Raw genomic sequence first — 90,104 nt, 5'->3', positions numbered from 1 at the left:
GGGGCTAGGGGTGGGGTCTTATGACACAAACGAGAATTTACCGACTTCTGTGTACCGTAGCCCCAAAGGGAGAGGCTAAAGCCAATGCGGCAAGCCCTTCGGTCTATGTTCCTCTTACATAACAGACACTTGCACCAGCATCAAACCTTCTTAATTACGAATTACGAATTACAAATTACGAATTATAAACATGAACACAGCAATCGTAACTTCCCATCGCCTTTGGGCATATCTACAATTAATGCGCCCAGCAAACATTGTCACAGCCTGGGCAGATATCCTAGCTGGCTTCGCAGCTTCCCAGTATATGATCATCACCAATCAAGGGATAGGATGGGAGATTAATCTGATCCCCCTAGCATGGTTACTACTCGCCACCACCGGCTTATATGGCGGAGGCATCGTATTTAATGATGTATTTGATACCGAACTAGACACTCAAGAACGACCAGAACGGCCTATACCTAGTGGTAAAGCATCTCTGAGGAAAGCAACCTTACTAGGAAGTTGGCTTTTAAGTATAGGTGTAGTAGCAGCATCTCAAGTCTCTTGGTTGAGCGCCATTCTAGCTTTTAGCATCGCCATAGCCGCCTTATTTTATAATGCTTTCGGGAAACATCATCCTATTTTCGGCCCGATCAATATGGGGATTTGTCGTGGAGGAAACTTATTGTTGGGCGTGAGTGTCATACCTGCAATGGTAGGAGAATATTGGTTTTTAGCCTTGATTCCCATCATTTACATTGCTGCTATCACCCTCCTGAGTCGAGGCGAAGTACATGGAGCCAATATCAGTAACGGCATAGTAGCGCTAATATTGATAGTAATAGTCATCTTAGGACTTTTAGGGCTGGGACTGTTAACCAACTATCAAATATTTACAGCATTACCATTTCTGATCTTCTTCACAATTCAGGTGTTATTACCTTTCATCAAAGCTGTACGCGAACCTACCCCAGAACAGATCCGCTTCGCAGTTAAAGCTGGCATACTATCACTAATTATTTTAGATACTAGTATTGTTGCAGGTTTTGCAGGTTGGATATCCGGGCTACTAGCTTTAAGCCTACTGCCGATTTCCATGAAACTGGCACAAATTTTTGCAGTAACTTAAAATATAAAACTGAAAATTTTGATTTCTATATATTAGACCTCTGGCATCAGCATCTATATCAGTGGTTAATCATTCATCTCTTGGATTTTTGCCAGAAGTTTATGAGTTATTTCAACAAAGCCAAAGTTATTAGAGTGCCTCCAAGACATTAACATCTCATGCATATTTTGATTTATTCTTACAACTATTATCCAGAGCCAATTGGAATTGCGCCTTTAATGACTGAACTAGCAGAAGGACTAGTAGAGCAAGGTCATGAAGTCCGGGTAATCACAGGAATGCCCAATTATCCTCAGCGCCAAATTTACGATGGATATCAAGGTAAATGGTACTTAACCGAACAAAAAAATGGTGTCACCATTCAGCGTAGTTATCTAAGAATTAAGTCCAAACCTAACCTTCTTGATCGGTTACTCTTAGAGTTAAGCTTTGTGTTCACAAGTTTGCCACAAGCCCTCAAAGGACAGCGACCAGATGTGATTCTTCTAACAGTTCCACCGCTACTGGTTTCTTTACCTGCTAGTTTGCTTGGTTGGTTATACAATTGCCCAGTAGTGCTAAATGTCCAAGATATTCTTCCAGAAGCTGCCATCCGCATCGGGCTGATTAAAAACAAGTGGATGATTCGAGCGCTCACAATCCTCGAAAAATTTGCCTATCGGAATGCACACACTATTAGTGTGATTAGTGAAGCGTTTCGAGAGAATTTAGTCAACAAGGGAGTGCCGACTAAAAAAATCGTTTGCATTCCCAATTGGGTAAACGTCAACTTCATCCGCCCGTTAGCCAATAAAAATAGCCCCTGGAGAGTAGAACATCAATTAAATGGTAAATTTGTCGTACTTTATTCAGGCAACATTGCGCTGACACAAGGACTAGAAACAGTAGTAGAAACAGCAATTCGCTTGCGTCAAATTCCAGAAATTGTCTTTGTAATCGTGGGAGAATCAAAAGCATTACAAAGCTTGCAGCAATATTGTCTAAGTTGTGGCGCGGATAACGTATTGTTACTACCCTTGCAGCCACGAGAACAACTACCGCAAATGTTAGCAGCAGCTAATGTAGGGTTAATTGTGCAGAAGCGCAATGTAATTTCATTTAATATGCCTTCAAAAATACCATTGCTTTTAGCCAGTGGTAGCCCAATAGTAGGTTCAGTCCCAAAAAATGGCACTGCGGCTCAAGCAATTCAACTCAGTGGCGGTGGCATAGTTGTACATCCAGAATCACCTGATGCTTTAGCAGATGCAGTCCAGAAATTATATAAAAATCCGACTTTAGCAGCGCATCTAGGTGAAAAAGGCAGAAAATTTGCCGTAGAAAACTATTCCTTTGACCAAGCACTGCATCGCTATGAGGAGTTATTTTATGATGTAACTCCAGAGCGAGAATTAACTTTGGATATCCTACCTAAATTGAATTCTAAAAAATCAATTCTGGAAAATTGAAATATGATCCCAGATCAGATCAAACAAAGCCATCAAAAACTAAAGCCTGAGTCTGCATCCATAAATCATGCCAGAACCCGAAACATTACCATTATCGGTGGACTTGGCAGGATGGGAAAATTATTTAGAGAGCAACTTTCGGCTGTAGGTCACAGCGTTAGTATTCTCGAACAAGAGGATTGGATGTATGCAGATCAACTATTAAGTCAGTCCGAATTAGTCTTAGTTAGTGTTCCTATTGCACGAACTGTTGAGGTTATTAAGCGTGCAGTTCAATACCTATCTCCTAATACAGCATTGTGCGATATTACGAGTATCAAAACTCAATCTACTCAAGCAATGCTGGAACACCATTCAGGCCCCGTAATGGGACTACATCCCATGTTTGGGCCAAATATCAAGTCCTTCTTAGGACAAAAAGTAGTGGTATGTCCAGGTAGGAACGATGATTCATTTCAATGGTTATTAAACTTAATTAAAAATCAGGGTGGAGAACTGATCACCTGCACTCCTGAAGAACATGACCAAATGATGGTAATTGTTCAAGCAACGCAGCACTTTTCTAGATTTAGTCTTGGTGTTTTCTTGACACAAGCTGAAATCGATATAGAACGTAGTTTATCTATGTCAACACCTAGCTATCGTCAAGAAATTGAAATTCTTCAGCGTTTGTTTGCCCAAAATTCTAACTTATGCGTTGATATCATCCTCGCCACAGAAGAGCGATGTCAGGCAATTAACTCTTTAGCTAATACCTATAGCCGCTTGGCAATGCTGGTGGCAAAAAAAGACCGAACTGCATTAATTAAAGAATTTGAAAATGCTCAAGAATTTATGGGAGCAAAAGATAACTATTTAGTACAGTCTTTACATGGTTTTTCCTCAAAGGAGAATCAAAGAGATTTTCAACCACAGATAAACACAGATGCACACAGATAATTTATTGATACTGTAAACATTTTGGCATTGCTGAATTGGTGTATGAAATTCAAAGCTCAATATTCTCAACTCTTCCTCTCTGCGCCTCTGCGCCTCTGCGTGCCAAAACTCATATTTTCAATTAGCAACACCTAATTCTAATTAACAAAAATTATGCTGATTGACATCTTTCACGATACTGTTTGTCCCTGGTGCAGAATAGGAAAAAAGCACCTTTTTGATGCACTGGCACAATGGGAAGGAGAAGTAGTAAATATTCGCTGGCATCCTTTTTTACTCGATAATACTGTTCCTCCAGAGGGATATGAATTTCGTAGTTTTATGCAAGAGAGAAAAGGCATTAGTTCCGCAGAACTTCAGCAGATGTTTGATTATGCGCGACAGGCAGGTGAGATAGCTGGAGTTAAGTTCAATTTTGACAAAATTGCTTTGGCTGTTAATACTCAGCTTTCTCACAAATTGATTGCGCTCGCACCAGTAAAAATCAGAAATGATCTTGTAGAAGCAATTTATCAAGCTTACTTTGAAAACGGTTTGAATATCGGTGATATTGAAGTCCTTGTGACCATCGGGACAAATCACCAAATGGATGAAAACCACTTACGACAGCAATTGATTGATTATCATGCTGTTGACGCAGTTATGGCTGAATCCACATTTGCTCGGTTAAATGGCATTAATAGCGTGCCGTTTTTCATCTTCAATAACAAAGTCAAAGTAGACGGTTCTCAGTCGGCAAATGTATTACTGCGGGCTTTAAATCGGGCTGCATTTATAGAAATCTTAACAAAACAATGGTAATAAATTTTAACCAAAAAACTGTATCTTCTCAGCTATCAATCAATCAACGTGTTGCGGTTAGCTTCAACTATGAGGTTTACTTCACTAAGAATCTATTTGATTTAAGAAATCCCACCTTAGCCCAAGTGATTACAGCCGATGGAGAAACAAAACCGAAGAAAGTAGTCACAGTTGTGGATGCAGGATTATTACAATTTCAACCTGCATTACTTCAGCAATTAGAAGCGTACACCAAGTTTTATGCAGAAACATTAAATCTCGCAGTGGAACCGATGATAGTTCCCGGTGGAGAAGCTGCCAAAAACGATCGCGGTTTGGTAGAGCAAATTCATCAGACGGTTGATGTAGCAGGTTTATGTCGCCACTCCTACTTGTTGGCTATTGGGGGTGGTGCTGTGTTGGATTTAGTCGGATATGCAGCCGCAACTGCTCATCGGGGAATTCGCTTAATTCGGATTCCGACGACAGTATTAGCACAAAATGATTCAGGTGTGGGGGTAAAAAACGGCATTAATGCCTTTGGGAAAAAGAACTTTCTCGGCACATTCGCCCCACCTTATGCAGTGATTAATGACTCGGCTTTTTTAACAACTTTGGATGAGCGTGACTGGCGTTCTGGAATTGCCGAAGCGCTGAAGGTAGCACTAATTAAAGATGCGGATTTCTTTGATTTTATTCACACCCAAAGCGCCGCACTTGTCCATCGAGAAATGGAGAGTATACAACAGCTGATCTATCGTTGCGCTCAATTACATCTAGAACATATTGTTCACAGTGGTGATGCTTTTGAAATAGGTTCATCCCGTCCCCTCGATTTTGGACATTGGGCGGCTCATAAACTAGAGCATTTAACCAACTATAGTTTACGTCATGGGGAAGCTGTCGCAATTGGTATTGCTTTGGATAGCACTTATTCCTATCTTCTGGGAATGCTGTGTTTTTCAGAGTGGCAAAAAATCCTCAATACAATTTCGGGACTGGGTTTCACTTTGTATGTGCCAGAACTAGCTGAACAATTATCATATCCAGAACATCCCCGTTGTTTATTCCGTGGTTTGACTGAGTTCCGGGAACACTTGGGTGGAGAGTTGACGTTGACACTGCTGCAAGGTATTGGCAAGGGTATTGAGGTTCACGAGGTGGATTTATCTTTATACAGAGAAGCAATTTTGCGGTTACAGGTGTTTTTTAAAAGTCAATAATCAAACGCCGATGAACGCTGATAAACGCTGATGAAGATTAGATGTGTGTTATATTTTTTTGTTCTAATTGTTACTCATTTTTCTGGATAAGTAAATGAAGTTAGGTAGTAATAATAATTTTGATTTGACCTATTGTACTAATATTCATTCTGGGGAAGAGTGGGATAAGGTTTTTGCTAATTTAAAGCAGTATATCCCTCCTCTGAAAGCCAAAGTAGCTCCAGGGAAATCCTTTGGTATTGGGTTACGTTTAGCAGCAGTAGCAGCTAGGGAATTGCTGGAAGGAAAAGCTTTAACTCAGTTTCAGTCTTGGTTAACTGAAGAAGGTCTATATGTGTTTACTTTGAATGGTTTTCCTTATGGCAAATTCCATCGGGAAGTAGTGAAAGACCAAGTTTATGCACCGAATTGGACTCAGCCGGAACGCTTGGAATATACGTTGCAACTTACAGAGATTTTGGCAGCATTATTACCCACTGATACAGAAGGGAGTATTTCCACTCTGCCGTTATCTTACAAGCCTTGGTATGAGGGAAATCAACTTGTCCAAGCATCAGTGATGGATAGTGCTAGTCTCCAGATAGCACAAGTAGTCGCTCAAATGGTAGATATCCGTAATCAGCAACGGAAACTGCTGCATCTAGATTTGGAACCAGAACCGGATGGATTAATTGAAAATGCAGATGAAGTTGTGAATTATTTTCAGAAGCATTTACTACCTGTTGGTGGCGCTTATTTGGTCAAGCATCTGGGAATTTCACCAATACTTGCCGAGAAATATTTACTAGATCATGTGCGTATTTGTTACGATACCTGCCATTTTGCAGTTGAGTATGAAAATCCCATTTCAGTTTTTCAGCAATTTCAAGCTGCGGGGATTCAAATTGGCAAAATTCAGATTAGTGCTGCCTTACAAGTAAATTTGTCAGAGGATACCGCACAACGTCGCTTAGTAGGAGAAAGATTACGTCCTTTTGCTGAATCTACATATTTACATCAAGTAATTGCCCGCGAACAAAATAACAGACTAATTCATTATCCCGACTTAGAAAACGCCTTACCACACCTAGAAAATACCAATGATTGTGAGTGGCGGATTCATTTCCACGTACCCATTTTCATCCATGATTATCATCTTTTGCAGTCCACTCAAGACGATATTTCTACCGTACTAAATTTACTGCGGGATAACAACACTTGCGCCCATTTAGAAATTGAAACCTACACCTGGGAAGTACTTCCCGAAGCAATGAAACTAGACTTACTCGCATCAATTCAGCGCGAGTACGAATGGGTACAAACAAAATTCTTAACCAAACAATTAGTAAGCTAATCGGCATTTAACTTGCATAAAATGGGAGGGCATTTTTGCCCTCTCCCACAATAGTTTAATGTAATTTAAATATGCAAATTAAATGTTTTTTAGCTTACCTAAATAACTCGTGAAATTATATCTTTCTTCTCTTGGCGTTTTTGGCGACTTGGCGGTTCGTAAAATCTTATGAAAAAAACTGTAATTCTGAACATAGTAGGATTAACACCCAACCTAATAGGTGAGCATACCCCCTTCCTTTCCCATTGGACAAAACAAGGACAAATAGTACCCATCGCCCCCGTATTACCTGCCGTCACCTGTACAGCACAAGCAACCTATCTCACAGGGAAATCACTTAGCGAGCATGGAATAGTCGGTAATGGTTGGTACTTCCGAGATGAGTGTGAAATCAAATTTTGGAGACAATCCAACAAACTCATACAAGCGCCCAAAATTTGGGAAATGGCCAAAGCTGTAGATCCCAACTTTACCTGCGCCAACTTGTTTTGGTGGTATAATATGTACTCTTCAGTGGATTATGCCATCACTCCCCGACCGATGTATCCCGCCGATGGGAGAAAAATCCCCGATATTTATACGCAACCGGGAGAATTGCGATCGCCACTGCAAAAAGACTTAGGTCAGTTTCCTCTATTCAACTTCTGGGGGCCTAACACATCAATTCGCGCTACCCAATGGATTGCAGAATCAGCAAAGTGGATGGAAAAAGACTGTAACCCAACGCTGACACTGGTCTATTTACCACATCTGGATTACTGCTTACAAAAATATGGTGCTGATACCAACAAAGTTTCACAGGATCTACAAGAAATTGATGCAGTTTGTGGTGATTTGATTCAATACTACGAAAATCGTGGCGCTCAAGTTATTGTTTTGTCGGAATATGGAATTACATCAGTCACAAAACCCATCCATTTAAATCGGATGCTGCGGGAAAAAGGTTTGCTGAGTGTGCGCGAAGAACTGGGACGAGAAATTTTAGATGCTGGTGCGAGTAAAGCCTTTGCAGTGGCTGACCATCAGATTGCTCATGTTTATGTTAATGATCCATTTTATCTTCCCAAAGTGCGATCGCTTCTCGAAGAAACTGAGGGAGTTGCCTATGTTTTAGATGATACCAACAAGGCAGATGCTCATCTCAATCATTCTAGATCGGGAGAGTTGATAGCAGTAGCTCAACCAGATGCTTGGTTTACTTATTATTACTGGCTAGATGATAGCCGCGCCCCCGATTTTGCCAGAACTGTCGATATCCACCGCAAACCCGGTTATGACCCTGTAGAACTTTTCCTAGACCCGCAAATTAAACTTCCCAAGTTAAAAATTGCACTGAAACTGTTAAAAAAACAACTTGGTTTTCGCTACTTGATGGATGTTATTCCCTTAGATGCTGACTTAGTACGTGGATCTCACGGTTGTGTTCCGCCTTCCCCTAATGAAGGCCCATTATTAATTACTCAACAAACTGACTTGCTTGATTCTGCATCAATTAAAGCCACCGATGTTTGCCAATTAATCCTCAAACATCTCATGGAAAATAGCCAGAATTAATTGAATAACCCCACCCCTAACCTCTCCCCGCCAGCCGGCATACACACAAGTGATCGAATCGCCCCCTAACCCCCAATTATGGGGGAACAAGAATTTTCAAAGTCCCCCAAACTTGGGGGATTTAGGGGGCAAAACAGGCTCAAACGCATACAGAAAGGACTTGTGTGTACACGATAGGCCAGCGAGGAGGGGAATTTGATGATCATGATATCCCTGAAAAAATATAACAACCAATAAATTGATATTCCTATCTAAAAAATCTTCATGCAACAAATGTTTAATATTCATTAACCTTAATTAGGAAGTAGCAAAGCCTTAATTAAAAACAGACAAAGTTACGCTTTACTTTGTCGTCAGGAAGGTATACAGACCATAAAAAATTGTCCAAATTTGTCCGTATTTCCAATTTACTTATTATCATGAATGAATGGCTTTTGATTAATAACCATTCCAGAGAAAATATCCATGAATTTTGATTTCCATTCCTACACGACTCTTGGTGGTGTGCTTGTTTCTCGCTCCGTCACAGAAGTGAAAATGGACACTGCCCTCGAAGAGGTTCTGTTCCACCTAAATTCTCAGCGTGGAGGCTTGCTGGCTAGCAGCTATGAATATCCAGGAAGATACAAAAGATGGGCAATTGGATTTGTTAATCCACCACTAGAATTGACAACACGAGAGAATTCTTTTACCTTAACAGCTTTGAATGAGCGCGGCCAAATACTTTTACCATTACTTTTAGAGCGCCTTTGCCAATCACAAGAACTTCAAGACATCAAACAAACAAACAACAATATCTGCGGCTTTATTCAACCCGGAAACCAATTTTTTCTGGAAGAAGAGCGGAGTAAGCAACCTTCAGCATTTACAGTTGTTCGCGAAATTCTACATACTTTCTCTAGTCAAGAAGATGAGCATTTAGGATTGTATGGCGCATTTGGTTATGACTTAGTTTTCCAATTTGAGCCAATTCTCCACAGCCTAGAACGTCCCACAGACCAGCGAGATTTAGTACTTTATCTACCTGATGAACTGATAGTTGTTGATTATTATCTCCAACAGGCATTTCGGCTGCAATATGAATTTGAAACAGCCAATGGGATCACCAATAATCTTCCTCGCACGGGTGAATCTATTGATTATCGAGGTCAGCGCCTAACCCCAAATCAAACTTGTGATCATCAACAGGGCGAGTATGCCAAGCAAGTTGAGCTAGCGCTCGATTACTTCCGCCGAGGCGACTTGTTTGAAGTGGTTCCCGGTCAAAACTTTTTTGAACCCTGTGAAGCGCTTCCTAGCAAACTTTTTGCCACCTTAAAGCAAATCAATCCCAGCCCTTATGGATTCATTTTTAATCTCGGTGGAGAATACATAATTGGCGCATCTCCAGAGATGTTTGTTCGGGTTGAAGGTAGACGCATAGAAACCTGTCCCATTAGTGGTACGATTACCCGTGGACAAGATGCCCTTGATGATGCTGATCAAATTCGTCAGTTACTCAACTCACACAAAGATGAAGCTGAGTTGACAATGTGTACAGACGTAGATCGCAATGATAAATCTCGGATTTGCGAACCTGGATCAGTCCAAGTCATTGGCCGTCGTCAAATTGAATTATATAGCCATCTGATTCATACAGTGGATCATGTGGAAGGCATACTCAGACCAGAATTTGATGCTTTAGATGCCTTTTTAACTCACACCTGGGCAGTTACAGTCACAGGCGCACCCAAAAGAGCCGCAATTCAGTTTATTGAACAGCATGAACGTAGCGCTCGACGTTGGTATGGTGGAGCCGTGGGTTACTTAAATTTCAATGGGAATTTAAATACTGGATTAATTCTGCGAACAATTCGGTTACAAGATTCCATTGCAGAAGTGCGCGTTGGTGCGACTGTCCTTTATGATTCAGTTCCCCAAGCAGAAGAACAAGAAACAATCACCAAGGCTGCGGCTTTATTTGAAACGATTCGACGTGCTAGGGCTACTGACGAAAAAGCCGAGGAGTGCAATTACATAAATTTGAGCAAATGCATTCCTGATGTGGAATCTGGTAAACGCATCTTATTAATTGACCATGAAGATTCGTTTGTTCACACATTAGCCAATTACATTCGCCAAACTGGTGCTAGTGTTACCACAATACGTCATGGCTTTGCCGAATCGCGATTTGATACAGAACGCCCTGATTTAGTTGTCTTGTCTCCTGGCCCTGGTAGACCAAATGATTTTCGAGTTTCAGAGACTGTCGCCGCCTGTGTCAGTCGCCAAATCCCGATTTTCGGAGTTTGTCTAGGATTACAAGGTATTGTCGAAGCTTTTGGCGGCACACTCGGAGTTCTCAACTATCCCCAACATGGTAAATCTTCGCGGATTTTCGTTACAGATCCAGATTCTGTGACATTTAAAGATTTGCCAAAATCCTTTGCAGTCGGTAGATATCATTCTTTGTTTGCTTTACAAGAACATTTGCCGGCAGAACTGAAAGTAACGGCGATTTCTGATGACAACGTAATTATGGGGATTGAACATCGAACGCTTCCCATTGCTGCGGTTCAGTTTCATCCAGAATCAATCATGACTTTATCAGGAGAAGTCGGTTTGGCAATTATTAAAAACGTCATGCTTGCATTCACGCAGAAGACCATTGTTATTAGTCATTAGTCATTGGTCATTGGTCATTAGTCATCTCCGATTTAGCAATTTATGAATATTCCAGTTGCTATCCATCGTCACATTCTTGAAGAAATTGTGTTGCATAAAAGGGAAGAAGTTGCACAAATGCAGCAAAAATTACCTTTAACTGCTTTGCAACAACAGTTAAATACTGCTCCGAATCTGCGAAATTTCCTGAGTGCTTTACAAGAAAATCCCTGTCAACCGTGTTTAATCGCTGAGGTTAAAAAAGCTTCACCTAGTCGGGGGATCATCCGGGCGGATTTTGATCCGGTAGCGATCGCACAAGCATACCAACGAGGTGGTGCAGCCTGTCTATCCATCCTCACTGATCAAAAGTTCTTTCAAGGTAGTTTTGATAATCTCCGCGCTGTGCGGGCTGCTGTAGCTTTACCCTTACTGTGCAAGGAGTTCATCATTGACCCCTATCAAATTTATTTGGCACGGACAGCAGGTGCAGATGCGGTGTTATTAATTGCCGCCATCCTCTCAGATACAGAACTCCAGCACTTTTTGTCAGTGATTCACGATTTGGGGATGAATGCACTTGTGGAAGTTCATACCTTGACGGAATTGGATCGGGTGCTAAAGCTGGACAACCTGCGTTTAGTAGGAATTAATAATCGTAATTTGGAGGATTTTACTGTCGATTTACAAACAACTCAGCAACTTTTAACACAACGTCAGCCACAATTACAAAGCTTGAGTATTACAGTCGTCAGTGAATCGGGACTATATACACCTGCTGATTTATCTTTTGTGGCTGAGGCTGGGGCGCGTGCAGTTTTAGTGGGTGAATCTTTAGTGAAACAAAGCCAGATAAAACCAGCTGTGCGTAGTCTTTTGAATATTTAGTAATTGCATCAGGCCGGATTCAGGTGGCGAAGATGTGCGCGGCGCAATTGTTGTGGAACAGGACTTACGCAAAATTATGAAAGAACGTAGACGCGGCTGGCCGCAACCGCATAAAGCCTTCTGTTTGAGAGGCTTGTCTGCAACACTCTTCGCCAACGCTTAAGGCGCTAGTACAAGTCGGCGTAAATAAACAGACCATTCAAAATCCATGAAAAGCCCATTTTATAAGCTTTTTGACTTTTGATTTTTGACTTTTGACTTCCGCCTTGCGGTACTAGCCTCTCCCAAAGAGAGAAGAAATAAGAGGTTTAGAGAGTTCTTGCGTAAGTCCTATAAAAATTCAATGACTCAAACACAATAACCAATTACCCATTTTGAGGTGAATGATCAGGATGGCTACTATTTCTCATTGTTTTCAATATTTACGCGATCGCCAACAATGTGCTTTGATTCCCTTTATCACAGCTGGCGACCCTGATTTAACAACCACGGCTGAAGCTTTACGTATTTTAGATCGCAATGGGGCTGATTTCATTGAATTGGGCGTTCCCTATTCTGATCCCCTTGCAGATGGCCCTGTGATTCAAGCAGCTGCAACTCGTGCTTTGCAAACAGGAATTAAATTAGAACAAGTCCTAGAAATGTTGCGCGATATCAGTCCTCAACTGAAAGCACCGTTAATTTTATTTACTTACTACAATCCGATTCTGCACCGGGGTATTCAGGCATTTTTAGCCGAAATTGTGGCGGCTGGGGTGCGAGGGTTGGTAGTACCAGATTTACCTTTGGAAGAGGCGGCGAAATTAATCCAAGCTGCTACTGCCTTTGGGATTGAGGTAATTCTGCTTGTAGCCCCTACTAGTTCTCAGGATAGGATAACTGCGATCGCGCGTCAATCTCAAGGTTTTATCTATCTTGTCAGTGTAACTGGAGTCACTGGAATGCGATCGCAAATGCAAAGCCGCGTACAGCATTTACTCACAGAGATGCGAAGCATCACCGATAAACCCATTGGCGTTGGCTTTGGCATTTCCACACCAGAACAAGCACAACAGGTCAGAGAATGGGGTGCAGATGCCGTAATTGTCGGTAGTGCCTTTGTCAAACGGTTAGCTGAAGGTAGCCCCACCCAAGGACTACAAGCCGTAGAAAAACTTTGTCGTGAACTCAAAGCCGCAATTACCTCCATATCTCTGCAAAAAGTTGGTTCTGCTTAAAAATTATGGCGTTGCTGATTGAGAATATGAATTTGTTTCACGCATTGGCGCTAGCCTCTCCCTTTGGGAGAAGGGCGCAAAGGCGCAAAGGTAGAAAGAAAAAGAAAGGTAATTTTGGCATTTCATACTCTGATTTTATTTTTTCTTCTCTCTGCGCCCTCTGCGCCTCTGCGGTTCAATAATAAATTAAAGGATTTTAACCAGTGGTAAGCATACAAGACATCAATACTGCAACTGTACGACCTGACGCTTTAGGCAGATTTGGCAAATTTGGCGGTAAATACGTCCCCGAAACCCTCATGCCGGCATTAAGTGAATTAGAAACAGCATTTCACCAATATCGCAATGATATAGGCTTCCAAGCAGAACTGCAAAACTTACTCCGGGATTATGTCGGACGACCCAGCCCCTTATATTTTGCCGAACGCCTGACCACACACTACGCTCGACCTGATGGAACAGGGGTGCAAATTTACTTAAAGCGAGAAGATTTAAATCATACAGGCGCACACAAAATTAATAACGCTTTGGCTCAGGGTTTGCTAGCTAAACGCATGGGTAAACAGCGGATTATTGCCGAAACTGGCGCAGGTCAGCATGGAGTAGCCACTGCTACCGTGTGTGCGCGATTTGGTTTAGAGTGTGTGATTTACATGGGCATCCACGACATGGAACGCCAAGCCCTGAATGTGTTTCGGATGAAGCTAATGGGGGCAGAAGTGCGTCCTGTAGAAGCAGGAACCGGAACCCTCAAGGATGCAACTTCTGAGGCGATTCGGGATTGGGTGACAAATGTAGAAACCACCCATTACATTCTCGGTTCTGTGGCTGGACCTCATCCTTACCCCATGATCGTGCGTGATTTCCACGCTGTCATCGGTAAAGAAACGCGCGTTCAGTGTCAGGAAAAGTGGGGAGGATTACCAGATATTCTCCTGGCTTGTGTCGGTGGCGGTTCTAATGCAATGGGATTATTCCATGAATTTGTGGATGAACCGACCGTGCGCCTAGTGGGAGTAGAAGCAGCAGGTGAGGGTGTAGATACAGATAAGCACGCAGCAACTTTAACACAGGGAAAAGTGGGAGTTCTGCACGGGGCGATGAGTTATTTACTTCAAGATGATGATGGTCAAGTAGTGGAAGCACATTCCATTAGTGCTGGACTAGATTATCCCGGTGTGGGGCCAGAACATAGTTATTTAAAGGATCTGGGTCGGGCTGAATATTACAGCGTCACAGACCAACAAGCTTTGGATGCTTTTCAAAGACTTTCCCAACTAGAAGGGATTATTCCAGCTTTAGAAACATCTCATGCGATCGCTTATTTAGAAACCCTCTGTCCTCAACTCAATGGTAGTCCCCGCCTGGTAATTAATTGCTCTGGCAGAGGCGACAAAGATGTGCAAACCGTAGCCAAATTCCTGAGTTAAGGGACTGACCGAAGAAGCAGGGGGGCAGGGGGCAGGCTTGCCCTGAGCGCAGTCGAAGGGGTGCAGGGGAGAAGAGGAAATAAGGAAGTTTAAAGTAATTTCTAACTCCCCTTTGCTCCGGTACTCCCCGCTCCCCTGCGTCCGGCAATGACAAATCAAAAAATCTCACAAATGTTCTGGTGGGATGGGTGTCCCCACCCGTCCCCTAACGCTGATTCATCGCGTTTTTACCCATTCGCTGACATTTCCTCAAATCGAAATGACAACCATAACTCAAACTCCACCTGGGCAAAACATTCCCACTCCTGACTCCTACAATTGGCCTGCTTTATTGCAGCAGTTACTTGATCGGCAATCCTTAACAGTTACCCAAGCAGCTTATCTGATGCAAGGCTGGCTGATTGATGCCATTCCCCCCGTACTATCGGGAGCGATTTTAACTGCCATTCAAGCCAAAGGCATCACCGCCGCAGAATTGGTGGGTATGGCTAGCGTCTTACAATCCCAATCTTCTTCCCCATTCGACTACGCTCAAGGCAAGCCCACTCCCCCGGTTACTGAGCGCAGTCGAAGTAACTCCCTACTCACCACTCCCCTGATTGACACCTGCGGAACTGGTGGAGATGGGGCTTCAACCTTTAATATCTCCACTGCTGTGGCTTTTGTGGCCGCAGCCGCAGGGGTAAAAGTTGCCAAGCATGGTAATCGTTCCGCATCTAGTAAAACTGGTTCTGCCGATGTCTTGGAAGCTTTGGGGATAAATCTCAACGCTAGTCAGGAGAAAGTACAAGCGGCTGTGGGTGAAGTTGGCATCACCTTTTTGTTTGCCCCTGGTTGGCATCCAGCACTCAAGGCGGTGGCGGCTTTACGCAAAACTTTGAAAGTACGGACTATTTTTAACCTGCTGGGGCCTTTAGTCAATCCTATGCGACCCACGGGGCAAATTATTGGTGTTAACGACCCCCATTTATTAGAAGCGATCGCTCAAGCATTATCACAATTAGGATGTCAGCAAGCGATCGCACTCCACGGGCGAGAAAGGTTAGATGAAGCCGGCTTGGCAGACTCAACAGACTTGGCTGTACTCCAAGACAAAAAAGTCCGTCGTTTAGTACTCAATCCTCAAGAACTTGGTTTGAGTTCTGCACCCACTGCGGCCTTACGAGGTGGAGATGTTCAAGAAAATGCCGAGATTTTGCAAGCAGTTCTCCAAGGTAAAGGCACTCAAGCGCAGCAAGATGTAGTCGCTTTAAATACAGCCCTAGCACTCCAAGTTGCAGCAACAATTGATGGAGCAACGGATGTTTTAGAAGGTTGTGTCAAAAATCTTGTACTGGCTCAAGACGTTCTGCAAAGCGGCGCAGCTTGGACAAAGTTAGAACAACTGGCCGAATTTTTGCACTCATAACTTTAAGTTTAAGGAAAAGAAAATGATTGTAGTCCTAAAAACTGGTACACCTGAGAGCGAAATCACTCAGATATGTCAAGATTTGACCGAGCTTTGGGGAGTCACAGTTGAAAAAAGCATCGGCCAGCAGAAAGCTATTCTGGGAATCATTGGTGATACATCTGTCATCGATACATTGCAAGTCCAGGAGTTAAACCCTTGGATTCAACAAGTATTACGAGTGCAGCGACCTTTCAAGCGAGTTAGCCGGGAATTTCGACATGGAGAAGCCAGCGAGGTGATTGTATCCACACCTAACGGTCTTGTCCCTTTCGGAGAGCATCATCCCATTGTGGTGGTAGCGGGGCCATGTTCCGTTGAGAATGAAGCCATGATTGTGGAAACGGCAAAGCGTGTGAAGACAGCCGGAGCAAAATTCTTGCGTGGAGGAGCCTACAAACCCCGGACTTCACCCTATGCCTTTCAGGGGTATGGTGAAAGTGCATTAGGTTTGTTAGCCGCAGCCCGTGAAGCTACTGGTTTGGGCATCATCACAGAGTTAATGGATGCAGCCGATTTACCCGCCGTGTCGAAAGTCGCTGACATAATTCAGATCGGAGCGCGGAATATGCACAACTTCTCGCTGCTGAAAAAAGTCGGCGCTCAAGATAAACCAGTGCTACTCAAGCGAGGGATGTCTGCCACAATTGACGAGTGGTTGATGGCAGCAGAATACATTATGGCATCAGGAAATTCCAACGTGATTCTTTGTGAGCGAGGGATTAGAACCTTTGATGCTAAATATGCCCGTAATACTTTAGATTTATCAGTAATTCCAGTATTGCGATCGCTCACCCATCTCCCAATTATGATCGACCCCAGTCATGGTACTGGTAATTCCGAGTATGTACCAGCGATGGCTTTAGCTGCGATCGCAGCTGGTACAGATGCCTTAATGATTGAAGTTCATCCCAATCCAGCTAGAGCTTTATCTGACGGACCTCAGTCCCTCACCCCAGAGAAATTTGATCGCTTAGTACAGGAAATGTCTGTTCTCGGCAAAGTCGTTAATCGCTGGTCTATACCTGCATTAGTAACTTCCGTTTAATTAGCATAAAACTAACCGTGCGAAGAGAAAGTTGAGTGTTAACACTGGACTTTCTCTTTTTTCATTTCCAACCTCCAAAAGATATAGCAACCGCCAAGGAGGTTAAGACATAAACGGATAAGTAGGTCGGCGTAAATAAAGTTAACTGGCTAGAGTCGTCCTTTGTCATTGGTCATTAGTCACATTGGGAAGTCACAATTTTCCCCCCTGCCCCCTGCTTCTTCCCCCACTCCCTATTCTCCAGCTAACGAATAACCCCAACTTCAGCTAGTAAGTTGGGGTAGTTCACAAAAATTTCCAGAATAATCACTACTACTAAATAAACGGTTTCTCGACGTGATCAGCAAACGGGTTACCGCTATCAGTTGAAAAATTACGGTTAACCGAAACCGCCGCCACCCATGCCACCCATGCCGCCGCCACCGAAGCTAGGCATACCGCCACCGGAGGAGTCGCCCCCACCCATGCCAACGCCACCAGAGCTAGGCATACCACCACTTAAGGAGTCACCGCCATTTAAATCTTCGGTATCAATAACAGCCCAGGGGTTGACACCACCAGTCAAGGGGCTAGCTACAGCCGTCGGGTCGCCAAAGCCAACAAAGGGATCACTACCTGGGACGCTACCTTCACCAAACACACTAGGATCAATACTAGAGTCGGAGTCGCCAAAAGCGCTGGCAAAAGAACTGATTAAGCTTTCTGGGGTTACACCGTCAATTTCTAGCAAGGGTGCAAAGGGTGATTGCCGAAGCAAATCAATCATTTCATCATTGTCAGTAGCAGTGTTTTCGCCCTCATCATTAATCGAATCTTCCATCAAAACAATTGAATCTTCCATCAGACCAAAGTCTCCTATTTATTGGATAAAATTTTCATTAAAGCTGGAACATTAATTAGACAAATTAACCCAGCATCATGAATCTATTTTTTTGTCCTATTGCTAAAGCTATTTCTTAGCTATTAGCCTATTGAGATTAATGGGCTTGACCATTAAGTAATTAATGCAATCTCTGGCAATCCAGAAAAGGTTTAATTACTCCTAATCTCACAATATAGATTAGTTATTTTTTAGATTAAGCACAATGAATAATATTTTGATTAGCTTGTAATAGTTTAGATAGTTTTTATTATTTTCAATCTGACCATTCTAGAAAATAAACTAAAAAACCCTTTCAATCTAGTAATCTATATCTTTTATTTCTTGCTAAACATACATTAAATCGTCTTGTATAGCCATCCTATTTGATTTATGAATTTATCGAACCACCAAGTCGCCAAGGTCGCCAAGAGAAGAAGTAAAGTGGTTCACAACTGATTTAGGACTGCTATATAACTTGTTTATTAAATGCTGATTAATATTTAATTTTACTTTTTATTAATAAGGAATTGACCATTGAGTATCAATAATTATTAGTAATAATTGCACTTTTGTCAGACAAATTTAAATTATCAAAAAACTCATCTAAAGATTTCTGGATAGCTTGACAGCATAACTCAGTAGCATCTTATTGTTGCCGTACTTCTTCCTTGATTTGCAAATGCAATTTTCCCGCAAATAGTAGTTCTGATATATCTGTGGTAAATGGTTGGGATTTTCCATTACTGGGGATTTTAGTTAATTATATATAAATGTAAAAATAGCTTTTTTCTAAATGCCTCCCAGGAAAAAACTATTTCATCTGTGGGTGTTTACGGCTGAAAAACTTGTTAGCCACTGATATTACCTGTAAAAAGAGTAACATTCCTCCTTTGATGATGGCTGTATTTCTTTCTCTGTTGATCTTTTGTAGTTATTAAACTATGACTTGAGAGAACAAAGAGACATAGAGAGATTAACCCTGAGTGCTAGGTACACAATCAACTAAAAATATGATTCACTTGTCATAATGAACAATGAACATTAGTTAAGTATGACCAATATGTATAAACCTATGCTAAAAATAGAGCCTCAAACACAGAAAATAGTCTTTTTGAACATTGTTTGAGCATTTGTGCAAGTAAAATGGCTGGAAGCGTTGGAAATGTGGGAACTGTTCAATTACTATGGTCTATGGTTGGCTTACTCCTGACAATGGGCGGGACTTTCCTAGAAGCCTATGGTATCGCCTGGCCTTGGAGTTGGAGTAAGCACGGAATTCAGACTTTTTCTCTGGGTGTCACTTGTCAAGTTGGTGCAGTGTTGTTAGTAGGTTGTTTAGGAGGGAAAAATGCTGGTGCGCTATCGCAAATCGCCTATTTAGTTATGGGTTTAACCTTGTTACCTGTATTTGCTGATGGTGGCGGTATTGGTTATGTCAAGCTATCTCAGTTTGGCTATCTGCTAGGCTTTATTCCTGGAGCGTGGATTTGTGGGTCTTTGGCTTTTAAAGCTAGACCTAGATTGGAAACCCTAGCTTTTAGTTGTATAAGTGGCTTGTTAACTGTCCACCTCTGCGGTGTGACTTATTTGATCATCAGTTATCTTTTTCAGTGGAAAGGTACGGAGAATCTGGCTCTAATGCAAGCAATTCTCAGATACTCTTGGTTTGCGCTACCCGGTCAACTAGCTGTAGTGTGCGCTGTTAGCGTCATAGCATATATATTACGTCACTTAATGTTTTATTAGTTATTATGCACTAATTTAGGCTTGCCGTAGGGTGGGTTAGGACGATAATCCGTAACCCACCATAAACTTCAGGATAATTGTGGGTTAGCGCAGCGTAACCCACCCTACAATTTTTGGGTAATTAATTGTTGGGTGTTCCCCAAATCAAAGGTAACAAGGCTTTTATTCTGTGCTGCTGCTAATCTTTTAAATGCTATTTCTATTTACACAGTGCTGTACTAGCTTTCTCTCGCCACTTTCTACTCCCTACTCCCTAGTTCCATGCGTTTAAAAAATCATCTGTTTTGGATTGCTGCCTTCATCGCTTTTTTCTTAGATCAATTGACAAAATACTGGGTAGTGCAAACCTTTAGCTTAGGACAGACACTACCACTTATACCCGATGTATTTCATTTTACATATGTGACTAATACTGGTGCGGCTTTTAGTCTATTCCGAGGCAAAGTAGAGTGGTTACGCTGGCTATCATTGGGTGTGAGTTTGGTATTGATAGCATTGGCATGGTTTGGAGAGGAGTTAAATCATTGGGATCAGTTAGGCTATGGTTTAATTTTAGGTGGAGCCTTGGGTAATGGTATTGATCGGTTCGCTTTAGGCTATGTCGTTGATTTTCTGGATTTTCGCTTGATTAATTTTGCTGTATTTAATTTGGCAGATTCATTTATTAGTATTGGTATTGTTTGTCTGTTAATTGCTTCTTTCCAAAAAACACCAAGTTCTAGTGATCGCTCAAGCTAACCTTAAGGCTTAATAATCCCACGACTTTTTCTGAGAATGAGCAGAGCAAAACTTTCACAGTCGTGGGATTATCAAATTGAGAATTATACCCTAGCGTCTAATCACTCGTAGTGAGAGTTTTTCAGACCCTGTATTTTGCTAATTTATTGGGGGTTAGGTTCGAGCTTAAACTCAAACTCATTCTGTGTCGGAGTTTCTGGTGCTGGAGTTGGGCTACTATTGGGGTCAGATCCTGACGGCATCAAAGTTTCTGGCGTAGTTGTGTTCTCAATTGTGGTGTTACCATCCATAAGTGGTACAGGAACAGCACCAGAGGGAGCAGGTACGAGTGCTGTACCTCCAGGACAACGGGAATTAAGAGGCGATCGCTCACACAGAATTTTCATCCCTTCTGGTGAAAGCTTGATTTCCGTTGGTGCATTCATGGATAAACTATCGGATTCGACGATCGAGGATTTACTTGATTCGGCCACAGCAACATTGGTCGTCAGAGCCAAGGTCAAAGCTGTACCAATCAGGGTCAGATATTTTCCCAACATTTGTGAAATTTTCCTCAACGGAGACTGAACACTCCGCCAATTAAATCAAACAACTGATTTGAGAAAATCTGTCTAAATGAAGATGTATAAATCAGGGAAATAGTATAGGAGATTTTTTTGATGTAAACTTTAAATTGACTGTAAATTAATAGATGGTTTTTAGAAGCACTAAAGTAAAAGTATTAACCCTTATTGTTTGATCAAAAATATTAGCTAAAATCAGGATAACAGACTATGGAACCAAACTTTTGTATGCGTCAAAAAATAACAAACCCAATCGGGTAGGTTTTCTGAGTGCATATTGTCTTAGTGTAAGATTGAATCGGTAAGAATTCCGTAGAGCCAATTTCTGCTTGGGCTTATGAGTAAAATGGTGGAATATCTGTATCCAGATTGCCATTGCCTGATTCTTTGCCAACATTGTGATGTAAATAGCCGATGAGTTCCCCCCAACCTCCTCACAAGCCACAAACTTTACTTGGTCAACTGACTCAAGCAGTACAGACAATTCAAGCGAGAGTTGACTTTTCCAAATTGGCGCTCAAGCCTAATGCCAAAGTACCAGAGATATGGGTGCAGGATGCGGGGGCGGATAAGGCGGAGGTCTATCCGTTGTTAGGCGATCGCTACATCCTCGGTCGTAGTTCTAAATCCTGTGATATAGTCATTCGCAACCCAGTTGTCAGCCAAATTCACCTATCACTTTCGCGAGATTCGGCTCAACGCACCCCTGTCTTTGTGATCAAAGATGAAAACTCCACTAACGGTATTTATCGTGGGAAACGCCGGGTTAATACCTTAGAACTGCGTCACGGTGATATTTTTACTTTAGGTCCACCAGAACTCGCAGCTTCAGTGCGCCTGCAATATGTCGATCCACCGCCCCTGTATATTAAAGCAGCAACTTGGACTGCTTACGGTATTGGTGGTGTGAGCGCCTTAGTGGGGTTAATCATCGGTGTAGAATGGCTCAAATTTTCAGTCAGACCTCTACCCACTGCTACTCGCGCGCCCATCGTGATTTATGCCCGTGATGGCTCCACCCCCCTGCGTGAGCCTCGGAGTACCTCCCACGTCGATATGCAGCGCCTGGATGATTTTGGCCCTTATTTGGCCGCAGCCGTAGTTTCCTCAGAAGACAGTCGTTACAATTGGCACTTTGGCGTTGATCCGTTGGGGATTTTGCGAGCCGTGCTGGTCAATACTCGTAGTGGAGATGTGCAGCAAGGAGCCAGCACCGTTACCCAGCAAGTAGCCCGGAGCTTGTTCCGGGACTATGTTGGCGCTCAGGACTCCTTGGGACGCAAACTGCGGGAGGTTGTTGTTTCCTTGAAGCTAGAAACTTTTTACAGTAAAGATCAAATCTTGCTGACTTACTTAAATCGAGTATTTTTGGGCGTGGATACATCTGGCTTTGAGGATGCGGCTCGTTATTACTTTGAGAAGCCAGCCAAAGAATTAACTCTCTCAGAAGCTGCAACATTAGTGGGAATTTTACCTGCTCCCAACGCTTTCAATTTTTGTGGCGATAGCCCGAATCGGCTACAAGCGGTGGAATACCGTAATCGTGTGATTAGGCGAATGTTGGACAGAGGCAAAATCTCAGAAGCGGACGCTAATCGAGCCAGACGCTCCCCAGTCCAAATTAGCCCCAAAGTTTGCGAACAGCAAGCCAGTACCATTGCTCCTTACTTTTACAGTTATGTCTTCCAGGAACTCGAATCAATTTTGGGAGTAGGAGCTGCCAGGGAAGGTAACTATATAATCGAAACCCAGATTGATCCAAGAATCCAAGCCCAAGCAGAAACAGCGTTACGTAATTCAGTCAACAACGCTGGCTCAACCTTTCGTTTTTCTCAAGGAGCGATCGTTACCCTGGACACCACCACTGGGAGTATTTTGTCTATGGTAGGCGGGACTGATTTTAGACAAAGCCAGTTTAACCGTGCTGTCCAAGCCCAAAGACAACCAGGTTCCACCTTCAAAGTTTTTGCTTACGCTGCGGCTCTTGAGAGGGGGATACCAGCTTCCAAATCTTATTCCTGCGCTGCTTTACCTTGGCAAGGTTTTACCTACAGACCCTGTAGAAGTGGTGCGGGGAATTTCTTAAGTATGACCACTGGGTTTGCCCAGTCGGAAAATCCCATTGCTTTGCGAATTGCTAGAGAAGTAGGGCTAGATAGAGTCGTATCCACTGCCAAGCGTTTAGGAGTCAAGTCATCGCTGGAAGCAGTTCCCGGCTTAGTCCTGGGTCAAAGTGTCGTCAATGTTTTAGAAATGACCGGCGCTTTTGGCGCTATTGCTAATCGTGGTGTATGGAATCCACCCCATGCAATTAGTCGGATTCTAGACAGTAGTGATTGTGCAGATCGTGATGACTTAACAACCTGCCGTGTTGTTTATTCCTTTGACCAAAGTCGAGATGCCAACCAGCGAGTCTTACCCACAGGCGTAGCCGACGAAATGACCCGGATGATGCGCCAGGTAGTCACTAGCGGGACTGGTCGGGCAGCCGCTATTGGACTAGGGGAAGGTGGTAAAACCGGCACAACTGATAAAAACGTTGACCTATGGTTCATTGGCTCTATCCCCAATCGGCGGCTGGTAACTGGCATTTGGTTGGGTAATGACAATAATTCGCCTACATCCGGCAGCAGTGGACAAGCAGCTCAACTTTGGGGCAGTTATATGAGGCAAATTGTCAAATAGAGGGAGTAGGGAGTAGGCTTGCCGTGAGCGTAGCCGAATGGGAGTAGGGGGAAGAAACTTCTCAATTCCATTTCCTAGTCCCGGTGTCTCCAACACCCAATTACCTATATCCCCACCAAGGGCTAACTTGTAAGACACCTGTGCTGGTAAAAACTACTCTAAATTGGGCTATGGGTTCATTGGCTATGGGAGAACTATTTGCAGGATTGTAAAGCAGTTTAGGCAGAGGAGTTAATTCTATTTCTTCATTTGCTCCTTCATTCACTGCTTTGTAACCGACGATCGCAGCATCAGCAGTTACACCCACACGATAGACTAAATCTTGTGTTAATGCTGAACGATCACTCCAAACTGGATTAATTTTTTCATAAACTTGGCTATTCAGAACACGTAGTTGCTCCCGATCTGTAATTTCTGTAACTGTATTTAAAAGTGCTTCTAAATCTGTAATTTGAGGTGCTGTCTCGGCTGTGGGAGTCGCCACATCTATGGGAGTTCGTGCGGGAGTCGCTACATTTGGGAGTGTTGTCTTCTCTGCTGCCGCAGGATTGGTGCTAGGTACTGTAGAGCTAGTCTCTTCCTGTACCTTTGGCTCTGGTGGTCGGATCTCTGGGGCTGGAATTAAGCTAAATGCGATCGCGGCAACAGCTACACTGGAAACTCCTATCCCTGCCGGTACTGCCTGCTTGAGTAGGGCTTGACTAGTACCGCCGTAACGTCTAGCAACTGGCTGTAATTCTAGTGACAATTCTGGTAAGGTTTGGGAGTCCGCAAAAAACTGATCCACAGCTTCTACTAAATCAAATAACTGCACCGTGTTCAAATCCATTTGAATCGGCGGTTTATTATAGTTAGGGTTAGACTCAAAACCTTCTGAAGTTATTTCAGAATGCACAATTAACCTGTGTCGGTTTGTGCCAATTTTTTGTAACTCCACTAATTCTGAGTTTTGATTGTGCGCTTGCGGGTTGGACACATTACTCAAAAATTCTTGAGCATAGCCACTCACGGCCCTAACTAAACTTTCAAAAAATTCCCGCCCTCCAATTAGAGGCTGATTATAGCCATTTATATAGCATTCTGCATTGACCAATATTGATAGTTCTGGACGCATTTCTTGGTATTGTGCAGCTTTGGCAGCATCACTTAAACCTTCTAACAGCAGCGTACAATTCGGTAGACTGTACTTTCGTTGGATATTCATAAAAGTTCACAGATTTTGGGAAACTCAGTAGCTTGAGCTAAGAGAGGAAAAACGATCAGCGCGACTAAAGTCGCTGTGGTAAAATTCAACTACGGTGAAATGTCTCAACGCAGGGGGTTGACTCGCTCCCAAGGAATCGATGGCAGTAACCGAGTGGCATGGCGAGTATCCACGAAAATTGAGTCTTGAGAGTGCGGGGGTGAGTACATCCTCTAGTCAACCGTAACCGAGCCTGAAATTCCACTGCCGCATAAGTAAAAAGCACCTATTTGCTAGTAGTGTTGGCAGGGAGATAAAGCCCCGACCTCAAAGACCGCGAATAGTTACTCTACTTCGCCGTCAAAAAGACTAATCCAAAAGCGCTGCATTCCAGCTGTGCCAGTACAAAATAGTAATTGTCCCAACAAATTCATTGCTAGCTCATCTAATTTTTCATCAGAACTTAAGGCCAGTACACTAGAACGTCGGGAATTCATCCGACTTTTGAAATGTACTCGAAATCGTTCTAGATAATTAGATAGCCGCAAATTTTGTGCCAAGGGTATTTGCTTTTCACTCATTTGCTGATATGTCAACAACATCTGGCGAATGACAACGGTTAAACGCCGGGCTATATAGCTAGCAATTACTACTAAAGCTTTTGCCTCCATGATAGTTAAGGGACGGCGGATATGCGCTCTTCGCATGGGGTTAGAGCTACGCATCCGCCATAAATTTACCCGGTTTTTAATAATTCCTTTCAATTCCAACTCGTCCGCAAAAGCCAGAATAGCTTCAGAACCACCAAGTTCTAAAGCTTCAATCGCCAGTAAAATTAGATCAACTTGCAGCCTGGTTCTAGCGGGACAAACCTGTGCGGCGATCGCAGGGTCTGGTAAAGTATCCAGAATCATCGGCAATGATGGGGGGGTTGGACTATTCAATGGCGTTAAGCTGGCTGAGACATTCATTCTATAAAATACCTTGTGCGGTTCTAAACAGACTAAATAAAACTAGTACAACTAATTTAAGATAAGTACCTAAACAAGCAAATAACACTGGTGGCAGTAGCAATACTACCTGATATATACATTAATTACTTGTTCTACTCAAATAGTTAAGTATACTGAAATTTAAGTTTTCACAGCATCTGTTTACCTCCCTGGGTTGTAAATACCAGCTTATCTTTAGATTGGTGTAGATTCTAGGTATCGTCAATGGATTGTTAAATTAGAGCCGAAATTCCCAGCGTATGACATTATAGTGTAGGATTTTTCAGTTACTCAGGACTGAAAATTTCGTAGTTTCTTCCCTCTACTCCCATTCGGCTAGGCTCACGGCAAGCCTACTCCCTACTCCCTACTCCCTCATATTTATGGATTTAAAGTCTCTAATTCGCGACATCCCAAATTTTCCCAAACCCGGAATTTTGTTTCGAGATATAACTACTTTACTGCGCGATCCAGAGGGATTACGCTACACTATTGACTTTTTTAGCAAAAAATGTATTCAAGCTGGATTCCAGGTGGATTATGTTCTGGGGATGGAGTCCCGTGGGTTTATTTTTGGCCCTCCTTTAGCTTACAAATTAGGAGCGGGTTTTATTCCCGTTCGTAAACAGGGAAAGTTACCAGCAGCAGTTCATTCAATTGAATATGAATTAGAGTATGGTACAGACTGTCTGGAAATGCATCAAGACGCGTTAAATCCAGATAGCCGTGTTTTAATTGTGGATGATTTGATTGCTACAGGTGGTACAGCCAATGCAACGGCCAAGTTGGTGCAGAAGTTTGGCTGCGAACTGGTCGGATTTGGGTTTATTATCGAGCTACGGGATTTACAAGGACGGAAACATTTACCAGATGTGCCGATTATTTCTCTAATTGAATACTAATTATGGATGCTTTCTCCTATATCCTTGAGCAAATTACCAATGACCAATGACTAAACTGTTATGACTTCTACCAAAATTTCCTTGGAGACAGGTCGGGATTGGCTCATCGGGCTAGTCACGAACGAAACATTTTTTTATGTGGTAAAACGGATATTCCAAGCACTGTTTACCTTATTATTGGCAACGGCGCTGTCGTTTTTTATCATGAAACTATCTCCAGGGGATTATGTAGATACCCTGCGGCAAAATCCGACAATTTCCCCAGAAAGAATTGAGGAATTAAGGGAACAGTTTGGTTTGAATAAATCTTGGCCAGAACAGTTTGGGCTATGGTTATGGCGAATTGTGAGATACGGAGATTTCGGCACGAGTTTTGTTTATCAACGTTCAGTTGCTTCTTTGTTGTGGGAACGGATACCAGCAACTTTACTTTTAGCGATCGCATCTTTATTCTGTACCTGGGCGATCGCCATTCCTTTTGGAATTCTCGCTGCTGTTAAACAAAATCAAGCCACCGACCGCATTTTACAAGTGATTAGCTACACCGGACAAGGATTTCCCAGTTTCATCACTGCCTTGTTTCTGCTCATATTTGCTCAAATCACCTCACCTTTATTCCCAGTAGGTGGAATGACAAGCATCAATCATGCTGATTTCTCTTGGTTTGGTAAAATCATTGATATCGGCTGGCACATGATTTTACCAACAATTGCTTTAAGTATCACTAGCTTTGCTGGTTTGCAAAGAATCACTCGCGGTGAATTGCTGGATGTTCTGCGTCAAGATTATATCCAAACGGCTCGTGCTAAGGGACTACCGGAGAATCGGGTGATTTACGTTCACGCCCTCCGCAATGCCATAAATCCCTTAATTACGATATTAGGCTTTGAATTGGCTGGTTTATTAGGTGGTGCATTCATTGCTGAACAATTCTTTAACTGGCCTGGTTTAGGGAGATTGACTTTGCAGGCGGTAATGGCAAAAGACCAGTATTTAGTGATGTCTAGCTTAGTAATGAGTGCTGTATTGTTGAATATAGGCAATTTAATGGCAGATTTGCTTTTAAAAGTAGCCGATCCCCGGATTCGTTTGGATTCTTAATTGAGTATGTTTTCTGAAATTTATCACCCACGTAGGTGAACTAGCTAACCGCTTCGCTGTAGAATTTATTCCGGGTACTATGTTTTCTGAAATTTATTATATAGTGCGATCGCAAGCAGACGGTCGTTATCTCCTAGCTCATCCCGATGCAGAAACTTCAGGTTATCTATTGCTGTTTCGCGAAAACTTTGATGCTTTAAGCTATCTCAACACCCATGCAGGTGAATTAGCCAACCGCTTCGCTGTAGAATCTATTCCGGGTACACAATTGGGAAACTTGCTCAAGCGTTGGGGTTTTAGCGGCGTAGGAGTTGTTACAGATCCTTTATTGCCCAAAGTTGAATTTATGCAGCATAGTTGAAAGCCACGAAATCAAGGCATCCTCAAAATGCTATAATAACTGGTTATCGACTATTGATGAACAACGTCGTCAACTGTTATTCATCTTTGATGATAGCCCTAGTTTAGAAAAAATTTATTTGGCTACAGTATTTAATAAATGTTATCAAATGGCTAGAAAATTAGCCAGTAAAGAAACTCAATTATCTGTGAGTAAGTTTCCTGAAAGTTGCCCTTTTTCCCCAAGTAAAATTTTCGATATTGATTTTTATCCGTAATTTTGATCAATTAGGGAGAAACAACTTTCTTGCTCCCTCTCCTTAGTAACTACCGTGTACACACAAGTGATCGAATCGCCCCCTAACCCCCAATTCTGGGGGAACAAGAATTTTCAAAGTCCCCCAAACTTGGGGGATTTAGGGGGCTAAACAGGCTCAAACGCAGACAGGCAGGACTTGTGTGTACACCGTAGCTCCTTAGTAAGGAGAGGGTTGGAGTGAGGTTTTCTCTAAACCACAACTTTTTCCAAAATCAGCTTAGAACGCTTGACTTGCTCAGGAATAGTCACAGGATAATTCCCAGTAAAACAAGCCGAACAGAAAGTATTCGTATCTTCCTGCGTTTCTTGTAGCATACCCTCCCAACTGAGATAAGCAAGGCTATCTACTCCCAACTGCTCGGCAATTTCTGCCACGGACTTGGTAGCAGCAATCAGCTGATCCTGACTATCAGTATCGATCCCGTAAAAACAGGGATGTGTAACGGGTGGAGAAGAAATTCGCATATGTACTTCTGTTGCACCTGCTTCACGCAAGGCTTTAACCAGTTTCCGGCTGGTTGTACCCCGGACAATGGAATCATCCACAATAATCACGCGTTTACCCAGCAGCACATCTTTGAGGGGGTTGAGTTTCATCCGAATCCCGGTTTCGCGCATCGATTGTGTAGGCTGAATAAAGGTTCGCCCCACATAGCGGTTTTTAATCAATCCTTCCATGTAAGGTACACCAGAGGCTTGGGAAAATCCAATGGCCGCAGGGATTCCCGAATCAGGAACACCAAAGACAATATCAGCATCTACAGCCGATTCTGCGGCTATGCGTCGCCCTAACCTCATGCGATAGGTGTACAAACTTTCGTTGTGCATGATGCTATCAGGACGAGCAAAGTAAATCATCTCAAAGATACACAACTTGCGCTCAGGTTTTTGACTCCAATGGTAGGAAGCCAAACCGGCTTCAGTGATCCAAACTAACTCGCCTGGTTCCACATCTCGTAAGTATTCGGCTCCAATGATATCTAAACCACAAGTTTCCGAAGCCAAGACGTAACGAACTGGATTACCGGGTAAAGTCCCAATTACTAAGGGGCGGATACCATTGGGATCGCGAACACCCATCACGCCAACGGGAGTCCCAATCACTAAACTAAAAGCGCCTTCGCAACGATGAAACGCTTGAATTGATCCTTCTAGCCAATCTGCACCAGAGTTCACAGCTTCGGCGATCGCAAAAGCAATCATTTCTGAGTCTGTGGTGGTCACTAAACTAACTTTAGTCTCGACTAACTCTTCGCGTAATTTTACAGTATTGACTAAATTACCATTATGTGCTAAAGCTAATGAACCTAATCGAGTTTCAACCACAGCAGGCTGGGCATTATCTTTGCGACTCGAACCAGTGGTGGAATAACGAGTGTGACCCACAGCGATATTTCCGGGCAAATGCTCCAAAATCGATTCATTAAAGACTTGAGACACTAAGCCCATGTCTTTGTGCAGGTGTACTTTAGCATCCTCAAACGTGGCAATCCCAGCTGATTCTTGACCCCGATGTTGGAGGGCATACAATCCAAAGTAGGTCATTTTGGCAACATCTGCTTCTGGTGCGTAAATGCCAAAAACACCACAAGCTTCTTCTGGCTTGTCTGGTCGATGTTCATGACTATTAATTTGGTCTGTCTCCTGATTCGGGTATTCATCCGATAGCTTGCGTGGCGAAGCCATAGTCACGGAATGGATGGGAATCATGCTAGCTTTGCTCCTGGTTTGGGTGTCAAGTCAGAATAATCCGTAATTGATAATTCGTAATTCGTAATTACTACCCCATCCATAAATTGAGTCAGTTGTGCTGTATTCTGATCTGGAATTTATTACGAATGACAAACTACGAATTAGTAATTATTTGGTCACTGGGATTATGTCGCTGGATAGTTGCCAAATTCTTAACGAATCGTTAACCATCTATTAAAACATTAGCGTAATTATGCTCACAGACGTTAATTATCCCGGTATAGGGGATAGAAAAAATTAATTGGGAGTATTGGTTGGGTTAGCAAGACGGTTGGCGAACTGCTTGCAGCAGCGCTTCGCTATCGCGTGGAAATAGCGATCGCTCATTTGTTCCATACTAACTTTGATTAAGGTTTGGTTATCAGAATTTAAAATTAACAAACCTGCTTCAGAATTGCCTGAATTACCCACTGTACCCAGCTTTTGCCAACTTTGTCCCAGATGTGACTGTAAGTAAGATTCCCAATTTTTCTGTTCTGCCGATGTTACCGAAACTAAAATTCTCGCCCCACCTTCACCAAACAGCACTTCATCCAGACGATTTAACTGGTTTTCAGGGATTTCTATGTTAATTTCCGCACCTAATTTCCCAGAAAGGCAAGATTCAGCCAAAGCAACAGCCACTCCGCCCTCAGCAGAATCATGGGCTGAACGTATCCAACCCGCACGAATACCGTCACGGCAAACTTGCTGTACACGACGTTCTAAATCAAAATCTACCCGTGGCGGCTTTCCAGCCACAGTCTTGTGGATAGTCGCTAAATACTCAGATGCACCCAAACTAATGGGGGATGTCAGAGGTAAACCCAAAAGATAAATTAGATCACCTGCTGCTTGCCAACCTTGACCACAAATTTTGCTTAAATCGGGAATCAATCCCACCATCCCCACCACCGGAGTGGGATAAATGGGTTGGGGATTACCTTCAGCATCAAAAGTTTCATTGTACAGAGAGACATTCCCCCCTGTAACTGGTGTTGCTAATTCCAGACAACCTTCAGACAAACCCCGACAAGCTTCAGCCAATTGCCAGTAACCAATAGGTTTTTCTGGACTGCCAAAATTGAGATTATCCGTCACCGCCAGAGGTTCAGCACCCACACAGCTAAGATTTCGAGCCGCTTCTGCCACCACTGCCTTAGCTCCCTCGTAAGGGTCAAGATAAACATAACGAGGATTACAGTCTACAGTCGCCGCCACCCCTGTTGTAAAACTTTCAGGCTCTGACGTTTCATTTTGATTTTTTTCCAGGGGACGTAAGCGCACCACAGCCGCATCAGCACCACCTGGTAAAATCACCGTATTATTCTGCACCTGATGGTCATACTGACGATAGACCCAACTTTTAGAAGCGATCGTTGGCGTATCGAGCAAAGTTAACAGAATATCATCCCAAGATTGCAATTTTTCTTGAATTTCAATCCCAGTTGTTGTGCAACTCGGTAAAGAATCAGGCGACCATTTCCAAGCTTCACGGGCATATTCTGGTGGTTCCGCCAACAATTCCCGTTCATAAAGTGGGGTATTTTCCGCCAACGCCTCAGCCGGAATTTCTGCGGCTACTTTACCCCGGAATAAAATCCGCACAATGGGTTCAGCAATCACCGTACCGGCAACCACAGCGTGAAGTCCCCAACGTTCAAAAATATCAATTAGCTCTTGTTCCCGCCCCTTGTGGGCAACAAATAGCATTCTTTCTTGAGATTCCGAAAGCAGGTATTCATAGGGAACCATTCCTGTTTCTCGCACAGGAATCTTATCTAAATCAAATTCAATCCCTACACCACCTTTAGCCGCCATTTCTGATGTGGAACAGGTGATCCCAGCAGCACCCATATCTTGGGCGGCGACAACTGCACCAGTTTTAAACGCTTCCAAACAAGCTTCAATTAAAGACTTTTCGATAAAGGGGTCGCCTACTTGCACGGCGGGACGGTTATCTAGTGATTTATCGCTTAATTCTGTACTAGCAAAACTTGCCCCACCCATACCATCGCGTCCGGTGGTAGAACCAACATACAGTACCGGATTACCGAAACCAGAAGCCCCCGATTTGACAATTTCCGGCGTTTCCATCAATCCCAGCGCCATCACGTTGACTAAAGGATTTCCGGAGTAAGCTTTGTCAAAGTAAACTTCACCTCCGACAGTGGGAACCCCAACACAATTACCATAATGGGAGATTCCCGCGACCACACCTGTAAACAATCTTTGGGTTTTGGGGTCGTCTAAATCACCGAAACGTAAAGAATTTAATAAAGCAATGGGACGCGCCCCCATTGTAAAAATATCTCGGAGAATTCCGCCTACACCAGTAGCTGCGCCTTGGAAAGGTTCAACAGCTGAGGGGTGGTTATGAGATTCAATTTTAAATGCTAATTGTCTGCCGTCGCCTATGTCTACAACCCCAGCATTTTCACCAGGGCCAACTAGGATGCGGGGGCCTGTGGTGGGAAACTGTTTGAGTAATGGCCGGGAATTTTTGTAACAGCAATGTTCAGACCACATCACCCCAAACATTCCCAGTTCAGCTTTGTTGGGATGTCGCCCTAAGCGTTTGACAATTTCTGCATATTCTTCTGGTTTTAAACCTTCGGCGGCGATTTCTTGCGGGGAAAAGGGAGTAGAGGAGGTGGCGGTCATGGAAATAATGCACCAAGAGTACAGAGAACTATTGTATCGATTTAGTTACACTATATGTGCAGTTCTCGCCATGCAATTGATACTTTTTTGGATATTTTTTGAAGAGGAACGAACCGCAAAGGACACAAAGTACACAAAGATAGAGAGAGAAAGAAGGAAATGGTATGAGACTTAAAGCCCTGCGGGGCTTTAGCCTGTATACACCCTATTGAATTAGGATTTTCAGCAATTAACACTGTCTTAATCCCAGTTCTTTCTTTCTTTGTGTCCTTTGCGTACTTTGCGGTTCGTTACTCCAATTAACTACTCTATGATTCACGACGATCAGTTAAAATTTCCCCACATCTAGTTAATAACCTGACAGATATTTTGCCAAAGCTATTACCAAATGTGGGGAGGTTATGATCAAATGATGAATCTTATGGATCTAATTAACTTGAGTAGATTGGAATTACAATCCAAAAACCAACACCAGTTTGATTAGGACATCGCTTGAATGATGTAATCAAAGTAGGGTGCTGCTTGGGCTGCGTCTTCCGCACTGAGTAAGTCAATAGAGGCTGTTTTCAAGGCATTGATAGCTTCTACCATGCCGGGGACTGGAACACCTAAAGAATTGTACATTTCTCGCACACCAATTAAACCAATTTTTTCGATTGGTTCTTTGTCGCCAGCAAGTACGCCATAGGTAATTAGGCGCAAGTACCAGCCAAAGTCACGGATACACAGAGAACGCTGACGTTCGCCGTAAGCATTACCGCCGGGGGCGATAAAGTCTGGTCGCTTTTGCCAAAGCTTTTTGGTGGCTTCTTGAACAATCTTTTTTTCGTTCTCAGCTAAGGTCGCAGCAATGCGCGTCCGTTGGACACCGGTTTGCAAATAATCTTTGATGTTTTTGAGTTCGCCACTGCTGGGATAACGCAGTTGGTCGTCGGCTTGGAGAATAACTTGGCTAATGACAGTCATAACTATACGCAATCACGCGAAATATTATCTGCTAGTTTACCGAGTCTGAGGTACACAAAGAAAGGAAAATTGGGAAGATGAGGAAGAAGAGGCAGGGGAGCAGGGTGCAGGGTGCAGGGGGGAGAAGACGGTAAGTTCCCAATGACCAATGACCAATGACCAATGACTAATAACCAATAACTAATAACTAATGACTAAACAACAGGGTGAGTTAATTGAAATTACGATCGCTGACCTGAGTAATACAGGTGAAGGTGTGGGACGCTTTGAGGAACAGGTGGTTTTTGTTCCTGATACTGTTCCAGGCGATCGCGCTATAGTTCGCTTAGTATACGTTAAACCTACTTACGCTCACGGCAAACTGCATGAGCTATTGGAAGCATCTCCTCATCGGGTGCGACCTAGTTGCATTGTGGCTGATAAGTGTGGTGGTTGTCAGTGGCAACATATTGATTATGAATATCAGCTTTTAGCAAAGCATAATCAAGTTATCCAAGCTTTACAACGTATTGGCGGTTTTGTCAATCCCCCAGTCGATCCCGTGCTGACGACATCTGCACCTTTGGGCTATCGCAATAAATCTACTTATCCTCTGGGAATTTCCGCCACAGGTCAGGTACAAGCTGGTTACTACCAAAAAGGTAGCCATCAATTAGTGAATTTAAATCAATGTCCTGTTCAAGATCCACGCTTAAATCCTTTATTGGCTGAAGTCAAACAAGATATCCAACAGCGCGGTTGGCGAATTTACGATGAACGCAAACACCAAGGACAAATCCGCCATCTGGGTTTACGCATTGGACGGCGGACTGGGGAAATGTTGCTGACTTTGGTAGTCAAGGATTGGAATTTACCAGGAATTGAACAGCAAGCCCAGGAATGGTTAAAGCGCTATCCCCAATTGATGGGAGTGTCGTTAAATCGAAATAGCGATCGCACAAATGCCATTTTTGGTTCTCAAACTCGTTGCATTGCTGGCGTTCCCTACCTGCGAGAAAAACTCGCTGATTTAGAATTTCAAGTCCTTCCAGATACCTTTTTCCAGGTTTATACAGAAGCCGCAGAAGCACTATTACAGGTAATTCAATCCGAACTCAATCTTCAAGGACAAGAGTTGCTAGTTGATGCATATTGTGGTATTGGGACTTTAACATTGCCTTTAGCCAAACAAGTCCGCCAAGCCATAGGCATAGAATTACAACCAGAAGCAGTACAGCAGGCAATTTTGAATGCCGAACACAATGGAATTAATAATGTCACATTCCAAGTAGGAGCAGTAGAGAAATTGCTGCCAGAAATGGGAATCATCCCCGATGTGGTGTTACTTGACCCGCCCCGCAAAGGATGCGATCGCGCTGTGATCGATTCTTTATTGCTATCGAAACCTTCACGCATAGTTTACGTCAGCTGTAAAGTAGCCACTCTGGCCCGCGACCTGAAATTGTTATGCCAAGATGGGCAATACACCGTTACACGGGTGCAACCTGCTGATTTCTTTCCTCAAACAGCCCATGTGGAAGCTGTCGCCTTTCTTGTGCGATCGCATTTGTAGAGGAGTAATCAGTCTTTGACAAAAACTCAAATTGAAAATTCCTAGTCTAGTGCATACTAAGAATGCTAAAATTGAATTAACGTCAAAATAAAAACGATTTTGTGACAAAAATTAAAGTTGCATCAACTCTAAACAACATGAATAAGATTGTCTAAAGCAAAAATCGGCCATCCCAAGAGCATCCTCTGACTCTTGCCCAAAATTTACAGCGCCTTTAGTTGCTAACTGCATTAGCAGTTCTTTTATAGCCGTTTTATGTATCAGCAATCTCATCTGATAAATAGAGTTAATGCTCCCTAGCATTTTCAAAATTTAGTATCTCAAGACGCAAGTTTGAAGGCAGCATGACCACCTCAATTTGTATCAGGGTGCCTGTAATAGCAAACTGATGTCTAGCTAACTGAAAGCTACGGGGTTTCTCTAGTGATTACCATTTCCCTCCGTCCAGTAGGACGTAATTGGGGTACGATTAGTTTCGCCTCAACTCTTTATCTATGCCCAATTTTAGATTTACTGTTGGCGGAAATCCCCGCCAAACTACAAGCAGAACTCAGGCTAGGACTCCAAGAAGCCTTAGTAAATGCCGCCAAACACGGTAATAATCTTGATCCTAGTAAAACAGTTGTAGTCCGGTTTTCCTTAATAGATAATCAGTATTGGTGGGTAATATCAGACCAAGGACAAGGTTTTATTCCCGCATCTACTAACGATGAAGAACCAACAGATTATTTACCACCCGATGAGTCAGAAAATGGTCGTGGTTTATGTCTTCTGCACCAAATTTTCGATCAAGTAGAGTGGAATCGTAAAGGTACAGAATTAAGGCTGTGTAAAGAAATGGCAAATCGCCCCCGTTTGTCCTTGCGACGCTAAAGACTGGAAATACCAAAAAATTGTAGGGTGGGTTACGCTGCGCTAACCCACCATTATGCTTAATTTTATGGTAGGTTACTTCCTTCATCCCTTATTCCCATGACTCTCACAGGGAGGCGCGGAAATTGATTTATCTAACCAACCAACCGCTTGTTCTAATCTAACTATGGCTTCTTGTGGCTGATTTTGGACGAGATACAAAACAGCTGCGGCGGCTTGTTCACTAGCGCGAGAATTGCGGTTAGACTTGAGGCGATGCCAATCGTTAGGTGAGATACTTAGCCTTTCCATCAGGGCTTGGGCTAGTTCTAGAGTGCTAACTTCATTCAGTTGACTGGTTTTAGGCAGCTGGGTAGGTTGAGACATAATTATCAGTGCTAAGTGCTGGATGGAGAAGCGATAAATCGCGTCTGTACAAGGAAGAGCTAAATCAAGGTTAAAATTTTGAGTATTGACTAGCATTTAATCATAGTTTACTACTTGAAAATGAAGCCGCCTAAACAATCACAACCGTCAGGGGAAAGTCAGGAACCGGATTTTGAACAAGAACTGCAAGATGTGGAAGCAGCACTGTTCAGTTTAAAGGAACGTTACAATCAAGTGCAGAGCGATCGCGAAAAAAAGGCACAATGGCAACAGCAACGCCACGAATTACAACAAAATAAACACCAGACACCACAAATCAAAGCGGAATTACAACAGATTAAACAGAATTTAGAAGCCCTAGAAATTAACTTAGAAAGCCAGTTATTTTCTTGGCGGAGTCTGAAAAAACCTTTCTGGCAAGCCGTCCGCTTTGGTGGTATGGGCGTTATCATAGGCTGGATATTAAAATCCTGTGCTGGCTAATCCCAATCTTGGCAGGATTAAGTTAAATGTTAATATTATTTAATATCTGTCTTATCTAACTTGACAAAATACCATTTATATAATATGTCGAATCGCCGAATTGCCGAAGTATTGCGGAGTGGTGAACCTGATGATTCTCTCGTTATTCAAGGCTGGGTAAGAACGAAACGCGAGTTAAAAGGATTTGCTTTTATCGAAGTCAACGACGGCTCATCACTAGCTAATTTGCAAGCCGTGATTAATCAGGATTTGCCAGACTACGAAGAAATCATCAAAAAACTAAATACAGGTGCGGCTGTAGAAGTCAGTGGGGTACTGGTAGCTTCTCAAGGTAAGGGACAGCGCATTGAACTAAAAGCCGAAGCCGTGAAAGTCTACGGAGAGGCTGATCCCGAAACTTATCCTCTGCAAAAGAAACGCCACTCCTTTGAATTTTTACGCACAATTGGACATTTGCGATCGCGCACTAATTCTTTTGGTGCAGTTTTCCGCGTCAGAAACGCCTGTTCTGCGGCCATTCACGAATTTTTCCAAGAAAGAGGCTTTTTATGGGTACATACACCTGTAATTACAGCTAACGACTGCGAAGGCGCAGGAGAACTATTCAGCGTTACCAGCTTGGATTTAAAAAATATTCCCCGCACAGAAAATCAAGCAGTAGATTACACCCAAGACTTTTTTGGTAAACCCACATACTTAACAGTTAGCGGACAGTTAGAAGCCGAAGTCATGGCCATGGCCTTTTCTAACGTCTACACCTTCGCCCCCACCTTCCGTGCAGAAAATTCTAACACCTCCCGCCACCTCGCCGAATTTTGGATGGTCGAGCCAGAAATGGCATTTTGTGACCTAGATGGGAACATGGATTTAGCCGAAGCATTTCTGAAATACGTGTTTAAATATGTCTTAGAAAAATGCCCAGAAGACATGGAATTTTTCAACCAACGCATTGATAAAACCGTCTTAGAAACAGCCGATAATATTATTAATAATCAATTTGAGCGCTTAACTTATACAGAAGCAGTCAAATTATTAGAAAAAGCCGATGTCAAGTTTGAATATCCAGTCAATTGGGGCTTAGATTTACAATCAGAACATGAACGCTATCTAGCCGAACAACTGTTTAAAAAACCCGTAATTGTCACAGATTATCCCGCCCAAATCAAAGCCTTTTATATGCGTGTCAACGATGATGAAAAAACCGTCCGCGCAATGGATATTCTTGCACCTAAAATAGGCGAAATTATTGGCGGTTCCCAAAGAGAAGAACGCCTAGAAGTTTTAGAACGCCGTATTTTAGCCCAAGGAATGCAACCAGAAGACTTATGGTGGTATATGGATTTACGCCGTTATGGTACTGTTCCCCATGCTGGTTTCGGCTTAGGTTTTGAAAGACTCGTGCAATTTATGACAGGTATGGCGAATATCCGCGATGTCATACCCTTCCCCCGCACACCCCAAAGTGCCGAATTTTAGACATAATTAATAATTAATGGTGGGTTACGGCATAAATATATTGCTTACACTGAAAATTAATCATCTTCACGTGCCTAACCCACCCTACTACATGAATACAAGACCACAAACAACGTAGTGGCGTGGCAAGCTTAAAATAGTGCATTAGGGAAAAGCTGAAAACATTGATTTATCTCAATTTTTTCAAAAATCTATTGCAACATTTTAGCCTTGCCAGTCCAGTAGGGTGGGTTAGCGACAGCGTAACCCACCATTAACCATGTTATGATTTTGAAAAATAATACTTAAAACTTATGCCTGACTACAGAAGATATACTGTTGCAGGAGGAACTTATTTTTTCACACAAGTTACTTATAAACGCGAAAAATGGCTATGCAGCGAAATTGCTAGAACCACCTTGCGGTTAGCTATTAATCATGTGCGTGAAAAATATCCATTTTCTATTGATGCTATGGTTTTATTACCAGATCATCTACATTGTATATGGACTTTACCACAAGAAGACAGCGATTATTCGACAAGATGGCGGCTAATTAAAACATTTGTCACCAAACACTGCGGAAAAAAGCTAGGGCTTGATAGTAAAATTTCAGTTTCACGTCAAAAACAAAAAGAAAGTAATCTCTGGCAGCGTCGGTTCTGGGAACATGAAATAAGGGATGAAATAGACTTTGCGTCTCATTGCGATTACATACATTATAATCCTGTCAAACATGGATTATGTGCAGATCCAAACCAATGGCAGTTTTCTAGTTTTCACCGATTTGTTTCCCAGGGTATTTATGAAGAGAGTTGGGGAGGGTATGAGATATCTAACATACCTCATGATCTTGAATTTGAATAGGTTCTTGGTGGGTTATGCTGTCGCTAACCTACGATTCTTTACAGAATTTGAATAGGTTCTTGGTGGGTTATGCTGTCGCTAACCTACGATTCTTTACAGAGTTTGAATAGGTTCTTGGTGGGTTACGCTATCGCTAACCTACGATTCTTTACAGAGTTTGAATAGGTTCTTGGTGGGTTACGCTATCGCTAACCCACCCTACGGTTATTTGCAGTTGCCCAGAGGGGAGATTTACGTGGGGTGATGTAGTGATAATTTTAGGTGATATCCGGGTTGGAACATCGCAGTTGAGGACTGTATGATGAATTATGAATTATGAAGTTTGAATTAAAAAAATCCAAATTTAGCTTCACAATTCATAATCTATTAGCTTTCAACCTGAAGTCAAAATGCCATAACCAGCTTGAGTTTTGGGCTACTGTGTTTTAACTCAAAACTCTGAACTTCAGAAATAAGCTGAGAGTTTAAGCCATTTGATTTTCAATCGCCCAACGCGCTAATTCGGTGCGGTTGTGGAGGTTGGTTTTACCCAACATATTGGACACATGGCTTTCAACTGTACGCTGACTAACGTTTAATTCTTCAGCAATTTCCCTGTTAGCTAGACCCCTAGCGACAAACTGTACTACTTTCAGTTCGGTTGGGGTTAACTGGACATCAAAGGGAACCTGAATGCGGGAACCGTTTTCTCCTCCTTTGGCTTGGTGTTCTTTCCAACGGGTAGTTTGCTTGAGTGAAGATTCTACTTGTGCTACGAGTTCTTCTGGTTCAAAGGGCTTGACCATATATACGTCAGCCCCTTTATTCAGACCTTTAACTCGGTCTGCACTTTGTCCTTTTGCTGAAAGGAAAAGTACGGGAATCCAGCCGGTGCGTTCATTTTGTCGGACTTGTTCTACAAAAGTGTATCCGTCCATTTCCGGCATCATTACGTCACAGATGATCATATCTGGAATATCTTGTTCAAGAATTTCCAGAGCTTCTCGTCCATTTTCGGCAGTGTTGACTTCATAGCCTCTGAATTCCAGGTAATCCTTCACCAGCAAGATGAGGTTAGGGTCGTCATCAATTAATAGCAGTCTTTTGTGATCTTTCATGCTGGGCTCTTTCATAGCAGTGGCACTTGTCGCGCTTCGGTCCATCAAGGTCTTGAATGGTTATCCTTTATGGTGGATCATTGAGATGTTGTCCTTTTTCCTACTTAACTTGCTTTTGCTTTCTAGAAGTCTCAAAAGTGGTGACCACTTTCTATAAGACTTCCGGCTCATAGGCAAACTTCCGGTAAGGATACGTAGAGCAGTAGTATTTATAATGCGCTATTATATATCGCTTTGAAAGGGGCGGGTGAAAAAACACTGATTAAATCATCATCCTTCCGATTCACGAGGTACGTATTGGCTCAAGATGACCCTAACTTCAAAACAACCCGCGCTTTCAGATGCTTACTGCTTTACCATATCCTGCGGATGTTCAGCCTTGATCAAAGGTTTACAAGCAAGTAGGGGAATTTGCGGCAAAAGATGGGTTAAAAATGCATATTCCTCCACCACCATGATGCCTATCAAGTGTTCTGGGATGATTGGCTCAATAACTTCTGGTTTTGCTGGGCAATACCATGCACCATCTGGGTAGAACACCATTATCGGTCTAGAACAACAAACTCGCAAGCAATTGGCTTTAGTCCTAACGATGCAAATGGGATACTTTCTGGGGGCTGGTCAAGTTTTAAATCTTGAATTAGCCGTTTTTTTGAAGTATTCCCAAGATTCCAGACTAACTTGTTTTGCACAGAAGTTAGCAACTGTCTCGTCAGCACAGATAAAAATGTGTCGCTGAATTTTTGCCAGTCCTAAAGTTTCTACACAATTACTTAAGGCTTTATCTTCCAGAGACTGAGTGATTTTGGGGATTTGACTGCGGCACTGGATCACTGTAATGTTACTCATCGAGCGGCACCCTGATTACAGTTCTATAACAATTTCCCTGCTTTGCAAATAAATTTAGCTATATAAAAATATTCGTAACTTACCGAGCAAAACCCGACAGATCAGAATATTTGAGTATTAATACTTAAGTAATTAGGCGATCGCCTAGTGCGGTAACCCGTACTCAACTAATCATTGCCATCCTATGCTGCTTTTAGGTAGATTAGCACTCAGGAGTTGAGAGTGCTAACTCTAAGAGAAAAGAAAATAAATATTTATGGCAGCTGTAACTTTAAGCGTTTCCACAGTTAAACCTCTAGGCGATCGCGTTTTCGTAAAAGTAAGCGCCCCCGAAGAAAAGACCGCAGGTGGACTGTTTTTACCCGATAATGCCCAGGAAAAACCCCAAGTAGGCGAAGTAGTCGCTCTTGGCCCTGGCAAGCGTAACGATGACGGTACCCGTCAAGAATTAGACATCAAAACCGGCGATAAAGTGTTGTACTCCAAGTACGCTGGCACTGACATCAAGCTCGGCACAGAAGAATACGTACTGCTTTCTGAAAAAGACATCTTAGCAGTCGTCATGTAATGGGGAGTAGGGAGTAGGGAGTAGGGAGTGGGGAAGAAAAACGCCCAACGCCCAATGCCCAATGCCCAACGCCCAATTCCAAATCAAATTGACTTACTCCCTGAATAGAGACAAATATGGCAAAACGCATTATATACAACGAAAACGCCCGTCGCGCTCTGGAACGAGGCATTGACATCTTGGCTGAAGCCGTAGCTGTTACCCTTGGCCCTAAAGGTCGTAACGTAGTCCTAGAAAAGAAATTTGGCGCTCCCCAAATCGTCAATGATGGTGTTACCATCGCCAAAGAAATCGAACTAGAAGACCATATCGAAAACACTGGCGTAGCTTTGATTCGTCAAGCTGCTTCCAAGACCAATGACGCTGCTGGCGATGGTACCACAACTGCCACCGTTTTGGCTCACGCGATGGTCAAAGAAGGCTTACGCAACGTTGCAGCAGGCGCTAATGCAATTTCTTTGAAGCGCGGTATTGATAAAGCTTCCGCCTTCTTGGTAGAGAAAATTGCAGAACACGCTCGTCCAGTAGAAGATTCTAAATCCATTGCCCAAGTTGCTGCGATTTCAGCTGGTAACGACGAAGAAGTCGGTCAGATGATTGCTCAAGCAATGGACAAGGTAGGCAAGGAAGGCGTAATTTCCCTAGAAGAAGGGAAATCTATGACCACCGAGCTAGAAATCACCGAAGGGATGCGCTTTGAAAAAGGCTATATCTCTCCTTATTTCGCTACCGATGCTGAACGCATGGAAACGGTTTTTGATGAACCTTACCTGCTAATCACCGATAAGAAGATTGCTTTAGTACAAGACCTCGTACCAGTTTTAGAGCAAGTAGCTCGCTCTGGTCGTCCTTTGGTGATTATCGCCGAAGATATTGAAAAAGAAGCTTTAGCGACTTTGGTAGTTAACCGCTTGCGTGGTGTACTCAATGTTGCGGCTGTAAAAGCTCCTGGTTTTGGCGATCGCCGTAAAGCGATGCTAGAAGATATCGCTGTTCTAACTGGTGGTCAATTGGTCACCGAAGACGCTGGTTTGAAGCTAGAAAATACCAAGCTGGAAAGCCTGGGTAAAGCTCGCCGTGTCACCATTACCAAGGACACAACAACAATTGTGGCTGAAGGTAACGAAGCCCCTGTGAAGGCTCGTTGCGAACAAATCCGTCGTCAGATGGAAGAAACCGAATCTTCTTACGACAAAGAGAAGCTGCAAGAACGTCTGGCTAAACTCTCTGGTGGTGTAGCTGTGGTGAAAGTGGGTGCAGCCACTGAAACCGAAATGAAAGATAAGAAGCTACGCCTAGAAGACGCGATCAACGCTACCAAAGCTGCTGTAGAAGAAGGGATTGTTCCCGGTGGTGGTACAACTCTAGCTCACCTTGCTCCTGAATTAGAAACTTGGGCAAAAGCTAATCTCAAAGATGAAGAGTTGATTGGTGCTTTGATTGTCGTTCGTGCTTTACCCGCGCCTCTGAAGCGGATTGCTGAAAACGCTGGTCAGAATGGTGCTGTAATTGCTGAACGTGTGAAAGAGAAAGATTTCAACATCGGCTACAATGCTGCAACCAACGAATTCGTTGATTTGTTAGAGGCTGGTATTGTTGACCCTGCGAAGGTAACTCGTTCTGCGCTGCAAAACGCTGCTTCTATCGCTGGTATGGTGTTGACAACCGAATGTATCATCGTTGACAAGCCTGAGCCTAAAGATGCTGCTCCTGCTGGTGGCGGTGGTATGGGTGGCGGTGACTTCGATTACTAAGACTCCATAGTCACATAAATTGAAAAATAGCTGCTTCCTGATGGAGGTGGCTGTTTTTTTTATGTCATGGGTGAGGACAAGTGATTTGTGAAGTGGTTTAAATCACTAAAAATAATGTATTGTGTTGCAGGTTGTGTAGAAGTTCTTGCAGGTTTGCGGTTTGAAAAGGATTTGGTTCATCAATTTTTACGGGAGGATATTATGAAAGAATCTGTAATTTATCAAGATATCGTTCAAAAAGAAGCATTCAAAATGATTAATCGTCAGATTAAAAAACGATTTGGTGATGTTAATGATTCATTAATGACACAGGTGAGAAATTTATCTGCTGATGATTTAGAAGATTTAGGCGAAGCATTATTTGATTTTTCCGAAGTTGCTGATTTGGTAGCTTGGTTAGAACAGCAGCATTAGGGCGTTGCTGAGTGAGAATATGAGTTTGTTCCACACACCAGCGCAGCACGAAGTGCATTAGGCGCAAAGAAAAAGAAAGGTAATTTTGGTATCTCATACCTGATTCAGCAATTAAAAATGGGCATTATATAAAGTAGGGTGTGTAGCATTAGGCTAACGCACCCTTATTAAATACTCAATATTAAAAATGGCGAAAGCAAAATATGAAGGTTATTGCGACGTACAGCCGACTAAATTAGTTAGAGAAAAATTTGGAGACACTAAGGTTTATGGACAAAATGCTAAGTCGTTACTAACAAAAGCTAGCGGTTTTATTGGTGATTATGATTTTACTCTGAATCCTTACCGGGGTTGTCAGTATGGTTGTAGTTATTGTTATGCGGCTGCATTTAGTCCGAATACTCAGATGCGTCAAGATTGGGGTAAATGGGTAATTTTCAAAGAAAATGCTGCGGAAGTTTTAACTAAAGAATTACAAAAATGGTATAAGCAACATCCTCAAACTCCTCCCAGAATTTACATGAGTAGTGTGACAGATCCTTATCAACCTCTGGAATCTCGACATCAATTGACTCGCAGATTGTTGGAGGTAATGCTAGATGTGAGGGATGATGGTTATCCTACACCAACGTTAGTAATTCAAACTCGCAGTCCCATTATTACTAGAGATATTGATTATTTACAACGATTTCAGCGCTTGCGAATTAATATGAGTATTCCGACGGGGAGCGAATCAGTGAGGCGGGATTTTGAACCGCGATCGCCTAGCGTTAAAGCCCGATTAAATGCCATCATTAAACTGAAGCAAAGTATTGACTCTTTTAAAGGGTTTGTTCCCAAAATATCTATCACAATTACTCCCTTACTCCCTACTCTATCCACTGATGAACCTGCATTTATTAGTAAATTAGCTGTTGCTGATAGAGTGGTAATTCAAGATTTCCATCCTAATAATAATCGTTCTCTCACAGCATCAACCCGCCAAGAAGCTGAGGGAATTAAGCAAAAATATGATTGGTGGTACGATGCAGAAAATTTTAGCTACGTAAAATTTAAAGAAAAGTTATTTAATCAACTACCAGATGTAGAAATTAAAGAGGGTAAGGAGGGATTTGGCTATGAGTAATCCGATTGCTAATTGGTGGCGTAGTCAGCAATTTAACTCTGCTTTGAAACGTGGTGACACAAAAAAAGCAGTGCAATTATTGCAAGCTATTCAAAAATCAGGTGCAAGTTTTTCCTGGATAGAGAAATTATTTAGGGATAAGTTACAACTTGATCGTTATTCTCAAGATTATAAACGTGAAATAGAAAATTTAACTAAACAAATAACCTCTGCGCCTCATAAAACAGATAATCTCACATTAGCGCCAGATGAAAACTTTATTAAATTTATTTATGAAGCTTTTAATTTAGTCCAGCATGATGAATATAAACTACAGGTGACTGGGATTGATCAAGAAATATTTGATGGCTTTGAAGCTAGTCTGGTTGAATACCTAGAAGCAGAGTTTAGTAAGTTTTCTGAACAACAGTTAGCTATTAAACTAGAAGATGCTTTAGAAGATATTTATAACTTAAAAATTGGACAAGACCCAAACTACAGTTTTAGTTTGACTCCTCATGTCTATTTCATGAAGTTTTTTTTAGAAAATGTCTATTGTGTATATTTAGCATGGTTTTTAATTTATCAGGATGGGTTACTACCGACGGAAGTAAAAATTCTTGATCTTGGTTCTGGTCCAGGAACAGTTGCTTATGGTTTAGCTTTATTTCTTCAAAGTGGTCTTAATTTTTTTCAAATTCCCCCAATTCATATATCCTATTACTCTTTAGAACAGCAAGATGGGTTTCAATTTAGAGGACTTCAGTTTTGGCGAAGATATATTGAGTCGCAGATAACCCCCATCAATACTTACTTTCGGTTGGTTACTGCTGACCTCTTTACTTGGAATTATCAAGCGGCTAATTTACCTCATGATTTTTTTGACTTCATTATCATTTCTCACTGCTTCTTTGCAGATAAAAATAAAAGAATACAAGTTCATAGTATTTATCAAGAAATCATTGCGAAAAGTTTAAAGTCTCAAGGTTATGTTCTGCTAATAATACAGGATAAGAAATTATTTAAGTTTTATAACTCTCAACAAAGTGACGATGTAGAACAGGAAAAAAATGTCGTTATCCAGTTTGTTTCTGATTTAGGTTTAAAGCTTGTGTGGTATAAATATTTAACATCTACCGATTCTCGCATCAATTACTCTGCTAGTAACTTCGCAAGATTTGCTAGGGAAAATTTACCTAAGCAATTGTATATGAATCGAATTATCCATAAATATTTTTCTCAAAATTATGATTCTAACTATACATTAGATGATTATGTGATTTTGGCACAAAAATAGATTTATAGCGGTTCTCACCTCAATGATGTAAAGGAAGTATTAATTAACCATAAAACTAATCCATACTCTGCGAACCTACCCTGCGGGAACGCCTCACGGCGAATGCGTTTAAACCTCATTCATTATCACCTCAATTTCAATGATTGTTAACAGTCCAATAGATAAAAGTTGGCATGGCAAACTTAATTTAGTTTATGCCGATCGCCTCAATAGTACCCAGTTAATTTACAGTCACAATCAAGCCCCCCTGAAGGTACAACGGCCTTTTTATCCAGAGGGTGCGAAAATTTGTCATAGTGTCATGTTACATACGGCTGGGGGTGTGGTGGGAGGCGATCGCCTATCCTCTAATATCCACCTCCAAGCCAATGCACAAGCTTTAATTACTACAGCCGCAGCTAGTAAGATATACGGTACTAACGGACTGCAAGCTAGGCAAAATATTGAGATTCAAGTTGATGCAGGTGCTTGTTTAGAATGGCTACCCCAAGAAACCATTGTCTTTAACGGGGCAATTTATCGGCAAGATTTACGGGTAGAATTAGCACCGGGAGGTAGTTGGTTAGGCTGGGAAATTACCCGATTTGGTCGGACTGCTAGAGGCGAAAAATTTTTACAGGGAGAATGGCGATCGCATACGGAAATTTGGCAACAAGGCGTACCATTGTGGATTGATCGCCAATACTTACCGGGTAACGAAGCAGTTTTTCACAGTCCTCACGGCTTGGCTGGACAACCAATTGCAGGTAGTCTGGTTTGGGTGGGAAGTGATATTTCTGCCGAATTCTTGGCAAAAGCACGGAGTTTATGGGATGGTTCTGGGGAAGTTGGTATGACTCGCTTACAAAATGGATTTTTGTGTCGATATCGTGGTGCTTCTACGTCTGAGGTGAGAAACTGGTTTACGGTTGTCTGGGAGTTGCTGCGAGTGGATTTTTTACATCGTGGTGGCTGTGTACCCAGAGTATGGCAGGTTTAAACGTACCGCCAAGAAGCCAAGAACGCCAAGAGGAACAGAAGAATGCAATTGACACCGCAGGAAAAAGATAAGTTATTGATTTTTACGGCTGCTTTGGTGGCTGAGAGGCGTAAAAATAGGGGTTTGAAGTTGAATTATCCAGAGGCGATCGCCTATATTTCGGCGGCGATTTTGGAAGGTGCGAGAGATGGACAAACTGTCGCAGAATTGATGAGTTATGGGACTACTCTGTTATCACGGGATGATGTGATGGAGGGTATCCCGGAAATGGTGCATGATGTGCAGGTGGAAGCAACTTTTCCTGATGGAACTAAGTTGGTAACTGTCCATAATCCGATTAGATAATTCTCACGCAAAGGCGCATTCGCCGAAGGCGTTCTCGAAGAGTAGGCGCAAAGGAAGAAAGAAGTATGATTCCAGGGGAAATAGTTACGCCAAATGGTGAAATTGAGTTAAATGCTGGTCGTTCTATTATTAAGTTATTGGTGGGAAATACAGGCGATCGCCCGATTCAAGTCGGTTCACATTTTCATTTTTATGAAGTGAATGCAGCATTGAATTTTGATCGGGAACAAGCGCGGGGAATGCGTCTTGATATTCCCGCAGGAACAGGTGTGAGGTTTGAACCAGGGGATGAGAAGGAAATTACTTTAGTACCTTTGGTTGGTAGTCGGCAAGTTTTCGGCTTTAATGGCAAAATCAATGGTTCATTATAGTTATGGAAATGAAATGGTATAATGAACCGCCTATTTGGAACTTCCAAGATGAGGCACTCTCAATTACTTCCGGGGCAAAAACAGATTTCTGGCGGGAAACTCACTACGGCTTTATTAGAGATAATGGTCACTTCTTATATGAAGAAATTAACGGTGACTTTGTTGCTGAAGTTAAAGTCACTGGACAATATCAAGACTTGTATGACCAAGCTGGTTTAATGGTGCGATTGGATGAATTGTATTGGTTGAAATGTGGCATTGAATTTGTTGATGGTGTCCAACAAGTGAGTGCTGTAGTGACCCGTAAATACTCAGATTGGTCTGTTGTCCCAATGCCACAAAATCCATCTGCAATTTGGATACGTGTAACTCGACGTGGTACTGCAATAGAGGTGCAATACTCTTTAGATGGGACTGAATATACAATGCTGAGGCTGGCATATCTCACTCCTGTGGAAACGGTAAGTGTCGGCGTGATGTGTGCCTCGCCTGATGGTAAAGGCTTTTCGATGAAGTTTGAAAAATTCCAAATTCGCAGTTTGTGAGGATTAGTTATGAGTTACCGCATGGATCGTCGGGCTTACGCAGAAACCTATGGTCCTACAGTAGGCGATCGCATCCGATTAGCAGACACAGAATTATTTATTGAAGTAGAACAAGACTTCACCACTTACGGCGACGAAGTGAAATTTGGTGGCGGAAAAGTCATCAGAGACGGAATGGGACAATCCCCCATTTCTAACGCCGATGGCGCAGTAGATTTAGTCATTACCAACGCCTTAATTCTCGATTGGTGGGGTGTTGTCAAAGCCGATATTGGCATTAAAGACGGCAAAATTTTCAAAATAGGTAAAGCCGGAAATCCCTATATTCAAGACAATATAGATATTATTATTGGCCCTGGAACTGAAGCTTTAGCAGGGGAAGGAATGATTCTCACTGCTGGCGGTATTGATAGCCATATTCATTTTATTTGTCCCCAACAAATTGAAGTGGCGATCGCCTCTGGAATTACTACCATGATTGGTGGTGGTACTGGACCCGCTACAGGAACCAATGCTACAACCTGCACTCCCGGACCCTGGAATATGCACCGGATGTTACAAGCTGCGGATGCTTTCCCTGTCAACTTAGGATTTATGGGTAAAGGTAACACCAGTCAACCCCAGGGACTTGTAGAACAAGTAGCCGCAGGTGCAATGGGGTTAAAACTACATGAAGACTGGGGAACTACCCCCGCTACTATTGATACTTGTCTGAGTGTTGCCGATGAGTATGATGTGCAAGTGGCAATTCATACCGATACCTTGAACGAAGCCGGATTTGTGGAAGATACCATTGCAGCTTTCAAGCATCGTGCTATCCATACTTACCACACCGAAGGCGCAGGCGGTGGACACGCACCAGACATTATTAAAGTTTGCGGACAAGCCAATGTTTTACCATCTTCCACCAACCCCACACGCCCTTACACCGTCAACACCCTAGAAGAACATCTAGATATGTTGATGGTATGTCATCACCTCGATTCCAGCATTCCCGAAGATGTGGCCTTTGCTGAGTCTCGCATTCGCCGAGAAACAATCGCGGCGGAAGATATTTTGCACGACTTAGGCGCGTTTAGTATGATTGCTTCTGACTCCCAAGCAATGGGGCGAGTTGGTGAAGTGATAATTCGCACATGGCAGACATCTCATAAAATGAAGGTGCAACGCGGAAGCCTTCCCGGAGATGGACTTGCAGATAATAATCGAGCTAAAAGATATGTTGCTAAATACACAATTAATCCAGCAATTACCCACGGAATTGCCCAGTATGTCGGTTCAGTAGAAGCGGGTAAACTTGCAGATTTATGTTTATGGCGACCAGCATTTTTTGGTGTCAAACCAGAAATAGTCATTAAAGGAGGAATGATTGCTTGGTCACAGATGGGTGATGCAAATGCTAGTATTCCCACACCCCAACCTGTGCATACAAGACCGATGTTTGGCAGTTTTGGCGGGGCGCGTCACGCCACATCTTTAACCTTTGTTTCCCAAGCGGCTTTAGAAAAAGAAATTCCCACTCAGTTAGGATTAAAAAAATCTGCTGTTGCTGTTTCCGGAACACGTCAAATCAGTAAACGAAATATGAAGCTAAATGATGCTTTACCACACATTGAAGTTGATCCAGAAACCTATCAAGTCAGGGCTGATGGTGAATTGCTGAGTTGTGAACCTGCGACTGTTTTACCAATGGCGCAAAGATACTTTTTGTTTTAGCCCATGACAGAACAATATACTGATTACGATAGTCCCTGGAAAGAAGTTATTGAGTTATACTTTCCCAGATTTCTAGAATTCTTTTTTCCCCTAGCTGATGCTGCTATCGATTGGACACGCCCCTATGAATTTCTGGATACAGAATTACAACAACTAGAACCTGATGCCGAAATTGGTCGGCGTTGGGTCGATAAAGTGGCAAAAGTTTGGCTACTTGACGGTCAAGAAGCTTGGGTATTAGTTCATGTAGAAGTTCAAGGTCAATATGACAGCAAATTTCCTGAACGGATATATACATATAATTACCGCTTGTTTGACCGCCATAAAAAGCCAGTGATTAGCTTGGCTGTTTTAGCAGATGAACAGGCGAATTGGCGACCTTCCAACTACAGCTATCAATTAGGGGGATGTCGGGTAAGTTTAGAGTTTCCCATCGCCAAACTTTTAGACTATGAACAAGTATGGGAAACTTTAGAACAAACTACCAATCCTTTTGGGATAATAGTAATGGCGCATCTCAAGACTAAAGCGACACAACGAAACCCAGAAAGTCGGTTACAGTGGAAATTAAGCTTAGTTAAACAGCTATTTCAACGGGGTTACAGTCGGGAAGAGGTTCTGGAATTATTTCGCTTTATTGATTGGGTGATGTTATTACCAGAAGAATTAGCACTGAGTTTTCAAACAGAATTGAGAAGTTACGAGGAGGCCAGTAGAATGCGGTACGTAACAAGTATTGAAAGGTTAGCAAAACAAGAAGGAATTATCCAAATGGGTCGAGATAATGTAATTGACATTCTCGAAACTCGCTTTGGACAAGTACCAGATTCTATTTTGTCTGTTGTCAATGGTATAGAAGACGCATCTGTACTAAAAATGCTGCTGAAAAGAGCGATCGCTATTTCTTCTACAGTAGAATTTCAGCAAGTTTTAGATGACCTAACTACTAGCGAATGATTGTAGATATACGTTTGTTTGAGAGTTAGTATCAAGGAACTAAACATAGTTAAAAAATTTCACTGCTACCAGAAATCACGATTGAGTTTAGCAAGGTTATACCTAACACTTTGCAATCCTTAGCAACTTTTCTCAACAGCCTGTGCTGCAAGAACCTATTATGTTGATGTTGTCCAGCCTAGTTAGATTGCCAATTACTTGAATACTGGTTAGAGATAATATTTTTATTAGTATTTCTGTTTTTTCTTCTTCGCTTAATATTACTGGACGTTTTCCATGTATCTTGTCTTCTATCTTCGATTTAAGGTCAGGTTTAAGTAACCCTAAATTAAATTCTACTCTATCGCTGTTATCAGAAATTGGCAAAAAAGAATACTCATCTTTTCTGTCAAACCATTGCCTGCTTACATAAGTGTATTTTCCCGTATGTTTGCCAAGAAAAGGGTACTTGAAATGTCTCTCCCATAGGTCAGATTTATTGTTTTCGTAATCCTTTTGAAACTCTTCAGGTATTCCTTGTTGGTTATCCGGCTACTTAGCAGCATGATCTACAACAAAAACTGTATCTGGCTGAATAATTCTTTTATTCGCAGCATCTCCACTACAGAAGAACAGATATGATCCTGCTTTGAGATAAGCCTTTTTTGAAACGGGTTTTCTTCGTAATTCTGTGGCATGACAGTATGAATAGAGCCACATTTGTGAAAATACAAATGGATCTTCATTCCCATGCGGTTGATCCACCCAAACAGAACCCTGCCAATCTGTGAGTTGGTTCTTAATCAAAGCTTTACCTTGGACTTCAGTTTTTTTCCTTGCGTAGTCAGGATGGAATATTAAATAATGTAGTGGCTTCATAGCTAAAATTCAAGAAACCTAATTATTATCCGATAAATTTGGGGCGATCTGCTTTGCAGCAGCGCTTCTCGATCGCACCAGCGCTGACTTGTAGCTAAAATCTTGACGATAAAAGTTATACACAAGCATAATATGATTGCCACAAGATCACTGACTTTCCTAAACCTCAGTACCCCATGAGTTCTCAATCTTCTCGCTTTGACAAAATTCTGGTTGTCGATGACTCTCCCGATAATGTGTTTTTGATCAAAACGATTTTGGAGGGAGAAGGCTACACCATTAGCACGGCAGAAAATGGAAGCAGCGCCTTAGCAGAACTGGAAAAATCACCTTGTGACTTGGTATTACTGGATTTGATGATGCCTGGAATGGATGGGTACGAAGTCACCAGACGCATTCGAGGAGATACGAAGTTTCAGCCATATATCCCCATTCTGCTAATTACAGCCCACGATGCACCCAACGTCGCTAAAGGGCTAGACTTGGGCGCTGATGATTTTATCCGTAAACCTGTAACAGTCGATGAATTATTGGCAAGGGTGCGATCGCTTTTACGGATGAAGCGTAGTATGGATGAACGTGATGAAATTGCCCGCCAGCGCCAAGATTTTGTTTCTCGCCTCACCCACGATTTACGCACACCTTTAGTAGCAGCTGACCGAATGTTGATGCTTTTCCAGCAGGGTGCGTTGGGAACCTTATCGCCGCAAATGGAAGAAGTGATTACCATCATGGCTCGCAGTAATCTTAACCTGCTATCGATGGTGAATACTTTATTAGAAGTTTACCGCTTTGAGGCTGGTCGCAAAACCCTGGTATTTCAAGAAGTTGATTTAATTCAGTTGTTAAAAGAGTTGGTTGGGGAACTGACTCCCTTAGCACAAGACAAAACATTATCTCTCAAGCTGGATTTGTCTGAAGATTCAACCACAGCGATGATAATGGGCGATCGCTTAGAACTGCATCGTTTATTTACAAATTTAATCGGTAATGCCATCAAATTTACTGAATCTGGCTCAGTCAGTATCCGGTTTAGCACGGAGAGCGAAAGTAACAAAATTAACTCTGACTACATTAGTATAGAAGTAGCGGATACAGGAATTGGTATTCCGCCTGAAGAAATAGAAACGTTATTTGAACGATTTCGGCAAGGAAGTCACAAAACTTCTGGTAGTGGCTTAGGATTGTACCTTTCTCGCCGCATCGTCGAGGCACATCACGGTAATATCCTGGTAAATTCCGAGTTAGGTAAAGGTAGTGTGTTTATCATTATTTTACCCATGAAACAGTAAAGAAACACAATGATAAATTATGATTTTTCCAACTAAAAAGTTAGCTAATTTGTAATTTATCATTTTTTTCATACATATTACTTAACTATTAATTAGTACGAAATTAATATTTACAACACTTTAGAAGTAAATGTAGTAAACCTCTTAATTTTATCAATATTGTGGGGGAGGGCAAAGATGCCCGCTCTTGTCTATTTGACTAAGATGATGTAAATATTTTGTTATAGTAACACTAGCACTTAAAAAATTACAGAATATAAAATATGATTACTAATGAATTATCAGATGTGGCTGCAATTATCGGAAAGCAGCGCGAATTTTTTCAGACTGGTAAAACCAAAGATATTACTTTTCGCCTGGCACAACTCAAAATTCTCAAACAGGCAATAGTTGAGAATAAACAATCAATCATTGAAGCACTACAAGCAGATTTACAGAAACCAGAATTCGAGACTTATGCTACAGAAATTGGTGTAGTCAATGAAATCGACGACGCTATCAAACATCTCAAGAATTGGACAAAGCCAAAAAAAGCAGCAGTTCCCTGGAAGTTTTTTCCATACTCAGCCAAAATTTATGCAGAACCGTTAGGAGTTATTTTAATTATAGGCCCTTGGAATTATCCCTTGCAGCTAATTATCTCACCATTAATAGGTGCGATCGCGGCGGGAAATTGTACAATTCTCAAACCTTCAGAAATTGCCCCTCATACTTCCAGTTTTGTAGCTCAAGTAATTGGCAAATATTTTCACCCAGATTATATTGCTGTAGTAGAAGGAGGTGTAGGAACAAGTCAAAAACTTCTAGCAGAAAAATTTGACCATATCTTTTTTACTGGTGGTACATCTGTGGGCAAAATTGTTATGGAAGCAGCCGCCAAACACCTCACACCAGTCACTTTAGAATTAGGTGGCAAAAGTCCTTGTATTATCGATAATCAAATTAATTTAGAATACACTGCCAGACGCATTGTTTGGGGTAAATTTATCAATGCTGGACAAACTTGTATTGCGCCTGATTACCTTTTAGTTGATCAAAAAATCAAGCAAGATTTGATAAATAGCATGAAAAAATGCCTCCAAGAATTTTATGGAAATAATCCGGCAACCAGTCCAGATTATGCTAGAATTATCAGCCAAAGACAGTTTGATAGATTGGCTAACCTCATCCAAGATGGGGAAATTATTATTGGCGGAGAAACCAAGCCTGAAGAACGTTATATTGCTCCTACCTTACTTGACCATGTTTCTTTAACTGATCCTGTCATGCAAGAGGAAATCTTTGGCCCCATCTTGCCGATAATTGCATATACAGATATCACAGAAGCGATCGCCTTAATTAACTCTCAGCCAAAACCCTTAGCTTTATACTTATTTACTCAAAATAAGAACCTGCAAAAGCGAGTATTGCAGGAAACCTCATCGGGTGGAGTGTGTTTCAACGACACAGTTATGCAAGTGGGTGTCTCATCTTTACCTTTTGGTGGTGTAGGTGATAGTGGAATTGGTAGCTATCACGGTAAAGCCAGTTTTGACACCTTTTCACATTACAAAAGTGTGTTGAAAAATTACTTCTGGCTAGATTTAAACTGGCGTTATGCTCCCTACAAAGACAAGTTATCTACATTGAAGCGAATTATTGGCTAAAGCCCAAAACCACTGCTATAACGCTCCTGCTGCCAAGGTTCACCACGGCGGTGGTAGCCATTCCGCTCCCAAAAACCCAGTTCTTCCCCAGTCAGAAACTCCAAACCATTAATCCATTCAGTAAGGTTACCGCGTCTGGGCGCGACCAGGCGGTATGGTCACCTACTAACAACAGACGTTCCTGCGTTGGCACCTGTTTGATGTATAACTGCATCAACTTTTGTCGCTGTGGTCTGCTATCTTGTAATGCTTCATAGATCCTTGGCCACTTCCGTCTAAATACTGGTGATAGCGATAAATCTGCCAAACTGTAGGCGTTACGAGTCAGCAATATTGCATCCATTAGTTCAAAAGTTACATCATGCGCTCTACCTAAGTGGTTGTACGCTGCTTGACGGAATTCTTTTAGTTTGGCACATTTCATATTGGCAGATGAGAGTTGGTAGTTCTGCTCTCAGTTTCTGCTAATAGGGGGCTTGTGTTCAATCACACCCCTTCTTTTTTCCTTTGAATTCAGCTATTTAGTCTAAACTCCAGCTTCTAGCAGGACATAACAAATCGCGTTTAGGACGGACAACATATAGACTTCACGCTTGCGTCCACCTTTTTTGCTTCTGGAATCATCTTACTGATAAATTTATATTGGGCATCAGTCAAATTACTGTGGTATGCTTTACTAATGTTACTCTCTCAGTGCTGTATTCTTTCTATTCACAGCTTACATTGAGAAAGCTTTTTTACAACCTGACCGACTTTTCAAACACCCTCTAAGTGCTATGAGGCTTATAGAGTATGTCTTGTAGCTGATTTCGCCCCCCGTCAGATGTACTGGATAAATCAAAAACTAAGTTTTTGCTAGTGAAAGGTAATAAAGAGGCGTTGAAGTCAGCAGGTAAGAAAAAGTAGTTAGTGGGACAATTTTACACTTTTAGAAAAAAATGAACAATAAAAAACTGATACTTTTCTCCACAACTAATTTGCAGAAAATTTTAACAATTACAGGAATAGCTATGCTCACCTCGTCTGTTTATTTAGGTGATGCTCAAGCTCAATCTCTTGCTAACAGTAGAAGTGTATTAATAGCTCAAAATCTAGGGGGAATAGTCCGCAAAATCCCCCTAGAAGAAGTAGCACTTCCAGCCATGTCTTCAGCAAAGACAGCGACCAATGCTGTTTTTAACCAAGCCCGAATTGAATTGAAGTCAGATGGTTCCTTAATATACATACTCAGAGGTCAAAACCAACAAGGCTTTGAAGTTGAAGTACAAGTTACTCCCAGTGGCACTCTGATTCAAGTTGACGAACAAATAGAGTCTAGTGGAGTTCCTGAAATTGCTGTAAAAGCTTTCCAAAAATGGGCTCCAAATGACCCACTGATCAGCACTTGGCGGAGTACCCGTCTTGGCGAATTTTTCTATCAATTTGTTATTCGAGATTTTTGGTTAGAAATTGCTGCTGATGGTAATAAAATCGTCATTTACCGCAAAAAAATTAATATTTAGCAAATCAACAGTCAAAATATGCAATTCGGCGACACAGAGTAATGAAGACATTCATAATCAGTAATTGGCAGAAAATTGTCGCGGCCACACTAACTGCAACAACAATTTTTTACACTACTAATGCTGCATCTGCCCAATTACTTAAGGGTGGTGGGGCTGCTTTTTCGGAACCTCTTTATCAGCGCTATAGCGCAGAATACGAACGGGAAACAGGCATCAAATTCCAATACACTGCTGTTGGCAGTGGTGGTGGCGTTCGTTTGTTCACGAATCAAACTGTGGATATTGGAGGTACTACTTTAATTCCTACCCCAATTGAGAAAAATCAAATGCAAGATGGGTTGCTAATGGTACCAACAGGGGGAGGGGCAATAGCCATTGTTTATAATCTTGAAGATGTGACTTACAATGTCAAGTTATCTCGTGAACAACTGGCAAAAATATTTACAGGTCAAATTTCCAATTGGAACCAAGTTGATTCCCGTTTTCCTAACAAAAAGATTCAAGTTATAGTTCAATCTGACGGTAGCGGTACTACCTTGACTCTCACTAGGTACCTGCGAAAAATTACGGGTGGAAAGATAGAAGCTAGTCGGACACCTAATTGGGGATTTCAGGTTTTCGCTACCGTTCCTCAAGATAGTTCAGTGGCTGGAGAAGTACGTAGAATTGATGGTGCGATTGGCTATATTCAAACAAGCTTTGCTCGTCAGAACAATTTGTCTACAGCTAGGATTGAAAATCGGGCTGGTCGTTACGTGGAACCAACTTTGGCAGAGACGGAAAAAGCCCTAGCAAATATAAAGTTTAACGATGACTTCACGACTGAAGATATTGATGACCCAGAAGATGGCTATCCATTGGTTAGTTTGAGTTGGCTGCTGTTTTCTGAAAAGTATAACAACGAAACTCTTGTCCAAACCAATAAGAACTTGTTGACATGGATTTTAACTAAAGGTCAAGAGTTAAATCGAGAGCTAGGGTACACGAAAATTCCAGAAGATGTAGCTAATAAAGTGATTGAAACTGCCAATAATGAATTGAAGGTTCGTCCTTAATTAAAAAGACTGGTTATTTATTGCCTGTGAGACAAAAAGCAGAAATTATGAGCAAATCAGGGGCGTTATTACCTTTGAATTTAGTAATACTGGGTTGTAACTTATTAGTATTACAGCCGGTATTGGCGCAAGCAAATCCTGTGAATACTCCATTACCCGAAATTAAAATAAATGCAACGGCAAACTTGCTAGAGAATAATGAGGCTACTTCACTTAGTGAATTGGCAGCTAATTCTGATGTGATAGTTAGATCAACTGACAAAGTTGTTACGACTAATCAATCTAGAAATCCATCATCTGTAACAACTTTCAACTCAAGTGATTTTGGGGAAGAATCCCTGGGTAATTTCAATTTCTTTTCCAGCACTTTGGGAAACCAAGTATCTTCCGATAATCAGCTTCCCTCAATCAATTCTGATGATCAACTTAAAATCCCAGAAATTCCTACTAACCAATTACAGCCACCCCAATTATATAGCCAACCACCAGATGCGATGACGGAAGTTACCAGGGTTGAAGATTTACGAGATGTTCTTCCTGGGGATTGGGCTTATGAAGCACTGCAAAGCTTGGTAGAAAAATATCGTTGCATTATTGGTTCTGAGAAAGCTACTTTTGAGGGTAATCGTGCTATAAACCGTTATGAATTTGCTGCTGCTTTTAATACTTGCTTGATCAAGATGGGACGTATAATATACAGCTTGAACAATATACACCCTAATCAAGAAGACTTAGTAGTTGTAAAAAGGCTACAAGCAGATTTTGCTACAGAACTGAAAACCCTCACCACTAGAATAGATGACTTAGAACAGCGAGTAGCCTTTGTTGACGACCATCAGTTTAGCACTACTACAGTTCTTCGGGGGTTTGTAGATTTTAATTTCATTAGTGCTTTTGGGGACAAGAAAGCTGTTGCTTCTGGGAGTAATCCCAGGGAAGACTTGAATGAAAATCCTACTTTATCAGCGTGGGTAAATCTCAATTTTGATACCAGTTTTACAGGTAAAGACCGATTGCGTACTAATATTCTAGCTGGAAATGTCAGTAATTTTGGTAACAGTGTGACTGGAACAGAGATGACTCGCCTGATTGGTGCTGTTAATACTGCTAACAATGTTGCACTAGGTTCGTTGTTTTATGAGTTCCCTATCGGGGGTACACGCGGTAAGATTGCGATCGCATCTGTTGCAGACTTTCCCACTCGCATTTTTCCTGCCCTTAATCCTGTTGCTCCTATTTCCAATTTTGGCGCTCAAAGTCCGATCTATTCGTTTGCTTTTGGTACAGGTGCTATAGTTTACTATAACTTCACCGATAAAATTGCTGCTGGTGTCAGTTATTTAACTACTTCTGGTAACAATCCATTTGAAGGACTGTTTGGTGGTCAATCTACTGCTTTAGGTCAGGTAACTTATACTCCATCGAATAAGTTAGCGATCGCTTTTACCTATGGTCATTACTACGCTTTAACACCTAATGTAACTGGGAGTAAGGGTAGTAGATTTGCTCAGTTACCTTTTGGAGGCAGTACGGCGACTTCCGCCAACGCTTATGGTTTACAGTCTACTTATAAATTGAGCAATAAGTTGATTTTAGGTGGTTGGGTTAGCTATTTCAATGCTCAGGCCGAGTCTTCACCTAGCATTAATGGTTTCGATGGTTCAATTGGAGCTAATGCTGACATTTGGAGTTGGGCAATTACTGCGGCAGTGCCAGATTTGGGTAAGTTAGGTAGCCAGTTAAATTTTGTCTTGGGTATGCCCCCGAAGGTTACAAGTAATGATATTTCTGCTCGTTTAGATAGAGATACTTCGATGCATTTTGAGCTATCTTATCGCTATCGAGTGAGTAATAGAGTTTTTCTTACTCCGGGAGTTTTGTTGATTACTAATCCTGAACATAATGCAGCCAATGACAATATTTGGATTGGATTATTGCGAACTACTTTTACATTTTAATTAAAACCCATCTCCAGAATATCAAGAGCAGTTTTGGCAACTTATAGCTAAGAGGGTGTTTGAAAAGTCGGTCAGGATGTAAAAATGCTCTCTCAGTGTAAGCTGTTGATTCATTTAGCACTTTTCAAGGCGTTGCTCATTTGGTTTCTGAAAAAATTTTCATGCCGTACTCTCATGAAAATAAGTTTTTTATACCTCAAATTGCTTGATCATCATTGGTGAGTAATGGGTAACGGGTTTCCCCAATTACTCATTACCCTTTTTTTATCAACCCGATTAAGCTTTTGCCGACTACCGATGATTGATAATGCAATCAGAAAAGCCAAAAAAAAGCGCTTATACAGTATTGCTAAATCTGGCAGGGGGCTTTTTCTAACAAGGGAATTATGATTCGGTTTCCTCTTCTTCAGTGGTGGGATAGACAAAGGTAGAACGTCCAGTCAAAATTGACTTGCCGAGAGAAAGAGCCTTTTGAGCTTCAACAACAGCTTTATGTCTCCAGGTGGCTCGACGTTTATCTCGTTTGGATTTGGATGTTTTCTTCTTAGGGACAGCCATAGTAGCGGATATCGCAATTCTTGACAACCTTCCTATTCTAAGTCATCAATTCAACTTTATAGATGGGGATTGGTGATTGGGAAGAGGCAGAGGTGCAGGGGGCAGGGGAGAAGATCAAAGGAAAGGTTGTTAAGCAACCGGGAGTGTCAAGTAATTTCAAACTCCCCCCTGCTCCCTGCTCCCCGCACCCCTGCCTCTTTCCCCCCACTCCCTATTTCCTACTTGGCGGCTGGGGGAATCATCGTGGTTGGTTGGTTTGCGTTGGGAATTGCTGGTTTTGTGTCAAACAAGAGGAGCGATCTCGCTGTTTTGAAGTAAGTTGCCCAACGTTGGGAGTCGGGGCGGGTGCGCCATTGCTGGCGACTAACTTCTAAGGCTAAAACGGGTGCGATCGCACCATAACTTTCTACGGTGACGATCACTGAAACATCTGTAGCTAATATATCTTTGTCAAAGCTCCGTTGAGCAGCTGCCCTGGAAACCGCTTCGGCTCTCCGGAGGATGTTTTCATAGCTTTCATCTGCCATGCGCTCAATCTTCAGGTTAACTCTAGCGGTATAAGCGCGAACTACTTGGGGTGCGATCGCTTCTGTTAATATCCATACAGAAATCGGCGAAACAAGTAAAACAATTAACGGAAATATCCGGATCTTTTTGGCAATTTGGCCAATAAATGGAAAGGGAATGATCAATGATCGTTGATGAGCAATACTCTTGGTCATAATCTCATAACTCCTTAGTGATGATTTGTAATTGGAATTTTACTAAGCATGATTATCTAAGTTTACTGTAATAAATACTGCTTATAATTCAGTAACTCGATAATATTCTCCGAAGACCATAAGACATAGGTTAGCTTTGTTTTTTCAGCAAAGCCAACCGCAATTTTAGGCAAGAAAACAACAACCTACAAAGAGCGGGATGGCAAATTACTGGGCGATTACAATTGGCATCAATCAATATCAGTTATTTCAACCCTTACGTTGCGCTCAAGCTGATGCTGAGGTGCTAAATAATTTTTTGGTTCAAGAAGGCGGTTTGGCACAGCAACGCTGTTTGTTGATGACTGCTTCTTCCCCACCAATTGGGGATAGATCCACCTATCCCACCAAGCAAAATATTCTCCTATTGCTGGAGCATTTGACAGCAGGTTGTTGGCAACCACAAGACCATCTCTGGTTATTCTTTAGCGGTTATGGGGTCAGTTACAAGGGCAAAGATTACTTAATGCCAGTGGAAGGAAATCCGCAATTGGTCGAAGAAACTGGCATAGAAGTGCGATCGCTCATGCAAAATCTCCAATTGGCTGAAATTAATACACTGCTACTGCTTGATATCAACCGTGCTTTTGGCACACAAGCAGATAGTCCCGTTGGCCCAGAAACCATAGAAATTGCCAAAAAACTACAAATAGCAGCAATTCTTTCTTGCCAATCCGAGGAATTCTCCCATGAAAGTAGCGAACTAGGTCACGGATTCTTCACAGCCGCATTATTAGAAGCTTTGCGTTCTGGTAATGCCAGTAACTTGACTGATCTAGACAGCTATTTAAGTGTTCTCACCCCAGAATTATGTCAACACTATTGGCGACCTACACAAAACCCTGTCACGATATTTCCAGCGAAACCACAAGCAATATTGCCACAGTTAGAGGTGCCAAGCTACAAGGAATTAGTTCCCAGCACCATAGAACCAGAACCCAGTGGAGTCGGAGCCGTTATTTTTCCAGATGAAACCTTTGCGGTGGCACTGACAGCGCCTTCTCTGGGCGCAACAACCCCCAATAATTTTACCCAGAAGCAAAACGCAAGTATCTGGGCAGCAGCCCAAGGTGTAGAAACTACCCTGGGTGGTAAATCCCCGTCGGTGAATTTTTCCAACTTCATCCCAGCCATTGGCCAGTTAGAAGAACAACAACTCTCTGGCTTGGCTAAAAAGCAGTACCTCAACCAACAAAACCCACTCAACAAGCAAATGGCTACAGGGGGAAGGTTCATCCCCAATGCGCCTCAACCTGATGCTTCTCGCCGGAGTGAGAATCAAGTAGATACCTCATTGTGGAAACAATTTTTATTTTGGGGTGGTGGCACTATGTTGGTAGTAGCTTTAATTTCTGTAGTTATTCTCCGCAATCAGGCGATGCTTTTACAAGGTAAAGGAATATCACGCCCATCACCCATTACTGCTACCCCTGAGCTAACTCCTTCCACTCCTTCCGAGACATCACCAATAACTCCTCCCGCTAAAAACCAATCGAGCGCCCAAATCGCCTCTAATTCTGAGTCGAAAAAGCGGAGTCAAGCAGTTTTAGATTTAGCGAAAATGTCTCTGAGAGAAACTCAAGCTAGTGATCTGAGCAAGGCGATCGCCACTGCTAGTAAAATTCAACCAGATCAACCACTCTACGAACAAGCTCAGGACAATATTAAAATTTGGAGTCGGATGATTCTAGATTTAGCAGAAGGTCGTGCCAAGCAAAAAGAATATACAAATGCCATTGCGGCGGCTCAATTAGTTTCCTCAGACCAACCCCTTTATCTGCAAGCACAAGCAGCAATTAGCCAATGGCAGTTAGAAGCTCAACAATATGTGGGTAATCAAACTGTTTTAGATGCAGCTCAGTCCTTAATTATCCCAGGACAAGCATCAACTTATAATCGTGCCATTGAAGTCGCTAGAAGAGTACCACCGGGTCAACCAGGATTTGATAGCGCCGAAAAATCCATTAATGAATGGAGTGAAAAAATTTTGGAACTGGCGAAGAATCGAGCTGACCAAGGCAATATCACAGCCGCAATTGAAACGGCTACTTTAGTCCCAGAGGTGACAGCAGTTTACGAAGACGCTCAAGAAGCCATCCAAAAATGGCAAAGCAGAAAAATTGTCAATTAAAAAAAGTTAGGAGTGAATAATCAACTCCTAACCCTCTTGAGCATAAATAAATTTAGTTCCTCAGAACTCTTTTGGCAGGGAAGTTACAAATCCCCCCTGCTCCCTTGTCTCTTCGGTCAACACTCAGTATTAGCAGTACTGTGATATATCTTCACCACATTCATCGGCAAGATAGCACAGCGCTCGGAACCGTAAACCAACCACTTCTTCAAACAAGGGATTGAGTTTACACATAGGCGGAATGTGAAATAGCGTTTTGCCGAATAATTTGACATCGCGCTCAAAGGGACATTGAGCCGGAATCAGTTTGCACAAGCGGTGAGCTAGTTGACGATTATTAATGTGAATATTTTCTATCCTCTGCCGCAGGGGTTGGAGAAAATCACCCTGAGACTGAGGAGCCGAATGGTGTAGCTGAGTTACAGGAGCTTGACTAGTCTCTGTTTGATTAATCGATACCCAGCTTGCCAAAAAAAACCTTTTTGTGGTATTGTCAAATACCTTCATGATTAAGCCTCTGTATTAATGAGGGTATTCATCTTGCTGATGAATGTATACAACGTGGCAATTACCTTTACCGGAAAAATGCTTTCCTGACTGAGTTACAATAGGTGTTACCGTAGCCGCTGATGTCAGAATCTAATTTATTACTACATCAAGTTAATCGCAATTTCGCAGTATTGGTAGTGTAATAATCTAATCTTATTGATAACTTCACATACTTTAAATTTTACTAAAGTCATCTGTCATTGGACAGGTTCCCATGTAATCGTTACACAATTTAATATAACAAAATTCTATAGATATTTTCAGTAAGTATAAATATCATAAATGCAAATATTAGTTGTAATAGCTGAATATTGGAGGATTTTAGCGCCCTATGTTCAGATATTGGGTTTGGCGATGGCTGGGAAAAGAATGTGATGATCCAGCAATTTGCAATTTATGGAGTATTGGGGCTAACTTACTTGGGTTTGGCGTTAGGTTATATCCCTGGGTTACGGATGAACCGAGCCACTATTGCTTTAGTCGGCTCTGCCTTTTTAATTGCGCTGGGGGCGTTGAATTTACAGGAAGCATGGCTAGCGATTGATGCCAAGACGATTGTGTTTCTGTTGAGCATGATGGTAGTGAACGCTAACCTATTTTATGCAGGTTTTTTTGGGCGATCGCTCTCCATCCTCTTAAGTCTGACTCGTAGTCCTTTAGGCTTATTGATAGCCTTAACATTTGGCAGTGGAATTTTGTCAGCTTTTTTTCTCAATGACACTTTAGCACTGATTTTCACACCTTTAACCTTGAGTTTGACTCAAACTTTAGGTTTAAATCCGATACCTTATTTACTGGCGATCGCAGCTGCAACTAATATAGGTTCTGTCGCTACCCTTAGCGGTAATCCCCAAAACATTCTCATTGGTTCATTTTCCGGCATATCCTACTTAGACTTTGCCCAAGCATTAGCACCAATAGCCGTAGCAGGCTTATTCATTCAAGTGGCATTACTGTGGTTACTTTATCCAGATGTGCGCTCAACCCAACCCTGTGAGATGTTAGTTAGAGGGAAAGAACGGATTTTTCGACCGTTATTCAATAAAACCTTAGTGATCACCATTGGCTTACTGATTGCCTTTGCTATCGGCTTACCATTAGCAGAGTCTGCATTAATAGCTGCGAGTTTGTTACTCATCACTCGGAGGCTGAAACCACAGCGCATTTTAAGTAAATTAGATGGAAATTTGCTGCTGATGTTTTCTGGGTTATTTATCTTAACTAAAGTTATCCAGAATTTGAATTTGCTACAGCCATTTACAAATGTAGTGAGTATTCCGGTTGGATTAGTAGGAATCACAGTGATTTTGTCTAATCTAATTTCTAATGTTCCCACTGTCCTCTTACTGGAACCCTTAATACCTAGAGATAATACTCAGTTATGGCTGTTACTGGCTGCATCATCAACCCTAGCAGGCAATTTAACTTTATTTGGTGCAGTTGCAAATCTCATAGTTGTAGAAGCAACTGCTGAGTTAGGCTACAGGCTAACTTTTTGGGAACATCTCCGCTTTGGAGTCCCACTAACAGTTTGTACTCTATCTATATTATATCTCTGGGTAAGGTGACTGGGATTTCGCAGTTTCTTCGCCCGTACTGCCTACTCCCAACTCTCTAAGACTTTTTGGCGATCGCTCAACATTCCTAACACCAAGATTGTTCTCCCGGAGGATTGTGTAGTAAAACTCACAACTAAATCACTTATAAAAGCCAAAAACCCCGATTTATTCAAGAAACCAGGGTGATAAATTCTATTCGTAGGGTAGGTTAGGACGGTAGTCCGTAACCCACCACAAACTTAACTCAGCACTTTGATTAAGATGCTACTTGCGCTGTAGTGCGAGTCCGCCGTCTTCTACCATCGGAAACTTTTGCAGGTGGTTCTTCAGCAATTTGCATCAACAAAGTCACAGTTGGTTGACATTGCAATTCTCGGCGGATAGAACGTTGCAATTCCCGCTCTAAAGTCCCTTGCAATCCACCCCAATCTACTTCTGATTTTTCGCCTTCACGAATTTGGGCAAATTCTGACCAACGGACACTGAGCATTTCTTCCATACGCTGTTGTACCCATTTTTGCACAAGCGATCGCTCTACATTGGTAACTACACCTCGCAGATGAGTTTCGACTTTAGCCATCAGTTGACCATTCCAATCAATAGCAGCAGCGATGGTAACAATGCCTTCTTCTGACATCCGTTGTCGTTCTTCTAAGACATTGGCGCTGACCATACCAGAACTTGTAGTATCCACCAGTTCGATGCCAGATGCGACTTTACCAGCAACACGGATAGATTCTTCAGTGAGTTCTACGATGTTACCATTTTCGATAATCACCATATTTTCGGCAGGAATGCCCATACTTTGAGCCGTTTGCGAGTGCTTCACTAGCATTCGATGTTCGCCGTGAAATGGCACAAAGAACTTGGGACGAGTTAAAGCTATCATCAGTTTTTGGTCTTCCTGACAGCCGTGACCAGAAACGTGAATTCCTTTGTCTTTTCCATAGACCACGTTTGCTCCCTGAATCATCAACTTATCGATGGTGTTGACCACAGCGATAGTATTCCCAGGAATCGGGTTCGCAGAGAATAGTACCGTATCTCCTGGACGAATTTTGATTTGGGAATGTTCTTTGTTGGCAATGCGGGTCATGGCTGCCATTGTTTCACCCTGAGAGCCAGTAGTCAAAATCAGTACCTTTTCATCTGGCATATTCCGGACTGCGTGCAATGGATGGAAGATACTATCATCACACTTGATGTAACCCAGATTGCGGGCATGAGCAATCAAATTCAGCATCGAACGACCCACAACCGACACCACACGTTTATGCTTCTGCGCCAACTGCAAAATCATGTTGATGCGATGCACGCTGGAAGAAAAGGTGGTAACAAATAAGCGCCCAGTAGCTTTACCAAATTCCCGGTCTAGGTTGGGGAAAACAGAACGTTCTGAAGGGGTAAATCCTGGTACTTCGGCGTTAGTTGAATCACTCAACAAGCAAAGTACACCTCGTTCACCGTGTTCTGCTAGCCTTTGTAAGTCGTAGTGTTCGCCATCTACAGGTGTATGGTCAATTTTAAAGTCTCCTGTGTGGATGACTACACCTAGAGGTGTATGAATAGCCACGGTAAAGCTATCGGCAATGGAATGAGTATTGCGGATAAATTCTGCAAAGAAATGTTGACCAATGCGGACTACATCACGGGGTTTAACTGATCTTAACTCGGTGCGATCGCGTACCCCTGCTTCTTCCAATTTACCTTCTAGCATCGCCATTGCCAGTCTGGGGCCATGAATCACAGGAATATCAAATTGCTTGAGGTGAAAAGCGATACCGCCGATATGGTCTTCATGACCGTGGGTGACGATCATGCCTTTAATCTTATGGCGATTTTCCCGGAGATAAGTTGTATCTGGCAGGACAATATTTACCCCTAGCATTCCTTTTGTCGGAAAGGCTAATCCCGCATCGAGAAGAACAATTTCGTCTTCGTACTCAAAAACACAGGTATTTTTGCCAATCTCGTGCAAACCACCCAACGGAATAATTTTGAGGGCAGATTTAGTTTCGTTATTTACCATTGTTTCTTTGGATTGTTGTTGGTTTTTCAGCTTTAATAAATTCAAATTTACCTATCTTGTGATGAAAGTGAATACTACTTTTTGATGGGAAATTAGCTAAAATTTCCCTTGAGATGTTAAGTTATTCCTTTAATAAAAGGATTTCACATATATAACTCTTCTCATATTAATCAAATACAGACTTATCTTATTTATGTACATCTGTGTTTATCTGTGGTTCTTTAAATCTCATACCTTACTCAACTACAAAATCAGATATTTATCACAGTTTCAGCATCGGAATTTCAAGTCCAAACCAGTTGAAATTTCTCCCATTGTTGATCTACATCCTTAGCAACCACAAGTTGCAGTCTAGATTAAATCAAGTTTTTCCAGTACCGCCTTTAACTTATCAGTAACATCTGAGTCAGCTTCGCATAGCGGTAGACGAGTGGAACCGACCTCCCAACCTTGAAGTTTCAGCGCTTGTTTGACTGGAATGGGATTTGTAGTTAAAAATAAAGTTTTAAACAACGGAAATAGCTGTAGATGAATTTCGCTGGCCGTGGCGATTTTTCCCGCAGTAAAAGCTTGGATCATCTGCTGTAGTTGATTGCCTACCAGATGAGAAGCCACACTCACGACCCCGGTTGCCCCGATTGCTAACAAGGGCAAGGTTAAAGAATCATCTCCAGAGTAAATCTGGAATTCTTTTGGTGTTAAGCGGCGGATTTCACTCGCCTGGTCTAAATTTCCAGTAGCTTCTTTGATGCCAACAATATTGTTAATTTCCGCTAACCGGGCAACAGTATCTGGACTGAGATTCTGTCCGGTACGTCCAGGGACATTGTATAACAGTAATGGTAGTTCTGGACAAGCTTGGGCGATCGCTTGAAAGTGCTGGTAGAGACCTGCTTGTGGCGGTTTGTTGTAATAAGGTACAACTTGTAATGAACCATGTACTCCTATTCTAGCAGCTTTTTGAGTCGCTGAGATCGCTTCTTTGGTGGAATTAGAACCACATCCTGCGATCACCTTGGCTTTTCCGGCCACGGCCTGTAATACTTCCACAAACAGCTGATATTCCTCGTCCCAACTTAGGGTAGGGGATTCTCCTGTTGTGCCACATACTACTAATGTATCTGTACCGTTGTTAGCTAGATGTGCTGCTAGTTCTGCCGCTACATCATAGTTGACACTACCGTCAGCTTTGAACGGCGTAATCATAGCGGTTAAAACTCTGCCAAATTCTCCCACCCTGTTTCTACTCCTAATTAGCCTCTTGGTTTTTGATATCTTGGTGGTGTTCTATTTTCATAACCTATTAGTCAATTTGTTTCAAGGTTACTACACAGATATTGATTTTTATATATCTTCCTAGTGAAAAATACCTGAAATCTAATTGGCGATTATTTCTCACTAGAAACGTATGCTTTTGCTGGTTTTAGGAGATTTTTTTCTACCAATAACTCGGCAATTTGGACTGCATTTAACGCCGCGCCTTTACGGATTTGGTCACCAGAAAGCCAAAGTTCCAAGCCACAGGGATGAGAGATATCTTGACGAATTCTACCCACTAAAACGTCGTCCTGACCGGTGGCTTCCATAGGCATGGGAAAGTAATTATTTTCCCAATCTTCGATTAATTTTACTCCAGGAGAGCGACTTAAAATTTCTCTAGCGGTATCTGCACTAAAGGGATTTTCAAATTCTAGATTAATGGCTTCGGAATGGGCGCGAAGTACGGGAACCCGTATACAAGTAGCAGTAATTCTAATTTGTTGGTCGCCAAAAATTTTGCGGGTTTCGTTGACCATTTTCATTTCTTCTTCACAGTAACCCAAATCGTTTAAGGGAGAGTTATGTGGGAATAAGTTAAACGCCAAGGGGTAAGGCAAGACTTCGGCTACTGGTTGCTGTCCTTGTAATATGGCGCTGGCTTGGGTTTTGACTTCTGCCATTGCTTTAGCACCAGCCCCACTCGCTGATTGATAGGTGGAAACCACAATCCGTTTGATGGGGCTAATTTGATGCAGAGGCCAAATAGCCACGCTCATCAAGATTGTTGTGCAGTTGGGGTTGGAAATAATACCGGTGTGGTTAGCAGCCGCTAAAGGGTTTACCTCTGGTACGACTAAGGGAACTTCGGGGTTCATCCGAAAGGCGCTGGAATTATCTATGACTACAGCACCTTTTTCTACAGCAATTGCTGCCCACTTCTTGGATGTGGAACCGCCAGCACTAGCCAGAACTAAGTCTACATTTTCTAGAGTGCGATCGCTGACTAATTCTACTGGTAAATCTTCGCCTTTAAACCGCAGCGATCGCCCTACACTCCTTTCTGAAGCCAATAGCTTCAACTCCGCCACCGGAAAATTACGGCTTTCTAGTAATTCCAGCAACTCTGTGCCAACAGCACCAGTGGCTCCCAAAATAGCTACACGATAGGATTTCGACAAACTGGCTTTCTCCTTTTAGAGGTAATGTGTAATTTTTCTCAACTAAACAATTTATACTTAATTCTTTAAATAGCGATCGCAGATTTTTAATAAAATTTTTTTTTAATTCTATGCGAGTTTTCTGAATATAGTAAGTTTATTTTCCAGATGACATTAAGTTAAACAATGTTGATTTTTGCGAGTATACCTGCTAAAATGCGGCACTTATTTAAGATAAAGTATATATTAGTATTATACAACAACCTCATCTCCAGTAGAAAAATGGAGTACACACACTTAAGCATGGTGTAATTCGCAAAGTTTTAAAGTAAACAAATATTGAGCTGTTAAAGTGGGTTGCCAATAACAATGGATGTACTATGATCCAGATGGACTGCAACCAGCACAGTTAAAAGTGTAGCTTGGTGTTTCGGTAACAGTCAATCTGACTCCCACAAGATAGACAAACCCAACAGCAGAAGGATTTGTAGCAGAAGATGCTAGTTGAGAACCAGAATATCACGGTGTTAGACCTTTGAATTTAGCATTCAAAACTGCTTAATTTATTGTAATAACTTGGAGTTTCAATCAGGTAAAGTTATTACGGTTAATTGTCAAGGGCTTTGCCATTGACGGTAAACTGGATATCTACTGAAGGCACTCATCCATATAATATTGGATTTTGACAGATAACTTGTGGGTCCCTCCCATGACCAAACCAAGAGAAATCAACCCACAGAAGCGGTAAATCGCGTCTTGTGCGTACTTGGAGCCAAAAAAACAGAAATAAATAATTAGAGACGAAGCATGAAAGTTACCCAGGAAAAACTTCCCGCCAGCCAAATTGGTCTGGAAATCGAGATTACGCCAGAAATTACCCAAAAAACTTACGAAAAGGTAATTAAAAACTTAGCTAGTACTACAACTATTCCTGGGTTTCGTAAAGGCAAAGTACCTCGGCCGATATTGTTACAGCGCCTTGGCGTAGCTCGAATCAAAGCAGCAGCGCTGGAAGAAATAGTTCAAGATGGTGTAGAAAAAGCCCTCAAACAAGAAGAAATTCCGGCAATTGGGCAACCACAATTGCGGAGTTCCTTTGAGGACTTAATTAGTAATTATGAACCAGGAAAACCCCTGACTTTTTTAGCGGCTGTAGATGTAGAACCAGAAATCAATCTGGTGCAGTACACAGGTTTATCAGCCAAAGCCGAGGAAATCAAACACGACACCAATCGAGTTGATGAAGTCCTAGAAAAGGAAAGGCAAGAATTAGCGACGCTGATTCCTGTAGAAGGACGTGCAGCCCAAATTGGCGATGTGGCCGTAGTTGATTTTAAAGGTGTATTGGCAAAAGGTGAAGGCGAAGACGAAACCGCCGAACCTACACCAATTCCTGGAGCGGAAGCCACCGATTTTCAACTAGAATTGCAAGAAGATAAGTTTATTCCCGGCTTTGTCTCTGGCATGGTGGGAATGAATCCTGAAGAAACTAGAGAAATTTCGGCACAGTTCCCAGATCCTTATGCCAACGAAGAGTTAGCTGGAAAAGCGGCAATTTTCACAGTTACACTCAAAGAAATCAAAGAAAAAGAACTGCCAGAATTGAACGACGACTTCGCCCAGGAAGTTAGCGACTTTGATACCTTGGAGGAACTGCGTGCTTCTTTAGCAGAACGGCATCAAAAAGAGGCTGAGGAAAAAACCAAGTCGAACCAGCAGGAAGCTTTGTTAGCAGAACTGCTGAAGTACGTAGAAGTTGACTTACCAGAAACCTTGATTGATAAAGAAATAGACGCGATGCTGACTCAAACAGCGATGCGCCTTTCTCAGCAAGGATTGGACGTGAGAAAGCTGTTTACTGAAGATATTATTCCCCAATTGCGGCAGCGATCGCGCGATGAGGCCATTGAACGCCTCAAGCGCTCTTTAGGATTACTGGAAGTCAGTAAACGTGAGTCCATCGAAGTCACACCTGAAGAAGTTCAAACCAGAGTCGCCGAATTGATGGAGCAGTACGCAGAGGAAGACATTGACGCTGAAAGAATGCGCTCAGTGGTGGAAAATGAAATGCTAACTGAAAAAATCGTCGATTGGCTCCTAGAACATTCCTCAGTCGAACTCGTCCCTGAAGGTTCTCTAAGTCCCGCCGAAGAAACAGCGGCAGACACAGAGACAACTGAACCTCAGACCGAAGAAGAAAGCGCCGCAGCTAGTACAGAATCAATATAATCTGGCTGAGTGCTGAGTAAAAATTTTTCCAACTCGGCACTTGTTTGTAGAGACGTGATTTATCGCGTTTCTACAGCAAATTTCGCGGAAATATTGCAGAAGTATGGAAAAAATCGGGCATATGTCATCGCTTTAACTTGATCTGCTTTACCGAGAGCAATATAGATAAGGCATAATGGTTAACAAATAGCTCAAATAAAATCCCATCCGTTGAAAAGGCAGCAATAACTGCTACCAAACCTGTCCTCACTTAATTCTCAATTGTGCTTATATGCTTCTATCGCAGTCGGGAAATGACCCCATCAATAGTTTAAGTAGAATCAAATTTAGCTCCCACATGAGCCAACCAACCAATATTGTCCCGATGGTGGTTGAACAGTCTGGCATGGGAGAAAGAGCTTTTGACATTTACTCCCGCCTGCTGCGAGAGCGGATTATCTTTTTGGGTACTCCCATAGATGATGCTGTTGCCAATTCCATTGTGGCTCAATTGCTGTTTCTAGACGCGGAAGACTCAGAAAAAGATATTCAAATCTATATCAATTCTCCTGGCGGTTCCGTCTACGCAGGGATGGCAATTTATGATACAATGCAGCAAATCCGTCCTGATGTTGTTACCATATGTTTTGGATTAGCCGCAAGCATGGGAGCATTTTTGTTAGCAGCAGGTTCTGCTGGTAAACGGATGTCTCTACCTGACTCTCGCATCATGATTCACCAACCACTGGGTGGCGCTCAAGGTCAAGCCATTGATATTGAGATTCAAGCGAGAGAAATTCTTTACGTTAAGGCTAAGTTGAATCAGTTACTAGGCCATCATACTGGTCAATCCCTGGAAAGACTTGAGGCAGATACCGAACGTGACTTTTTTATGTCGGCAGAAGAGGCAAAAAATTACGGTTTGATTGATCAAGTCATCTCCAGACAAAATATTCCCACCGTAGGGGAAAACGTCACCATTCTGAAATAAGAGGCTGGTATGTCTAAGTACGACTCCCATTTGAAATGTTCGTTTTGTGGCAAGTCTCAAGAGCAGGTGCGTAAATTAATCGCAGGGCCGGGAGTCTACATCTGCGATGAATGCGTTGACTTGTGTAATGAAATCCTAGATGAAGAGCTACTCGACACGAATACCGCTGCGTCACAACCAGCACCAAGGTCAGAACCACCTCAAAAACGTCGGGCGCGCTCTTCTAATCTCTCATTTAACCAAATTCCTAAGCCCAGAGAGATTAAAAATTATCTAGATGAACACGTTATTGGTCAAGACGAAGCCAAGAAAGTGTTATCAGTGGCGGTATATAACCACTACAAGCGACTAGCAGTCATTCAGTCGAAAGGCAAAAATGAGGCAGACGATGCCGTAGAACTGCAAAAGTCCAATATTTTGTTAATTGGCCCGACTGGTTGCGGTAAAACCCTCCTGGCGCAAACCTTGGCCACAATCTTGGATGTACCCTTTGCTGTGGCTGATGCCACGACACTGACAGAAGCAGGGTATGTCGGTGAAGATGTAGAAAATATCCTCCTGCGCCTGTTACAAGTGGCAGATTTGGATGTTGAGGAAGCCCAGCGCGGAATTATCTACATTGACGAAATAGACAAAGTAGCTCGCAAAAGTGAAAATCCTTCAATTACACGCGATGTTTCTGGTGAAGGCGTGCAGCAAGCTTTGCTGAAAATGTTAGAGGGGACAATCGCCAATGTGCCTCCTCAAGGAGGACGTAAGCATCCTTATCAAGACTGTATCCAGATTGATACGAGCAATATTCTGTTTGTCTGTGGCGGTGCCTTCGTAGGTTTAGAGAAGGTAGTAGAGCAAAGAGCAGGCAAAAAGTCAATGGGTTTTGTCCAGCCGGGAGACAGTCAGTCCAAAGAGAAGCGGACTGCCCACACTCTGCGCTATCTAGAACCAGATGACCTAGTGAAGTTTGGCATGATTCCCGAATTTATTGGACGTGTACCAATGGTAGCGGTGGTTGATCCGTTGGATGAAGAAGCGCTGATGGCGATTTTGACCCAACCACGCAGTGCTTTGGTGAAACAGTACCAAAAGCTGCTCAATATGGATAATGTCGAATTAGATTTCAAACAGGATGCTTTGCGGGCGATCGCTCAAGAAGCCTACCGTCGGAAAACAGGCGCTAGAGCGTTGCGGGGCATTGTGGAAGAATTGATGCTTGATGTCATGTACGAATTACCATCTCGTCAAGATGTGACTCGCTGCATGGTGACCAAGGAAATGGTAGAGAAGCGCTCAACAGCTGAATTGATCGTGCATCCGTCTTCCCTACCTAAGCCAGAATCAGCTTAGTAGTCATTAGTCATTGGTCATTGGTCATTGGTCATTGACTTTTGACTCCTTGGGAGTTTGCCAGTGTATTATAAGGTAAACTACTTAGACTATCCTGTTTTGCTTTTGACTTTTGACTTGGGGAAAATGCCTTATATTTGTGTTCGTGGTGTTGAGCATTATTATGAATGGGTGAAAAAACCATCTGGTTCTTTGGTAAAGCCAGTGATGGTTTTTATTCATGGTTGGGCTGGTTCAGCTAGGTACTGGAAAAGCACGGCTGATGCTTTAGTAGACCAATTTGATTGTTTACTCTACGATTTGCGGGGCTTTGGGCGTTCTCATGGAAAACCTAACATAGCCGAAGCCAGTGAATCTGTTGTGGAGTCCCAGTCAATCCCAGAAAAATCGGCAGCAATCAAAGAGTTAACCTATGAATTAGAAGAGTATGTTGAGGATTTAGCAGCTTTGCTAGATGAATTGCAACTCCAGCGCATTTATATTAATGCTCATTCAATGGGTGCATCTATTGCTACATTGTTTATCAACAGTTATCCCCAACGAGTAGAACGAGGGATTTTAACCTGTAGCGGTATTTTTGAGTACGACGAAAAAGCCTTCACAGCTTTTCATAAATTTGGTGGCTACGTAGTCAAATTTCGTCCCAAGTGGTTAGGGAAAATACCGTTCGTGGACAGAATATTTATGGCTAGATTTTTGCATAGCCCCATTCCTAGTTCCGAGCGTCAGGCTTTTTTACAAGATTTTCTCGAAGCAGACTATGATGCAGCGTTAGGGACAATTTATACTTCAGTTAGTAAAGCACAAGCGGAATTAATGCCCGATGAGTTTGCCAAGTTGACAGTACCAACTTTGCTGGTGGCTGGTGAGTATGACCAGATTATTCCTGCCGAAATGGGTCGTCAAGCGGCAGCAAAGAGTGAGAATATTGAATTTGCCATGATTCCCAATACATCGCATTTTCCCATGTTAGAAGATGCATCAACTTACCTGCATCTGGTGCGAGAGTTTTTGCAAGTTAATGCACCGGAACCACAAGCGGGTTAACTTAATTTTACAAAACGCGAGGATTGCACCCGCTAGACTTGACATGATCGCTCAACATAGTTATGAACCCATTGCAATTTACCATTTTATTGTCTAATGGCCAGTCTGTGAATGTAGAATCCCCTCTCTAGCGAGACGCTTACGCGAACGGCTTTAGCCAGGGGAGTGTCAAAGAGTAATCACCAACGTCGAGCAACCGCAGGCTGCGATTGCGCGGAGCGCAGTGCCAGAGGCGATCGCCACAAATCACAAAAAATATTTCTAGGCAGCTTTTGGGAGTGCCAATCACCAAGCTAGAGCAACTCTTAAAATCGGCACTCCGAGGTCATAACTTTAAGCTTGTTCTAAAAAGGGATAGTCAGTGTAGCCCTGTTCTGTGCCGCCGTAAAAGGTACTGCGATCGTAGGGATTCAACGACGCATTCAGGGCAAAACGTTTCACAAGATCAGGATTGGAAATATAGATGCGACCATAGGCAATTAGATTAGCTTCGCCCTTGGAGATGATTTGTTCGCCAATTTCACGGTTTAATCCGCCAGCGGCAATAATTTTACTGTTAAACAGGGGACGGAAAAAACCAGCGGTGAGGTCGCTACTGAGATGTTCTAGGGTGTCTTGGCTCGCATTGAGACGGGGTTCGATGAGGTGCAGGTAGGCTAAGTTAAATTTGTTGAGTTCCTGTACGACGTAGCTGAAGAGGGTCTTGGGGTCTGAGTCACCCATGTCGTTAAAACTGCCGGAAGGAGATAATCGCAAACCAACGCGATCGCCACCCCAGACTTCAGTGATGGCTTCCAGAACTTCCATCAAAAAGCGCGATCGATTTTCTACTGAGCCGCCATAGGCATCGGTGCGGTGGTTGGTGCAGTCTTGCAAAAATTGATCAATTAGATAACCATTTGCGCCATGTACTTCAACGCCGTCAAAGCCTGCTTCGAGGGCATTTTTCGCACCTTGACGATATTGGTCAATCACGCTGGGGATTTCTTCGAGTTCAAGGGCGCGGGGCGCGACGTAGGGTTTCATGCCTTCGTAGGTTCCGACTTCTCCTGTTGGGGCGATCGCGCTAGGGGCAACGGGTAATTCACCATTTGGCTGAAAATCAGGATGGGAAATGCGCCCAACGTGCCAGAGTTGCAGAAAAATGCGACCACCTTTGTCGTGAACAGCTTGGGTAACTTTTTTCCAGCCAGCAATCTGTTCAGCGGAATGGATGCCGGGGGTAGCGGGATAACCTTGTCCTTGGGGACAGACTTGGGTTGCTTCGGAAATAATCAGTCCAGCGGTTGCCCGTTGTGCATAGTAGGTGGCATGGAGTTCGTAGGGAACGTTGCCAGCCGCAGCACGACAGCGAGTCAAGGGAGCCATCACCAGACGATTCGGTAAGGTGTAAGTACCGAGTTGTACAGGGGTTAATAATTGCAGCGTGTTATCCATAAGTCTAACTGGAATCGTTTTTAAGTATCTAGGATAATCTATATTAAATTGATGACGACCTTCCGGGACTGATAACCTAGACTCTACATGATAGTGCGATCGCGAAGCGCGACCTAAGAATCGCCCCACATAGTTATGAAGCCAGTGCAGTTTGCTATCTTTAACATTTCGGGTAGCTTATCAACAGGACAATTGCGCTCTGAGTTAAGTTAAAATTATTTTGTACTAGATAATATATTGAAAGTTAATCCATAAGCTTTGTTCTGGAATGTGAAACACCACCTCTCCCAGAAGATGAAACTGGAGCAATTAGCAATTCGAGTTGGGAATTCAAGGATTTTACTGGAGACTCTGATTCTAGCATTTCAAGAGAGTACACTATGAGCAGCTAATTGTTCGCTATGATTAATCGGTTGTATAAGATTGAATCTTCTACAATATGCGTTTGGTATGTTTTGGATTGTCTTAATCACTAGCTACTGGAATTTATAGTTATGTTACTTGGAGAACATTTGAACTCAAGTCAATTAAAGTCGTTTTCAATAAACGGCTTATTTGGCTTTAAAGATGTCAAAATTCCTTTCGATAAAGAAGCCGTTATTCTAATTGCAGAAAACGGTTCTGGAAAAACTACGATTCTAAATGCACTGTACTACTCAATCTCTTGTAAGTTTCATAAATTGAGTGCAATAGACTTTAACTCCATAGGTCTTGAATTTGCATCTGGAGTGAGTGTCGAAATTAAAAAAAATGATTTAAAGTCATTTTACCAACGCGATATTTTTGAGTTTATTTCCTTGCTGAGACCATTTATACCTAGTAGAGAAATAGAAATAATACGGAGAGAGATAAGGAAAAACTCATCACCGGAAATAGTTCGTAGACGCTTGTTATATCTAATAGATAGACATGGAGTGTCTATGCCCTCTAAATACTATGACATATTAGAAGAGATAGATGTAACATTCAGGAGTCCAAAAGGGGAAGATCAAAAAAGTAAGGTTGACAAAATTAGAAAAACTATTCAGGATAATCTTAACGAATCTATCTTATATTTTCCGACATATAGAAGAATTGAAGAAGACCTTAAAAGTTTGGGTTATGAAGAAGAGAAATTTGAGCGTTTAAGTTTTGAAGAAGGAGAAGATAAACTTATTCAATTTGGGATGGATGATGTCATCGGCAAGTTTAATGAGATTAAAACTGCTATTAGAAACTCAGCACTTAACCTTTTTTCTAAAGTTATGGGTGAAATTTTAACTCAATTTCTTGAGGGAATTGAAATTACTCAGGATATGAGAGATAGTATTCAGCCAGACACGCTGAATATAGTCTTAAGCCGTGTTGGTGAAAAGAATATATCAAAATCTGACAGAAAAAGAATCGAAAAGTTAGTGAGTTCTGGAGAAATAAATTCTCCTCAATATGATCAACTAGTCTATTTCCTATCAAAACTGGTTGGTTTATATGAGCAGCAGAAAGAGAAAGATGACTCAATAAACCAATTTGCTACAATATGCAATAAATATTTAAACAAAAAACGCATTATTTATGATGAAGCCAATGTAGATATATCCATAATTCAAACTAGAAATAATAGTCCAATTGATATTAAAAATCTTTCATCTGGCGAAAAACAGATAATATCACTCTTTTCAAAGATTTATCTGGAATCTTCTGAGGAATTTATTCTTTTATTTGATGAACCAGAACTATCACTTTCCCTTGAATGGCAAAAGCTTTTACTTCCTGATATCCTGAAATCAGGAAAATGTAGACTGCTACTAGCGGTCACTCATTCCCCATTTATCTTTGATAATGAGTTGGATTTCAATGCTAACGATCTAGATATTTTTGTGCGAGAGGAATGAATGTCAGTAGATAATTTGAGGGCTTCCCGTGGTAAAGCCGTAACTGTATTTGTTGAATTTACGAGGTTATATAAACAATATGAATCGGCACTTTACTGCTTCTTTGAAGGAGAAGATAGTAAGTATTATGGAATCAGAATAAAGACTATTACGAAACCAAAGAAAGATATATATCTCAATTGCAACGGTAAAGAGGGAGTTCTAGGAATTTATAGAATGCTCTCATCACGTAATCATTATGCAAATGCTAAAACAGCCTACTTTGTAGATAAAGATTTTGACCAATCAATTGATGACATGGGCATCAATAGAATATATGAAACGCCTGGCTACTCAGTAGAAAATTTCTATACATCAGTTCAATGTTTTTCTGAAATTTTGAAAAGTGAGTTTAAATTGACAGAATTAGATGAGAACTTTGAAAGATGTATTTCTCTTTACGAAAAATTACAAGAAGAATTTCATAATGCAGTTGAGCTATTGAATGCTTGGATTGCTTGTCACAGAGATAAGTCTAGCAGACTCAATATTTCAGATCTGAGCCTGTTGCGTTTGATCCAGTTTGACTTAAACCAAGTCATCGCAATATACACAATCGACGATTTACATAACAAATTTCCAGATATACCTGTCATTACGCAACAGGAATTAGATGCTAAAAAATCTGAGTTGAAGGTTAATACACGACAGAAAAGTTTTAGAGGAAAGTTTGAGATTGAATTTTTATTTGCTTTTCTTCAAAAACTGATAAATGAGGCTAATAATGGGAATTATCCATATTTCACTCTCAAGGTAAAAGTTGTACTATTATTAACACAAAGAACAATAATTTCTGACTTATCTCAATATGCTGATACACCTGATTGTCTTCATCACTACCTTGAATCTCTTCGACTTATTTGATAAAACAAATGTTGGAGCGTTTCTTTCTTGAAATCAGAAAGGGGATACTTCACAAACGGTTTTATAGCCATCTGGCTGACCCGTAACCTTAAACTCAAAACGCAATTGGTGGCGACCTTCCGGGACTGATAACCTAGACTCTACATGATAGATCGATCGCCTTCGCGTAGCGTGTGCTGCCTCGCGCTCCGCAGTAATCGCCCCATAGCGTCTGGTAAGAGAACTTTGATCTGGATAATTGATTTTTGGAAAATCCCTAGCCCAAACCCAGTTCGCGTTTTAACAAATTAATCGAATTAGCCCCAATATAATTTTCCACCTTAATCAGTTTAGGTGGACGAATAATGTCTTCAAGGGATGCTTGTACTGCTGCGTGTACAGTGGGAAAACTGGCTTGATCGCTGATAATTACTTCTGCCCGTTTGACGATCGCTTGCAGTTTGTACACGTCCTTTGGTTGTGAAGTCATGATCAATAGTTCATCTCCTCGTAAACCGTGAAGAATCACTTCTGCGGCCCTGGCAATTCCCGAACTCAGACTAACTATACCTACACAATTTTGCTTTGGCAGGGTTTTGAGCAGGTCGAGTTCTTTGGTGTAGTCGTAGATATCCAGAGGAATCACACGTACAGCTTTCGGGGCAGCGATCGCTTCTACATCGCTAATGAAATAACGACTTGTGACCACTGTTGCCGAATTAGTTTTATCTAGTACGGCTGTTAATTCTTCCATCGCTACCAACTGTACAGGGATGTTTAGAGACAGTTCTAATTCATACACCATTAATTCACCTGCACCCATGTCATGAGAGGGAACTGCCACCAGCACTTGGGCGCTACAACGTAAGCGCCAGTCAATTTCAGCTAAAAATAGCTCCCGTGCTTGATTGAGTGAATACCCCTGAGAAAGCATTTCATCAAGTGCTTTTTGCACCAGTTTATATGCATCTTCGGCTTGTTTTTTGACAATGGGATATTGCACCCTGCCACCGCCTTCATGCCCTTGGGTCCGCACATAAATTCCCGAACCAGCTAGACTTTCCACAAACCCGTCTTCTTCCAATTGGCGGTAAACTTTGCTAATGGTATTGCGGTGTAACCCTGTTTGCATGGCTAATGCCCGTGTGCTGGGCAATTTGTATCCAGGCGGATATTGCCGGGAAGCGATCGCAAACCGAATTTGATTAAATAGCTGGTTTGAAGCCGGAATTTCACTGTCTGGCTGAATACGGAATTGAATCATTACCAAACCTATTGATATTAGTAGAGGCAACGAACTAAGTGCATTTATGACATATTAGATATCTTATATACACATGGAATTTTTTAGGTAGAAATTTTTAATCTGCTCACTTTTGCTAATTAATAATTTTGATGAGAAATAGCTGTAGTTACTGGCATAGTTATATCAAATAATTACATACCTAATGACACAGCACTAGTAAAAATTTTTATGTCAAAGCAAACAATAGATACCACAACTGTGAAGCTTTCGCAAGATAATCTCCAAATATCGGCTTATTTGGCGCAACCACAAGCACCTGGTTCTTATCCGGGAGTTGTGGTATTACAGGAGATATTTGGTGTCAATGTTCACATTCGGGAAGTTACAGAAAGAATTGCTCAACAAGGATATGTAGCGATCGCCCCGGCACTTTTTCAACGTCAAGCCCCTGGTTTTGAAACCGGCTACACCCCGGAAGACATGGAAATTGGGAGAAAATATGCTTGGCAGCAAACTCAAGCATCAGAGTTATTGAGTGATATTCAATCAGCCATCGACTTTCTCAAAACTCTACCCCAGGTGAAACCAGATAGCTTTGGGTGTATTGGCTTTTGTTTTGGTGGTCATGTAGCATATTTAGCTGCTACCCTACCAGATATCACAGCGACTGCTGCCTTCTACGGTGCTGGAATTGTGACTCGCACGCCAGGAGGTGGCGCACCCACTATCACCCGTACTCCAGATATCAAAGGAACCATATATACTTTCTTTGGTGTGGAAGATGTCAGCATCCCCAGCGAACAGGTAGATCAAATTACCGCAGAATTAGAAAAATACCAAATTCCTCATCGTGTGTTTCGCTACGATGGAGCTAACCACGGATTTTTTTGTGACCATCGCGCCAGCTATAATCCTAAAGCCGCAGCTGATGCTTGGGAACAGGTGAAACAACTTTTTGGCAGTGTGTTAGGAGCCTAGTACCGCAGGGCGGAAGTCAAAAGTCAAAAGTGAGCCAGCGCGGTCTTCTCCCAAAGGGAGAGGCTAACGCCAAGGGGGTTTCCCCCATGAGCGACTGGCGAACCCCGAAGGGGTCAAAAGTCAAAAATCTGACTCTATAGCCTTTTCATTGATTTCTTAGTAGTTGTCCTATTTATGCCGTGCTGTACTAAAGAGAAAAATACTGTGAAGTTCCCAGATTGGGGACTATTCCAGCTATTTTAGGTTGTTTTGCCTACCAAATAATCATGCCATAATTACCTAACACTCCTACTAGGTCGGAATTTGTTAGGTGTTTAGTAAAACTCCAGTGGCATCACATCAAATAATAATTTATCTTCAATCGTCATGAACTCCGAATCGAAACTTTCTCAACCAGCCAATTCGTCTTTTACGATGGACGATTTTGCCAAAGCACTAGAAGTACACGACTACCAGTTTCAAAAGGGACAAGTTGTACGTGGGAAAGTATTTCAACTTGACCCCAATGGAGCCTATGTAGATATTGGTGGTAAGTCATCCGCTTTTATCCCTCGTGAAGAGGCTTCTTTGAGAGCAGTGACCGATTTATCGGAGGTACTGCCATTGCAAGAGGAACTGGAGTTTTTGATTATCCGCGACCAGGATGCAGAAGGTCAAGTCACTCTTTCGCGCAAGCAGTTGGAAATTCAGCAAGTCTGGGAACGACTGATCCAAATGAACGAAGGTGGCCAGACGGTGCAAGTCAGGGTAACGGGTGTGAATAAAGGTGGTGTTACCGTTGATCTGCTTTCCTTGCGAGGATTTATTCCGCGATCGCATTTAGCAGAGCGTGATAACTTAGAAGCACTTAAAGGTCAAAGTTTGACTGTGGCTTTTTTAGAAATTAATCGTAATACCAACAAACTGATACTTTCCCAACGCTTGGCAACTCGTTCTAGCAGCTTCAGCTTATTAGAACTAAATCAACTCGTAGAAGGTAAAGTTACTGGAATTAAACCTTTCGGAGTATTTGTAGATTTAGATGGTCTCAGTGCCTTGCTACATATTAAGCAAGTCAGCCAAAAATTCATTGACTCTCTCGAAAAAGTCTTTCAAATTGGTCAAAAAATTAAAGCTGTAATTATTGACTTAGATGAAGGTAAAGGTCGTGTGGCTCTTTCTACAAGGGTTTTGGAAAACTTCCCTGGTGAAATGCTAGAGAATTTCGATGAAGTCATGGCTTCGGCTGAGGCGCGTGCTAATCGAGCTACTAACAAACCTGCTGAATAAAAGCACAGTTTCACGCCAATTCTTTGCGCCTAAAGTACTTCGTAATAGAGCCTACGCCACGCTACGCTTTAGCAATACGCTGCGCTGGTGCGTTTCGGCGTGAAACATTATTACCTCTCTTGTGATTCCTCTGGGAGAGATTCTAGTGGTGTTTTTAGTAAAACCCAATCAAGATAAAGTAAAACAATCTGCATTTTCAGAAAGTTGTTGGCAATTTTGATATTGGCATCACTCAGTACCGATTTAAAAAACTTTGCCAGCAGTATTCCAACAACAACTTCAACAGACTTATTTATAACCATAGGGATTAGTATTTCTAGCATTGCAATTGCCTCAGTAGCTTGACTGAGTTCAATGTCGCAATTTTTTTTTGTAGTTATTTATCTGACTTAGCCTGACTTACACTGACTTAACTCCACATTTTGATTAAAACTTTGGCTACACTGGCTTATAAGTAATAGTCGGAGTGGTCAATGTCTATACCAGAGAACTTTCTTAAGCAACTGGAGCAATACAGTGAATTGTCGCACAGAGAGAAAGAAATCTTTCTGGAAATATTCGGTCGTAGTAAGAGTCGAGTTGACGTAACTCAAAAATTAAACATTTCTTTAAGTAACCTCAATACTTGCCTTTCAGGTATTTACAAAAAATTTTCTATCATTGGAAATGGCCCTGTTAAAGAAAGCCGTTTACGGGAGCATCTGAGCAAAAGATACTCACAGCAAAAACCCTCTGGTCATTTAACTACAGATGAAATAAATAATTCTATTGATACCTTAGTGCAAGATATCCGCAAACAAGTAAATTCCTACATCAAAGAAAAGTGTGGAACTATGCGGGTATTAGATATGCCTAAGCCAATTAAGTTAACAGGTAAACAAGGTATTTACACGAATGTCAATATTCTGGAGGAAATAACAGGACGAAGACGACTAAAAATGGCGGAATTAATGCAAACCTGTGACCATGATAACTTTGAGCGCCCTGGACTTAGTGGGGTAAAACAGAAACGAGTCTCAGGGCTAGAGGTTGTAAAAAGTCATAGTAAGCTGATGGTGTTGGGTAAACCAGGAGCAGGAAAAAGCACCTTTTTAAAATATCTAGCAATGCAGTGTATTGAAGGAAGGTTTCAAGCAAACAGAGTTCCCTTGTTTATCACTTTAAAAGATTTTGCAGAAGCACCTAAACAACCAGATATTTTTAAATATATTGCTGAACAATTGTCAAACTGCGGGGTAATTGATGCCAGTGTGACAGTAGAGAAACTGTTAAACCAGGGTAAGGCATTAGTATTGCTTGATGGCTTGGATGAAGTACGAGAAGAAGACACCAAAAGGACTTTACTACAAATTCGGGACTTTTCTGATCAGTTTCATACCAATCAATTTGTCATTACCTGTCGCATTGCTGCCAAAGAATACACATTTGAAACTTTCACAGAAGTGGAAATGGCAGATTTTGACGAAAAACAAATAGCCATTTTTGCTCAAAACTGGTTCCAGTTCACGGATTCAGTTAAAGGTGAAAGATTTATTCAAAAAGTGAAGGAAAACAAATCAATCCAAGAACTAGCAAGTAGTCCTTTACTACTGACATTACTATGTTTAGTGTTTGGAGATAGTGGAGACTTCCCTGCAAACCGTTCTGAGCTTTATCAAGAAGGATTAGATGTTTTGTTGAAGAAATGGGATGCAAAACGCAACATTGAACGAGATCAAGTCTACAAAAACCTGTCTTTGCAGCGTAAGGAAGATTTGCTGAGTCAAATAGGTCTAACAACCTTTGAGCAGAAAGACTATTTCTTTAAGCAAAAAACTGCCGAAGCATACATTGTTGATTTTATTCGCAACTTACGCAATGCTGATACGAATCCAGACGCTTTGAGACTGGATAGTGAAGCCGTTTTAAAATCTATTGAAGCACAGCATGGGTTATTAGTAGAAAGAGCAAAAGGAATCTATTCTTTTTCTCACCTAACGTTTCATGAATATTTCGCCGCAAGTGAAATAGTTGCCAACTCAGCCTATGAAAGTTTACTAGAGCGAATCACAGAGAAACGCTGGCGAGAAGTTTTTTTGCTCACAGCAGGGATGATGCGGAAAGCGGATGATTTAATGCAATCAATGAAGCATAAAATTGATGGACTAATCAGCACGGATGAACAGTTACAAAATTTCATGAGGTGGGTAGAGCAAAAGTCTTCTTTAGCTACTGTGCCATATCCGCCAGCACAAGTCAGAGGAGTCTATTTACATTTGATGCATAATTTTATTCTGGATAGGGACTTAGGCTTGACAGACCTTCCCCGGATTCTACTCTTTGATCTAGCTTTTACTGGTACTTCAGACAGCGATTTTTTTAAAGCTTGCGCCCCAACAATTTGCGGTATAGGTTTTTCAGCCTTAAGTTTCGAGGTTGTAATCTCTTTTGAAGAAAAAAAAATGTGTGCAGGTAGACAAGAATCAAATGTTATCTTTGATAAGGAATTTGATTCAAATCTTGATTTTGATCTAGAACGTAATCCCAGCCATGAGTTACAGATTTTGCTTGACAACCTCAAAAGCCAATTGCCACCTCCGGAAAAGGATAGCAAAGCGTTTCAGAAATGGTGGATAACTGATGGTAAACTTTGGACTGAACAGCTTAAATCTGTCATGATTGAGCATTGCAATATTGGGCATGACTGGCAGTTCAATGAAGCTCAAAAGACACTATTACAACAGTATTACTATGCCAATAAGTTGCTAATAGACTGTCTGAATAGTGATTGTTATGTAAGCCGGGAAGTTAGGCAAGAAATTGAGGATACTTTGCTGCTACCAAATAAAAATTAAACATTTAGTAGAAATTAGTCAACTGCAAATTGAAGGCGAAGAACTAACAAAAATTCTTGTTGCCATCATTATCCACAACAAAGGCTTAACCTAACCTCATTCTTCTGAATTTTCAATTTTTAATTCTTCAACGGAGAGGGGGAGATTCGAACTCCCGGAGGTTTTAGCCTCATCCGATTTCAAGTCGGACGCAATCGACCACTCTGCCACCTCTCCAATAAAACTGTCGAGCTTTTAGTTAACCTACGACAATACAGCAGTATAGCGCCTTTGTCGAAAATTAACAAGCTGACAGATCATACTATATCTCATCATCTACGCAGATTGCACTAGTGAAGGCAAATATCTAGGACACACTAAGCAAAAGCCTCCGGTTGGCGTAGCGATCGCTCATACAAAATTTCCTCTAAAGTTACCTGGAAATCATGGCCTATCCAAACTTGGGAGACTTGGGAAACCTCTCCCGCATCTAGGGAAACAATCGAAAAACTACGCAGCTTATCGCCCTGATTTTCCAAAATCCTGGGTACAGTTGCCGCGTTCAAGTAAATTGTTCCCTCTGGACTTCTAAATACAGCTTTGCGCTGGACTTTTTTGGTGTGTCTGAGGGTGCGGTGCATATGACCAAATGTCACCAGAGGAATGGTTTTACCAGTCGTCAGGGTCTGAGAAATCGCCGCGCCCAGGTCAGGGTCGCCAAAGTCACCACCGATGGGATGCCAGTCCTTACCGCAGGGATCTTCGGGGCGATCGCCTAAACCACTAGGGCCATTGTGACCTAGAAAAATAATCGTTTCATAAGCAGCGCTGTTTACGGCTTTGACGATGCGATCGGCGGATTCTTCCAGACTCGTCACACCATATCTTTCTTGAACGATGTCCGCAAATTTCCACTCTGGACCACCCCAGGTAAAGGGACGACCCCCCACCACAGTTAAATTCCACGCCGGAAAATCCAGCTTGCCGTAACCTACATGGGCAGGGCCCAATAAATCGAGTTGTTCCTGTACCCAATCTGACTTAGAACGGTCATAGGGACATTTCCTCCGCCCCCATTCCGTGGCAGTGTACCAGGCATCGTGGTTTCCCATTACTGCTGCTTTGGGAATGTCCAGGGAAGCGATCGCTCTGACCACATCCACCGATTCATTGCCAAAATCGCCCACAAACAGCACTAAGTCAACACCCAGATGCTTGAGTGCAATGCCATCTTCTAATTCCCATTGGTCGTGAACATCTCCAACCACAGCAATTTTCAGGGTTATTGATTGAGTTTTTTGACTGGTCATGCCACTTTCCTTGCCGTCTATCTCCAGCATATGAAACTCCGCCGAATTTGGACACAAATGAGGGGACATACACCCTCTACTATTTTTGGTAAAAACTACTATAATTGAATCCACAGGACAAAACCTTGCAACTTAAAGCAACCCCTAACTGTGTTTACCACTGCACTACCTCAAAAAAACCCAACCCAACCGGGTGGACTACCGCTAGATTTATTTACTGCCATTGAGACTCTCAAAAAAGAACTCAACGCAGTGATTTTGGCTCATTACTATCAAGAACCGGATATTCAGGATATCGCCGATTTTATTGGGGATTCATTACAATTAGCCAAAGCCGCAGCCCAGACCAATGCAGATGTGATTGTCTTCGCGGGTGTTCACTTCATGGCAGAAACAGCAAAGATCCTGAATCCTGATAAATTGGTGCTTTTACCAGATTTAGATGCTGGTTGTTCTTTAGCCGACAGTTGTCCACCAGAAGCCTTTGCCGCTTTTAAAGCAGCGCATCCAGACCATCTGGTAATTTCATACATCAACTGCTCAGCCCAGATTAAAGCCATGAGCGATATTATCTGCACCAGTTCCAACGCTGTGAAGATTGTGCAACAGATACCATCGACACAGCCGATTATTTTTGCCCCAGATCGGAACTTGGGGAGGTATGTTATGGAACAAACTGGACGAGATTTGTTGCTATGGCAAGGTAGCTGTATTGTGCATGAAACATTTTCCGAAAAGAAAATTGTCCAGTTAAAAATTACACATCCTGAAGCAGAGGCGATCGCTCACCCGGAATGCGAAAGTAGTGTATTACGCCATGCCAGTTTTATTGGCTCAACAGCCGCTTTACTCAAATATTGTCAAAATAGCCCTACAAAAGAATTTATCGTGGCTACAGAGCCAGGTATCATTCACCAAATGCAAAAACTGGCTCCCGACAAACACTTTATTCCTGCCCCACCATTGAATAACTGTGCTTGCAACGAATGTCCATTTATGCGATTAAATACACTGGAAAAATTATATTTAGCGATGAAAAATCGCACTCCTGAAATCACCATGTCAGAGGATATCCGCCAGGCGGCGCTGCGACCAATGCAACGGATGTTAGAGATGAGTGTTTAGTTAGGTTCAGTTTTCATAATTTGTAGAGGCGTGAAATTTTGCGTCTCTACACAATCTGATTTGTTTGATTGGAAATGTTGAATTTCAGGCTTTTTAACCAAAACAACTTAGGGCAATAAATAATTTACTTACATAATTTCATGGCAGAGACGGGGGGAATTATAGGAGGTGCAATAGCAGGAGAAGTTGCGGGTGCAGCTATACCTCTAGCTGTTCTGGAGTTGCTGTTTATGGTGTATGTATAGCTGCTGGTTATGCTGGAATGGAGTTAGGAAAAATTGGTGTCAATTTATTTTCAGACAGACCAGAATATGATTATTGGCAGCATTCCATTTTAATCAAATCAAGTAAAATTCCAATTTTTTGTCGGTTGGGTTGAGCAAAGCGAAACCCAACTAAGGACTGTGTTTAACTTACACACCACAGAACTCACCTGAATCAAATCATGACTCACTCCATAAGCTCACTTTACTAAAATATAGTCCACCCCAGAAACTAAGATTGATTTTTCTCCGCTTCTTCTTGTGCTATCTCACTATATTGCTTGTATAGTTGAGTGCGAATTTTAGCTTCTTGATAGCGCCTGTGGTCGGGTGGTACCATACTCATTAAATCTGAAGCCCGTTGCCACTGAGCAGCTAATTCTAACCACTGAGTTGAGGTTGTAGCTATTTTTCCTCTCTCCGAAGCTAGGTTGGCAATTCGCACAGCTGCTGAAAATGGTTCCTCAAAAGGAGCAGAAATACTATAATTAGCAGCACGGGGTAAGGATTCCGCTTTAGTTTGATCACCATTTGCTGTATTTAAAGAGTTAGGAATATTTAGTTGTATAAACGTCTGTTTATCACCTAACTGGGCATAAACAAGCCAAGCAAGCAATAACAGTGAAGATAAACCAGTTGTTGCTAGTATCCGCTTTTTGGATGAATTTTGAATAAATGCTGAAGGACGAGAGAATTGGGTCTGAGGTAAATTGATTTTTACTTGAGTTTGAGCTTCTTGAAAATCTGCAATTAGTTGCTTGAAGATATGAGGCTGAGTTAGTGTAATTTCTTGTGACCAGAGTAATTGATGATCGCGATAAATTTCCGTCAGCCAAAGTAATTGCTCTTCCCGAACAATTCGACTATTGATATTAACTCGACGAATATTACGAGGTGTGATATGATTCAGGATTTGCTGGATTTGTTCTACTAGAGTGGATTGCTCTAGTTGCTCTTCTCTAGCGGCCTCACACAGTAGTTGTAAAACACCATCGACAAAAATAGCTCTGGTTCTAACCCCGGAGTTAGCTAGTTTTTCGTTCAATAATTGAATAATCGCAGCTACACTACCTTGGTGAGCCTGCCAAGCGATATCATTTATCCGGTCTACCATTTGAGATTTAGTGATAGCTCTCGCACCCTGACTTATTAACTGACTCATTAATTTATAGAATCGATTCTACTGATTTTTACTTTGTCTTCGATTTTACGAGTAAAAATATGAGTTGCCAAATAAAATCATAAAAATTAAGCCTTTTTCTTGGTTTATAAGCAGGCTCTCTCTCTATTGGGTCAGTTAATACTGGTGTATGAACTACCTGTGTAGAATTATATTATGGCTTTTAGCGATCGCCTGTGGTTATACCGCTACTAAATTCAGGATAAACGAAAACCCCCTAGCAATGATGAGAGCTAAGGGGCTTCGTGGAAAGATAAACCTGGCATCGAGCTATTTTTGCGTAGGGCTACCCCTAGACTATCGTCGCCGCAGCAGCGTTTCACCTCTGAGTTCGGGAAGGGATCAGTGTGGTTCCACCGCGCAATAGACACCAGG

At 42.1% G+C, this 90,104-nt stretch carries 76 protein-coding genes, 1 tRNA gene, 1 rRNA gene and 2 pseudogenes; 53 read left to right on the top strand and 27 right to left on the bottom strand.

Annotated features, from left to right (window positions below; genetic code table 11):
- The first annotated feature begins 190 nt into the window (after positions 1-190).
- The 13 genes from eboC (at position 191) to aroF (ending at position 17,064) form a co-directional block, all read left to right on the top strand.
- Positions 191-1,114, top strand: a complete 924-nt coding sequence (gene eboC, locus AACX33_RS04665) for a UbiA-like protein EboC (RefSeq protein ID WP_194001539.1) — start codon at positions 191-193, stop codon at positions 1,112-1,114.
- Positions 1,115-1,272: 158 nt separating this feature from the next.
- The gene (locus AACX33_RS04660; RefSeq protein ID WP_194001537.1) at positions 1,273-2,562 is read left to right on the top strand and encodes a glycosyltransferase family 4 protein; all 1,290 of its coding nucleotides are present in this window, start codon (positions 1,273-1,275) and stop codon (positions 2,560-2,562) included.
- A 3-nt stretch (positions 2,563-2,565) separates the two neighbouring features.
- The gene (gene tyrA, locus AACX33_RS04655; protein WP_194001535.1) at positions 2,566-3,501 is read left to right on the top strand and encodes a bifunctional chorismate mutase/prephenate dehydrogenase; all 936 of its coding nucleotides are present in this window, start codon (positions 2,566-2,568) and stop codon (positions 3,499-3,501) included.
- A gap of 153 nt (positions 3,502-3,654) precedes the next feature.
- Positions 3,655-4,302 (top strand): DsbA family oxidoreductase, encoded by a 648-nt coding sequence (locus AACX33_RS04650; protein WP_194001533.1) that lies wholly within the window; start codon positions 3,655-3,657, stop codon positions 4,300-4,302.
- Positions 4,296-5,504 carry a 3-dehydroquinate synthase gene (locus tag AACX33_RS04645; RefSeq protein ID WP_194001531.1) on the top strand — a complete coding sequence of 403 codons (1,209 nt, stop codon included), beginning with the start codon at positions 4,296-4,298 and terminating at the stop codon, positions 5,502-5,504. The genes AACX33_RS04650 and AACX33_RS04645 overlap by 7 nt, the downstream gene beginning before the upstream one ends.
- A gap of 94 nt (positions 5,505-5,598) precedes the next feature.
- Positions 5,599-6,837, top strand: a complete 1,239-nt coding sequence (gene eboE / locus AACX33_RS04640; RefSeq protein WP_194001529.1) for a metabolite traffic protein EboE — start codon at positions 5,599-5,601, stop codon at positions 6,835-6,837.
- A gap of 168 nt (positions 6,838-7,005) precedes the next feature.
- Positions 7,006-8,391, top strand: a complete 1,386-nt coding sequence (locus AACX33_RS04635) for an alkaline phosphatase family protein (protein ID WP_194001527.1) — start codon at positions 7,006-7,008, stop codon at positions 8,389-8,391.
- 465 nt (positions 8,392-8,856) lie between these two features.
- On the top strand, positions 8,857-11,055 hold the full coding sequence (locus AACX33_RS04630) for an anthranilate synthase (protein ID WP_194001525.1): 2,199 nt from the start codon (positions 8,857-8,859) through the stop codon (positions 11,053-11,055).
- 42 nt (positions 11,056-11,097) lie between these two features.
- Complete coding sequence (gene trpC / locus AACX33_RS04625; protein WP_194001523.1) at positions 11,098-11,922, top strand: indole-3-glycerol phosphate synthase TrpC; 825 nt, start codon at positions 11,098-11,100, stop codon at positions 11,920-11,922.
- A 392-nt stretch (positions 11,923-12,314) separates the two neighbouring features.
- A complete protein-coding gene (trpA, locus tag AACX33_RS04620) occupies positions 12,315-13,139 on the top strand; it encodes a tryptophan synthase subunit alpha (RefSeq protein ID WP_194001521.1) in 825 nt (274 codons plus the stop codon).
- Between the two features lie 203 nt (positions 13,140-13,342).
- Positions 13,343-14,569, top strand: coding sequence for a tryptophan synthase subunit beta (trpB, locus tag AACX33_RS04615; protein WP_194001520.1), 1,227 nt, complete (start codon positions 13,343-13,345; stop codon positions 14,567-14,569).
- Positions 14,570-14,828: 259 nt separating this feature from the next.
- Complete coding sequence (gene trpD / locus AACX33_RS04610) at positions 14,829-15,977, top strand: anthranilate phosphoribosyltransferase (protein ID WP_194001518.1); 1,149 nt, start codon at positions 14,829-14,831, stop codon at positions 15,975-15,977.
- A gap of 22 nt (positions 15,978-15,999) precedes the next feature.
- The gene (gene aroF / locus AACX33_RS04605) at positions 16,000-17,064 is read left to right on the top strand and encodes a 3-deoxy-7-phosphoheptulonate synthase (protein WP_194001516.1); all 1,065 of its coding nucleotides are present in this window, start codon (positions 16,000-16,002) and stop codon (positions 17,062-17,064) included.
- Between the two features lie 379 nt (positions 17,065-17,443).
- Here aroF and AACX33_RS04600 read toward each other — a convergent pair whose 3' ends face one another.
- A complete protein-coding gene (locus AACX33_RS04600) occupies positions 17,444-17,905 on the bottom strand; it encodes a hypothetical protein (protein WP_227788862.1) in 462 nt (153 codons plus the stop codon).
- Positions 17,906-19,069: 1,164 nt separating this feature from the next.
- On the opposite strand from AACX33_RS04600, the gene AACX33_RS04595 reads away from it, so the two are divergent.
- Together AACX33_RS04595 and lspA are read left to right on the top strand one after the other, a co-directional pair.
- A complete protein-coding gene (locus AACX33_RS04595; protein ID WP_194001514.1) occupies positions 19,070-19,672 on the top strand; it encodes a biotin transporter BioY in 603 nt (200 codons plus the stop codon).
- Positions 19,673-19,933: 261 nt separating this feature from the next.
- Positions 19,934-20,410: a signal peptidase II gene (gene lspA, locus AACX33_RS04590; RefSeq protein ID WP_194001512.1), complete on the top strand. Its 477-nt coding sequence runs from the start codon at positions 19,934-19,936 to the stop codon at positions 20,408-20,410.
- 143 nt (positions 20,411-20,553) lie between these two features.
- On the opposite strand, the gene AACX33_RS04585 is transcribed toward lspA, so the two are convergent.
- Positions 20,554-20,949: a hypothetical protein gene (locus AACX33_RS04585; protein WP_194001510.1), complete on the bottom strand. Its 396-nt coding sequence runs from the start codon at positions 20,947-20,949 to the stop codon at positions 20,554-20,556.
- 438 nt (positions 20,950-21,387) lie between these two features.
- On the opposite strand from AACX33_RS04585, the gene AACX33_RS04580 reads away from it, so the two are divergent.
- A complete protein-coding gene (locus AACX33_RS04580) occupies positions 21,388-23,658 on the top strand; it encodes a transglycosylase domain-containing protein (protein ID WP_194001508.1) in 2,271 nt (756 codons plus the stop codon).
- Positions 23,659-23,764: 106 nt separating this feature from the next.
- Here AACX33_RS04580 and AACX33_RS04575 read toward each other — a convergent pair.
- Positions 23,765-24,862, bottom strand: a pseudogene (locus tag AACX33_RS04575) (DUF4335 domain-containing protein); the annotation flags it as partial.
- Between the two features lie 323 nt (positions 24,863-25,185).
- Entirely contained in the window at positions 25,186-25,812 is a 627-nt protein-coding gene (locus AACX33_RS04570; RefSeq protein ID WP_194001504.1) for a DUF3038 domain-containing protein, read from the bottom strand.
- Between the two features lie 404 nt (positions 25,813-26,216).
- Between AACX33_RS04570 and AACX33_RS04565 the strand changes: the two genes are divergently transcribed.
- From AACX33_RS04565 to AACX33_RS26450, 4 genes are all read left to right on the top strand, one after another.
- Positions 26,217-26,735 (top strand): adenine phosphoribosyltransferase, encoded by a 519-nt coding sequence (locus AACX33_RS04565; RefSeq protein ID WP_194001502.1) that lies wholly within the window; start codon positions 26,217-26,219, stop codon positions 26,733-26,735.
- A gap of 60 nt (positions 26,736-26,795) precedes the next feature.
- Positions 26,796-27,836, top strand: coding sequence for an ABC transporter permease (locus AACX33_RS04560; protein ID WP_194001500.1), 1,041 nt, complete (start codon positions 26,796-26,798; stop codon positions 27,834-27,836).
- A gap of 79 nt (positions 27,837-27,915) precedes the next feature.
- Positions 27,916-28,197: a hypothetical protein gene (locus AACX33_RS04555; protein ID WP_194001498.1), complete on the top strand. Its 282-nt coding sequence runs from the start codon at positions 27,916-27,918 to the stop codon at positions 28,195-28,197.
- A complete protein-coding gene (locus AACX33_RS26450; RefSeq protein ID WP_194001496.1) occupies positions 28,148-28,453 on the top strand; it encodes a DUF29 domain-containing protein in 306 nt (101 codons plus the stop codon). Before AACX33_RS04555 ends, AACX33_RS26450 begins: the two co-directional genes overlap by 50 nt.
- Before the next feature lie 230 nt (positions 28,454-28,683).
- On the opposite strand, the gene purF is transcribed toward AACX33_RS26450, so the two are convergent.
- From purF to AACX33_RS04540, 3 genes are all read right to left on the bottom strand, one after another.
- Positions 28,684-30,204: an amidophosphoribosyltransferase gene (gene purF, locus AACX33_RS04550; protein ID WP_194001494.1), complete on the bottom strand. Its 1,521-nt coding sequence runs from the start codon at positions 30,202-30,204 to the stop codon at positions 28,684-28,686.
- A 279-nt stretch (positions 30,205-30,483) separates the two neighbouring features.
- The gene (purL, locus tag AACX33_RS04545) at positions 30,484-32,889 is read right to left on the bottom strand and encodes a phosphoribosylformylglycinamidine synthase subunit PurL (protein ID WP_194001492.1); all 2,406 of its coding nucleotides are present in this window, start codon (positions 32,887-32,889) and stop codon (positions 30,484-30,486) included.
- Positions 32,890-33,369: 480 nt separating this feature from the next.
- Positions 33,370-33,855 (bottom strand): allophycocyanin subunit alpha-B, encoded by a 486-nt coding sequence (locus AACX33_RS04540; protein WP_194001490.1) that lies wholly within the window; start codon positions 33,853-33,855, stop codon positions 33,370-33,372.
- 190 nt (positions 33,856-34,045) lie between these two features.
- Here AACX33_RS04540 and rlmD point away from each other — a divergent pair, with 190 nt between their 5' ends.
- Together rlmD and AACX33_RS04530 are read left to right on the top strand one after the other, a co-directional pair.
- Entirely contained in the window at positions 34,046-35,407 is a 1,362-nt protein-coding gene (gene rlmD, locus AACX33_RS04535; protein WP_194001488.1) for a 23S rRNA (uracil(1939)-C(5))-methyltransferase RlmD, read from the top strand.
- A 423-nt stretch (positions 35,408-35,830) separates the two neighbouring features.
- Positions 35,831-36,280 carry an ATP-binding protein gene (locus tag AACX33_RS04530; protein WP_063871492.1) on the top strand — a complete coding sequence of 150 codons (450 nt, stop codon included), beginning with the start codon at positions 35,831-35,833 and terminating at the stop codon, positions 36,278-36,280.
- 84 nt (positions 36,281-36,364) lie between these two features.
- Here AACX33_RS04530 and AACX33_RS04525 read toward each other — a convergent pair whose 3' ends face one another.
- Positions 36,365-36,646 carry a DUF6439 family protein gene (locus AACX33_RS04525; RefSeq protein WP_194001662.1) on the bottom strand — a complete coding sequence of 94 codons (282 nt, stop codon included), beginning with the start codon at positions 36,644-36,646 and terminating at the stop codon, positions 36,365-36,367.
- A gap of 120 nt (positions 36,647-36,766) precedes the next feature.
- On the opposite strand from AACX33_RS04525, the gene AACX33_RS04520 reads away from it, so the two are divergent.
- From AACX33_RS04520 to AACX33_RS04510, 3 genes are all read left to right on the top strand, one after another.
- A complete protein-coding gene (locus AACX33_RS04520) occupies positions 36,767-37,129 on the top strand; it encodes a hypothetical protein (RefSeq protein ID WP_194001486.1) in 363 nt (120 codons plus the stop codon).
- 84 nt (positions 37,130-37,213) lie between these two features.
- Positions 37,214-38,605: an asparagine--tRNA ligase gene (gene asnS / locus AACX33_RS04515; protein ID WP_194001484.1), complete on the top strand. Its 1,392-nt coding sequence runs from the start codon at positions 37,214-37,216 to the stop codon at positions 38,603-38,605.
- A gap of 293 nt (positions 38,606-38,898) precedes the next feature.
- Entirely contained in the window at positions 38,899-39,450 is a 552-nt protein-coding gene (locus AACX33_RS04510; RefSeq protein WP_194001482.1) for an REP-associated tyrosine transposase, read from the top strand.
- 464 nt (positions 39,451-39,914) lie between these two features.
- Here the strand turns inward: AACX33_RS04510 and AACX33_RS04505 are convergent, their stop codons facing one another.
- The 3 genes from AACX33_RS04505 to AACX33_RS04495 all read right to left on the bottom strand — a co-directional run bounded on the left by AACX33_RS04505 (position 39,915) and on the right by AACX33_RS04495 (position 41,396).
- The gene (locus tag AACX33_RS04505; protein WP_006194611.1) at positions 39,915-40,592 is read right to left on the bottom strand and encodes a response regulator transcription factor; all 678 of its coding nucleotides are present in this window, start codon (positions 40,590-40,592) and stop codon (positions 39,915-39,917) included.
- A gap of 300 nt (positions 40,593-40,892) precedes the next feature.
- Complete coding sequence (locus AACX33_RS04500) at positions 40,893-41,090, bottom strand: hypothetical protein (protein WP_227788860.1); 198 nt, start codon at positions 41,088-41,090, stop codon at positions 40,893-40,895.
- 78 nt (positions 41,091-41,168) lie between these two features.
- Positions 41,169-41,396 carry a hypothetical protein gene (locus tag AACX33_RS04495; protein ID WP_194001480.1) on the bottom strand — a complete coding sequence of 76 codons (228 nt, stop codon included), beginning with the start codon at positions 41,394-41,396 and terminating at the stop codon, positions 41,169-41,171.
- A gap of 256 nt (positions 41,397-41,652) precedes the next feature.
- Here AACX33_RS04495 and groES point away from each other — a divergent pair, with 256 nt between their 5' ends.
- The 11 genes from groES (at position 41,653) to AACX33_RS04440 (ending at position 51,447) form a co-directional block, all read left to right on the top strand.
- Complete coding sequence (gene groES / locus AACX33_RS04490; protein WP_089091306.1) at positions 41,653-41,964, top strand: co-chaperone GroES; 312 nt, start codon at positions 41,653-41,655, stop codon at positions 41,962-41,964.
- Between the two features lie 116 nt (positions 41,965-42,080).
- Complete coding sequence (groL, locus tag AACX33_RS04485) at positions 42,081-43,718, top strand: chaperonin GroEL (RefSeq protein ID WP_194001478.1); 1,638 nt, start codon at positions 42,081-42,083, stop codon at positions 43,716-43,718.
- Positions 43,719-43,805: 87 nt separating this feature from the next.
- Entirely contained in the window at positions 43,806-44,132 is a 327-nt protein-coding gene (locus tag AACX33_RS04480) for a DUF4351 domain-containing protein (RefSeq protein WP_322744539.1), read from the top strand.
- 187 nt (positions 44,133-44,319) lie between these two features.
- The gene (locus tag AACX33_RS04475; protein ID WP_194001476.1) at positions 44,320-45,258 is read left to right on the top strand and encodes an SPL family radical SAM protein; all 939 of its coding nucleotides are present in this window, start codon (positions 44,320-44,322) and stop codon (positions 45,256-45,258) included.
- Positions 45,251-46,534 (top strand): photosystem II assembly protein, encoded by a 1,284-nt coding sequence (locus tag AACX33_RS04470; RefSeq protein ID WP_194001474.1) that lies wholly within the window; start codon positions 45,251-45,253, stop codon positions 46,532-46,534. Before AACX33_RS04475 ends, AACX33_RS04470 begins: the two co-directional genes overlap by 8 nt.
- 139 nt (positions 46,535-46,673) lie before the next feature.
- Positions 46,674-47,513 carry an urease accessory protein UreD gene (locus AACX33_RS04465; protein WP_194001472.1) on the top strand — a complete coding sequence of 280 codons (840 nt, stop codon included), beginning with the start codon at positions 46,674-46,676 and terminating at the stop codon, positions 47,511-47,513.
- A 42-nt stretch (positions 47,514-47,555) separates the two neighbouring features.
- The gene (gene ureA / locus AACX33_RS04460) at positions 47,556-47,858 is read left to right on the top strand and encodes an urease subunit gamma (protein ID WP_194001470.1); all 303 of its coding nucleotides are present in this window, start codon (positions 47,556-47,558) and stop codon (positions 47,856-47,858) included.
- A 65-nt stretch (positions 47,859-47,923) separates the two neighbouring features.
- Positions 47,924-48,229, top strand: a complete 306-nt coding sequence (locus AACX33_RS04455; RefSeq protein WP_194001468.1) for an urease subunit beta — start codon at positions 47,924-47,926, stop codon at positions 48,227-48,229.
- An 8-nt stretch (positions 48,230-48,237) separates the two neighbouring features.
- Entirely contained in the window at positions 48,238-48,774 is a 537-nt protein-coding gene (locus AACX33_RS04450) for a DUF1349 domain-containing protein (protein ID WP_194001465.1), read from the top strand.
- A 9-nt stretch (positions 48,775-48,783) separates the two neighbouring features.
- A complete protein-coding gene (gene ureC, locus AACX33_RS04445; RefSeq protein ID WP_194001463.1) occupies positions 48,784-50,490 on the top strand; it encodes an urease subunit alpha in 1,707 nt (568 codons plus the stop codon).
- 3 nt (positions 50,491-50,493) lie between these two features.
- On the top strand, positions 50,494-51,447 hold the full coding sequence (locus tag AACX33_RS04440; RefSeq protein WP_194001461.1) for a transposase: 954 nt from the start codon (positions 50,494-50,496) through the stop codon (positions 51,445-51,447).
- Positions 51,448-51,978: 531 nt separating this feature from the next.
- On the opposite strand, the gene AACX33_RS04435 is transcribed toward AACX33_RS04440, so the two are convergent.
- Positions 51,979-52,305 (bottom strand): hypothetical protein, encoded by a 327-nt coding sequence (locus AACX33_RS04435; RefSeq protein WP_194001459.1) that lies wholly within the window; start codon positions 52,303-52,305, stop codon positions 51,979-51,981.
- Positions 52,306-52,481: 176 nt separating this feature from the next.
- Between AACX33_RS04435 and AACX33_RS04430 the strand changes: the two genes are divergently transcribed.
- Both AACX33_RS04430 and AACX33_RS04425 read left to right on the top strand, forming a co-directional pair.
- On the top strand, positions 52,482-53,597 hold the full coding sequence (locus tag AACX33_RS04430) for a hybrid sensor histidine kinase/response regulator (RefSeq protein WP_194001458.1): 1,116 nt from the start codon (positions 52,482-52,484) through the stop codon (positions 53,595-53,597).
- A gap of 263 nt (positions 53,598-53,860) precedes the next feature.
- Positions 53,861-55,243 carry an aldehyde dehydrogenase gene (locus AACX33_RS04425; RefSeq protein ID WP_194001456.1) on the top strand — a complete coding sequence of 461 codons (1,383 nt, stop codon included), beginning with the start codon at positions 53,861-53,863 and terminating at the stop codon, positions 55,241-55,243.
- Here AACX33_RS04425 and AACX33_RS04420 read toward each other — a convergent pair.
- Together AACX33_RS04420 and AACX33_RS04415 are read right to left on the bottom strand one after the other, a co-directional pair.
- Positions 55,240-55,401, bottom strand: a pseudogene (locus tag AACX33_RS04420) (molybdopterin-dependent oxidoreductase); the annotation flags it as partial. The gene AACX33_RS04425 and the pseudogene AACX33_RS04420 overlap by 4 nt on opposite strands.
- Positions 55,335-55,667 (bottom strand): hypothetical protein, encoded by a 333-nt coding sequence (locus AACX33_RS04415; protein ID WP_194001454.1) that lies wholly within the window; start codon positions 55,665-55,667, stop codon positions 55,335-55,337. The gene AACX33_RS04415 and the pseudogene AACX33_RS04420, both read right to left, overlap by 67 nt.
- A 514-nt stretch (positions 55,668-56,181) precedes the next feature.
- Here AACX33_RS04415 and AACX33_RS04410 point away from each other — a divergent pair.
- The 3 genes from AACX33_RS04410 to AACX33_RS04400 are packed head-to-tail and all read left to right on the top strand — an operon-like array spanning position 56,182 to position 59,761.
- Complete coding sequence (locus AACX33_RS04410) at positions 56,182-56,745, top strand: hypothetical protein (RefSeq protein WP_194001451.1); 564 nt, start codon at positions 56,182-56,184, stop codon at positions 56,743-56,745.
- 41 nt (positions 56,746-56,786) lie between these two features.
- Positions 56,787-57,803 (top strand): phosphate ABC transporter substrate-binding protein PstS, encoded by a 1,017-nt coding sequence (gene pstS, locus AACX33_RS04405; protein ID WP_194001448.1) that lies wholly within the window; start codon positions 56,787-56,789, stop codon positions 57,801-57,803.
- A gap of 47 nt (positions 57,804-57,850) precedes the next feature.
- Positions 57,851-59,761 carry an iron uptake porin gene (locus tag AACX33_RS04400; RefSeq protein WP_194001446.1) on the top strand — a complete coding sequence of 637 codons (1,911 nt, stop codon included), beginning with the start codon at positions 57,851-57,853 and terminating at the stop codon, positions 59,759-59,761.
- A gap of 384 nt (positions 59,762-60,145) precedes the next feature.
- On the opposite strand, the gene rpmF is transcribed toward AACX33_RS04400, so the two are convergent.
- Complete coding sequence (gene rpmF, locus AACX33_RS04395; protein ID WP_194001444.1) at positions 60,146-60,319, bottom strand: 50S ribosomal protein L32; 174 nt, start codon at positions 60,317-60,319, stop codon at positions 60,146-60,148.
- Between the two features lie 218 nt (positions 60,320-60,537).
- Positions 60,538-61,041, bottom strand: coding sequence for a hypothetical protein (locus AACX33_RS04390; protein ID WP_194001442.1), 504 nt, complete (start codon positions 61,039-61,041; stop codon positions 60,538-60,540).
- 199 nt (positions 61,042-61,240) lie between these two features.
- Here AACX33_RS04390 and AACX33_RS04385 point away from each other — a divergent pair, with 199 nt between their 5' ends.
- Entirely contained in the window at positions 61,241-63,211 is a 1,971-nt protein-coding gene (locus AACX33_RS04385; protein WP_194001440.1) for a caspase family protein, read from the top strand.
- 129 nt (positions 63,212-63,340) lie between these two features.
- Here the strand turns inward: AACX33_RS04385 and AACX33_RS04380 are convergent, their stop codons facing one another.
- The gene (locus AACX33_RS04380; RefSeq protein ID WP_194001439.1) at positions 63,341-63,718 is read right to left on the bottom strand and encodes a Mo-dependent nitrogenase C-terminal domain-containing protein; all 378 of its coding nucleotides are present in this window, start codon (positions 63,716-63,718) and stop codon (positions 63,341-63,343) included.
- Between the two features lie 416 nt (positions 63,719-64,134).
- On the opposite strand from AACX33_RS04380, the gene AACX33_RS04375 reads away from it, so the two are divergent.
- Positions 64,135-65,328 (top strand): anion transporter, encoded by a 1,194-nt coding sequence (locus AACX33_RS04375; RefSeq protein WP_194001437.1) that lies wholly within the window; start codon positions 64,135-64,137, stop codon positions 65,326-65,328.
- A gap of 247 nt (positions 65,329-65,575) precedes the next feature.
- Here AACX33_RS04375 and AACX33_RS04370 read toward each other — a convergent pair whose 3' ends face one another.
- From AACX33_RS04370 to AACX33_RS04360, 3 genes are all read right to left on the bottom strand, one after another.
- A complete protein-coding gene (locus AACX33_RS04370) occupies positions 65,576-67,348 on the bottom strand; it encodes a ribonuclease J (protein ID WP_194001659.1) in 1,773 nt (590 codons plus the stop codon).
- Between the two features lie 351 nt (positions 67,349-67,699).
- Complete coding sequence (gene dapA, locus AACX33_RS04365) at positions 67,700-68,584, bottom strand: 4-hydroxy-tetrahydrodipicolinate synthase (RefSeq protein WP_194001435.1); 885 nt, start codon at positions 68,582-68,584, stop codon at positions 67,700-67,702.
- 152 nt (positions 68,585-68,736) lie between these two features.
- Positions 68,737-69,786 carry an aspartate-semialdehyde dehydrogenase gene (locus tag AACX33_RS04360; RefSeq protein WP_194001433.1) on the bottom strand — a complete coding sequence of 350 codons (1,050 nt, stop codon included), beginning with the start codon at positions 69,784-69,786 and terminating at the stop codon, positions 68,737-68,739.
- 786 nt (positions 69,787-70,572) lie between these two features.
- Between AACX33_RS04360 and tig the strand changes: the two genes are divergently transcribed.
- From tig to AACX33_RS04340, 4 genes are all read left to right on the top strand, one after another.
- Positions 70,573-71,994, top strand: coding sequence for a trigger factor (tig, locus tag AACX33_RS04355; RefSeq protein WP_194001431.1), 1,422 nt, complete (start codon positions 70,573-70,575; stop codon positions 71,992-71,994).
- Positions 71,995-72,265: 271 nt separating this feature from the next.
- Entirely contained in the window at positions 72,266-72,964 is a 699-nt protein-coding gene (gene clpP / locus AACX33_RS04350) for an ATP-dependent Clp endopeptidase proteolytic subunit ClpP (RefSeq protein ID WP_194001429.1), read from the top strand.
- Between the two features lie 9 nt (positions 72,965-72,973).
- Entirely contained in the window at positions 72,974-74,308 is a 1,335-nt protein-coding gene (gene clpX, locus AACX33_RS04345) for an ATP-dependent protease ATP-binding subunit ClpX (protein ID WP_194001427.1), read from the top strand.
- 126 nt (positions 74,309-74,434) lie between these two features.
- Complete coding sequence (locus AACX33_RS04340) at positions 74,435-75,355, top strand: alpha/beta fold hydrolase (protein WP_194001425.1); 921 nt, start codon at positions 74,435-74,437, stop codon at positions 75,353-75,355.
- A 333-nt stretch (positions 75,356-75,688) separates the two neighbouring features.
- Here the strand turns inward: AACX33_RS04340 and AACX33_RS04335 are convergent, their stop codons facing one another.
- The gene (locus AACX33_RS04335; RefSeq protein ID WP_194001423.1) at positions 75,689-76,792 is read right to left on the bottom strand and encodes an alkene reductase; all 1,104 of its coding nucleotides are present in this window, start codon (positions 76,790-76,792) and stop codon (positions 75,689-75,691) included.
- 494 nt (positions 76,793-77,286) lie between these two features.
- Here AACX33_RS04335 and AACX33_RS04330 point away from each other — a divergent pair, with 494 nt between their 5' ends.
- Positions 77,287-78,663, top strand: coding sequence for an AAA family ATPase (locus AACX33_RS04330; protein ID WP_194001421.1), 1,377 nt, complete (start codon positions 77,287-77,289; stop codon positions 78,661-78,663).
- A complete protein-coding gene (locus AACX33_RS04325) occupies positions 78,664-79,566 on the top strand; it encodes a DUF4435 domain-containing protein (protein WP_194001419.1) in 903 nt (300 codons plus the stop codon).
- Between the two features lie 256 nt (positions 79,567-79,822).
- Here the strand turns inward: AACX33_RS04325 and AACX33_RS04320 are convergent, their stop codons facing one another.
- Complete coding sequence (locus AACX33_RS04320) at positions 79,823-80,809, bottom strand: GntR family transcriptional regulator (protein WP_194001417.1); 987 nt, start codon at positions 80,807-80,809, stop codon at positions 79,823-79,825.
- A gap of 210 nt (positions 80,810-81,019) precedes the next feature.
- Between AACX33_RS04320 and AACX33_RS04315 the strand changes: the two genes are divergently transcribed.
- Positions 81,020-81,769, top strand: a complete 750-nt coding sequence (locus AACX33_RS04315; protein ID WP_194001415.1) for a dienelactone hydrolase family protein — start codon at positions 81,020-81,022, stop codon at positions 81,767-81,769.
- 366 nt (positions 81,770-82,135) lie between these two features.
- Complete coding sequence (locus AACX33_RS04310; RefSeq protein WP_194001413.1) at positions 82,136-83,038, top strand: S1 RNA-binding domain-containing protein; 903 nt, start codon at positions 82,136-82,138, stop codon at positions 83,036-83,038.
- 110 nt (positions 83,039-83,148) lie between these two features.
- Here the strand turns inward: AACX33_RS04310 and AACX33_RS04305 are convergent, their stop codons facing one another.
- Positions 83,149-83,361, bottom strand: coding sequence for a hypothetical protein (locus AACX33_RS04305; RefSeq protein WP_194001411.1), 213 nt, complete (start codon positions 83,359-83,361; stop codon positions 83,149-83,151).
- 150 nt (positions 83,362-83,511) lie between these two features.
- Between AACX33_RS04305 and AACX33_RS04300 the strand changes: the two genes are divergently transcribed.
- Entirely contained in the window at positions 83,512-85,872 is a 2,361-nt protein-coding gene (locus tag AACX33_RS04300) for an NACHT domain-containing protein (RefSeq protein WP_194001409.1), read from the top strand.
- A gap of 131 nt (positions 85,873-86,003) precedes the next feature.
- Here AACX33_RS04300 and AACX33_RS04295 read toward each other — a convergent pair.
- Together AACX33_RS04295 and AACX33_RS04290 are read right to left on the bottom strand one after the other, a co-directional pair.
- Positions 86,004-86,088, bottom strand: a tRNA-Ser gene (locus AACX33_RS04295).
- Positions 86,089-86,228: 140 nt separating this feature from the next.
- The gene (locus AACX33_RS04290) at positions 86,229-87,161 is read right to left on the bottom strand and encodes a TIGR04168 family protein (protein ID WP_194001407.1); all 933 of its coding nucleotides are present in this window, start codon (positions 87,159-87,161) and stop codon (positions 86,229-86,231) included.
- 150 nt (positions 87,162-87,311) lie between these two features.
- On the opposite strand from AACX33_RS04290, the gene nadA reads away from it, so the two are divergent.
- Positions 87,312-88,286, top strand: a complete 975-nt coding sequence (nadA, locus tag AACX33_RS04285; protein ID WP_194001405.1) for a quinolinate synthase NadA — start codon at positions 87,312-87,314, stop codon at positions 88,284-88,286.
- Positions 88,287-88,781: 495 nt separating this feature from the next.
- Here nadA and AACX33_RS04280 read toward each other — a convergent pair whose 3' ends face one another.
- Both AACX33_RS04280 and rrf read right to left on the bottom strand, forming a co-directional pair.
- The gene (locus AACX33_RS04280) at positions 88,782-89,711 is read right to left on the bottom strand and encodes a hypothetical protein (RefSeq protein WP_227788858.1); all 930 of its coding nucleotides are present in this window, start codon (positions 89,709-89,711) and stop codon (positions 88,782-88,784) included.
- 275 nt (positions 89,712-89,986) lie between these two features.
- Positions 89,987-90,104 (bottom strand): 5S ribosomal RNA (gene rrf, locus AACX33_RS04275).

It is taken from the genome of Nodularia sp. LEGE 04288, assembly GCF_963896525.1.
In the GTDB taxonomy this organism is placed as follows: domain Bacteria; phylum Cyanobacteriota; class Cyanobacteriia; order Cyanobacteriales; family Nostocaceae; genus Nodularia.
Note: the sequence above shows the minus strand (reverse complement) of the source record. Positions and strands in the feature narration are given on the sequence as shown.

What these genes read in the sequence shown, in the direction of transcription:
- AACX33_RS04440 (WP_194001461.1), top strand. Translation starts at nt 50,494, where the DNA reads ATGACAGAACAATATACTGATTACGATAGTCCCTGGAAAGAAGTTATT.
- AACX33_RS04335 (WP_194001423.1), bottom strand. Translation starts at nt 76,792, where the DNA reads ATGGATAACACGCTGCAATTATTAACCCCTGTACAACTCGGTACTTAC.
- AACX33_RS04375 (WP_194001437.1), top strand. Translation starts at nt 64,135, where the DNA reads ATGATCCAGCAATTTGCAATTTATGGAGTATTGGGGCTAACTTACTTG.
- AACX33_RS04385 (WP_194001440.1), top strand. Translation starts at nt 61,241, where the DNA reads ATGGCAAATTACTGGGCGATTACAATTGGCATCAATCAATATCAGTTA.
- rlmD (WP_194001488.1), top strand. Translation starts at nt 34,046, where the DNA reads ATGACTAAACAACAGGGTGAGTTAATTGAAATTACGATCGCTGACCTG.
- ureA (WP_194001470.1), top strand. Translation starts at nt 47,556, where the DNA reads ATGCAATTGACACCGCAGGAAAAAGATAAGTTATTGATTTTTACGGCT.
- AACX33_RS04510 (WP_194001482.1), top strand. Translation starts at nt 38,899, where the DNA reads ATGCCTGACTACAGAAGATATACTGTTGCAGGAGGAACTTATTTTTTC.
- AACX33_RS04595 (WP_194001514.1), top strand. Translation starts at nt 19,070, where the DNA reads ATGGCTGGAAGCGTTGGAAATGTGGGAACTGTTCAATTACTATGGTCT.
- AACX33_RS04305 (WP_194001411.1), bottom strand. Translation starts at nt 83,361, where the DNA reads ATGCTAGAAATACTAATCCCTATGGTTATAAATAAGTCTGTTGAAGTT.
- AACX33_RS04330 (WP_194001421.1), top strand. Translation starts at nt 77,287, where the DNA reads ATGTTACTTGGAGAACATTTGAACTCAAGTCAATTAAAGTCGTTTTCA.
- AACX33_RS04315 (WP_194001415.1), top strand. Translation starts at nt 81,020, where the DNA reads ATGTCAAAGCAAACAATAGATACCACAACTGTGAAGCTTTCGCAAGAT.
- aroF (WP_194001516.1), top strand. Translation starts at nt 16,000, where the DNA reads ATGATTGTAGTCCTAAAAACTGGTACACCTGAGAGCGAAATCACTCAG.
- groL (WP_194001478.1), top strand. Translation starts at nt 42,081, where the DNA reads ATGGCAAAACGCATTATATACAACGAAAACGCCCGTCGCGCTCTGGAA.
- trpA (WP_194001521.1), top strand. Translation starts at nt 12,315, where the DNA reads ATGGCTACTATTTCTCATTGTTTTCAATATTTACGCGATCGCCAACAA.
- trpC (WP_194001523.1), top strand. Translation starts at nt 11,098, where the DNA reads ATGAATATTCCAGTTGCTATCCATCGTCACATTCTTGAAGAAATTGTG.
- AACX33_RS04290 (WP_194001407.1), bottom strand. Translation starts at nt 87,161, where the DNA reads ATGACCAGTCAAAAAACTCAATCAATAACCCTGAAAATTGCTGTGGTT.
- asnS (WP_194001484.1), top strand. Translation starts at nt 37,214, where the DNA reads ATGTCGAATCGCCGAATTGCCGAAGTATTGCGGAGTGGTGAACCTGAT.
- AACX33_RS04415 (WP_194001454.1), bottom strand. Translation starts at nt 55,667, where the DNA reads ATGAAATGTGCCAAACTAAAAGAATTCCGTCAAGCAGCGTACAACCAC.
- AACX33_RS04495 (WP_194001480.1), bottom strand. Translation starts at nt 41,396, where the DNA reads ATGAGTAACATTACAGTGATCCAGTGCCGCAGTCAAATCCCCAAAATC.
- eboE (WP_194001529.1), top strand. Translation starts at nt 5,599, where the DNA reads ATGAAGTTAGGTAGTAATAATAATTTTGATTTGACCTATTGTACTAAT.
- AACX33_RS04470 (WP_194001474.1), top strand. Translation starts at nt 45,251, where the DNA reads ATGAGTAATCCGATTGCTAATTGGTGGCGTAGTCAGCAATTTAACTCT.
- eboC (WP_194001539.1), top strand. Translation starts at nt 191, where the DNA reads ATGAACACAGCAATCGTAACTTCCCATCGCCTTTGGGCATATCTACAA.
- AACX33_RS04380 (WP_194001439.1), bottom strand. Translation starts at nt 63,718, where the DNA reads ATGAAGGTATTTGACAATACCACAAAAAGGTTTTTTTTGGCAAGCTGG.
- groES (WP_089091306.1), top strand. Translation starts at nt 41,653, where the DNA reads ATGGCAGCTGTAACTTTAAGCGTTTCCACAGTTAAACCTCTAGGCGAT.
- AACX33_RS04500 (WP_227788860.1), bottom strand. Translation starts at nt 41,090, where the DNA reads ATGGTGTTCTACCCAGATGGTGCATGGTATTGCCCAGCAAAACCAGAA.
- AACX33_RS04450 (WP_194001465.1), top strand. Translation starts at nt 48,238, where the DNA reads ATGAAATGGTATAATGAACCGCCTATTTGGAACTTCCAAGATGAGGCA.
- purL (WP_194001492.1), bottom strand. Translation starts at nt 32,889, where the DNA reads ATGACCGCCACCTCCTCTACTCCCTTTTCCCCGCAAGAAATCGCCGCC.
- AACX33_RS04645 (WP_194001531.1), top strand. Translation starts at nt 4,296, where the DNA reads ATGGTAATAAATTTTAACCAAAAAACTGTATCTTCTCAGCTATCAATC.
- AACX33_RS04410 (WP_194001451.1), top strand. Translation starts at nt 56,182, where the DNA reads ATGAACAATAAAAAACTGATACTTTTCTCCACAACTAATTTGCAGAAA.
- AACX33_RS04635 (WP_194001527.1), top strand. Translation starts at nt 7,006, where the DNA reads ATGAAAAAAACTGTAATTCTGAACATAGTAGGATTAACACCCAACCTA.
- AACX33_RS04630 (WP_194001525.1), top strand. Translation starts at nt 8,857, where the DNA reads ATGAATTTTGATTTCCATTCCTACACGACTCTTGGTGGTGTGCTTGTT.
- AACX33_RS04540 (WP_194001490.1), bottom strand. Translation starts at nt 33,855, where the DNA reads ATGACTGTCATTAGCCAAGTTATTCTCCAAGCCGACGACCAACTGCGT.
- AACX33_RS04370 (WP_194001659.1), bottom strand. Translation starts at nt 67,348, where the DNA reads ATGGTAAATAACGAAACTAAATCTGCCCTCAAAATTATTCCGTTGGGT.
- AACX33_RS04660 (WP_194001537.1), top strand. Translation starts at nt 1,273, where the DNA reads ATGCATATTTTGATTTATTCTTACAACTATTATCCAGAGCCAATTGGA.
- AACX33_RS04425 (WP_194001456.1), top strand. Translation starts at nt 53,861, where the DNA reads ATGATTACTAATGAATTATCAGATGTGGCTGCAATTATCGGAAAGCAG.
- AACX33_RS04465 (WP_194001472.1), top strand. Translation starts at nt 46,674, where the DNA reads ATGATTGTTAACAGTCCAATAGATAAAAGTTGGCATGGCAAACTTAAT.
- AACX33_RS04560 (WP_194001500.1), top strand. Translation starts at nt 26,796, where the DNA reads ATGACTTCTACCAAAATTTCCTTGGAGACAGGTCGGGATTGGCTCATC.
- trpD (WP_194001518.1), top strand. Translation starts at nt 14,829, where the DNA reads ATGACAACCATAACTCAAACTCCACCTGGGCAAAACATTCCCACTCCT.
- AACX33_RS04300 (WP_194001409.1), top strand. Translation starts at nt 83,512, where the DNA reads ATGTCTATACCAGAGAACTTTCTTAAGCAACTGGAGCAATACAGTGAA.
- purF (WP_194001494.1), bottom strand. Translation starts at nt 30,204, where the DNA reads ATGATTCCCATCCATTCCGTGACTATGGCTTCGCCACGCAAGCTATCG.
- AACX33_RS04325 (WP_194001419.1), top strand. Translation starts at nt 78,664, where the DNA reads ATGTCAGTAGATAATTTGAGGGCTTCCCGTGGTAAAGCCGTAACTGTA.
- AACX33_RS04340 (WP_194001425.1), top strand. Translation starts at nt 74,435, where the DNA reads ATGCCTTATATTTGTGTTCGTGGTGTTGAGCATTATTATGAATGGGTG.
- AACX33_RS04570 (WP_194001504.1), bottom strand. Translation starts at nt 25,812, where the DNA reads ATGAATGTCTCAGCCAGCTTAACGCCATTGAATAGTCCAACCCCCCCA.
- ureC (WP_194001463.1), top strand. Translation starts at nt 48,784, where the DNA reads ATGAGTTACCGCATGGATCGTCGGGCTTACGCAGAAACCTATGGTCCT.
- AACX33_RS04390 (WP_194001442.1), bottom strand. Translation starts at nt 61,041, where the DNA reads ATGACCAAGAGTATTGCTCATCAACGATCATTGATCATTCCCTTTCCA.
- AACX33_RS04400 (WP_194001446.1), top strand. Translation starts at nt 57,851, where the DNA reads ATGAGCAAATCAGGGGCGTTATTACCTTTGAATTTAGTAATACTGGGT.
- AACX33_RS04505 (WP_006194611.1), bottom strand. Translation starts at nt 40,592, where the DNA reads ATGGACCGAAGCGCGACAAGTGCCACTGCTATGAAAGAGCCCAGCATG.
- AACX33_RS04600 (WP_227788862.1), bottom strand. Translation starts at nt 17,905, where the DNA reads ATGGAAGATTCAATTGTTTTGATGGAAGATTCGATTAATGATGAGGGC.
- AACX33_RS04310 (WP_194001413.1), top strand. Translation starts at nt 82,136, where the DNA reads ATGAACTCCGAATCGAAACTTTCTCAACCAGCCAATTCGTCTTTTACG.
- AACX33_RS04650 (WP_194001533.1), top strand. Translation starts at nt 3,655, where the DNA reads ATGCTGATTGACATCTTTCACGATACTGTTTGTCCCTGGTGCAGAATA.
- AACX33_RS04520 (WP_194001486.1), top strand. Translation starts at nt 36,767, where the DNA reads ATGAAGCCGCCTAAACAATCACAACCGTCAGGGGAAAGTCAGGAACCG.
- AACX33_RS04435 (WP_194001459.1), bottom strand. Translation starts at nt 52,305, where the DNA reads ATGAAGCCACTACATTATTTAATATTCCATCCTGACTACGCAAGGAAA.
- clpP (WP_194001429.1), top strand. Translation starts at nt 72,266, where the DNA reads ATGCTTCTATCGCAGTCGGGAAATGACCCCATCAATAGTTTAAGTAGA.
- rpmF (WP_194001444.1), bottom strand. Translation starts at nt 60,319, where the DNA reads ATGGCTGTCCCTAAGAAGAAAACATCCAAATCCAAACGAGATAAACGT.
- AACX33_RS04280 (WP_227788858.1), bottom strand. Translation starts at nt 89,711, where the DNA reads ATGAGTCAGTTAATAAGTCAGGGTGCGAGAGCTATCACTAAATCTCAA.
- lspA (WP_194001512.1), top strand. Translation starts at nt 19,934, where the DNA reads ATGCGTTTAAAAAATCATCTGTTTTGGATTGCTGCCTTCATCGCTTTT.
- AACX33_RS04320 (WP_194001417.1), bottom strand. Translation starts at nt 80,809, where the DNA reads ATGATTCAATTCCGTATTCAGCCAGACAGTGAAATTCCGGCTTCAAAC.
- tig (WP_194001431.1), top strand. Translation starts at nt 70,573, where the DNA reads ATGAAAGTTACCCAGGAAAAACTTCCCGCCAGCCAAATTGGTCTGGAA.
- AACX33_RS04430 (WP_194001458.1), top strand. Translation starts at nt 52,482, where the DNA reads ATGAGTTCTCAATCTTCTCGCTTTGACAAAATTCTGGTTGTCGATGAC.
- pstS (WP_194001448.1), top strand. Translation starts at nt 56,787, where the DNA reads ATGAAGACATTCATAATCAGTAATTGGCAGAAAATTGTCGCGGCCACA.
- AACX33_RS04565 (WP_194001502.1), top strand. Translation starts at nt 26,217, where the DNA reads ATGGATTTAAAGTCTCTAATTCGCGACATCCCAAATTTTCCCAAACCC.
- AACX33_RS04585 (WP_194001510.1), bottom strand. Translation starts at nt 20,949, where the DNA reads ATGTTGGGAAAATATCTGACCCTGATTGGTACAGCTTTGACCTTGGCT.
- AACX33_RS04455 (WP_194001468.1), top strand. Translation starts at nt 47,924, where the DNA reads ATGATTCCAGGGGAAATAGTTACGCCAAATGGTGAAATTGAGTTAAAT.
- AACX33_RS04580 (WP_194001508.1), top strand. Translation starts at nt 21,388, where the DNA reads ATGAGTTCCCCCCAACCTCCTCACAAGCCACAAACTTTACTTGGTCAA.
- AACX33_RS04525 (WP_194001662.1), bottom strand. Translation starts at nt 36,646, where the DNA reads ATGTCTCAACCTACCCAGCTGCCTAAAACCAGTCAACTGAATGAAGTT.
- tyrA (WP_194001535.1), top strand. Translation starts at nt 2,566, where the DNA reads ATGATCCCAGATCAGATCAAACAAAGCCATCAAAAACTAAAGCCTGAG.
- AACX33_RS04555 (WP_194001498.1), top strand. Translation starts at nt 27,916, where the DNA reads ATGTTTTCTGAAATTTATTATATAGTGCGATCGCAAGCAGACGGTCGT.
- clpX (WP_194001427.1), top strand. Translation starts at nt 72,974, where the DNA reads ATGTCTAAGTACGACTCCCATTTGAAATGTTCGTTTTGTGGCAAGTCT.
- AACX33_RS04475 (WP_194001476.1), top strand. Translation starts at nt 44,320, where the DNA reads ATGGCGAAAGCAAAATATGAAGGTTATTGCGACGTACAGCCGACTAAA.